General features: G+C 69.2%; 94 protein-coding genes and 2 tRNA genes (2 of these 96 cut by a window edge). 51 read left to right on the top strand and 45 right to left on the bottom strand.

The features are described 5' to 3' along the window. Positions 1–115, bottom strand: partial view of a diacylglycerol/lipid kinase family protein gene (locus tag FHG10_RS00985; protein ID WP_152351475.1) — the start only. Its footprint begins 1,181 nt before the window's first position; 115 of the gene's 1,296 nt are visible here — the first part of the coding sequence; it begins with the start codon at positions 113–115; the stop codon falls past the left edge of the window. Positions 116–223: 108 nt separating this feature from the next. Then, positions 224–1,711: an HNH endonuclease gene (locus FHG10_RS00990; RefSeq protein WP_152351476.1), complete on the bottom strand. Its 1,488-nt coding sequence runs from the start codon at positions 1,709–1,711 to the stop codon at positions 224–226. Between the two features lie 414 nt (positions 1,712–2,125). Here FHG10_RS00990 and serS point away from each other — a divergent pair, with 414 nt between their 5' ends. Further along, positions 2,126–3,388 carry a serine--tRNA ligase gene (gene serS, locus FHG10_RS00995; RefSeq protein ID WP_152351477.1) on the top strand — a complete coding sequence of 421 codons (1,263 nt, stop codon included), beginning with the start codon at positions 2,126–2,128 and terminating at the stop codon, positions 3,386–3,388. A gap of 1 nt (position 3,389) precedes the next feature. Next, positions 3,390–4,397, top strand: coding sequence for an HAD family hydrolase (locus FHG10_RS01000; RefSeq protein WP_227487950.1), 1,008 nt, complete (start codon positions 3,390–3,392; stop codon positions 4,395–4,397). A gap of 46 nt (positions 4,398–4,443) precedes the next feature. Here the strand turns inward: FHG10_RS01000 and FHG10_RS01005 are convergent, their stop codons facing one another. Together FHG10_RS01005 and FHG10_RS01010 are read right to left on the bottom strand one after the other, a co-directional pair. Next, complete coding sequence (locus FHG10_RS01005) at positions 4,444–6,984, bottom strand: excinuclease ABC subunit UvrA (RefSeq protein ID WP_152351478.1); 2,541 nt, start codon at positions 6,982–6,984, stop codon at positions 4,444–4,446. Between the two features lie 25 nt (positions 6,985–7,009). Next, positions 7,010–8,002 carry an NAD(P)H-quinone oxidoreductase gene (locus tag FHG10_RS01010; RefSeq protein ID WP_152351479.1) on the bottom strand — a complete coding sequence of 331 codons (993 nt, stop codon included), beginning with the start codon at positions 8,000–8,002 and terminating at the stop codon, positions 7,010–7,012. A gap of 206 nt (positions 8,003–8,208) precedes the next feature. Here FHG10_RS01010 and FHG10_RS01015 point away from each other — a divergent pair, with 206 nt between their 5' ends. Continuing rightward, complete coding sequence (locus tag FHG10_RS01015; protein WP_193636142.1) at positions 8,209–9,552, top strand: glycoside hydrolase family 76 protein; 1,344 nt, start codon at positions 8,209–8,211, stop codon at positions 9,550–9,552. Between the two features lie 80 nt (positions 9,553–9,632). Here FHG10_RS01015 and FHG10_RS01020 read toward each other — a convergent pair whose 3' ends face one another. Beyond that, positions 9,633–10,235 carry a TetR/AcrR family transcriptional regulator gene (locus FHG10_RS01020; protein ID WP_193636143.1) on the bottom strand — a complete coding sequence of 201 codons (603 nt, stop codon included), beginning with the start codon at positions 10,233–10,235 and terminating at the stop codon, positions 9,633–9,635. A 139-nt stretch (positions 10,236–10,374) separates the two neighbouring features. Here FHG10_RS01020 and FHG10_RS01030 point away from each other — a divergent pair, with 139 nt between their 5' ends. Together FHG10_RS01030 and FHG10_RS01035 are read left to right on the top strand one after the other, a co-directional pair. Then, the gene (locus FHG10_RS01030; protein ID WP_193636144.1) at positions 10,375–11,793 is read left to right on the top strand and encodes an ABC transporter permease; all 1,419 of its coding nucleotides are present in this window, start codon (positions 10,375–10,377) and stop codon (positions 11,791–11,793) included. Between the two features lie 129 nt (positions 11,794–11,922). Beyond that, positions 11,923–12,010: transfer RNA gene (locus FHG10_RS01035), tRNA-Ser, on the top strand. Positions 12,011–12,174: 164 nt separating this feature from the next. On the opposite strand, the gene FHG10_RS01040 is transcribed toward FHG10_RS01035, so the two are convergent. The 13 genes from FHG10_RS01040 to ku form a co-directional block, all read right to left on the bottom strand. Continuing rightward, positions 12,175–13,056, bottom strand: coding sequence for a hypothetical protein (locus FHG10_RS01040; RefSeq protein ID WP_152351484.1), 882 nt, complete (start codon positions 13,054–13,056; stop codon positions 12,175–12,177). A gap of 319 nt (positions 13,057–13,375) precedes the next feature. After that, positions 13,376–14,221, bottom strand: a complete 846-nt coding sequence (locus FHG10_RS01045) for a hypothetical protein (protein WP_152351485.1) — start codon at positions 14,219–14,221, stop codon at positions 13,376–13,378. A gap of 305 nt (positions 14,222–14,526) precedes the next feature. After that, positions 14,527–15,336, bottom strand: coding sequence for a hypothetical protein (locus FHG10_RS01050; RefSeq protein ID WP_152351486.1), 810 nt, complete (start codon positions 15,334–15,336; stop codon positions 14,527–14,529). A 301-nt stretch (positions 15,337–15,637) separates the two neighbouring features. Next, positions 15,638–19,015: a GH92 family glycosyl hydrolase gene (locus FHG10_RS01055; RefSeq protein ID WP_152351487.1), complete on the bottom strand. Its 3,378-nt coding sequence runs from the start codon at positions 19,013–19,015 to the stop codon at positions 15,638–15,640. Between the two features lie 167 nt (positions 19,016–19,182). After that, a complete protein-coding gene (locus FHG10_RS01060; protein ID WP_152351488.1) occupies positions 19,183–20,259 on the bottom strand; it encodes a CobW family GTP-binding protein in 1,077 nt (358 codons plus the stop codon). Between the two features lie 171 nt (positions 20,260–20,430). Next, positions 20,431–21,054: a biotin transporter BioY gene (locus FHG10_RS01065; RefSeq protein ID WP_227487951.1), complete on the bottom strand. Its 624-nt coding sequence runs from the start codon at positions 21,052–21,054 to the stop codon at positions 20,431–20,433. 113 nt (positions 21,055–21,167) lie between these two features. Beyond that, a complete protein-coding gene (locus FHG10_RS18135) occupies positions 21,168–22,460 on the bottom strand; it encodes an alpha/beta hydrolase (RefSeq protein ID WP_227487952.1) in 1,293 nt (430 codons plus the stop codon). Further along, positions 22,457–23,299, bottom strand: a complete 843-nt coding sequence (locus FHG10_RS01075; RefSeq protein ID WP_227487953.1) for a heme ABC transporter ATP-binding protein — start codon at positions 23,297–23,299, stop codon at positions 22,457–22,459. Before FHG10_RS01075 ends, FHG10_RS18135 begins: the two co-directional genes overlap by 4 nt. Next, entirely contained in the window at positions 23,296–24,384 is a 1,089-nt protein-coding gene (locus tag FHG10_RS01080) for a FecCD family ABC transporter permease (RefSeq protein ID WP_152351490.1), read from the bottom strand. Before FHG10_RS01080 ends, FHG10_RS01075 begins: the two co-directional genes overlap by 4 nt. Continuing rightward, positions 24,381–25,511, bottom strand: coding sequence for an ABC transporter substrate-binding protein (locus FHG10_RS01085; protein WP_227487954.1), 1,131 nt, complete (start codon positions 25,509–25,511; stop codon positions 24,381–24,383). The genes FHG10_RS01080 and FHG10_RS01085 overlap by 4 nt, the downstream gene beginning before the upstream one ends. 165 nt (positions 25,512–25,676) lie before the next feature. Further along, entirely contained in the window at positions 25,677–26,603 is a 927-nt protein-coding gene (locus FHG10_RS01090; RefSeq protein WP_152351491.1) for a DUF1684 domain-containing protein, read from the bottom strand. Next, positions 26,600–27,613, bottom strand: a complete 1,014-nt coding sequence (locus FHG10_RS01095) for an ATP-grasp domain-containing protein (RefSeq protein WP_152351492.1) — start codon at positions 27,611–27,613, stop codon at positions 26,600–26,602. Before FHG10_RS01095 ends, FHG10_RS01090 begins: the two co-directional genes overlap by 4 nt. Positions 27,614–27,888: 275 nt before the next feature. Continuing rightward, complete coding sequence (gene ku / locus FHG10_RS01100; RefSeq protein ID WP_152351493.1) at positions 27,889–28,899, bottom strand: non-homologous end joining protein Ku; 1,011 nt, start codon at positions 28,897–28,899, stop codon at positions 27,889–27,891. 105 nt (positions 28,900–29,004) lie between these two features. On the opposite strand from ku, the gene FHG10_RS01105 reads away from it, so the two are divergent. The 4 genes from FHG10_RS01105 to FHG10_RS01120 all read left to right on the top strand — a co-directional run bounded on the left by FHG10_RS01105 (position 29,005) and on the right by FHG10_RS01120 (position 35,129). Continuing rightward, positions 29,005–31,545, top strand: a complete 2,541-nt coding sequence (locus tag FHG10_RS01105; RefSeq protein WP_152351494.1) for an ATP-dependent DNA ligase — start codon at positions 29,005–29,007, stop codon at positions 31,543–31,545. Positions 31,546–31,717: 172 nt separating this feature from the next. Then, positions 31,718–33,283, top strand: a complete 1,566-nt coding sequence (locus tag FHG10_RS01110; RefSeq protein ID WP_227487955.1) for an amino acid ABC transporter substrate-binding protein/permease — start codon at positions 31,718–31,720, stop codon at positions 33,281–33,283. Next, the gene (locus FHG10_RS01115) at positions 33,280–34,095 is read left to right on the top strand and encodes an amino acid ABC transporter ATP-binding protein (RefSeq protein ID WP_152351495.1); all 816 of its coding nucleotides are present in this window, start codon (positions 33,280–33,282) and stop codon (positions 34,093–34,095) included. Before FHG10_RS01110 ends, FHG10_RS01115 begins: the two co-directional genes overlap by 4 nt. 152 nt (positions 34,096–34,247) lie before the next feature. After that, positions 34,248–35,129 carry a Cof-type HAD-IIB family hydrolase gene (locus FHG10_RS01120; protein ID WP_227487956.1) on the top strand — a complete coding sequence of 294 codons (882 nt, stop codon included), beginning with the start codon at positions 34,248–34,250 and terminating at the stop codon, positions 35,127–35,129. Between the two features lie 93 nt (positions 35,130–35,222). On the opposite strand, the gene FHG10_RS01125 is transcribed toward FHG10_RS01120, so the two are convergent. From FHG10_RS01125 to FHG10_RS01135, 3 genes are all read right to left on the bottom strand, one after another. Continuing rightward, on the bottom strand, positions 35,223–36,764 hold the full coding sequence (locus FHG10_RS01125) for a sugar porter family MFS transporter (protein ID WP_193636145.1): 1,542 nt from the start codon (positions 36,762–36,764) through the stop codon (positions 35,223–35,225). A 146-nt stretch (positions 36,765–36,910) separates the two neighbouring features. Further along, positions 36,911–39,427: an excinuclease ABC subunit UvrA gene (locus FHG10_RS01130; RefSeq protein WP_152351498.1), complete on the bottom strand. Its 2,517-nt coding sequence runs from the start codon at positions 39,425–39,427 to the stop codon at positions 36,911–36,913. Between the two features lie 89 nt (positions 39,428–39,516). Continuing rightward, positions 39,517–41,058 carry a sodium:solute symporter gene (locus tag FHG10_RS01135; protein ID WP_152351499.1) on the bottom strand — a complete coding sequence of 514 codons (1,542 nt, stop codon included), beginning with the start codon at positions 41,056–41,058 and terminating at the stop codon, positions 39,517–39,519. A gap of 267 nt (positions 41,059–41,325) precedes the next feature. On the opposite strand from FHG10_RS01135, the gene FHG10_RS01140 reads away from it, so the two are divergent. Together FHG10_RS01140 and FHG10_RS01145 are read left to right on the top strand one after the other, a co-directional pair. Then, entirely contained in the window at positions 41,326–42,048 is a 723-nt protein-coding gene (locus FHG10_RS01140; protein ID WP_227487957.1) for a M50 family metallopeptidase, read from the top strand. A gap of 102 nt (positions 42,049–42,150) precedes the next feature. Further along, on the top strand, positions 42,151–43,674 hold the full coding sequence (locus FHG10_RS01145; RefSeq protein WP_193636146.1) for a lipase maturation factor family protein: 1,524 nt from the start codon (positions 42,151–42,153) through the stop codon (positions 43,672–43,674). On the opposite strand, the gene FHG10_RS01150 is transcribed toward FHG10_RS01145, so the two are convergent. Next, positions 43,637–44,917, bottom strand: coding sequence for a sodium:proton exchanger (locus FHG10_RS01150; protein ID WP_227487958.1), 1,281 nt, complete (start codon positions 44,915–44,917; stop codon positions 43,637–43,639). The two genes, FHG10_RS01145 and FHG10_RS01150, sit on opposite strands and share 38 nt — an antisense overlap. An 85-nt stretch (positions 44,918–45,002) precedes the next feature. Between FHG10_RS01150 and FHG10_RS01155 the strand changes: the two genes are divergently transcribed. Continuing rightward, positions 45,003–45,329 (top strand): ArsR/SmtB family transcription factor, encoded by a 327-nt coding sequence (locus tag FHG10_RS01155; protein ID WP_152351503.1) that lies wholly within the window; start codon positions 45,003–45,005, stop codon positions 45,327–45,329. Between the two features lie 95 nt (positions 45,330–45,424). Here the strand turns inward: FHG10_RS01155 and FHG10_RS01160 are convergent, their stop codons facing one another. Next, on the bottom strand, positions 45,425–46,147 hold the full coding sequence (locus FHG10_RS01160) for an alpha-ketoglutarate-dependent dioxygenase AlkB family protein (RefSeq protein ID WP_152351504.1): 723 nt from the start codon (positions 46,145–46,147) through the stop codon (positions 45,425–45,427). A gap of 195 nt (positions 46,148–46,342) precedes the next feature. Here FHG10_RS01160 and FHG10_RS01165 point away from each other — a divergent pair, with 195 nt between their 5' ends. From FHG10_RS01165 to FHG10_RS01190, 6 genes are all read left to right on the top strand, one after another. Then, positions 46,343–46,834, top strand: a complete 492-nt coding sequence (locus tag FHG10_RS01165; protein WP_152351505.1) for a peroxiredoxin — start codon at positions 46,343–46,345, stop codon at positions 46,832–46,834. Positions 46,835–46,996: 162 nt separating this feature from the next. Beyond that, positions 46,997–47,085: transfer RNA gene (locus tag FHG10_RS01170), tRNA-Ser, on the top strand. A gap of 188 nt (positions 47,086–47,273) precedes the next feature. Beyond that, positions 47,274–48,440, top strand: coding sequence for a tyrosine-type recombinase/integrase (locus tag FHG10_RS01175; RefSeq protein WP_152351506.1), 1,167 nt, complete (start codon positions 47,274–47,276; stop codon positions 48,438–48,440). A 274-nt stretch (positions 48,441–48,714) separates the two neighbouring features. Continuing rightward, positions 48,715–48,933, top strand: a complete 219-nt coding sequence (locus FHG10_RS01180; RefSeq protein ID WP_227487959.1) for a helix-turn-helix transcriptional regulator — start codon at positions 48,715–48,717, stop codon at positions 48,931–48,933. A 186-nt stretch (positions 48,934–49,119) separates the two neighbouring features. Then, positions 49,120–50,856 carry an Eco57I restriction-modification methylase domain-containing protein gene (locus tag FHG10_RS01185; protein ID WP_152351507.1) on the top strand — a complete coding sequence of 579 codons (1,737 nt, stop codon included), beginning with the start codon at positions 49,120–49,122 and terminating at the stop codon, positions 50,854–50,856. A gap of 5 nt (positions 50,857–50,861) precedes the next feature. Further along, positions 50,862–51,968 (top strand): BsuBI/PstI family type II restriction endonuclease, encoded by a 1,107-nt coding sequence (locus FHG10_RS01190; protein ID WP_227487960.1) that lies wholly within the window; start codon positions 50,862–50,864, stop codon positions 51,966–51,968. Between the two features lie 171 nt (positions 51,969–52,139). Here the strand turns inward: FHG10_RS01190 and FHG10_RS01195 are convergent, their stop codons facing one another. Next, positions 52,140–52,619 (bottom strand): hypothetical protein, encoded by a 480-nt coding sequence (locus FHG10_RS01195; RefSeq protein WP_152351509.1) that lies wholly within the window; start codon positions 52,617–52,619, stop codon positions 52,140–52,142. 333 nt (positions 52,620–52,952) lie between these two features. On the opposite strand from FHG10_RS01195, the gene FHG10_RS18140 reads away from it, so the two are divergent. Beyond that, positions 52,953–53,372: a helix-turn-helix domain-containing protein gene (locus FHG10_RS18140; RefSeq protein ID WP_152351510.1), complete on the top strand. Its 420-nt coding sequence runs from the start codon at positions 52,953–52,955 to the stop codon at positions 53,370–53,372. A 35-nt stretch (positions 53,373–53,407) separates the two neighbouring features. Continuing rightward, on the top strand, positions 53,408–53,575 hold the full coding sequence (locus tag FHG10_RS17845) for a hypothetical protein (RefSeq protein ID WP_193636147.1): 168 nt from the start codon (positions 53,408–53,410) through the stop codon (positions 53,573–53,575). A gap of 1 nt (position 53,576) precedes the next feature. Here the strand turns inward: FHG10_RS17845 and FHG10_RS01205 are convergent, their stop codons facing one another. The 6 genes from FHG10_RS01205 to FHG10_RS17855 form a co-directional block, all read right to left on the bottom strand. Further along, positions 53,577–53,756 (bottom strand): hypothetical protein, encoded by a 180-nt coding sequence (locus tag FHG10_RS01205; protein ID WP_152351511.1) that lies wholly within the window; start codon positions 53,754–53,756, stop codon positions 53,577–53,579. 77 nt (positions 53,757–53,833) lie between these two features. Next, complete coding sequence (locus tag FHG10_RS01210) at positions 53,834–54,517, bottom strand: hypothetical protein (protein WP_152351512.1); 684 nt, start codon at positions 54,515–54,517, stop codon at positions 53,834–53,836. Then, on the bottom strand, positions 54,514–54,789 hold the full coding sequence (locus FHG10_RS01215; protein ID WP_152351513.1) for a hypothetical protein: 276 nt from the start codon (positions 54,787–54,789) through the stop codon (positions 54,514–54,516). The genes FHG10_RS01210 and FHG10_RS01215 overlap by 4 nt, the downstream gene beginning before the upstream one ends. After that, positions 54,789–55,451 (bottom strand): hypothetical protein, encoded by a 663-nt coding sequence (locus FHG10_RS01220; RefSeq protein WP_152351514.1) that lies wholly within the window; start codon positions 55,449–55,451, stop codon positions 54,789–54,791. The genes FHG10_RS01215 and FHG10_RS01220 overlap by 1 nt, the downstream gene beginning before the upstream one ends. Beyond that, positions 55,448–56,353 carry a hypothetical protein gene (locus FHG10_RS17850; protein ID WP_193636148.1) on the bottom strand — a complete coding sequence of 302 codons (906 nt, stop codon included), beginning with the start codon at positions 56,351–56,353 and terminating at the stop codon, positions 55,448–55,450. The genes FHG10_RS01220 and FHG10_RS17850 overlap by 4 nt, the downstream gene beginning before the upstream one ends. Beyond that, positions 56,346–56,495 carry a hypothetical protein gene (locus tag FHG10_RS17855; RefSeq protein WP_193636149.1) on the bottom strand — a complete coding sequence of 50 codons (150 nt, stop codon included), beginning with the start codon at positions 56,493–56,495 and terminating at the stop codon, positions 56,346–56,348. The genes FHG10_RS17850 and FHG10_RS17855 overlap by 8 nt, the downstream gene beginning before the upstream one ends. Positions 56,496–57,058: 563 nt before the next feature. Here FHG10_RS17855 and FHG10_RS01230 point away from each other — a divergent pair. The 4 genes from FHG10_RS01230 (at position 57,059) to FHG10_RS17860 (ending at position 63,338) form a co-directional block, all read left to right on the top strand. Next, positions 57,059–58,471 carry a type IV secretory system conjugative DNA transfer family protein gene (locus FHG10_RS01230; RefSeq protein WP_193636150.1) on the top strand — a complete coding sequence of 471 codons (1,413 nt, stop codon included), beginning with the start codon at positions 57,059–57,061 and terminating at the stop codon, positions 58,469–58,471. A 583-nt stretch (positions 58,472–59,054) separates the two neighbouring features. After that, a complete protein-coding gene (locus tag FHG10_RS01235) occupies positions 59,055–62,456 on the top strand; it encodes an AAA family ATPase (protein ID WP_152351516.1) in 3,402 nt (1,133 codons plus the stop codon). A 43-nt stretch (positions 62,457–62,499) separates the two neighbouring features. Continuing rightward, complete coding sequence (locus FHG10_RS01240; protein WP_152351517.1) at positions 62,500–63,180, top strand: hypothetical protein; 681 nt, start codon at positions 62,500–62,502, stop codon at positions 63,178–63,180. Positions 63,181–63,182: 2 nt separating this feature from the next. Further along, complete coding sequence (locus tag FHG10_RS17860) at positions 63,183–63,338, top strand: hypothetical protein (RefSeq protein ID WP_193636151.1); 156 nt, start codon at positions 63,183–63,185, stop codon at positions 63,336–63,338. A gap of 63 nt (positions 63,339–63,401) precedes the next feature. Here FHG10_RS17860 and FHG10_RS01245 read toward each other — a convergent pair whose 3' ends face one another. The 3 genes from FHG10_RS01245 to FHG10_RS01255 all read right to left on the bottom strand — a co-directional run bounded on the left by FHG10_RS01245 (position 63,402) and on the right by FHG10_RS01255 (position 66,615). Continuing rightward, on the bottom strand, positions 63,402–63,935 hold the full coding sequence (locus tag FHG10_RS01245) for a hypothetical protein (RefSeq protein WP_152351518.1): 534 nt from the start codon (positions 63,933–63,935) through the stop codon (positions 63,402–63,404). A 70-nt stretch (positions 63,936–64,005) separates the two neighbouring features. Continuing rightward, positions 64,006–66,072 carry a DNA primase family protein gene (locus FHG10_RS01250; RefSeq protein ID WP_152351519.1) on the bottom strand — a complete coding sequence of 689 codons (2,067 nt, stop codon included), beginning with the start codon at positions 66,070–66,072 and terminating at the stop codon, positions 64,006–64,008. A 111-nt stretch (positions 66,073–66,183) separates the two neighbouring features. After that, a complete protein-coding gene (locus FHG10_RS01255; RefSeq protein ID WP_152351520.1) occupies positions 66,184–66,615 on the bottom strand; it encodes a hypothetical protein in 432 nt (143 codons plus the stop codon). Between the two features lie 1,353 nt (positions 66,616–67,968). On the opposite strand from FHG10_RS01255, the gene FHG10_RS01260 reads away from it, so the two are divergent. Both FHG10_RS01260 and FHG10_RS01265 read left to right on the top strand, forming a co-directional pair. Continuing rightward, the gene (locus tag FHG10_RS01260; protein ID WP_193636152.1) at positions 67,969–68,631 is read left to right on the top strand and encodes a hypothetical protein; all 663 of its coding nucleotides are present in this window, start codon (positions 67,969–67,971) and stop codon (positions 68,629–68,631) included. 398 nt (positions 68,632–69,029) lie between these two features. After that, positions 69,030–71,906 carry a hypothetical protein gene (locus FHG10_RS01265; RefSeq protein WP_152351522.1) on the top strand — a complete coding sequence of 959 codons (2,877 nt, stop codon included), beginning with the start codon at positions 69,030–69,032 and terminating at the stop codon, positions 71,904–71,906. 55 nt (positions 71,907–71,961) lie between these two features. Here the strand turns inward: FHG10_RS01265 and FHG10_RS01270 are convergent, their stop codons facing one another. The 3 genes from FHG10_RS01270 to FHG10_RS18145 form a co-directional block, all read right to left on the bottom strand. Beyond that, positions 71,962–72,984, bottom strand: a complete 1,023-nt coding sequence (locus FHG10_RS01270; RefSeq protein ID WP_152351523.1) for a hypothetical protein — start codon at positions 72,982–72,984, stop codon at positions 71,962–71,964. Positions 72,985–72,986: 2 nt separating this feature from the next. Next, complete coding sequence (locus FHG10_RS17865; RefSeq protein ID WP_193636153.1) at positions 72,987–73,298, bottom strand: hypothetical protein; 312 nt, start codon at positions 73,296–73,298, stop codon at positions 72,987–72,989. A 953-nt stretch (positions 73,299–74,251) separates the two neighbouring features. Next, positions 74,252–75,424 (bottom strand): SHOCT domain-containing protein, encoded by a 1,173-nt coding sequence (locus tag FHG10_RS18145; RefSeq protein WP_227487961.1) that lies wholly within the window; start codon positions 75,422–75,424, stop codon positions 74,252–74,254. Between the two features lie 111 nt (positions 75,425–75,535). Here FHG10_RS18145 and FHG10_RS01285 point away from each other — a divergent pair, with 111 nt between their 5' ends. The 4 genes from FHG10_RS01285 (at position 75,536) to FHG10_RS01300 (ending at position 80,337) form a co-directional block, all read left to right on the top strand. Further along, entirely contained in the window at positions 75,536–76,258 is a 723-nt protein-coding gene (locus FHG10_RS01285) for an SOS response-associated peptidase (protein ID WP_152351525.1), read from the top strand. A 491-nt stretch (positions 76,259–76,749) separates the two neighbouring features. Then, positions 76,750–77,166: a hypothetical protein gene (locus tag FHG10_RS01290; protein WP_152351526.1), complete on the top strand. Its 417-nt coding sequence runs from the start codon at positions 76,750–76,752 to the stop codon at positions 77,164–77,166. After that, positions 77,097–79,259 carry an McrB family protein gene (locus tag FHG10_RS01295; RefSeq protein ID WP_227487962.1) on the top strand — a complete coding sequence of 721 codons (2,163 nt, stop codon included), beginning with the start codon at positions 77,097–77,099 and terminating at the stop codon, positions 79,257–79,259. Before FHG10_RS01290 ends, FHG10_RS01295 begins: the two co-directional genes overlap by 70 nt. Before the next feature lies 1 nt (position 79,260). Continuing rightward, entirely contained in the window at positions 79,261–80,337 is a 1,077-nt protein-coding gene (locus tag FHG10_RS01300; protein WP_193636154.1) for a 5-methylcytosine restriction system specificity protein McrC, read from the top strand. A gap of 38 nt (positions 80,338–80,375) precedes the next feature. On the opposite strand, the gene FHG10_RS01305 is transcribed toward FHG10_RS01300, so the two are convergent. From FHG10_RS01305 to FHG10_RS01320, 4 genes are all read right to left on the bottom strand, one after another. Then, a complete protein-coding gene (locus FHG10_RS01305) occupies positions 80,376–80,993 on the bottom strand; it encodes a hypothetical protein (protein ID WP_152351528.1) in 618 nt (205 codons plus the stop codon). A gap of 395 nt (positions 80,994–81,388) precedes the next feature. Continuing rightward, positions 81,389–82,357, bottom strand: a complete 969-nt coding sequence (locus FHG10_RS01310; protein WP_152351529.1) for a carbohydrate kinase family protein — start codon at positions 82,355–82,357, stop codon at positions 81,389–81,391. A 140-nt stretch (positions 82,358–82,497) separates the two neighbouring features. Further along, entirely contained in the window at positions 82,498–83,595 is a 1,098-nt protein-coding gene (locus FHG10_RS01315; protein WP_227487963.1) for a glycoside hydrolase family 172 protein, read from the bottom strand. A gap of 227 nt (positions 83,596–83,822) precedes the next feature. Beyond that, the gene (locus tag FHG10_RS01320; RefSeq protein WP_152351530.1) at positions 83,823–84,797 is read right to left on the bottom strand and encodes a LacI family DNA-binding transcriptional regulator; all 975 of its coding nucleotides are present in this window, start codon (positions 84,795–84,797) and stop codon (positions 83,823–83,825) included. A 244-nt stretch (positions 84,798–85,041) separates the two neighbouring features. Between FHG10_RS01320 and FHG10_RS01325 the strand changes: the two genes are divergently transcribed. From FHG10_RS01325 to FHG10_RS01370, 10 genes are all read left to right on the top strand, one after another. Beyond that, positions 85,042–86,307: an ABC transporter substrate-binding protein gene (locus FHG10_RS01325; protein WP_152351531.1), complete on the top strand. Its 1,266-nt coding sequence runs from the start codon at positions 85,042–85,044 to the stop codon at positions 86,305–86,307. Further along, positions 86,304–87,212, top strand: a complete 909-nt coding sequence (locus FHG10_RS01330) for a carbohydrate ABC transporter permease (RefSeq protein ID WP_227487964.1) — start codon at positions 86,304–86,306, stop codon at positions 87,210–87,212. Before FHG10_RS01325 ends, FHG10_RS01330 begins: the two co-directional genes overlap by 4 nt. A 10-nt stretch (positions 87,213–87,222) precedes the next feature. Then, positions 87,223–88,032 (top strand): carbohydrate ABC transporter permease, encoded by an 810-nt coding sequence (locus FHG10_RS01335; protein ID WP_227487965.1) that lies wholly within the window; start codon positions 87,223–87,225, stop codon positions 88,030–88,032. After that, positions 88,029–89,528, top strand: coding sequence for a glycosyl hydrolase family 32 (locus tag FHG10_RS01340; RefSeq protein ID WP_227487966.1), 1,500 nt, complete (start codon positions 88,029–88,031; stop codon positions 89,526–89,528). The genes FHG10_RS01335 and FHG10_RS01340 overlap by 4 nt, the downstream gene beginning before the upstream one ends. Positions 89,529–89,693: 165 nt before the next feature. Then, entirely contained in the window at positions 89,694–90,731 is a 1,038-nt protein-coding gene (locus FHG10_RS01345) for a LacI family DNA-binding transcriptional regulator (protein ID WP_152351534.1), read from the top strand. 70 nt (positions 90,732–90,801) lie between these two features. Beyond that, positions 90,802–92,223 carry an extracellular solute-binding protein gene (locus FHG10_RS01350; RefSeq protein WP_227488012.1) on the top strand — a complete coding sequence of 474 codons (1,422 nt, stop codon included), beginning with the start codon at positions 90,802–90,804 and terminating at the stop codon, positions 92,221–92,223. Beyond that, a complete protein-coding gene (locus FHG10_RS01355) occupies positions 92,220–93,110 on the top strand; it encodes a carbohydrate ABC transporter permease (RefSeq protein ID WP_152351536.1) in 891 nt (296 codons plus the stop codon). Before FHG10_RS01350 ends, FHG10_RS01355 begins: the two co-directional genes overlap by 4 nt. Continuing rightward, positions 93,107–93,958 carry a carbohydrate ABC transporter permease gene (locus tag FHG10_RS01360; protein WP_152351537.1) on the top strand — a complete coding sequence of 284 codons (852 nt, stop codon included), beginning with the start codon at positions 93,107–93,109 and terminating at the stop codon, positions 93,956–93,958. Before FHG10_RS01355 ends, FHG10_RS01360 begins: the two co-directional genes overlap by 4 nt. A gap of 52 nt (positions 93,959–94,010) precedes the next feature. After that, a complete protein-coding gene (locus tag FHG10_RS01365; protein WP_152351538.1) occupies positions 94,011–96,242 on the top strand; it encodes a type 1 periplasmic-binding domain-containing protein in 2,232 nt (743 codons plus the stop codon). A 254-nt stretch (positions 96,243–96,496) separates the two neighbouring features. After that, complete coding sequence (locus tag FHG10_RS01370) at positions 96,497–96,727, top strand: type II toxin-antitoxin system ParD family antitoxin (RefSeq protein ID WP_152351539.1); 231 nt, start codon at positions 96,497–96,499, stop codon at positions 96,725–96,727. On the opposite strand, the gene FHG10_RS01375 is transcribed toward FHG10_RS01370, so the two are convergent. Further along, entirely contained in the window at positions 96,708–96,971 is a 264-nt protein-coding gene (locus FHG10_RS01375) for a type II toxin-antitoxin system Phd/YefM family antitoxin (RefSeq protein WP_152351540.1), read from the bottom strand. The genes FHG10_RS01370 and FHG10_RS01375 overlap by 20 nt on opposite strands. 77 nt (positions 96,972–97,048) lie before the next feature. Here FHG10_RS01375 and FHG10_RS01380 point away from each other — a divergent pair, with 77 nt between their 5' ends. The 7 genes from FHG10_RS01380 (at position 97,049) to FHG10_RS01410 (ending at position 102,684) form a co-directional block, all read left to right on the top strand. Next, positions 97,049–97,684: a helix-turn-helix domain-containing protein gene (locus FHG10_RS01380; protein WP_152351541.1), complete on the top strand. Its 636-nt coding sequence runs from the start codon at positions 97,049–97,051 to the stop codon at positions 97,682–97,684. Positions 97,685–97,746: 62 nt separating this feature from the next. Continuing rightward, the gene (locus FHG10_RS01385) at positions 97,747–98,436 is read left to right on the top strand and encodes a hypothetical protein (protein WP_152351542.1); all 690 of its coding nucleotides are present in this window, start codon (positions 97,747–97,749) and stop codon (positions 98,434–98,436) included. Next, positions 98,433–98,660 (top strand): hypothetical protein, encoded by a 228-nt coding sequence (locus FHG10_RS01390; protein ID WP_152351543.1) that lies wholly within the window; start codon positions 98,433–98,435, stop codon positions 98,658–98,660. The genes FHG10_RS01385 and FHG10_RS01390 overlap by 4 nt, the downstream gene beginning before the upstream one ends. A 55-nt stretch (positions 98,661–98,715) precedes the next feature. Beyond that, positions 98,716–99,690 (top strand): hypothetical protein, encoded by a 975-nt coding sequence (locus FHG10_RS01395; RefSeq protein WP_152351544.1) that lies wholly within the window; start codon positions 98,716–98,718, stop codon positions 99,688–99,690. 87 nt (positions 99,691–99,777) lie between these two features. Next, positions 99,778–100,749: a hypothetical protein gene (locus FHG10_RS01400; protein ID WP_152351545.1), complete on the top strand. Its 972-nt coding sequence runs from the start codon at positions 99,778–99,780 to the stop codon at positions 100,747–100,749. Between the two features lie 95 nt (positions 100,750–100,844). Then, positions 100,845–101,102 carry a hypothetical protein gene (locus tag FHG10_RS01405; protein WP_152351546.1) on the top strand — a complete coding sequence of 86 codons (258 nt, stop codon included), beginning with the start codon at positions 100,845–100,847 and terminating at the stop codon, positions 101,100–101,102. Positions 101,103–101,811: 709 nt separating this feature from the next. Continuing rightward, positions 101,812–102,684, top strand: coding sequence for a hypothetical protein (locus tag FHG10_RS01410; protein ID WP_152351547.1), 873 nt, complete (start codon positions 101,812–101,814; stop codon positions 102,682–102,684). Positions 102,685–103,196: 512 nt separating this feature from the next. Here FHG10_RS01410 and FHG10_RS01415 read toward each other — a convergent pair. Together FHG10_RS01415 and FHG10_RS01420 are read right to left on the bottom strand one after the other, a co-directional pair. Further along, entirely contained in the window at positions 103,197–104,441 is a 1,245-nt protein-coding gene (locus FHG10_RS01415; protein WP_152351548.1) for a type II toxin-antitoxin system HipA family toxin, read from the bottom strand. Next, a complete protein-coding gene (locus tag FHG10_RS01420; protein ID WP_152351549.1) occupies positions 104,438–104,725 on the bottom strand; it encodes a helix-turn-helix domain-containing protein in 288 nt (95 codons plus the stop codon). The genes FHG10_RS01415 and FHG10_RS01420 overlap by 4 nt, the downstream gene beginning before the upstream one ends. 612 nt (positions 104,726–105,337) lie before the next feature. Here FHG10_RS01420 and ppc point away from each other — a divergent pair. Further along, positions 105,338–108,166 (top strand): phosphoenolpyruvate carboxylase, encoded by a 2,829-nt coding sequence (ppc, locus tag FHG10_RS01425; RefSeq protein ID WP_406565144.1) that lies wholly within the window; start codon positions 105,338–105,340, stop codon positions 108,164–108,166. A 165-nt stretch (positions 108,167–108,331) separates the two neighbouring features. Here the strand turns inward: ppc and FHG10_RS01430 are convergent, their stop codons facing one another. Then, a complete protein-coding gene (locus tag FHG10_RS01430) occupies positions 108,332–108,796 on the bottom strand; it encodes a hypothetical protein (protein ID WP_152351551.1) in 465 nt (154 codons plus the stop codon). A gap of 869 nt (positions 108,797–109,665) precedes the next feature. Continuing rightward, a complete protein-coding gene (locus tag FHG10_RS01435; protein ID WP_152351552.1) occupies positions 109,666–111,909 on the bottom strand; it encodes an HAD-IB family hydrolase in 2,244 nt (747 codons plus the stop codon). 241 nt (positions 111,910–112,150) lie between these two features. Between FHG10_RS01435 and FHG10_RS01440 the strand changes: the two genes are divergently transcribed. The 3 genes in view from FHG10_RS01440 to FHG10_RS01450 are tightly spaced (at most 2 nt apart) and all read left to right on the top strand, a layout consistent with a single transcriptional unit that may run on beyond the window. Further along, entirely contained in the window at positions 112,151–112,930 is a 780-nt protein-coding gene (locus FHG10_RS01440) for an SDR family NAD(P)-dependent oxidoreductase (protein WP_152351553.1), read from the top strand. 2 nt (positions 112,931–112,932) lie between these two features. Then, positions 112,933–113,808: a lysophospholipid acyltransferase family protein gene (locus FHG10_RS01445; RefSeq protein ID WP_152351554.1), complete on the top strand. Its 876-nt coding sequence runs from the start codon at positions 112,933–112,935 to the stop codon at positions 113,806–113,808. Continuing rightward, positions 113,808–115,343, top strand: partial view of an FAD-binding oxidoreductase gene (locus tag FHG10_RS01450; RefSeq protein ID WP_152351555.1) — the 5' portion only. 189 nt of this gene lie beyond the right edge of the window; the window shows 1,536 of its 1,725 coding nt (coding positions 1–1,536); the start codon lies at positions 113,808–113,810; its stop codon lies off the right edge, out of view. The genes FHG10_RS01445 and FHG10_RS01450 overlap by 1 nt, the downstream gene beginning before the upstream one ends.

Here is a 115,343-nt window from a genome sequence, read left to right on the forward strand (position 1 = left end):
GCTCATCGACCTGGCGGCGCTGGGCGCGGACGTGCACGAGCACCACGGCCAGCAGCACGACGACGATCACGCTGAGGGCGATCGAGACGATCGCGAGAACGGTGCTCAGATCCATGTTCCGAGACTACCTGCGCCGATGCCGCGACCCTCGACGAGGCGCGCACCGACTCTGCTCGCTGAGTACGCGCGCCGACTGCGCTCGCTGAGCCCGCGGGTTCGCTCCTCACGGCGGCTCCGCACGGGGACCGGGAGGATGCGTGTCGCTGCTCGCGCTGGTGTCCAGGTCCGGACGGGGCCATCGCAGAGGGGGAGGGGCACTGGTGAACGTCCTGCCCGTCGGGGTGGTCAGACGCAGCGTGCGGTCGGGAGGCACATCGAGTCCGTCGGATCGGTCGGTGCCGTGTGCCCGACCCGCGTCGTGGTCCTCGTCGGCCCCGATCTGCTCGATCCAGCCCTGCGTCTCCATGAGGTAGTTGCACGATTCGCAGAGTCCCGCGCCGTTGTCGACGCGCGTCGGGCCGCCCTCGGCGAAGCCCTCGACGTGGTCGATATGGCGGATGCGCGCCTCGCACCAGGGAGTGCGGCAGGTCTGGTCGGCGATCTCGATGAAACGGCGCTCCGGGCCGGAGAAGCGGCGGCGCGTCTCGTCGGCCGCGGTGAGGCGTCCGCTGATCGGGTCGGTGAGCAGGCGGCGCACGAAGCGCTGAGCGGTGTTGTCTTCGTCCGGATCGCCGTGGAGGGCGAAGCGACGTGCGATGCCGGCGGGAACGGGGTGGCCGTCGATCCAGGCGACGTCGTCCGCCTCGTCCAGCAGGGCGCGGTCGGTCATCATCAGCTGGATCTCGATATCCATGCTCTCCGGCTCCTGCCGGCCGGTGACGCGGGCGACCAGGGCATCGGCCATGTGCTGGCCGCGGGTGCCCTCGACGCCCTGTGACCGGGCGGTCGAGGCGGCCTGGTCCAGCGCCATGTACACGGCGACGCCCTCGACGAGCGGCAGCAGGGCGCTCAGACGCACGGTCGAGCCGGAGGCGGGCCGGATCGAGACGTGCCGGTCGGCGACCTCGCGCTCGTTCCGGGCGAGGGCGGCGGCCTGATCGAGCTCGTCGGCGCGCGCCCGGGCCAGCACTCCGGCCCGAGTGGGGGAGACCTCGGGCAGCTGGGCGGAGATGTCGCGGTCCACGCGCGCACGGTCCTCGTCCTCGAGGCAGATGACGGCCTTGGCGACCTCGTCGCACGCCCAGGCGCAGATCTCCCCGCGGGCGAGCAGATCCAGGGTTCTCGGCATCGACTCGACGACCACCCGCTCGAGCGCCAGGTGGTTGCGGGTGCGGGCGGGCGAGGCGCGGCGGACGAGTGCGATCTCCTCCGCGACTCCCTTGCCGAGGTCCTTGCGGGGCACGCCGTCGGCACGCTGCTGGTCGATGCGGGCGGCGCGGAAGGCCACCGACGCGCTCATCTGCGTCGCACCGGCGAGGGAGAGGATCTGCTCGGTGACCTCGATCGAGGCGAGCAGGGAGTCGACGCCGACGGAGGGCGCGGACGCGGCGCCGACGGAGGCTCCGGAGTCGTCGAGGACGTCCGGGGATGCAGGGGAGAGGAGGGCGAAGGCCCGAGCGAGGGCGGCGTGGGCGTCGGCGAGCAGCTGCGCGGGATCCTCCGCTCGCACCAGCTCGAGCGCGGGCGCGGCCGAGTCGTCATCCTGCGTCACCGTCGACGTCATCGTCCTCACCACCTCCCGAGCTCCGTGCGTGGGACGGATCCCCGTGCTCACCCCGCGCAGAACACACGGAGAAATGCCGCGCCACCTGCGGGGATCCATCTTTTGACTCGAGCCTACGGGCCGCTCGGAGCCCTGTGAACAGCGAGGACAAGAATGTGGATAAATCGGAGAATTCGGCCTGATGTCCCGAGGTGGCGGCGCTCTGACCAGCACTCCGTCGGTCCTCCCCATTCGACGGCGACATCGAACGCACCGTCCGCCCGACCGCCCCGCCGTCGGCCCCGCCGCCCCACCCGCCCCGCCGTACCCGCCCCGCCGTCGACCGCTCCCCGACCTGTTCCCCGCATCCCATCCCGTCCCGGGCGCACGGAACCGCCCCCGAGCCCCGGTACCCTGGAACGCATGATCGATCTGCGGCTCCTGCGCGAGAACCCCGACCTGGTCCGTGACGCACAGAAGGCCCGTCGGCGCGACCCCTCCACCGTCGATGCGGTGCTCGCGGCCGATGAGCGCTGGCGCGAGGCGACCACGTCCTTCGAGAACGCGCGCGCGGAGCAGAAGGCCTTCGGCAAGCAGGTCGCCAAGGCCCAGGGCGAGGAGAAGCAGCAGCTCCTCGCGCAGGTCAAGGACCTCGCCGCCCGCGTGAAGGAGCTCGACGCGCAGGCGCACACTGCCGCCGAGGAGCGCGAGGCCGCCCTGCGCGTCATCCCGAACATCTCCGAGGGCGCCCCCGAGGGCCTCGAGGAGGACTTCGCGGTCCGCGAGGTCGTGGGCGAGAACCCGACCTTCGACTTCCCCGTGAAGGATCACCTCGAGATCGCCGAGGGCCTGCGCGCGCTCGATATGGCGCGCGGCGCGAAGGTCTCCGGCGCCCGCTTCTACTTCCTGCGCGGCATCGGCGCGCAGCTCGAGCTCGCGATCCTCAACGCGGCGATCGACCAGGCCACGAAGGCCGGCTTCACCCCGATGATCACCCCCACCCTGGTGCTCCCGGAGTCGATGGAGGGCACCGGATTCCTCGGCGAGCACGCCGACGAGGTCTACCACCTCGACAAGGACGACGACCTCTACCTCGTGGGCACGAGCGAGGTCGCGCTCGCGAGCTACCACCGCGACGAGGTCCTCGACCTCTCCGACGGGCCGCTGCGCTACGCCGGCTGGTCGACCTGCTACCGCCGCGAGGCCGGAAGCTACGGCAAGGACACCCGCGGCATCATCCGCGTCCACCAGTTCCAGAAGGTCGAGATGTTCTCGTTCTGCAGGATCGAGGACTCCTACGCCGAGCACGAGCGCCTCCTGGACTGGGAGCGCGAGATGATGGCGAAGATCGACGTGCCCTACCGCATCATCGACACCGCCGCCGGGGACCTCGGCACGAGCGCCGCCCGCAAGTTCGACTGCGAGGCCTGGGTGCCCAGCCAGAACACCTACCGCGAGCTCACCTCCACCTCGAACACGACCCAGTTCCAGGCGCGCCGGCTGAACATCCGCGAGCGCACCGAGGACGGCCTGCGGCCCGTCGCGACCCTCAACGGGACGCTCGGGACCACGCGATTCATCGTCGCGATCCTCGAGAACCACCAGCAGGCCGACGGGTCCGTGGTGGTGCCGGAGGGGCTGCGCCCGTACCTCGGCGGCCGCGAGGTCTTCGAGGTGCAGTCCTGACATGCGGCGCGGACGCTCCCGCACCTCGGGGCTGCTGCCGAGCGCGCTGCGGCGCCTGGGCAGGGGCCTGCGCCGCCTGTCCTTCACCCGTTCGTCAGACGCACCTGACAGGCTCGAGGCCATGACCATGACGGAGACCGAGAACGACCGCATCGCCCGCATCGAGCACGTGCGCACGCGGCTGGGCGAGGCGCTCGCGCCGCTGCGGGGCGGCGAGGACGGCAGCGTCCTGTTCGGGCTCGACGTCGACGGGACCCTCGTGGACCACGACGGCGAGATGTCTCCCGGCGTGCACGACGCCCTGGTCGCCGCGGCATCCGCGCAGCGCGTGGTGATCGCGACCGGACGCTCTCTCGGCGCGACGCTGCCGATCGCCCGCATGGCCGGCGTCGAGCGCGGGTACGCGGTCTGCTCGAACGGCGCGGTGACCATCGAGCTCGACCCGTCGGCCGACGAGGGCTGGCACGTCCTGGAGACCCGTGCCTTCCAGCCCGAGGAGGCCCTGCGCACCCTGCGCGAGGTAGCCCCTCACGCCCACTACGCGGTCGAGACGGTCGACGGCGCGTTCTACGCGACGCCCGGGTTCCAGGACGCGAGCTTCGGCGTCGAGGCGATCCCCACCGAGCTCGACGAGCTGCTGGTGCTCGAGGCGGTGCGTGTGGTCGTCCACGTCCCCGACCTCACCCCGCAGGAGTTCGCGCAGCTCATCGACGAGTCCGGGGTCCACGGCGTGCAGTACGCGATCGGATGGACGGCCTGGCTCGACATGGCCGCGCCGGGCGTCTCCAAGGCGACCGCGCTGGAGTCCGTGCGCGCGCGCCTGGACATCGACACCTCGCGCACCGTGACCATCGGCGACGGCTTCAACGACGTCGAGATGCTGCGCTGGGCCGGCACGGGCATCGCCATGGGCCAGGCGGTCGACGGGGTCAAGGACAGCGCGGACCTCGTGACCCTCGACGTCTGGAACGACGGGGCCGCCGAGGTCCTGCGCGGCGTCGTCGGCTGAGGGGCGCCTGCCGGGCTCCGGGGCTCGCGAACCCCGGAGCGCGGGCTCATCCCGCCGCGTGCGCGGCGAGCCACCGTCCCGTCGCGGAGTCCTCGCACGCCGCGACCTGCGCGGGTGTGCCCTCGGCGATGATCCTGCCGCCGTCCTCGCCCGCTCCGGGTCCCAGGTCGATGACGTGGTCGGCCTGCGCGACCACCCGCATGTCGTGCTCGACGACGATCACGCTCGAGCCGCCGTCCACGAGCCGATTCAGCTCCGCCACCAGCAGGTCGACGTCGGCGGGATGCAGACCCGAGGTGGGCTCGTCCAGGAGGTAGGCGGTGTGCCCGCGCGCGGTGCGCTGCAGCTCGGTCGCGAGCTTGATGCGCTGCGCCTCCCCGCCGGAGAGCTCCGTGGCGCTCTGGCCGAGCGTCAGGTAGCCCAGACCGATCGCGTCGAGCGCCTCCAGGGCCCTCAGGACGCGCTTCTCACCCTCGAAGACCGCGCGGGACTCGCGCACCGAGAGGTCGAGGATCTCGGCGATGCTCCGCCCGTTCCACGTCACCTCGAGCGTCTCCGCGCTGTACCGGGCGCCGTGGCAGTCGGGGCAGGGGGTGAAGCTGCCGGGGAGGAAGACGAGCTCGACCTCGATCTGGCCTTCGCCCTGGCAGGTGGGGCAGCGGCCTGCCACCACGTTGAAGGAGAAGCGGCCGACGCCCCACCCGCGGCGGCGCGCCTCCTCGGTGTCGGCGAACAGCCTGCGCACGTGGTCGAACAGCCCCGTGTAGGTCGCCAGGCACGAGCGGGGGCTGCGGCCGATGGGCTTCTGCGTGATCCGCACCAGCCGGTCGACCTGCTCAGCGCCCTGCACGTCCCGGATGCGCGCCGTGGCCTCCTGCCCCGCGGGGTGGGCCCCGCCGGTCTCGCGCGGATCGCCGTCGAGCGTCTCGTCCCCGACCGTGGTGCGCACGTGACGACCGAGCTCGGAGGCGATGACGTCGCTCAGCAGGGTGGTCTTTCCCGCGCCGGACACTCCGGTGATCGCCGTGAAGGTGCCGAGCGGGACCTCGACGTCCACGTCGCGGAGGGTGCGGGCGGTGATGCCGGTGAGGACGAGGCGTCCATTGGGGGAGCGGGCCTCGTCGGTGGTGCGCAGAGGCGGCAGCGGACTCCCCAGGTATGCGGCGGTGCGCGAGCCGGCGACCTCGGACAGCTCGTCGACCGCTCCGGAGTGCAGCACCAGACCTCCCTCGACGCCGGCGCCGGGACCGAGGTCCACCACGTGGTCGGCGGCCTCGACGAGATGCATGTCGTGCTCGACGAGCAGCACGGAGTTCCCCTCGTCGAGGAAGCGGTCGAACAGGTCCAGCAGCATGCCCTTCTCGCTCGGGTGCAGTCCGGCAGAGGGCTCGTCGAGAACGTACGCGACGCCGAACAGGCCCGAGCGCAGCTGCGACGCGAGTCGCAGGCGCTGCAGCTCGCCCGTGGAGAGGGTGCGTGCGGCGCGGTCCAGCTGCAGGTGGCCCAGCCCCAGCCCGACCATCGTGCGCAGCACGGGCAGCAGGTGGGGCAGCAGCAGACGCTCGGCCTCCGCCTCCGGAGTCTCGGTGCGGGAGTCCGCGCCGTTGCGCAGCGCCTGGTCGCGGGACTCGATCAGGGTGAGGACGGCCTGGGCGCTGCGGGCGATGAGCGAGTGGATCGGCTCGCCCAGGTAAGTGACCCTCAGGGCATCGGACCTCAGTCGGTGCCCCGCGCAGGAGGGGCAGGTCATGGTCTCCAGGAAGCGCAGCGCACGGCCGCGCGAGGACTCCGACCCCGAGGTGTCCACGACCTTGCGCAGGTAGCGCGACACCGACTGCCAGCGGCCCTCGTAGGTGCGCTGCACCTGGTCGACGCCGCGCACCGGATGGACGGTCACGACGGGCTGGTCGTCGGTGAACAGGATCCACTCGCGCGCCTCGCGGGGGATGTCGCGCCAGGGCACGTCCATCGGCGCGACCTCGAGCGTCGCGAGGATGTCGTGGAAGTTCTTGCCCATCCAGGCGCCCGGCCACGCCTGGATGGCGCCGTCGTCGATGCTCAGCGAGGGGTCGGGGACCATCGAGCGCTCGGTGGGCTCGTGCAGCACGCCCGCGCCGCGGCAGGTCGGGCACATGCCCTCGGTGGTGTTCGGGCTGAACGCCTCGGCGAGCAGCCGGCCGCCGTGGGCGGGATGGCCGTGCTCGAGGACGTCGGAGGGGTGCTCGCCGGCGCGCGAATAGAGCAGGCGGATGGCGTTGGACAGGGTGGTCAGCGTGGCCACGCTCGAGCGCGCGCCGCCTCCGCTGGTGCGCTGCTCGAGGGCGACCGTCGGCGGCAGCCCGGTGAGGGACTCCACGCGCGGGTCCATGGCGCTGCCGATCAGCCGACGTGCGAACGGGGCGATCGACTCGAGGTAGCGGCGCTGCGACTCCCCGTGGATCGTGCCGAAGGCGAGCGAGGACTTCCCCGATCCGGACACCCCCGTGAAGGCGACGAGGCGCCCCCGCGGGAACGTCGTGCTCACATGGCGCAGGTTGTGCAGGTGGGCGTCGTGCACGCGGACGAGGTCATCGTGGGCATCGGACATGGTCGGACCGTAGCAGCGAGCGCCGTCAGTCCCTGACGTCGAGGATCACCTTGCCCAGGTGCCCGCCCTCCTGCAGGATCGTGTGCGCCTGCGCCGCGTCGGCGAGGGGGAAGCGGGCCTGGATCGGGAGATGCACGGAGCCGTCCTCGAGCATCGGCCACACGAGCTCTCGGGTGAGCTGCACGATGAGGTGCTTCTCCGCGACCGGGCGCGAGCGCAGCGTGGTGCCGATGACGCGCGCCCGTCGGCCCATCAGGGCGCCGAGGTCGAGCTCGCCGCGGGGCCCGCCGATCGTGCCGATCACGACGAGACGGCCGTGCTCGCGCAGCATCCCGACGTTGTCGCGGAGGGTCGGCCCGCCGACGACGTCGAGGATCACGTCGGCCCCGCCGGCCTCGCCCACCGCGGCGGGGACATCGGTCGTGTGCCGGTTCCAGGCGAGGTCCGCGCCGAGCTCCTGCGCCGTGCGCACGGCCTCGTCGGACCCGACGGTCGTGAGCACCCGCGCGCCGAGCGCGTGGGCGAACTGGATCGCGAACGAGCCGATGCCGCCGGTGCCGCCGTGGACCAGCAGGGTCTGCGGGCCGGGAGCGGGCTCGCCCTGCAGTCGCGGCCACGGGTTGTCCGTGCGGCCTCCGGGGCGCAGGTCCGCCTCGATGACGAGGTTCGAGACGACGGTCGCCGCGACCTCGATGAGACCGGCGGCGTCGTGCAGCTCCAGGGCCGACGGGGCGGGCAGCACCTGCGCCTCGGGCACCGCGACGACCTCGGCGTATCCGCCGCCGGCCAGCAGCGCGACGACCTCCTCCCCGGTGTCCCGGCGGCGACCGGAGACCTCGAGGCCGGGGATCTCCGAGGCCCCGGGAGGGGGCGGGTAGTTCCCGGCGGTCTGCGCGAGGTCGGCGCGGTTCACACCGGCCGCGACGACGTCCACGAGGATCTCGCCGTCGGCGGGCTCGGGCTCGGGGATATCGCTGAGCTGGAGGCGGTGGTCCTCGGTGATCGTGATCGCGCGCATGGGATCCACGGTACGCGGCGGCCGCGGCATCGGCCGACGCCGGGCATCGGGAAGTCGGCCTGCCTGCGCCCTCCGATCCGAGCCCCCGCGTATCGGTACGAATCGGAACGGTTCCCGTGAAGCCGGGACCTCGGGCCGACGGGTCGCTAGCGTGAGCGGCGATGCGGCGCCCGGCCGTGCGCCGCGCACTCGATGAGGAGTCCGCCGTGGCAGATCAGACCTTCGACCCCGCCCCGCACGATCCCCGAGCCGTGGAGCCCGCCGGTGCGGGCGGCCGTCCGGGTCGCCAGCCGGGCCGCCGTGCACTGCTGGGAGCCGCGGTGTGCGCGGGCGCCCTGCTGCCGGCCGCGGCGGCGGTCGCGGCCCCGACGGGCGGTGCTGCCACGACGGGCGGTGCAGCCCCTGCCTCGCCGCATCGGCCGGAGAGATCCGGGGATCGCCTCTCGACGGCCCAGCGCCGTCGGCGCGCACGCCGTGCGGTCCGCGCGCTGCAGCTGAACTTCTCGCTCCCCGCGCCCAGCCCGATGCTCTCCGAGCTCTACCCACGCCGCGACGGGGATCCCGACTGCTCCTACTGCTGGCCGCTGTCCCAGGCCCGCTCGGCAGCCTGCGAGCTCTCCTACGCCCTCGCCTCCGAACCCGCGCAGGACCGCCGGTTCCGCAGTGCGCTCGAGGACGCCCAGCAGGCCTACTGGTACGCGGCGGGCGGCGAGACGGGCCTGCCCGGATGCACCGCCGCCTGTGATCGGGAACAGGGTCCGCACGGGGACATGTACTACGACGACAACGCCTGGGTGGGCCTGCAGGACGTCGAGGAGCATCTGATCGCCGGCGACAGGCGCGGGAACCTGGAGCGGGCGCGAGCGATCCTCGAGCTGCTGCGCTCGGGGGAGGACACCGACCCCGACGCCCCGAGCCCCGGTGGCATCTTCTGGACCCAGGCCGGCGACGAGAGCGGTCGCAACACCGTCTCCACCGTCCCCTCGGCGAAGCTCGCCCTGCGACTGCACCAGATCACGGGGGACTCGACCATGCTCCGCGACGCGCAGCGCTGGGTGTCCTGGGCCCGGGGGACCCTGCTGGCCGACGAGGGGCTGTTCTGGGACAACATCGCGCCCGACGGCACGATCGACAGGACCTTCTGGAGCTACAACCAGGGGGTGCCGCTGGGCACCGAGGCCCTCCTCTTCGAGATCACCGGGCGACGGGCCCACCGCGACCGGGCCATCGACCTCGCCGATGCGGTCGTGCGCCGATACGCGCCCTTCGAGGACGGCGGCGGCCTGGACGATCAGCCCCTGCAGTTCGCCGCGATCCTCACCACGAACCTGGTGATGGCGCAGGCCGTGGTCGGCGACCGCATCCCCGGCCGCGCGATCGCCCAGGCCTTTGCCGATCGTCTGTGGTCGCGCCGCGATCCCGGCACGGACCTCTACGACGGGGAGAAGCGCGAGGGCGGGGACCGTCTGCACCTGCTGGACCAGGCGGGCTATGCGCGGGCGCTGGCCGTCGCGGCCATCGGGGAGAAGCACGCGCGTCTGCTGTGCTGAGAGCGCGAGGACTGCAGAGCTGAACGGGCTGCGGGGCCGAGGGGCTGCGGGACGACAAGGTGACGGATTCGCGAGTCTGATCAGTCCGCCTCCGTCAGCTCCTCGCCGAGGAGTGCGGCGACGCCGCGCGAGAACGCGACGGCATCGGCCTGCTCGAGTAGCGCGGACTGCGCCAGGAAGCCCTGGACGAGAGCGGCCATCACCCGCGTCGAGGCGCGCGCGTCTGCCGTCGGATCCGCGCGCTGCTCCTGGGTGAACCAGGAGGTCAGATACTCCTCCATGGTGGTCTGCAGCGTGGAGAGGACGCCCACGAAGACCTCGCGCACGCGAGGGTCGCGCGCCGCCTCGGCCCACACCTGCAGCACCAGGGTGCCGTCGCGGGCGAACTCCGGGATCGTCGTCAGCAGCAGGCGCAGCACCTGCGAGGGCGGCGGGATCGGGGAAGACGCGATCACGCGCTCGAGCTCGGTGCGGCGATCGGCCGCGAGGCCCTCGGCGACGGCGAGCAGGATGTCGTCCTTGGAGGGGAAGTACCCGTAGATCGCCCCGGCGGAGAGTCCCGAACGCTCGATGACCTCGGACATCGAGACCGAGCTGATGCCCTTCTCGCGGACGGCGTCCCGCATCGCGTCGACGATCCGTGCTCTCTGGGCGGCACGGCGCTCCTCGGTGATCCTCGGCATGATGCCCATCATAGAGAACGCTCGTTCTGGTTGTGTGTCTGCGGGGCAGACCTCATACTCAGAACGTTCATTCGAAGAACGATCCGCCCGGAACCCGCTGTCCGGAGTCGGCCGTTCGACAGCAGATCAGGGGAGATGGATGGCTCAGGAGCACACGCACCGCAAGGACGTGTCGGCGCAGCAGCAGCGTGACGCCGCCGCGCAGCAGCACGAGGAGGGGACCCACCGCGCGCCGGAGCCGTCGTCGGCCTCGTCGCAGACTTCCTCGGACCATGACGGGGTCGCGCCCGGCGCACTGCCCACCGCGCCCGCGGCCTCTGCCGCCGCGACGCCCTCTGCCGCCGCTGCGAGCTCCGGCGACGCACCTTCCAAGCCCGCCCCCACGCCCTGGGGGAAGGCCGTAGGCCTCGGGCTCATCGCCTCCGCCCTGATCACCGTGGTGCTGCTGGCCTTCCTGTGGCCCACCTACGAGTCGAAGGCCAAGGACGTCACGGTCGACGTGGTCGCCTCCCAGTCCGACTTCGAGGACTTCACGCAGGCCGTCGGTGATGCCGCGGAGAAGAACGGACAGGATCTTCCCTTCGAGTTCACACGGGTGGGCGACCGCTCCGACGCGGTGACGCACATCAAGGAGCGCGAGGCCTACGGCGCCTTCGTGCTGCCCGCCTCCGAGGACGACAAGCTCGAGGTGCTCACCGCATCGGCCGCGAACACCTCCGTCTCCACGATGCTCGGCCAGACCGGACGCAGCATCGTCGCCGCGCAGACGCAAGCCGGGCTCTCCCAGGCGCAGGAGAAGACGACCGACGGATCGTCCCAGCAGTCCGGCGACCAGCAGGCGCAGCAGGGGAGCGACCCCTCGGCCATGCAGGAGCAGATGCAGAAGCAGCTCGGGTCGATCATCGGCGCCGCGCAGGCGGGTCTCCAGGGTCCGACGATCACCGACGTGGTGCCGCTCTCCGACGACGACCCCCAGGGCGCGGGCCTCGCCGTGGCCTCCCTGCCGCTGACCATCGGCGGCATCGTGGGCGGCTCCCTCATGTCCTTCGGGCTCAAGGGGAGCTGGCGTCGACTGCTGGGCGTCGTGGTGTACGCCGTGGTCGGCGGGCTGGCGATGGTGCTCATCCTCGACGCCTGGTTCGGGTTCGCGCCGGCCCCCGCCTTCGAGCTCTGGGCTGCCGTCACGCTGAGCCTCGCCGGCACCGTGGGCCTCATCGTGGGGCTGAACAGTCTGATCGGCGGTGCGGGCATCGGTGTCGGCGCGCTGATCACGATGCTCATCGGCAACCCGATCTCCGGCGCGCAGTCCCCGAAGGAGTTCCTGCCCGGGCCCTTCGGCGAGATCGGTCAGCTCTTCGTGCCCGGCGCGACCGGAACCCTGGTGCGCGACCTCTCCTACTTCCCCGATGCGAGCCTGGTGCAGCCCTGGCTGGTCCTGGGCGGTTGGGTGGTCGTGGGGCTCCTCCTGATCATCCTCGGCCACCACCGCACGGGAGGGCACGCCCACAAGGGCGGGCCGAGCCGGCGCGACGCGCAGCAGGAGCCGGCGGCGGCCTGAGGCGTCGGCCCGGCGCCGGCCCGATGCCGGCGTGAAGCCCGTGCTCGACGGGCCCCGGGACGACGGTCCGGCCTCGCCACCGGTATCCGATAGGGTTTCCTGGCGGCGAGGCCCGTGGGCCCGCCGCCGGGAGGGATGACAGAGCGGCCGAATGTGGTGGTCTTGAAAACCACTGTGCAGTGACCCTGTACCGCGGGTTCGAATCCCGCTCCCTCCGCGCTCGTGGTGTCTGAGGACCTCGTCCGCGGCTGTCTTGCGACATCGTGCGCGAGACAGGAAGCGGCCCCGCCGCCCGTGATGGGCGGCGGGGCCGCTCCGCTTCCGAGATCGGCAGTCCCCCTCGATGCCGGTCGGAAGATCAGTGCTGGCCGAGCGGTGCGCTCAGTGCATCGCCCCGTCCGTGCGGACCTTGCCGAACAGGTACGACCAGCCGCCGTCGCCGCCGATCGCGGTCCCGTACCAGAAGGTCCACTCGGGGTCCGTGGCGCCGTCGGTGAGGGTCCAGCCGGAGATGCCGTCCCCGCCGTCGACGATCTTCACGTGCTCGATCCTCGTCTCGAAGGTGCCGTCGTCCTCCTGGGCGTATCCCATGGAGACCGCGTTCCAGAGCGCCTGCTCCGCATCGTCCTGGGTGACCAGCGCGGGCGAGTCGACCTGGACCAGGTCCCAGGCGAAGTCGGTGTGCTCGGGCAGGCGGATCGACCAGTGCTTCTCGCCGAGCACGTGCAGCAGGATCCCGGGATTCTCCGGATCGGTGCCGAGCACGTAGTGGGCCTCGGCGATCAACTCGGAGTTGTCGGACCCGGTGAAGATGATCTCGACGGGGTCGCCGCCGATGGAGGCGCCTGTGCTCGCCGACGGCGTGTAGGAGGGGCCGTCCCCGTCGTCGTCGCCGTAGGCGCGGAAGTTCGCGATGCCGTCGACCTCCTCGAGCTGCTTCTTCGTGAGGTCCACGGGCGTATGGCCGTACAGCGTCGTGAAGCTCGCGATGTAGCCCTTGTCCTCGGAGGGGAGGGGTTCGAAGAACACCGTGTCCTCCCAGGACTCCGGGAACTCGATGTCGCCGGTCTCGCCGGCGGGGGCGGCGTCGGCGGGCGCTGCGGCGTGGGCCGAGGCCGTGAGGCCGCCCAGGCCCACCAGGCCGCCGGTCGCCACGACGGCGGAGCGCAGGAACGTGCCCCGCGTGATGGCGGATCGCGTGCCGCTGTGGCCCGTGGTGCTGGATCGCGTGGTGCTGTGTCGCGTGCTGCGGACGGTGGTCATCGAGAACCACTCCTCGGTCTCCGACTCCGGTGCGGCAGATCCTCGGTCCCGGGGACCCGCCCTGTGCATGACTCAGGCTTTACCAATGCTTGACCGGGCGTCAAGGGGTGGATCGGGACCGTGGAGGGAACCTGCAGGCCGCAGGTGAGAAATTTCTTTTGCAATCGGCGTGGCGAAACGAGCTTACTTCTGCGTAAGGGGACGCCGCGGGAAGAGTCGCGCCCGGCTCCTCCCTCTCGCCCCCCGACGGTGGGCAGGAACCGGGCGCGACGATCATGGGCCGGGCGCGCTGGTGCCTCGGCGGCCGGCGGCGGGGCCGTCAGCTCTTCTCGGGCAGCTCGGCGACCAGGTAGCTCCAGCCTCCGTCGGCGCGCACTGCGGTGCCGTACCAGCGGTGCGCCGTCCGGGAACCGTGCGATGAGACGCTCACCTCGCCCACCACGTGCCGTCCGCCGTCGAGCACGCTCGCCCGGGTCGAGTGCGCCGGGTTCGGGCCCTCCTCGCCGAAGCTGAACCCGACGCCCTGCTCGAGGAGCTCACGGACTCCTGCTGTCTTCAGCTTCGAAGGGGAGGAGAGGGCGGGGGCGTCCCAGACGACGGCGGTCCTCGGGGGCAGCGCGATCGACGACGCGCTCTTGCCGAGCACATGCAGCAGCAGCCCCGGAGACTTCGGGTCCGCCGTGCGCACCAGGTGCACCTCGGCGGTGATCCTCCTGCCCTTGTTCCCGACGAAGCGGATCCGCACGGGACCGCCGTCCAGACGGGCGGCTCCGGCGACGTGCGGGGTGAAGCGCTCGATCTGCTCGTACTCGCCGTAGGGGAGGAAGTTCGAGATACCGTCCGCCTGCGCGATCCTCTTCGCGCTCAGCGACGTGATGGCGCCCTCGCCGTGGAGCACCGTGTGGCTCGCGATGTAGCCGTCGCTCTTCGCGGGCAGGGGCTGGGTGAAGACGGTCCCCTTCCAGCTCGCCGGCAGGCGGACGGCCGACGAGGTCTTCGCCGGAGCGGTGGAGGCTCCCGCGCCCGATGCGACGGCCGCGGCGTCCGGTGTGCCGAGCGGGCCGCTGCCGAGGACCGTGGCGCCCAGGGCTCCGCCCGCGAGGGCGAGTCCGGAGCGGAGCAGCGTGCTGCGGGAGATGGTGCGCGTGCTGAGATCGGTGGGCATGACCATGCCTCTCCTGTCGTGGGGATGGATCCGAGAGCCGGACCGCGAGGGGACCCGTGCTGCAAGCATGACCAACCCTTTACCAGCGCTTGACTCACGTCAACCTGGCCGTCGGCGGAATCTGCATCGCCGCAGGCCATGGCTACGAAATTAGTTCCGTGACCGGCGTGTCGTATCGAACGGACTTGCGTCATGACGTGTCGGACAGATGCCCCGATGGCGGTCAGCGGGTGTCCGACGGTGGGGTCCGCAGCAGAGCGCGCGGGCCCCCGGGGTCGGGAGCCCGCACGCTCTGGGGGTGCGGCTCAGCTCTTGTCGGGCAGCTGGGCGCACAGATAGAACCAGCCGCCGTCGCCGCCGACGGCCGCGCCGTACCAGTGGTGGTGCACGCGTTCCCCGTTCACGGGGTGGCTCACGCCGCCGCTGATGTGCTGCCCGCCGTCCAGGACCTGCACACCGTCCATGCGAGCGGGATTGTCGCCGTCGGGATGGAAGCTCATCCCGACGCCGTCCGCGAGGGCGATGCGGGCGTCCTTCTTGCGGGTCAGTCCGGGCGACTCCACCTGGACGAGGTCGCCCACGATCGGCGTCTGCTCGGGCAGGGCGATCGACCAGCCGCTCGTGCCGAGCACGTGCAGCAGCAGGGCGCGGGCGCCGGGATTCGCGGTGCGCACCAGCTGGACCTCGGCCCAGGTCTCGGTGCCCTTGTCGCCGAGCAGCAGGAGGGTGACCGGTCCGCCGTCCAGGCGGGCCGGACCCGAGACGTGCGGGGTGAAGCCCTCGCCCTGGGTGTCGGTGCCCTTCGGCATGAAGTTCACGATGCCGTCGGCCTGGGCGATGCGCTTCGCGCTGACCTGCTTCTGGGGGCCATCGCCGTAGAGCGTCGTGAAGCTCGCGATGTAACCGTCCTGCTCGGAGGGGAGGTCCCCTGCGAGGACGGTGCCCTTCCAGGACGCCGGGAGCTGGACGTTCGCGGCCGGCTCCGCCGGCCCTGCGGCGTCGGCGGTGAGGGTCCCGACGGCCCCGCTGCCGACGGCGGCGACGCCCATGGCGAGGCCGGAGCGCAGAAGGGTGCTTCGTGCGATGGGGCGGTGAGTGGTGCGTTCGGTGGACATGGTGGTCCCTCTCCAGGAATGGGGAAGAGATGTCGGCCGTGCCGCGGTGTGCTTCGGGTGCGGCGCTGCGCCATGAACATGGCCAACCCTTTACTTCGATTTTGCCTTCGTCAACCCCGCATCTCGACGTTTCGGACATCACCGCAGGTCCGTGCTGAAAAATTACTTTCGCGAAGGGAGTGTCGGAACGAGGTGACTTGCTCGGTCGGGGTGCGCGACGTGGACGGTGCGGGCGGCACGGACGGTCACGTCCGCACCTCCCGCACCGGAGGATCGGGAGGCTCTCGGGTCCCCCACCGCGTCACCCGCGGACGAGCAGCTCGATCTGCGCGAGGCGGATCGGGCAGTCGCCGGCGCCGAGGACGAGCCGGTGCGCGCGCTCGCGGACGAAGGGGCCCGCGATGCGGAAGGGGCGGGTCTGACGGCGCCAGCGGAAGACCTCGTCCGTGCGCTCGTCCAGCACCGCCCAGGAGCCGTCGTCACCCAGCTCCTCGAGACGCCAGGAGAGGGGGTCGCGCCCCTCCTCGGAGCCGGAGGTCAGCGTCAGGAAGACGGCCTCCGGGGTGGACTTCTCAGCCGTGCCCGACCCTGTCCCCACGCTCGTGTCCGTGTCCGTGTCCGTGTCCGTGTCCGTGATGCGTCCGCGAGGGCTCGGCGATTCCTCCTTCGAGGGCGCGGGCAGGTCGATGACGACCCGGCCGTCCACGGGCTCGAGGACGGCCTCGGTGCGGGAGTCGTCGTCCACCAGCGGATCCTCCGGGTCCCGGGCGAGCAGATCGACGAGAGGGCGCGGGGCCTCGCCGGGCGGCGTCGGGGAGGCGGGAGGCTCATCGGCCGGTCCCGGCTCGTCTCCCAGCTGCACGCGGATCTCCCCGCGCAGGTCGTCGTGGCGCAGGAAGGAGGTCGAGCGCAGCGTGCCCTCGCGCCGCACCGCCTGGATGTATGGGTGGTCGATCGCCTGGTCCTCGACGCGGATCGTGAACTCCTCGCCGCCCAGCGGTCGCACGTGCGCGACATCGAACAGCGGCGCGACCAGGTGGTACACGTCGGTGCCGAGCTGCAGCGGGTAGAGGCCGAGCGCCGTGAGCAGCCACCAGGCGCTCATCTCGCCGTTGTCCTCGTCCCCCGGGTATCCCTGTCCGATCTGCTCACCGGTGAACAGGCGCCGGTGCCCTTCCCGCACCACCTCCTGCGCGCGATGGGGAGCGCCTGCATGGTGGAACAGGAACGGGATGTGATGGCTGGGCTGGTTGGACATGCCGAACTGGCCCATCCGCACCGCTCGCGCCTCGAGCATCTCGTGGATGATGCCGCCGTAGGTGCCGGGGCGCCCGCCCGTCTCGGGCGTCGCGAAGAACTCCTCGAGCTTCGCGCGCAGCTGCTCGCGGCCTCCGTAGAGCGCGGCCAGGCCCTCGCCGTCGTGCGGGACGTGGAAGGCGAAGTTCCACCCGTCGGTCTCCGTGAAGTCGCCGCCCCAGTCGCGAGGGTCGAACTGCTCGGGGGCCTGCGCGAAGGCGCCGTCGGCCCGTCGCCCCTGGAAGAAGCCGATCGCCGGATCGAACAGCAGAGCAAAGCCGGCGCTGCGCGCCTCGAGGTAGTCCGCCTCCTCGCGCAGCTCACGGCGCCGCTGTTGGGACAGTTCGTGCGCCCCGGGGCCCTCGGGGGCCTCGAGGGTCTCAGCGAGGAGCCTCGCCTGGTGGGCGAGACCCTGGTCGTTGATGTGCGCCTCGAGAGTCCAGGAGACGGACTCAGGGGTGTCGGTGTCGACGTACCCGGTGAACATCGCCCGCTCCGCGCCCTTGCGGCCCACCAGCGGATCCGGGGAGGCGACGGTCGCATTGCGCAGGCCCGCCTCGTAGGTCGCGAGCGGATCGCGCAGGGCGATGCCCTTGACCTGCACGTCGGCGAAGGCGACGTCGGAGCTCGTGCCGGTCATGCAGTCCGCATACCCGGGTGAGGACCAGCGCGGGATCCAGCCGCCCTCCCGATAGTGCTGGACGAAGCCGTCGACGAGCCGTGCCGCGAGCTGCGGGTACAGCAGCGCGAAGGCCGGCCAGCAGGTGCGGTAGGTGTCCCAGAAGCCATGATTGACGAACAGCTCACCGGGAATGACCTGGGCGTTCGTGCGCGTGTCAGTGACCTCGCCGCCCGTGGGCGCCACCGGAGAGGCATGCATCGGTCGGGGATCGCGGGCCGAGCCCGTGTTCTCGTGGTGGGAGTTCGGGTAGAGGTTCAGGCGATAGAGGCTCCCGTACAGGGTGCGGCGCTGCGGGGCCGTCGCGCCCTCGACGCTGATCACCCCGAGCCGCTCGGACCACGCCGCGTGGGCGCCGCGCCGGATCGTGCGCAGGTCGCGGCCCGCGAGCTCGAGGTCGAGGGTGTGGCGGGCCTGCTCGACACCGATGAAGCTTGTCGCCAGGTGCACGGTCACCGTGCGGACCTCGTCGGCGAAGGTCGCGACGCGCGCGCTCGCGAGGTCACCGCCGGCGGGGCCGACGTGCTCGGGCAGCGGGTCGAGGGTTCCGGCGACGAACATCCGCGAGCGCCCCGCCGAGCGCTCCTCGCCGTCGGTGCCGTTGTCGACCCAGCCAGTGAAGGTTCCGTCGAACACCGCGCCCGCGAGATCGAGACGCGTGTTCTCGTCGGCCCCCTCGAGGAGCAGGGCGCGGCGGCGACCCGCCTCGGGGAAGGTCAGCTCGAGCACGGCGCCGTGGTCGCTCGGGGCGAGGCGCAGCCGCGTGCCGTCCTCGAGGGTGACCGCATAGAGGTCGGGCAGGGCGGTCTCGTCCTCGTGGGTGAAGGCGCGAGAGCGCCCGGCGGGAGTCGCGTCGGGCCCCGTCAGCGGCATCATGATCAGCTGATTGCGGTCGCCCATCCACGGGCTCGGCTGGTGGGAGACGGCGAGCCCCTGCAGGCGCGGACGGTTCTGCGCGTCGTTCGCGCGCTGGTACTGGTACGGCCATCGCAGGGAACGCGCATCGGTCATCGGCGTGAAGAACGCGAAGCCGTTCGGCCAGGCGGTGATCGGCAGGTTGTTCCCGCGCGAGAAGTCGCCCGAGGCGTTCGTGCCGCGGCGGGTGTCCACCCAGGCCACGGGATCGTCCACGGGCGGGTCGGCGGGGATCGGCTCGATGCGCGGCGGGTCGAACCAGGCGGTGAGGGCGGGCGCGGGCGGATCGTCGGCCCTGCCCGCGGCCACGGCCTCGCTCTCGGTGCCCGCCGCGGCCTCGGCGGATGCGGCGGGCGGGTCGGCCACGACCACGACGCCGACGATCGTGCGGCCGACGGCGGGGGAGAGGTCGACCTGCACGTCGTTCCACTGGTCGGCGTACAGGATCTTCGCCGCGCCCTGGGCGGCGGCGTCGATCGCCGTTCCGTACTGGTCGGGCGCGCCGAGCTCGGAGAGGCGGGTGCCGTCGGAGAGCTCCAGGTCCACCGCCGCATGCGTCGCGCCCCAGGTGAGGGCGTCGTCGAGCTCCGGATACACGAAGACGTGCAGGCGCTCGCCGGGTGCGATCACGTGGAGCACGGGGTCGAGGGCGCGGTCGGTGAACGGGAAGGGAGCCTCGCTGCGCTCGCCTGCCGGGAACTGCGCACGCACCGCCTCGGGGGCGAGGAAACCTGCGGCGTCGCGACTGGTGGGGCCGCCGTCGGGCCCGCCTCCGGGGGTGAGGATCATCCGGCCATGCTACGCAGGTCACACCCTCCTGCCTGGGACTTCCCGCGCGCTGGTCGGCGTGCCGAGGAGGAGCCGTGCCCGCGGGTGGCCCGCGCGCCGCCGCCGCGCGGGCCGGTCGTGCGGCACCTCCTCGGGCCTCTCCCTGCGCCGTCCGTCGTCTGGTTCGCTCAGGCGCTGAGCCGCTTCAACCGCAGCAGACGGCGCATGCCTGCGGCGCTGGGATGCTCGCACGGCGCGAGCGCTGCGACGAGCCGGCCGCGGACCGCTGCCTCGTCGAGGTGCATGCCGATCGCGACCAGCCCTTCGGGATGCACGCTCTCCGCCTGCGCCTCCGCCCGCGCCGGCGCCGTCGCCACATGCATCCGTCGGCCCACGAGGTTCAGTGCGAAGCGCCGCCGCCCGCGGGGTCCGGCGACGGCGATGATGCCCTTGAGACGGAAGACCCCCTCAGGCGGCTCCTCGAGCAGATCGGCCAGGGCCGACGGCTCCACCGGGCCCCGGGCGTGCACCGTGACGGCATCCGCGTGCTCGTGGATATGCCGGTCGTGCTCCTCCCGCGCGAGCGCCGCGAGCGGCAGCTGGCCCGGCGGGTCCTCCGTCCGGGCGACGTCCACGAGCAGCGCCGGATCGAGCCCTCCGTGGGGGATGGCCAGGACCTGTGCGTCCTCGCTCCGTTCGCGGACGCGGGCCGTGATCGCCTCGATCCGTCGTGCGGCGAGCTGCGCGGGCAGCAGGTCGGTCTTGGTGACGAGCACGAGCGTAGGGGCGGCGTACCGGGCGGGGGCGGGGCGCGGGTGCGGTCCGTCGCCACCGGGGTCGACGGTCTGGAAGCACGTCTCGGCGTCGACCACCTCGACCACGCCCGCCAGCCGCGTGCGCTCGGCGGAGGAGAAGCGGATCATGCGCCCCAGAGCGAGCGGCTCGGCGGCCCCGCTCGCCTCGATGACGATGGCATCGAGGGCCAGGCGGGGTCGGGACAGGCTCTCCAGCGCATCGTCCAGCGGCGTCGAGTCCGGCAGGCAGCACAGGCAGCCTCCGGCGATGGAAGCGGCGTCGTCGGCCTGGCCGGTGACCATCGCCGCATCCACGTTGATCTCGCCGATGTCGTTGACGATCACCCCGAGGCGCGCGCCGGGCGCCGCCAGCAGCGCGTTGAGCACCGTCGTCTTCCCCGCCCCGAGGTGCCCGGTCAGGGCGATCACGGGTACGGGCTGCGGCGCCGACGGGCCGACGGGCACGGGCATCCTCCAGGTGTGGGGCGGACGGAGTGGGGCGGGTGGTGCGGATCGGCGCACCCGCCCCTTGTCGGGAAAGGTTATCAACAAGCGGCGTGGTGGTGGGACGCACGAGGCCCCGCGGGCGAACCCGCGGGGCCTCGGAATCCGGCGCGCCGCAGAGCCGCGGCGCGGAGATGATCAGTCGCGCTGCGAACGGTCGATCGCACGCACGCCGCGCCAGGCGAGCGGGATCGCGACCGCGGCGATCGCGGCCTTCACGACGCCGCCCGCGATGAAGGGCGTGACGCCCAGGGCCAGGATCTGGCCGAGGTCGGCGCCCGCGCCCATCACGGCGTTCAGGATCCAGGCCATGTAGGGCACGCCCACGAGGAAGGGCACGGCGCTCGCGGCGGCGAAGCCGGCGAAGGCCTTCCAGGAGCGGCGGTCCCACGAGCGCTCGGCGAACCAGCCCGCGAGGTACGCGGCGGGGATGAAGCCCAGGACGAACCCGAAGCTCGGGGTCATCACCGCGGCGAGGGAGCCGCTGAAGCCGGCGAACACCGGCGCCCCGGCGAGGCCGGCGACCATGTAGGCGGTCAGGGCGGCAGCGCCGCGGCGCGCGCCCAGTGCCGCGCCCACGAGGAGCACACCCAGGGTCTGGCCCGTGATCGGCACGACGGGCAGCGGGATCTCGACCTGGGCCAGCAGGGCGACGATCGCGGCACCGGCGACGACCAGCGCGGCATCGACCCCCAGCGAGCGATGTCGGTTCAGGGCATCGGCGAGGACAGGGTGCCGGGGGGAGAGGGCTGCGGCGGTCACGGGACTCCTTCTTCCGGGAAACGGACGAGCGGCCATGGTAGTGCGACCGGCCCCGCGCGCGGGCCGCGCGACCACGCGGCGCCGCGGGCGCGATCAGTCGCGATCGGACGAGGTCAGGGGCGGGCGGGCGCGAGCAGGGCGGCGAGCTCCTCGACCATCGCGGGCTGCCACCAGGCCCAGTCGTGACCCCCTCGATGCAGGCGCACGGGGATCGTGGCGCCGGTCGCGTCGGACACGGCGTCCGCGAGCTCGCGCGCCGCCGCGCCCATCGTCCCCTCGAAGTGCCCGGCGTGGAGGCGGATGCGCACACTCCCGGGGGCCTCGCTGAGCAGCGCTGCGCGCAGGGGTGCAGCGAGCGCCAGGTGGGGATAGCGCCAGAGCGAGACCGACTGCGCGATCACGGCGCCGATCCTGTGCGGCGCCCGAGCGAGGGCGAAGAGTGAGGTCAGACCCCCGAAACTCGACCCGGTGACCACGGTGCGCCGCGGATCGGGAGTGGGGCGCAGGCGCGGCACCAGGGTGTCCGCGATCCATGCGGCCTGCCCGCCGGGCACGCCCAGGTCCCGGGCGCGCTCGGGCCACGCGTCGATGAACACGGCGCACAGCGGCGGCAGCTCGCCGGCCCGGACGGCCTCGGCGAGCACGCCCGGGGTGTCCAGGCGATCGAGATGCGCCTCCCCGTCGGTGACGACGAGCAGGGGCAGATCCGACCGCGGGAGCGCGCCGTCCCCGCCCTCCTCGTCATCCTCGACGTTCCCGCCGTCCTCGCCGATCGCGCACCAGTGGGCGCGCGGCTCACCCTCGGCGCTCGCCAGCTCGTGCACCGGGACGCTGGAGGCTGCGTGCGAGGCGACGACCCGGTCGCGGACCAGGTCCAGGACCAGGGATCCGCCGGGACGTGCCTGCGGTCGCGCCTGCGGGCGCGCCGGCCCCGCCGGACGCTTCCCCTTGAGGCCCTCGCTCCACCACGGCGGGTCGGCAGGTGCTCCGCCGTCCCCGTGGTGCTCGAGGAAGGCGATCGTGGCGCAGAGGTCCCCGGGAACGGAGAGAGCGCCCGTGAACCACCCGTCCCCCTGCGCGACGAGATCGAGGCCGTCGGGCGGATCGGGGTGCCACCAGCCGTTGATCTGCACGGCCACCGCGCGTGCGCCGGGCGCTCGGTGCTGCAGGCGCACGATCGCGCGATCATCCTCGCGAGCGAGGACCTCGACGGCCGCGCCGCCGGGCGCGGACGCCGCGCGATGCTGCTCGTGCTCGGCCCGCATGACGCGCACGCGCTGGACGGGTGCGTCCGTCGGCCTCGGGAGCGGCTCCCACCGGGGCCCGGACAGCAGGGCCGCGAGATCGGAGGGCTGCACGGCTCCGGCGGCTCCGGCGGGACGTCGCGTCGGCTCCTGCGCGTTCACAGCGGCACCACCAGGGGCCGACCGGAGGTCGGATGCTCGAGCACGGCGACCTCGTGGCGGTAGACCTCGCGGATCCGGTCGGGGGTGAGCACGTCCTCGGGGCGGCCGAGCGCGACCAGGCGCCCGCCGTCGAACATGGCGATGCGATCGCTGCAGCGTGCGGCGAGCGTGAGGTCATGGAGGACCACGAGCACGCAGCGGCCCTCCTGCGCGAGCTCGCCCGCCCGGGCCATGAGCACCTCCTGGTGATGGAGGTCCAGAGCGGCCGTGGGCTCGTCGAGCAGCACCACCTGCGCGTCCTGGGCGAGGACGCGGGCGAAGACGGTCCGCGCGAGCTCGCCGCCCGAGAGCGTCGTGACATCGCGCCCGGCGAGGGCGTCGACGTCCGCCTCGAGCAGGCAGCGCTCGATGAGGGCGTCGTCCTCCGGGCCGACGGGATGCGGGGCGCGGCCCATCGCCGCGGCCTCGCGCACGGTGAAGGAGAAGGCCTGGCTGTGGTGCTGGGTCATCACCGAACGGCGCCGGGCCAGGGCCTTGGCCGGCCAGTCCGCCGTCGGCGTGCCGTCCAGGAGCACCTGGCCGCTCGTCGGCCGCTGATCGCCCGAGAGCAGGGAGAGGAGCGTCGACTTCCCGGCGCCGTTGGGGCCGACGAGCGCGACGACCTCGCCTCCGCTCGCCGAGAACTCGACGTCCCGCAGCAGCATCGCGCCCCCGATGGCGAAGCCGGCCTGCTCGACGCGGATCCACGGCTCGCTCGAGGGAGTGCCGGCCGCGGGTGTGCCGACCGCGGACCTGCCGGCCGCCGCGGCGCCGACGCGAGCCCCCGTCCGCGCGCTCACAGCCGCACCGTCCGCGAGCGCAGCACGAGCATGAGGAAGAACGGGGCGCCCATGATCGCCGTGAACAGGCCGATCGGCACCTCGGCGGGAGGGGCCACGGTGCGCGAGAGCGTGTCCGCGACGACGATCAGCAGCGCGCCGATCACCGCCGACATCGGCAGCACCCCGCGGTGCGCGGGGCCGCAGATGAGGCGCACGATGTGCGGGACGACGAGGCCGATGAAGCCGATCGTGCCCGCGAAGGCGACGCTCGTGCCCGTCAGCAGGGCGGTGGTCCCGATGACGATCTTGCGTGTCGTGGACACGTCGAGGCCCAGATGGTGGGCCTGACGGTCGCCGAGCGTGAGCAGGTCCAGGCGTCGCGAGAGCAGGATCATCACCACCACGCCGACGAGGATCACGGGCGTGCCGATCGCGAGCTTCATCCAGTCCAGATCGCCCAGCGAGCCCATCTGCCAGAACACCACGGTCTGCAGATCGTCGTCGTCGGCCGCGAACGTGAGGAACCCGGTGATCGCCGCGAAGGCGGAGCCGATCGCGATGCCCACCAGCAGCAGGCGCGCGGTGCCGGAGTCCATGCCCGGCCGGGCGAGCGCGTAGATCAGGGTGGTCGCGAGGATGCCGCCCGCGAAGGCCGCGGCGGGCACCACCCAGGCGACGGCCGCCCCGGTCAGGGGCGGAAGCAGCACGATCGCGGCGACCGCTCCGGTCGAGGCTCCGCCGCTGACGCCGATGATGCCGGGATCGGCCAGCGGGTTGCGGAACAGGCTCTGCAGCGCCGCGCCCGAGACCGCGAGCGCCGCTCCGGAGAGCGCCCCGAACAGCACGCGCGGCATGCGCAGGTCCATCACCACGGTGGTCTCGAGCGGCGGACGCGCGGCGCCCTGCCCGAGGATCTCGTGCCAGACCACGCCGAGGACCGTGCTCGGACTGAGCTGGATGGGCCCCGTCCCGATCGAGACCACGATCGCGACCAGCAGCACCGCCCCGCCGATCGGGAGGCCGATCGCGAGCGGCAGGCGCCGGGTCCGCTCGCGCGCCGCGCGGCGGGGAGCGGACCCGGCGGTGTCCTCGGCGGCGGTCACTTCGCGACGGCGGCGAGGGCCTTCACCAGCGCGATCGCACCGGCGCCGACGCCCACGCCGCTGACCTTGATCTGCTCGCTGGGCATGAGGAAGAAAGTGTTCGAGGTGCCCGCGGGGGTCTGCGCGAGGGTCGGGAAGGCGGAGAGGAAGCCCTCGAGCCCGCCCCATTCCTCGAGATCGCCGTCGCCGGCGAGGATGACGTCGGGCTTCGTGTCCAGCAGGCCCTCGTCGCTGTACTTCACGGAGTAGCCGCGCAGGCCCTCCTCGACGCCGACGCTCGTCGCGCCCGCGGCCTCGATGATGTCTGCGGCGGCCGTGCCGGTGCCGACCACGGCGTTCGCGCCGCCCGCGCCGCTCGAGGTCACCGCGAGGATGCGCAGGCCGTCGATGCCGGTGCCCTTCGCGTCGGACGCGGCCTGGTCGAGCTGGTCCTCGACGGTGCTCGCGAGCTCCTCGCCCGCGTCCTTCGCCCCCACGTACTCGGCGACGGCGCGGATCTTGTCGGCGATGGGCTGCTGGTCGTCCACGACCACCGCGTCCACGCCGGCCTCGCGGAACTGGGCCGCGGGCTTGCCGTGCCGCTTGACGTTGTTGCCGATGAAGAGGGTCCCCTTGACGCTCAGCAGGCCCTCGACGCCGGTCTTCTGGCTGAACTCGTAGTGCTCGGGCGCATCGAGGGCGGCCTGGGCGACGGAGTTCGTGGGGGCCGCATAGATGTTCTTCTGCAGGCCCAGCGCCGCGAGGATGTCGGCGACGTCCTCGCCGCCCACGATGATCTTCGAGATGTCGGTGACCTCGACCTTCTCGCCCGTGCCGTCAGTGACCGTGACCGGCAGCTCCGGGGTCGCCGTGGCCGAGGGGAGGTCTGTGCCCTCCACCCAGGTCCAGCCCTCGGGCAGGTCTGACGGGGCGCCCTGCGCGCCGCCGGCCGCGGAGCCGGAGCCTCCGTCGGAGGAGCCGGCGTCCGAGGCCGCGTCCTCGGCGGACCGGCTGCCCGCACCGCATGCGGTGAGCGCGGCGAGGACCGCGGCCGACGGGGCGATCCCGAGCAGGGAGCGCCGTGCGAGCGGACGACGGGCGGAGGGCTCGTGGGAGGAGGTGCGGGGGAGCGGGCGCGACGAGGTCACAGAACGGTCCTTCGGGTGAGCTAGGTGAGTATGCAGGTTCGCCTAAGTAGGCGTGCAGGGTCTACTAGATCACGATATGAGGGGAGCGTCACCCGGCGGCGGCAGGGGTCACACCCCCGGCCGCCGCCGGAGCGACGGCTCGCTCACGCCATGCTCACTCCATGCTCACGCCGCGCTCGCGCGTGCGGCGGGCACCTTCTCCCCGGCATCCACGCAGAAGGGGAGCGTGTTCTCCCGCGGCGGCACCGGGCAGGTCGAGAAGTCCGTGTAGGCGCAGGGGAGGTTCACCGCGCGGTTGAAGTCGAGCACCGCGGAGCCATCGGCCGAGGGGGCGGGGACCGTGAGCGATCTGCTCGCCGCATAGGTCGTGATCCCGCTGGTCGCGTCCCGGAACAGGACGGTCAGAGAGCCGTCAGCGCCCGCGAAGGCCGTGAGGCGGTGGGTGCGCCCGTCGCGCTCGAACTCGAGACGGCCCGGGCTCGAGAAGGTGTGCTGGATGCCCGGCAGCACGGCCCCGACCCGACGTGCCGCGGGCGCAGGATCGGCGACGAAGCGTGCGTCGATCGCCCATTGCGGGTCGGCCGGATAGGCCTTCGTCCCGATGAAGGAGGCGAGGTAGGGGCTGTCCGCGCGGCGGGGTCGCAGCATGACGCCGCTTCCGCGCCGCGAGACCTCGGCGAGTCCGTCGACGCCGCCCTCGCGCGTGCCGCCGTGACTCGCGCCGCCGTCACGTGCGCCGCTGTCGCCCGTGCCGGCCGACCGATCGACGAAGCGCAGCAGGACGGTGCCCTCGTGCATGAGGGGAGCGAGCTGCCGGGTGCCCCGCAGCTCCTCGTCGCCTGCCGTGAGGACCTCGCCCTCGGCGAGCTCGACCAGCGGGCCCTGGGGACCGACGGACCAGGCGCCCGGGACGCCGGGCGCGCGCAGTCGCGCCCGGCCCAGCCAGTGCAGCCCGGTGGCGGCGAGGATCCCGAGCGGTTCGGTGCGCGAGCTCTCGTGCGCCTCGTGCCATGCGGTCCACTCCTGGGTGAAGGCCGCGGTGGCGGCGGGCCCGGTTGCGGTCCGAGCGGCGCTCCTGCGTGCGGCGCTCATGCGGCGCTCCGCACGGCGTCCAGCGGCACCGTGCCGCGCTCGGCGTCCAGGAGCTCCCCGAACCAGCGCGCGACCTGTCGCACGGCGGGCGTCGGCGCTTCGCGCTCGACCGCCGGGTTGTAGTTGGAGTTCGTGTTGAGGTCGTAGGTGACGGTGCGGCCATCGGTCGTGGTGAGGAACTCGATGCCGGCGATCTCGATCCCGAGGTCCGCCAGCAGCTCCTCGTAGCGCCGGATCAGGGACGTGCTCGCGGTGATCGACTGATCGAGCCGGAAGCTCGGGGGCCTCGGCGTCCCGGGCAGGGCGCAGGCGTCGGCCGGGCAGAGCTCGAAGCCGCCGGAGGTGTCCACGCGCACCGCGTACACGAAGCGGCCGCCCACGAACTCCGCGCGCGTGATCTCGGGCTCGGGGGCCACCAGCAGCTCCTGCAGCAGGGTGATCCCGTCCGCGCTCTCCTCGAAGTCCGCGCCCCTCACGTACTCCTCGAATGCCTCGTGATCCTCGAAGCGGCGCACACCCAGGCCCTTGCCGCCCTGGTCGTGCTTGGTGATGAACGGTGCGGGCAGGGTGCGTGCGGCATCGGCGAGCGAGTCGCGGTCGTGCACGGCGATCGTGCGCGGCACGTCGAAGCCCGCGTGGCGCAGCGCCGCGTGCTGCTGGATCTTCGAGACCTCGAGGTCGGCGACGCGGGAGCCTCCCACCACGCGCCGCCCCCAGGACTCGAGCCAGGTGAGGGTGCCGCGTGCGACGTCCTTCGCGTGCGGGGCGCCGCGGGTATGGGACGAGGCGCTCAGACGGGACCAGAACACGCCCTGGGGAGGTGCGGCGTCTAGATCGAGCACCCCGCCGTCGAGCGGCCACTCGATCAGCGGCACGCCGACAGCCTCGAAGGCCGCGGTGAACGGGGCGATCCACTCCGGGTTGTCGTGCAGCACGTGGACCGCCGGAGCGGCCGGCACCACGGGCAGGGACGGGGCCGCGGATGCGGTCGGGAATGCGGGGTCGGACATCGGGCCTCCTGGACGTCGAGCTCTGGACCTGCCGGAGCAACGGGTGGGCCGACGCCAGCCCTCCCTCGGGTCGCGCGGTGGATCACGGACATCCCGCGTCATCTGCGGACGCCCCGGTCCACGCGCACACGATCGGTGCGTGGATGCGCCTGCCCGCGCCCGGACGTGCCGGGGCGGCAGTGATCGTGTTCCCCGAACTTATCTTATGGGCGCCATAAGCAGAGCGCAGGGGTTGAAGAACGTGGGGTTCCTCGCGCGGCGCACCGCGCTCACGATCACGAGGACTTCCGCTTCTTCCCGGAGGCCGATGCGCTCTTCGAGGAGGACGTCTTCGACGTCCCTGCCGACGTCTTCGATCCTCCTGCGGACTTCTTCGACCCTGCGTTGGACTTCTTCGCTCCGCCGGCGGACTTCTTCGAACCACCAGTGGACTTCTTCGACGTCCCGGTGGACGTCTTCGCTCCCGACGACGACCCCTCCGACCCCGTGGACCCCCGCTTCTCCAGGCTGCGCTCGAGCGCGTCCATCAGGCTGATGACCTTGCCGCCCTGCTCCTTCTCGGCGTGCTCCTCCCGCTCGCGGCCGAAGGTCTCGTCGGTGTCCACGGACTCCCCCTGCACGAGCTTGTCCTCGATGAGCTCGTGCAGCTGCTCCTGGTACTCGTCGGAGTACTTCTCGGGCTCGAAGTCGCCGCTGAACTGGTCGACGAGAGCACCGGCCATGTCCAGCTCCTTCTCGGTGATCTTCGGCCGTTTGCGGGCGGCGGGGAAGTCCATGTCCTGCACGTCCTCGGGCCAGCGCATGGTCTGGAGCGTCAGCAGACGCCCGCGCGAGCGCAGCACGCCCAGGCGGGTCTTCGTGCGCAGCGTGAAGGTGACGATCGCGGTGCGCTCGCTGTGCTCGAGCGTCCGGCGCAGCAGCAGGTACGACTTCGGCGACCTGCCCACCGGCTCGAGGAGGTACGCGGTACCCAGCAGCACCGGGTCCACCTGGTCACCCGGGATGAACTGCACGACGTCGATCTCGTCGTTCTCCTCGGCCGGGAGGGCGTCGAGCTCCTCGTCGGTGAGGACGACGGTCTTGTCGCCCTCCGCATAGGCCTTCTCGATGTGGTCGTAGTCGATCACGCGGCCGCAGACCTCGCAGCGCCGCTCGTACCTGATGCGGCCGTCGTCCTCGTCGTGCACCTGATGGAAGGAGACGTCGTGCGAGCGGGTGGCGCTGTACAGCTTCACCGGCACGTTCACGAGCCCGAACGTGATCTCACCGCTCCATATCGCGCGCATCGCACCATCACAGCACTCCCGGGCGCTCACGGCCAGAGGCCCCCTCGCGCGGCGGCGGCCCGGCTCGCCCGTGACAGGGCGGGTGATCCGCGCAACAGTGGAGCCATGTCGGCACGGGAGCAGAAGTCCGCACGGGAGCAGAAGGTGGAGGTCGAGGGCCGCACGCTGCGGCTCACGCACCTCGACAAGGTCATGTATCCCTCGACCGGGACCACCAAGGGCGAGGTCATCGACTACTACCGGCGTGCCGCCGGGGTGATGGTGCCGCAGGCCGCCCGCAGACCGGCGACGCGGAAGCGATGGGTCGACGGGGTCGGCACCGCTGAGAATCCGGGCAAGGTCTTCTTCCGCAAGGACCTCGAGGACTCCGCGCCCGACTGGGTGCCGCGAGCGGACCTCGAGCACCACGAGGGCATCTCCACCTACCCCCTGGTGGACGAGGCGGCCGTGCTGGTGTGGCTCGCCCAGCTCGCGGCCCTCGAGATCCACACCCCCCAGTGGCGGTTCGACGCCGGGGGCGAGCCGGCCCGTCCCGACCGGCTCGTGCTCGATCTCGATCCGGGAGAGGGCGCCGGTCTCGGCGACTGCGCCCAGGTGGCGCTGTGGTGCCGCGAGCTCCTGGACGAGATGGGGCTCGACTCGTATCCCGTGACGTCCGGCTCGAAGGGGATCCACCTCTACGCCCCGCTGGACGGGACCTCCGCCGCCGACGAGGTCGCCGAGGTGGCGCATCGTCTTGCGCGAGCCCTCGAGGACGAGCACCCCGACCATGTGGTCAGCGACATGAAGAGATCCCTGCGCCGAGGGAAGGTCCTGGTCGACTGGTCGCAGAACAACGGGCACAAGACCACGGTGTGCCCGTACTCCCTGCGCGGCAGGGAGCGTCCCACGGTCGCCGCGCCCCGCACCTGGGACGAGATCGAGGACTCGTCGCTCGCCCAGCTCGGCTTCCAGGAGGTGCTCGCGCGCATCGAGGACGGCACCGATCCCCTCGCGGTGCTCGGCCTCGCGCAGCACGAGACGCCGGCCGGGGGCGGGGCGTCGGCCGACGACGAGGCGTCGGCCGGGGCCGCGAACGATCGACTGCGCACCTACCGCTCCAAGCGCGACGCGCGCCGCACGCCCGAGCCCGTCCCCGACGCGGCAGGGGAAGAGCCGCAGGGGCGGGCCGATGCCGCGCGGCGCGCGCTCGAGGCGGAGGACCCGATGTTCGTGATCCAGGAGCACCACGCCTCGAGCCTGCACTGGGACTTCCGGCTTCAGCACGAGGGGGCGCTCGTCTCCTGGGCCGTCCCCAAGGGGCCTCCGCTCGAGATGGACGTGAACCGGTTGGCGGTGCAGACGGAGGACCATCCGCTCGAGTACGGCACCTTCGAGGGGAGCATCCCGGAGGACGAGTACGGCGGGGGCGAGGTGACCATCTGGGACAGCGGCCTCGTCGAGATCGAGAAGTGGCGCGAGGGGCGCGAGGTCATCGCCGTCTGCCGCGGACGCGAGGACGGAGGGCTCGGAGGCGTGCCGCGCCGCTTCGCGTTCATCCACACGGGAGGCATGGGCCGCGGCGCCAGGACCGCTGCCGCGAAGGAGAAGGCGAAGGCCGACTGGCTCCTGCACCTCATGAAGGACCAGCCCGAGGAGGAATCGGCCGGTGCCCGCGAGGAGACGGACGCCGATGAGCGGATCAGCCCGATGCTCGCGACGCTCGGCGCGCGCGAGGACATCGACGAGGACGACTGGGCCTTCGAGATGAAATGGGACGGTGTGCGCGCGATCGCCACGATCACCCCGGCCGGTGTGCGCCTGACCAGCCGCGGCGGCAAGGACGTCACCGCCGCCTTCCCCGAGGTCGGGGAGCTCGCCGACGCGGTGGGCGGCGCCGGCTCCGGGACGGGACGCATCGTCCTGGACGGTGAGATCGTCGCCCTGGACTCCCACGACCGGCCCTCGTTCTCGCGCCTCCAGCGGCGTCTGGGGCTGACGTCCCGGCGCGACGTGGAGCGGGCGCAGAAGGAGACGGAGGTCCACCTGATGGTCTTCGACCTGCTCGAGGTCGACGGCAGGTCGCTGCTGCGCACGCCCTACAGGGAACGGCGCGAGGCCCTCTTCGCGACCGTCGACCCCACCGCGCACGTGAAGCTCCCGCACGCGGACCATGGGGACGTCGACCACGCGATCGCCGTCTCCCAGGAGCTCCAGCTCGAGGGCGTGATGGCGAAGAAGGAATCGAGCGTCTACCAGCCCGGGCGCCGTGCCCGCACCTGGATCAAGATCAAGAACGCCCATCACCAGGAGGTCGTCGTCGTGGGCTGGCGCGAGGGCCGGGGTGCGCGCGCAGGCGGGATCGGCTCCCTGCTGCTGGCCGTCCCGGACGAGGACGGGAACCTGCACTACGTCGGCCGCGTGGGCACCGGGTTCAGCGAGGACGACCTCGAGCACGCGCGAGAGCGCCTCCGCTCGCGCGCGCGGAAGACGCCGCCGGTGAGCGGCGTCCCGAGCGCCGACGCCCGCGACGCCCACTGGGTGCGCGCCGACCTGGTGGGCGAGGTGCGCCATGCCGAGCGCACCCCCGACGACAGGCTGCGCCAGCCCGTGTGGAGGGGATGGCGTCCCGACAAGTACGCCGCCGAGGTGCGCTGGGAGTCCTGATCCCTCCGAGCGATCCTGCGAAAGGGCCCCTGCGCACGCCTTGCTATGGTGCACGTGCTGTACGACACGTCACGACAACATCGCACGTGCCGCCTTCGTCGGGCTCGCAGCCGTGCGGGCCCCCACGGGGCACCGATGCCCGGGCGGCGCAGCGAGGTCCGAGGAGGAACCGGTGTCGCCCCTTTCCCCGCCCGCCCCAGGCATCCCGCCTGCGTCACCCGAAGCGGCTCCGCCGCGCACCGCGTCGGCGGCCCTCGCGCCTTCGCCCGCCGGAGCCCGGCCCCCCGCGCTGCGCTGGATCGCCCTGCTCGCGGTCCTGCTCATGGCCGCGCTCACCGCCGCGGTGAGCGCGCAGCCCGCCCACGCGGAGCCGAAGGAGAAGTACGTCGTCGGCACCGACACGACGTACGCGCCCTTCGAGTACACCGGCTCCGACGGCGACCTCGAGGGCATCGACATCGACCTGCTCCACGCGATCGCGAAGGACCAGGGGTTCGAGGTCGAGATCCGCCCGCTCGGCTTCGACGCGGCGGTCCAGGCGCTGTCCTCGAACCAGGTCGACGCCGTGATGGCGGGCATGACCATCACGGACGAGCGGAAGGAATCCTTCGACTTCACCGACACCTACTTCGTGGGCGGCGTGCAGTTCGCGGTGCCCGAGAGCAGCGACATCTCCTCCCTCGACCAGCTGAAGGGCGAGACGGTCGCGGTCAAGAACGGCACCACCGGCAAGGACTTCGCCGAGGAGAACAAGGACAAGTACGGGTACACGGTCGACACCTACCAGGAGACCACCGACGTGGTCGACGCGGTGAAGTCCGGGCACGCGGTCGGCTACTTCGACGACTACCCGGTGATCGCCTACGGCATCACCCAGGGATCCGGGTTCAAGCAGGTCGGTGACCCACAGGGCGGCGGCGACTTCGGCGCCGCCGTGAACAAGGGCAAGAACGCGGAGTTCCGCGAGAAGTTCAACGCGGGGCTGAAGAACCTCAAGAAGAGCGGCGAGTACGACACGATCGTCGAGAAGTACGTCGGTGCCCAGGGCAGCGACGGCGGCGGCGAGCAGGCGCAGAAGCCCGACCGCTCCGTGCTCACGGTGATCACGGACTACTGGCCGCAGCTGCTGAACGGCGTCTGGCTCACGTTCCTGTCGACCGTGGTCGCGCTCGTGCTGGCCTTCGTGCTCGGCATCATCTTCGGCTTCGCCCGCCTCGCGCGCTTCGCTCCCTTCCGCTGGGTCGCGACCGCCTATGTGTACGTGTTCCGCGGGACACCGATCCTGGTGCAGGCGTTCTTCGTCTTCTTCGCGATCCCGCAGATGTTCCCGAGCATCCAGATGGGGCCGTTCGTCGCCGGCGCGATCACGCTGACGCTGAACACCGGTGCCTACATGACCGAGATCATCCGCGGCGGCATCCAGGCCGTCGATCCCGGGCAGACGGAGGCCGCGCGCTCGCTGGGACTCGGCCACCGCAAGACCATGCAGAAGGTCGTGCTCCCGCAGGCCTTCCGGATCATGATCCCGACCTTCGTGAACCAGGGCATCATCACGCTGAAGGACACCTCGCTGCTGAGCGTCATCGGGCTCGCAGAGCTCACCTACCAGTCCCGGCAGATCATCGCGACGACCTACATGTCCTCGCAGGTGCTGGTCGTGGTGGCGTTCCTGTACTTCGCGGTGATCACGATCCTCACCCTGCTGTCGCAGCGACTCGAGAGGAAGTACGCGGTATGAGCGAGCAGACGAGTCCGAGCGGGCAGACGGGCGCCCGCGACGGCGCGAGTGCCGGCGGCGCGACGAAGGGCGCGGGCGAGCGTCCCGAGAAGATCGTCGTCGAGGGCCTGCGCAAGAGCTTCGGCGACAACGAGGTGCTCACCGGCATCGACCTCACGGTGAAGGAGCGCGAGGTGGTCGCGATCATCGGCCCCTCGGGGTCGGGCAAGTCCACCTTCCTGCGCTGCCTGAACCGTCTCGAGGACCCCACGGGCGGGTCGATCGTGATCGACGGCGCCGACCTCTCGGGGCGGAAGGTGAAGATCGACGAGGTGCGCCAGAGGATCGGCATGGTCTTCCAGCACTTCAACCTCTTCCCGCACATGACCGTGCTCGAGAACATCACGCTCGCGCCGATCCAGCTGGGCAAGTGCTCCGCGAAGGAGGCCGAGCAGCGCGCCCGCACCCTCCTGGACCGGGTGGGGCTCGCCGAGAAGGCCGACGCCAAGCCGGCCTCGCTCTCCGGCGGGCAGAAGCAGCGCGTCGCGATCGCGCGTGCGCTCGCGATGGAGCCCGAGGTGATGCTCTTCGACGAGGCCACGAGCGCGCTCGACCCCGAGATGGTGGGGGAGGTGCTCCAGGTGATCCGTGACCTCGCGGAGAACGGGATGACCATGATCCTGGTGACCCACGAGATGGGCTTCGCCCGCGAGGTCTCCCACCGCACGATCTTCATGGACGGCGGCGTGATCGTCGAGGCCGGGACGCCCGAGGAGATCTTCGGCGATCCGCAGAGCGAGCGGCTCCAGGACTTCCTGGCCAAGGTGCTCTGAGCCCCGGCGTCCTCCGGCTCCTCGATGTGAGCGCGGCAATGCCCGCAGGGCGTCCGGACCGGCGCCGGGGGACACTGGCGGGGTCCTGTTCTTCCGACGGGCCGACGCCTGCTCGTCGGTCCGTCCTGCCGTCGGCCGATCGGAGCTGCCCCGTGACCGAGTCCCTCACCAGCGCCCCTGCAACCACCTCGCCCGCCCGGCCCTGGTCCGAGATCCAGGACGGCCCCCACGACATCCGCCTCGTCGTCGCCGACATGGACGGCACGCTGCTGACGCCCGAGGGCGAGGTCCCCGGCGACTTCTGGGTGCTGCAGGAGCGCATGCGGGCGGCGGGCATCGAGTTCGTGCCCGCGAGCGGACGCCAGCTCGCGACGCTGCGCGCGACCTTCGGCGCCGAGAACGGCACCGCTCCGGGCCTCGACACCTACGTCGCCGAGAACGGGACGCTCGTCGTCCACGACGGGGAGGTCGTCGCGACCACGACCGTCGACGCGCCGACGGCCGCGCGCGTCATCGCCCGTGTGCGGGAGCTCGTCGCGGGCGGCCTGGACCTCGGTCTCGTGGTCTGCGGGGTCGAGACCGCGTACGTCGAGCGGGACGACGAGGCATTCCTCGCCGAGGCCCGGAAGTACTACCGCCGGCTCGAGATCGTCCCCGACCTCGAGGCCGTGCAGGGCGGGGTCCTCAAGCTCGCGATCCACGACTTCGCCGACGCCGAGGCCACCTCCGCCGAGTTCTCCGACCTGGCCGAGACCCACCAGGTGGTCGTCTCGGGCGCGCACTGGATCGATGTCATGAACCCCGAGGCGGACAAGGGCCGCGGGATCCTCGCGCTCCAGGCGGCGCTCGGGGTCACGGCCGCGCAGACCGCCGTGTTCGGCGACTACCTCAACGATCTCGCCATGTACGACGTCGCCGAGTGGTCGTTCGCGATGGCCAACGCCCATCCGCGCATCACCGCCGCCGCGAGGTACACCGCGCCCAGCAACGCCGAGCACGGCGTGGTGCGCGTGCTCGAGCATCTGCTGGGCTGATCCCGGCGGGGCCGTCGCACCAGCGGGGATGCCTGCTGCCGGCGGCCCCCGCTGGCGGGGAGGCCTGCTCGCGGGGCCGGCCCGTGCCGTGCCTCAGCGCAGCGCGGCCGGCGCCGTCGACGGCTGCGAAGGATCCTCGCGGTTCACGGGGCCCTCGAACAGGAGGATCGACTCGTCGGCCCCCTTGCCGTTGGTCTCCGGCAGGAAGCGGTGCACGAACAGGACGCCCAGCAGGCACAGCACCGCGAAGATGATCATCACCCAGCTGAGGCCCAGGCCGTCGCGCAGCGGCGGGAACGCCACGACCAGCACGAAGTTCGCGAGCCAGTTGACGGCGGCCGCGATCGCGGCGGCGCGCCCGCGCACGGCGGTCGGGAAGATCTCGCCCTGCAGCAGCCAGCCGGTGCCGCCCACGCCGATCGCGAAGCTCGAGATGAACAGCGCGAAGGTGATCATGAGGACCACCAGCTGCGCGGTGCCCGTGAGGGTCGCGTTGCCGATCGCGCCGATCACGAGGAAGACGATCATGAAGCCGAAGCCGCCGATGGAGAGCTTGCGCCGGCCCAGCTTGTCGATCCAGCGGAAGGCGAAGTAGGTCGCCAGCACGTTGACGATCGCGAGCACGCCCGCGGCCATCACGCCGGCGATCTCGGCGTCCACGGGGTTGCCGGCGTCGGTGCCGAAGTACGGGCCCAGCAGCTCGGGACCGTAGTAGAAGGCGACGTTGATGCCGGTGATCTGCTGGAAGACGAAGAACACGCAGACCACGACCAGGGCGCGCCGCACGGCGGGCGTCCACAGGGTCGTGTTCGCCAGGCGGCGCACGCGCTCCTGGACGGCGAGGGCCTCCGCGTGGACCTGCTCGGCGGTGGTCTGGATGTCGAGCTTGCGCATCGCGGTCAGAACGTCGGACTCGCGCCCGCGCTCGAGCAGCCAGCGCGGGGACTCGGGCATCCGGGCGCGCAGCAGCAGCGAGAGGATCGCGGGGATGAAGCCGACGCCCAGCATGATCCGCCAGTCCACGGTCACCGCGGAGTCGGGGAACGCCTTGAGCAGCAGCACGGCGATGACGTACGCGCCGAGGATGCCGATCGTGATCATCCACTGCTGGATGACGGCGAGGGAGCCGCGGCGCTTCTTCGGGGCGAACTCGGCGATGTAGGCGGTCGCGATCGCGGAGTCCGCGCCGATCGCTAGACCGATGATGATGCGGCCGATGATCAGGGTCGTCGCCTCGGGGGCGAGCGCCGAGATGATCGAGCCCAGCGCGAACAGCGCGGAGTCCACGAGCAGCAGGGACTTGCGGCCGAAGCGGTCGGTCAGCGGTCCCGCGAGCAGAGCGCCCACGAAGGAGCCGAGGGAGGCGCCGGCGACGGTGATGCCCGTGCCCCAGGACCCCAGGTCGAAGGGCAGGAACACGAGCGCGGAGCCGATGTTCGAGGAGTCGAAGCCGAAGAGGAACCCGCCGATCGTCGCGAGCACCGCGAGGTACAGGTAGAGGCCCTTGACGTCCCGCGCGTCGAGTGCGGCCAGCACGCCGCCTCCGGGCGGCGCCCCGTCGGGGGTCGAGGCGTGATCGGGGCGTCCGGTGGGATCCGGGACGGGGCCGCTTGCATTCTCCGGTGAATTCGACACGGCCGGGACTGTACTCCTCGATCGGCTCTCCCGTGATGCCAGAGGATCCGATGAGGGCGGGATGTCCGGAATCCGGCGGTCCGCGCGGGTCCGCGAGGGCGCACTCGTTCTCGCGGCGCGACGCGGCGGTCGCTCGGGGAGCCGCGTCAGCCGCCCGTGCCGGCTCCGTGCTCCAGGTGCGAGTGCAGGAAGCGGCCGGTCGCGGTGCCGGGATCCTCGGCCAGCTCCTGCGGGGCGCCGGTCGCGACGATCCTGCCGCCGGCCGCTCCGCCGCCGGGCCCCATGTCGATCACGTGATCGGCGTTGGCGATCATGTCGAGATCGTGCTCGATCACGACCACGGTCGCGCCGTTGCCCACCAGGCGGTCGAGCACGTGCAGCAGCGTGCGCACGTCCAGGGGATGCAGCCCGACGCTGGGCTCGTCGAACACGAAGAGCGCGTCGGCCTGCCCGCGGTCGATGTGCGCCGAGAGCTTGAGACGCTGCGCCTCGCCGCCGGAGAGCGCCGGGGTGTCCTCGCCGAGCGTCAGGTACCCCAGACCCAGGTCGATGAGGGCCTGCAGGCGCCTGCGCACCGCGGGGATGTCGCCCACCGCCTCGATCGCCTCCCGGACCGTGAGGCCCATCAGGTGGGGGAGGGAGACCCCGTCGCGCGGGTAGGACTCCGCCGCCGGCGCGTACCGTGTGCCCTCGCACTCCGGGCAGTCGATGTCGACGTCGGGCAGGAACTGCACGTCCAGGACCACGCGCCCGGTGCCCTCGCAGCGCGGGCAGCGCAGCGACCCCGTGTTGTACGAGAAGTCGCCCGCGCCCAGGCCCGCCTCCTTCGCTGCGGCGGTGCGCGCGAAGGCTCGGCGCAGGTCGTCCAGGACCCCGCTGTAGGTGGCGACGGTCGAGCGGATGTTCACGCCGATCGGGGTCGCATCGATCTGGTGGACGCGACGGATGCCGGCGGCATCCAGCGTGTGCACGTGGCCGGGCAGGCCGGCCCCGCTCGCCGTCGCCGCGCGCAGCGCGGGGACCAGGGACTCGAGCACCATCGTGGTCTTGCCCGAGCCCGAGACCCCGGTGACCGCGGTGAGGCGGCCGAGCGGGATGCGCACCGACAGCGGCTGCACCGTGTGCAGGGCGCTCGTGGTCATGGCGATGGTCCCCCGGGCGAACGTCTCCGCGGGGGACGCCTGCTTGCGGATCACCACGTCGGCGCTGCCGTCGAGGAAGCCGGCGAGGCGGGAGTCCCCGGAGTCGATCACCTGCCGGATGCTCCCGCTCGCGGTGATCTCGCCGCCCTCGCGACCGGAACCCGGCCCGATCTCGATCAGGTGGTCCGCCTCGCGCAGCACCTGCACGTCGTGGTCGACGAGGAGCACGGAGTTGCCGTCCGCCAGCAGGTCCCCGATCAGTGCGAGCAGTCCGTCGATGTTCGAGGGGTGCAGGCCGATGCTGGGCTCGTCGAGCACGTAGAGAACGCCCGTGGTGCGGTTGCGCACCGCCCTGGCCAGTTGGACGCGCTGGCGCTCGCCCGTGGAGAGCGAGGAGCCCGCGCGGTCCAGGGAGAGGTAGCCGAGCCCCAGCTGCACGAGCCGGTCGGCCATGCCCGTGAGCTGGGAGACGAGCTCGCGGGCCATCGGGTGCATGTCGGAGGGCAGCGGGTCGATCACGGTCGGGGCCAATGCCAGGAGGCCGTCGAGGGTGAGGGCGGTGGCGCCGGCGAGGCCGAGCTCGCCGATGCGCGGAGCGCGCGCGGCGGGTGACAGGCGCGTGCCCTCGCAGTCGGGGCAGACTGTCTCCACGAGGAAGCGGCTCACGCGGGACAGGCGCTTCTCCGTGTCGGCGCGGCGCAGCTCCTCGGTGACGGTGAGGCGGGCGTTGCGGAACGTGAAGTCGAGGTCGTGCACGCCCTTCTTCGACGTCACCGTGATGTGCTTCTTCTCCTCGGGGCCGTCCAGCACGATCTCGCGCTCGGCGTCGGTGAGGTCCCGGAAGGGCACGTCCGTGCGCACCCCGAACTCGCGCGCGATGTCCGGCTGGACGTTGAACCCGAACATCTGCCAGGGGGCCACGGCTCCCTCGTCGAGGGACTTCCCGGGATCGGGCACGAGCGCCGCATCGTCGACCTCGCGCACCGTGCCGATGCCCTCGCAGCGAGGGCACGCGCCCTCTGAGTTGAAGGCGAGCGCCTCCGCGCCCGGGGCCTGAACCGCGGCGCCGCAGACCGGACAGGAGAACGGCACCTCGGCGGCGACGTCGATCGTCGGCGGGACGCGATGTCCGTTCGGGCACAGGTGGGAGGCAAGACGCGAGAACATCAGCCGCAGCACGTTGAGCAGCTCGGTCGAGGTCCCGAAGGTCGAGCGCACCCCGGGCACGGCCGGCCGCTGGCGCAGCGCGAGGGCCGCGGGCACGTGGGTCACCGAGTCCACGGCGGCGCGCGGGGCCTGGGACATCCGCCGGCGGGTGTAGGTCGACAGCGCCTCGACGTACCGGCGCGACCCCTCCGCGTAGAGCACGCCGAGGGCGAGCGAGGACTTGCCGGAGCCCGAGACGCCGGCGATCGCGACCAGGGAATCCAGCGGGACGTCGACGTCGACGTCCCGGAGGTTGTGCACGCGCGCGCCGCGCACCTCGATGGTCGTGGGATGGGGGATCCGGTGAGGCGTCACCGGATCACGCTATCGGCCCCGCCGTCGGCGCGGAGGACATCCTTCAGGTCCGTCGGACGCATGGCTGTCGGACACCCTGCGCCCCGATCTCACCTGCTCGCGCTCTCGCTGCGGCGCACGTAGGCGGTCTTCATGCCGAAGATGGTGAGCGGGCGGATGTCGTGCCCGTCGCGGCCGGGACGGATCGCGCGCCACGCGAGCGAGACCAGGTAGCCCACGACGACGGTGCCCACGAAGGCGAAGCACGCCACCATGAACGGCGTCGACCCGGAGTCCTGGACGATCCAGGCGGCGATCGAGCCGACCACGAGACCCGCGATCACACCCACCGTGTTCGCGCGGCGGGTGAAGATGCCCAGCGCGAAGACCGCGGCGATCGGCGTGCCGAACAGCCCCAGGATCGACAGGAACAGGTTCCAGGTCTCCGCCTGGTCGGTGCTCGCCAGGTAGAGCGCCGCGCCCGTGCCGATGACGCCGGCGACGACGATGATCGCGCGGGCGAGGCCGACGGAGGACGCCTTCGCGCCGCGGCCCACCAGGAAGCGGTCCCAGATGTCGACCGTCAGGCACGCGGAGATCGAGTTGAGCGAGGAGGAGAGCGTGGACTGGGCGGCGGCGAAGATGGCCGCCAGGACCACGCCGGAGATCCCGGCCGGCAGCACGTGCACCACGAAGTAGGGGACGATCGCGGACGTGTTCACCGAGTCCGGCAGGGGGCTCGTGTTCTTGAAGTAGCTGTACAGCAGGGTCCCCATGCCGTAGAAGAGCGGGATCGTGATGAGGGAGAGCACGCCGTTGGTCAGCAGCGAGCGCTTCGTCTCCCGAGTGCTCGCTGTGGTCTGGTAGCGCTGGACGACGTCCTGGCTGCCCGTGTACTGGTAGAGGTTCGTGAACACCGAGCCGATGAAGATGATCGGGATCGAGGCGCCGAGCATCCCGCCCAGGTCCCAGTTCTTGCCGGAGATCACCTTGTCGTCGGCGATCGCGTCGCTCGCCACCGTGCCCAGGCCCCCGTCGATCGTGGAGAGTCCGAAGCCGATGATCACGACGGCGCCCAGCAGCAGGATGATCCCCTGGATGACGTCGGCCCAGATCACGCCCTCGATGCCGCCCAGGAAGGTGTAGACGATCGAGAGCAGTCCGACGATGGCCGCCACCAACACCGGATCGATCTCGGTGACCGAGGCGATCGCGAGGGTGGGCAGGTAGATGACGACGGCGATCCGGCCGATGTGGAACAGCACGAACATCAGCGACCCGATCACGCGCATCGCCGGGCTGAAGCGCTCCTCGAGGTAGTCGTAGGCGGTGACCACGTTGAGCTTGCGGAAGAACGGCACGTAGAACGCGATGAGGATCGGCACGATCGCGAAGATCGCGAGGCTGCCCGCGGCGTACGACCAGTCGCCGAGGTACGCCTGCTCGGGCGTGGACATGTAGGTGATCGCCGACAGCGTGGTCGCGTAGATGCTGAAGCCCGCCGCCCAGGCGGGGATCCGCCCCTGGGCCCGGAAGTACGAGTCGGTGCTCGTGGAGGCGCGGCGCGTGAAGTGCACGCCGACGCCCAGCATCGCGAGCAGATAGATGATGATGACGGCCCAGTTCAGAGCACCCAGTCCGGTGGTCTCCACGGAATCCCTCCAGGCTCTCGGGCCCCGCTGGTACGGGGCGATCGACGCTGATCCTGTGCGGCGGGACAGTTGGGTCATCAGACGTCTGATGTCCTGCCGCGGTGGCGACGATAGCGTCCCGGCGGCGCCGGTGCGAGGGACGCCCGGTTCGGGTGACCCGTCTCTCGTCGGCCGGGCCCATCGTCCGGTCTCCGCCTCGGCCCGGTCCGCATCCGGCCCCGTCCGCGCCTCGGCCCGGTCCCAGCTGCGCCTGGGATGCTGGCGGGCGTGGACATCGGCACCGCTCTCTCCGAGGCCCTCTCCGGGGCGTGGCAGCGCAGCCTGCCCGCGACCCCGCCCGAGCAGGGCTGGTGGTCGCTCGCCGCGATCGCCGTGGCCCTCGCGGCCGTCGCTGTCCCGACCGTCTGGCGCTTCGCCCGCCTCGCGGTGACGGTCGTGCACGAGCTCGGGCACGCGGGCGTCGGCATCCTCGTGGGCAGGCGCTTCACCGGTTTCGTGGTCAGCGGGGACATGTCCGGCCACGCGGTGACCGTGGGGCGGCCGACGGGACCAGGCCGCGTGCTCTCCGCCTGGGCCGGGTACCCGATGCCCGCCCTGGTGGGGGCGCTGCTCATCCAGATCGCCTTCGGCGGCTGGGCGCGCACGGCGCTCGCCGTCGCGCTCGTGCTGCTCGTCGTGTCGCTGGTCTTCTCCCGCTCGCTGCACACGGTCGCGACGGTGCTGGTGAGCGCCCTCATCGTGGGCGCCGTGTGGTGGTGGGGCGGGGCGCTCGGACCGGGAGCTCTCGTCCTGGCCCTCGGCGTGCTGCTCCTGCTCGGCGCCTGGCGGCACCTCGGGACCGTGATGACCGGCGGCCGCCGCCAGGACGATCCCCAGCAGCTCGCCCAGCTCACGGGCGTGCCCGCAGGGGCGTGGAACGCCGGATACGTGCTGGTCCTCGCGCTGTGCTCGTGGTGGGCCGGGGCGGTGCTGCTGCGCGCGCTGGGGTGATGCGTCGGCCCGACGGTCGCTCGGCACGGCGGCCCCTCGGCCCGTCGGCCCGCCCTCGACGCCCTGGCACGAGGGGCGGATGATGGCACCGAGGTGACTTCGATGGATCTTCACGCCTGGCTCTCGCTGCTCGACGCCCGCGAGTACACGATCGCCCGCGAGGTGATCATGCGCGGCGTCGCCCTCGTGTTCGTGATCGCCTTCGCCTCCACCTGGAGGCAGTTCCCGGCGCTGCTGGGGGAGCGCGGCCTGCTGCCCGCCCCGCGGTACCTCGCCAGGCTCGAGCAGCGCGGCATCCGCGGGGGCCCCACGCTCTTCCGCTTCTCGCGCACCCCCTACAGCGATCGTCTGCTGCGGATCATGTGCGCGACCGGGATGCTCCTCGGCGCGGCGTGCGTGCTCGGCCTCCCGCAGCTCGGCCCCGCCTGGACCACGATCCCCGTCTTTCTCGTGATGTGGGGGCTCTATCTCTCCATCCACTCCGTGGGCCAGGTCTTCTACGGCTTCGGCTGGGAGTCGATGCTGCTGGAGTGCGGCGCGGTCGTCGGCTTCCTCGGGTCCGACGCGGTCGCCCCGCCCCTGCTGATCCTGCTGTTCCTGCGCTGGATGCTGCTGCGCCTCGAGTTCGGCGCAGGGATGATCAAGATGCGCGGCGATCCCGCCTGGCGTGACCTCACCGCGATGGACTTCCACCACCTCACCCAGCCCATGCCGGGCCCGCTGAGCCGACGAGCGCACCTCATGCCCCGCTGGTGGCACCGGCTCGAGACCCTGGGCAGCCACGTGGTCCAGCTCGGCGCGATCTGGCTGATCCTGCTTCCCCAGCCCCTCGCCTCGATCGGTGCGGGCCTGGTGATCCTCACCCAGCTCTTCCTCATGCTCACCGGGAACTTCGCCTGGCTGAACCTGCTCACGATCCTCGTCGCCTTCAGCGCGATCAGCGATCCGTTCCTGCGCTGGATCGTCGGCGGACCCTGGCCCGGATGGGGCCTTCCCCACGGTCCCGGTGAAGGGGGCGGAGCGGCCGATGGCGCTGTCCTCGCCTCCTCGCCCCTGTGGTGGCACGTGCTGGTGCTCGCGGTCTTCGCGGGGCTCGTCGCCCTCAGCGGGAAGCCGCTGAAGAACCTCTTCTCCTCGCATCAGCTCATGAACGCGAGCTTCAACCGGTGGCACCTCGTCAACGCCTACGGCGCGTTCGGGTCGATGACGACGCGGCGCCACGAGGTCGAGATCGAGGGGACCCTCGCCGAGGACCCCGACGCGGCGGGCGAGGAGGAGTGGCGCCCCTACCTCTTCCCCGGCAAACCGGGCCCCCTCGCACGGCGCTCCCGACAGTTCGCGCCCTACCACCTGCGACTGGACTGGCTGATGTGGTTCCTCGCCCTGCGGCCCGGCGCCGACCCCTGGTTCGTCGCGCTGCTGACGAAGCTGCTCGAGGGCGATCCGCAGATCCGACGCCTGCTGCGCGCGGATCCCTTCGACGGGACCGCGCCGACGGGACTGCGGGTGCGGCTGTTCGACTACCGCTACGCGAGCCGCGCGGAGCGCCGCGCGAGGGGCGACTGGTGGGTCCGCACGGACCTCGGGATCATCGCCCGGCAGGGTCGAGGCGACCGGCGCGGATGACCGGGCCCTCGTCGTCCGTGCGGTGGTCGTCCGAGCCCCCGTCGGGCCCCTCGGGGTCCCGGCGGAAGGGGGCGGTGAGCGCGGGCAGGATCCCGCGGCGGTGCAGGACGAACAGGGCGAGCGCGACCGCGAGATAGACCGCGGAGAGGATGAGGCGGCCGTGGGTCCCGGGCACCGCGAACTGCACGGCGAACAGGGCGAGCAGCGCGATCGCGCCCCAGCGGGGGAAGCGCAGGCCCAGCAGCAGCGCGACGCCCATCATGGTCTGCGCGGCGGTCAGCAGGATCTCCTCGACCTGGCGCGGGTCCAGGACCAGGGTGCCGCTGCCGCCTCCCAGCGCGTAGGCGATGGGCAGGCTGCCCACGAGCATCGTCCACTGGTTGACCTTGGCGGAGATCAGCATGCCCAGGGCCGCCGCGGCCTTCCCGCGGGTCGCGAAGATGATCGCGACGATGAACTCGGGCGCCTCGGAGGCGAGCGGCGCGAGCCACTGCACGAGCAGGAACTGGTCGATCCCGAGCGTGCTGCCGGAGGCGACGAGGGCCTCGGCGAACGGCTCCGCGCAGGCGAGGATGATCAGCGCGGAGACGACGAAGAGGGCGATCACCACGGGGCGTCGGGTGCGCTGGGGCAGCGCGCCGATCCGCGCGGCGGTGCCCACCAGGTCGGGCTCCTCCTCGGCCCCGCCGCGCGCGATCCGCACCAGGTAGAACACGAACCAGGCCAGCAGGATCGCGCCGAGGACCCAGCTGATGGTCGCGGTCAGCGGCATCACGAAGGCGAGCAGGGAGGCGATCAGCAGGAAGCCCAGCTCGAGGCGGTGCGCGGGATCCAGGACGACCTCGCGCACGGTGCGCCCCGAACGGCGCGAGGCGATCGCGACGCTCACCAGCACCACCACCGGCCAGCCGAGCCCCAGCAGCAGACGGTTGGAGCCGGTCATGTTCGCGGCGGCGAACTGCACGTAGTCCGGCTCGGAGCCCGCACGGAAGGCGAAGTAGAGGTCCACGGCGTATTCGGGGAGCACCGCGATGATCGCGAGGATCGCGACCGCGAGACCGCCGCTGATGTCGACTTCGGCGGCCTCGGCCGCCCACGCGAGCACGAAGGCCGCGGCGACCACGGCTCCGCCGAAGACGAGCAGCCCCAGCAGCGAGGGGGCCTCGATGCCGCCCAGGCGCACCACGAGCGCCGGCACGGCGACGAGGAAGCACAGCAGCGCGGGGCGGATCGATCTCAGCACGTCCGACACACTGTCAGACGTTTAGGCAGGTATGCAAGTGTCGAATCGTGCATGGTGGGACGCAGAACGGTGACACAATGAATTAATGGGCATTGAACCGACGAGGCGGCAGCTGGAGACCGTGGCGCGCACCTTCGCGCTCCTCAGCTCTCCCACGCGCCTGCACCTCGTCGCCCTCGCCGTCGCCGGCGAGCTCGACGTCAGCGCCCTCGCCCACGAGGCGGGCATCACCGTCGCCACCGCCAGCCAGCACCTCAGCAAGATGCGCCTGGCGGGACTGGTCTCCGCGCGGCGCGACGGACGCCGCCTCTTCTACACGGTCGACGACCCCCACGTGGTGATGGTCGTCCAGCAGATGTTCGAGCACATCGCCCCTGACGGGACCCTCGCGCCGGATCCGGTCGGCGAGTAGGCGGGGCGGTCGGCGCGGGTCGGGACGGGTCGGCGCGGCAGGGGAGAGCCGAGCGCGGGAGAGCAGGACGGTGGAGAACGGGGCCGACGGGGCCCTCAGCCCTCGAGTCCGGTCTCCCGCAGCGTGATGTTCAGCCTGCCCTCCGTGATCCCGCAGCCCTCCGGCGCCGTGCCCGGCTGGATCCTGGTGACGCCGTGGAAGGCGAGACGCGCGGGGCCGCCGAAGACGAACAGGTCCCCCGACTCGAGCATGATGTCCTCGTACGGCTTCGTGCGCGCCTCGGTGTTGCCGAAGCGGAACGTGCAGGCGTCGCCGATCGACAGCGAGACCACGGGCGCGAGCGAGCGCTCGTCCTTGTCCTGGTGCATGCCCATCTTCGCCGCGGCGGTGTAGTGGTTCACCAGGGCGGTGTCGGGGGAGTAGAGGCGGTCGGGGATGCCCGGCTGCGTGGGTGCGTCGGCGAGCTCGGGATCGTGCTCCGCGGCCGCCGCGATCGCCGAACGGCCCAGTCGGATCATCCAGTCCGGGAACGGCAGCACACGGTTGCCGTTCACGTCGACCGCCTCCCGCGAATAGGCGTAGGGCCGCCAGTGCCAGCCGAGGCACACCGTCCGCACGCTCATCTCGTGCCCGCGCACCTTCGGGGAGCGCGGCGGCACGGGCCCCTCGGCCCATTCCTCGAAGCGCGCGGAGATCCACGCCTGCTGGTCCAGGCGCAGGAAGCCCGGCACCCAGACCGCCCCCGGTCCGAGCACCCTCGCAGGGCGGGGGAGCAGATCGTCACCGAAGAGGGAGCCGTCCTCGTGCTGCGCGTCCATGGAGCCGATCCTCGCAGACCGGGCCGACGGCGTCCGCCGACCCCCTCGGACCGGGCCGGCGCCTCCGCGCCCGTCGTGCCACCCGCCGGTTCCGTACAGTGGCGGGACCAGTGCGACCCTGCCGACCCCGCCCGCGCCGCCCGTCCACGAGGGCGGTGCCACCCGTCGGCCCGACCACCCAGGAGAGACGCCCTCATGCCGACGACCCCCGCCGCAGGCGGCTCCGTGAAGCTCGCCGTGGGCGACATGGCACCCGACTTCGACCTGCCCACCGCCGACGGCGGGCGCGTGAGCCTCACCGACCTGCGCGGCGCTCCCGCGCTGATCTGGTTCTACCCGGCCGCGAACACCTCGCTGTGCACCAGGGAGGCCTGCGACCTGCGCGATCACCACGACATGTTCACCGGCCAGGGATACCGGGTGGTCGGCATCTCGCCGGACGCCATCGAGGACCTGAAGACCTTCGCGGCGAAGCAGGACCTGCCGTACACGCTCGCGAGCGACGAGTCGAAGCACGTGCTGCGCTCCTACGGCGCCTTCGGCGAGAAGAACATGTACGGCAAGATCGTCGAGGGCGTCATCCGCTCCACGTTCGCGATCGACGCCGAGGGGCGGCTGACCTACGTGAAGTACCGCGTGGGCACGCCCAAGCAGATCGCCGACCTGCAGGCGAAGCTCGGGCTCTGAGGTCGGGCACCGGCGGACGTGACATGCGCCCGATCCGCCGTCGGCCCTTTTGCTGGCCCGTACGCCCTCCGCTACGATGAACGGCGTTGCGTGCACGCAGCGCTGATCTCGATCCGTTCCTGATCAACGCCGCAGTTCGCGCACCGCGCACCCGGTGCGCGAGGAGACGTGGCAGAGCGGCCGAATGCGCTCCCCTGCTAAGGGAGTAGGCGGCAAAAACCGCCTCGGAGGTTCAAATCCTCTCGTCTCCGCCGGCCAGAAAGGGCCGCTGACCTGGTGAAACACCCGGTTGGCGGCCCTTTTTGTGTGCCAGATGAGGTTCGCAATAGCACTCATGGCAACCCTCTGACCGGCTTTAATCTGGCAAGGATCTGGCACGGCCCGATCCATCTGGCACGTATCTGGCACGCGCCGGGCTCCTAGTGACGAGAGGATCGACATGGCTGGCAAGCGCGCGTTCGGCAGCATCCGCAAGCTGACCTCCGGCAGGTTTCAGGCACGGTACACAGGGCCGGACCTCGCCGTGCACACGGCACCGCGCACCTTTGCGAAGAAGGCCTACGCAGAAGCGTGGCTCGCGAGCGAGGACCAGCTGATCTCGTCCGGTACCTGGAGCCCTCCAAAGCGTCGCCGGCTGCAGCAGGAGAGTGCTGGCGTGACGGTAGGCGAGTACGTCGAGGCCGTGATTCAACGCAGGTCGAGGCGCGCGCGCAACCCGATCAAGCAGACCACCGCCGACCTGTACCGGAAGGACTGGAAGAACCGAGGTCAGGAAGCGCTAGGCGACGTGGCGCTGACCGAGTTGACCTCGGCGGCGGTGACACAGTGGTGGGACTCTCTCGGAAGTACGCCCGCCCAGGACGGCCGCTGCTACGACCTCCTGAAGACGGTTATGGCCGAGGCGGTGGAGGACGAGATCATCGATCGGAACCCTTGCCGGGTCCGCGGTGCCGGCAAGCCGGAGCCCAAGAGGCGGGACGATGCGATGACGGTCGATGAGGGCAAGAGGTACCTCGAAGCTGTAACCCCGCGGTACCGGCTGGCGCTGATGACGTGCCTGTGGTGCGGGTTGCGCTCAGGTGAGGTACGAGGTCTGCGGCGTCGGGACGTGGACCTGGAGACCGGAACTCTGCGCCTTGAGCAGGCTGTAAGCCGCGTGCGCGCCGACGACCACAGCTACACGTGGAGGATCGACGGACCGAAGACAGTGGCGTCCTATCGCAGGGTGTCGATGCCGCAGATGATGGTCGAGCCGCTGCGAGAGCACCTCGAGAACGCACCGATCAAGACCCCTGACGCATTCGTGTTCCCCGCTATCAGGGATGCTACGAAGCCGATGCATGAGTCGCTCCTGCGCCGCGCCCACAACAAGGGGCTCGAGGCGATCGACAAGCCCCACCTGACGGTCCACGATCTCCGGCGCTCAGCGGCGACGCTCGCTGCACAGGGTGGGGCAACCACTGCGGAGCTGATGCGGCTGCTCGGGCACACGACGGTGACCATGGCTATGGGCTACCAGGTCGCGAGCGACGCTCGAGACCGCGAGCGCGCGAGGCGGCTGGACGAGAAGATCCGTGGGGGCGACGAAAAGGGCAAATCCGCATGATCTATTGGGGTTCGTTGTATCGCAATGTTGCCTGCTGATATCATTGACCTAGTCGGTGACTGTCCATGAGGCGGTCTAGCGCAGATATCTCCTGCATGACGCCGACCTCGACTGGGACACCACGAGATCGGGTGTCTGGCGACCAAGTCGCCACTGGCCCGCGCGACGGAGCGGGCTCGCCGTACGTGCCTGAGGTGATGGTCGCCGGGCCGAAGCTCCGATCGGCTTCGGTAGCACCCGCGTGTGATGACGGGTCGTTACCGCTGGAGATACCGTGAGCACACCCGTCATTGAATCCGCCTACCTGCCGATCCCCGCTGCCGCCAAGTACTTGGGCGTCAGCGTCGCGACGATCTACCGCCGCATCAGTGACGGCACTCTGCAGGCCTACGACGTCGCTCCCAAGGGCGCACGCCGCCGCACACCCCGCGTTGCTCGAGCAGACATCGATGCGCTTCTGCGCCCGCTGGACCCGACGGGCCTGCTTGAGTGACGGTGAGTCAGCCGGGCCGTCCCGCATTCATAGCCTCGCAGCCACATCCCTCGAGCGTTCCAGTTGAGGGGCACGCCGGTTTCACGCGCTAGGGACCATTCCGCTTCCCCGTCTGACCTGGCGATTTGCGCCACCGGAATCGGTCAAGTGGGCCCAGAGGTCGGTCTCATTCAATAGGGTGGGGGCATGGCTCTCCAGACCGCTCTGATCGAGGACCGCCCACTCGGTGCAAGGGGATCGCGACGGCACATCAGCTCCGCAGAGGCGTCTGCGGAGCTTTCCCCCACGGCTTCGGCTGTCCTCGCAGCGCTTCCGTCCTGGTGGACTGCCCGAGCTGATGCGGCCGGCCTAGACGGAGTGTGGTTGGACGTCACACAGGCTGTCGCGGCCGAGCCGCCCTTCTCCATGTCCGAGCTCCCGCAGCTCGAGGAGGAGTGGGGCGCGCTGACCGGGGAAGAGGTCGGGCAGGCGTACGTCGAGTCGCTCAGTAGCGCCACGCGAGCACGTCACGGTCGGCACTACACCCCTGCGGAGCTGTCAGAGCCGCTCTGGTCGCAGGTGCGCGAGACGCTCGGACAAGGGGGTGCAGCTTCCAAGACCCTGCCGGGCCTCGTGCGAGATCCCGCCTGCGGGGGTGGGGCGCTGCTGCTCCCTGCCCTACGGGAACACCTGCGTGCAAGCGCCGGCGTCAACCCACGCCTCGTGCTGGCGGGGCTGTCGAACCTGCTCGAGGGTATCGACAACGACCCCGCCGCAGTGTGGGTAGCGAACCTTGTCCTCGCAGCCGAGATGCTCCCCACCCTCGCCCGCATCCCAGACAAGGATCGCCGACCGCTGCCCGCGCTCTGCCACGTCGGCGACGGCCTCGCGCCAGCCACGCGAAGCGCACGCGCCGTCGTAATGAATCCGCCTTACGGTCGAGTGAAGCTCTCCGAGCAGGAGAGGGAGCGGTTCTCCCATGTCGTCTACGGTCACGCCAACATCTACGGCCTGTTCATGGCCGCCGGTGCGGAGGGACTTGACGAGAAGGGCGTCCTCGGTGCACTCGTGCCCACGTCCTTCCTCGCTGGACGCTACTTTTCGCCCCTCCGAGAGCACTTCTCGTCGGCTTTTCGGTTGCGGGAGCTCGGGTTCGTCGAGAAACGCTCCGGCGTGTTCTCGACCGTCCTGCAGGAGACCTGCCTCGCGACATTCACGACGGCGCGCATCAGACAGGCCAACATCACGACTCTGAACGACGAGGGCGTCCCGAAGGTCGCGAAGGTGCCATCGCCGCGAGGGTCCGAACCGTGGATCCTCCCTCGCCGGACCGACATCGCGGCTGTGTCCGCTGCCGCCTCGCAGATGCCCCTCACCCTGAGCAGCGCCGGCTGGCGCGTGTCCACAGGTCCCCTTGTCTGGAATCGCAGGCTCGCCGACCTGAACGACAACTCCGGTGTCCCCGTCATCTGGTCAGCCGACTTCGATGGCGGCACGTTGCACACCGACGCTCGACGCGGCGCGATGAGGTACTTCGTGGTGCGGTCCGACCGGGACCGCAGAACAATGCTCCTCTCCGAACCAGCCGTTCTCGTTCAGAGGACCACGGCTCCGGAGCAGACTCGTCGGCTGACCAGCGTGCATCTCACCTCCGAGCACCTCGAGAGCCTTGGCGGGTCAGTGGTGATCGAAAACCACGTCAACGTCCTGCGGCCGGCCACGGCAGGGCCGGTTCTCTCCATGAGGCTCCTCAGCCGCCTGCTGCAGAGCTCTGCGCTGGATGCGGTCGCTCGTTGTATTTCTGGGTCCGTGGCGCTTTCGGCCTTCGAGCTCTCGGCACTGCCACTCCCTTCTGCTGAGACGCTCGCCTCGTGGGAACTGCTGGACGATCAGGAGCTTAGCGTCGCCGTAAGTATGGAGTACCGGCTCGGAGGTCGCCTGTGAGGTCCGTGATCGATCCGGAACTCGCCGAGGAACGTCTCGGCTGGATCTTCCCCCGTGCGGCCTTCGATACCACCCTCTCGAGCCCGATCGCCGCCTGGGCAGTGGTGAGCCTGCTATACATGGACGCCGTTGCTCCCCGTGACGAAGATCCGCCGGTTTGGGCGCGACCGACGACAATTCTTTGGCAGCAGCAGAACATACTCGATGATCGCATCGAGGAGCTCGATCGCGTCGAATGGCGAAAAGCGGCACTTCGGGGGCGGAAGGCATATGAGGAGCTTCTGGCCACGTGGGATATCGACATCGCTCCGCGATACCGCGAGAATAGTCGAGAAACGCTGCGCGATGACGTCTTCAAGGAGTGGCTTGGCCTCAACGTGATGCGTCAGCGCGCGGGCCTCAGCACGACCAGCAACCTCCCGAGGTGGGCAATCGAGGCGCACTTCGCTGATCTCTTCGATCCGGCCCTCGAGGGCGATGAGCTGACAGAGGCAATCAGCCGGTGGACTGACGAGTATCTGGACGCTGGTGCCCGGCTCCGTGCCCACCGTGGTCGCGAGTCTGCCTCGTCAGAGTATGCAGTCACGGTCACTTTGCCTGACGGGCAGCAGCGCACACTCGAGCATGGGCAGTCGTCCGAGATCCTCAAAGGCGTGATCGAGGAGTGGGCTCCGCGGAAACTGATCGATCCCGTCGTACTCACCGTCAGTGAGCCGGGAGACAAGGTCTATGTCGGCGACCAACGGACGTTGACAGTGCTCGGAGTGCAGATCGATGTAGCCGCCCTGCTCCCAGATGCAGTCCTTGTAGACCTCGGGACCAAGCCTGCCGAGTTCTGGATCGTCGAGGCGGTCAACAGCGACGGGCCCATTCATGAGCGGCGGAAGGCCGAACTTCTCGAATGGGCTGCTGATCAGCGCATTAATCCAGACTCGTGCCGCTTTCTCACAGCGTTCGCGTCGCGCAATGCATCGCCAGCCAAGCGGCGGCTCAAGGACATCGCGTCGGGTACCTTCGTGTGGTTTCTCGACGAGCCGGGTCTAGAGCTCGAGCTGTCTTTAATCGACGATGGGTCGGAAAAAGTGGTACCGCTTCAGCGAAGTGCGCACTGACACACCCTACGTCCTTGATTGGCGTTGATGGCCGCTCAGGCTTGGTGTCGCCCGGGCACATGCAGATGGAGCCCGTGGCTTCGCGCTTGCAAGCTCTTGTGCTTGTCCGATCTGTGAGCTTGCCCGGGCCGTTGCCCTCCGGCATCGATAGCGCGCCGGAGGGCAACGGTGTTACCTTGCTGCGTTGCGAGCGGCACGCTCCTGCTCGAGGCGGGCCGCGAAGCCCTCGGGGGTCTCCTTCAGCAAATCAAGATTGACCCACATGACGAAGGCATCTCCGTCCCATTCGAGATCCCCTGGCACCGACTCGTCATCAATGGAGATGGAAAAGTCCTGCGCATACGGGTGAAAGTCGAAGCGATGATCGGGGTGCTCGGTTCTACTCCAGTTGTCGGATACGTACTGTTCGAGATCAGAGAAGTTGAGGGTCATTGCGAGATTCGAGGCCCAGTCGTCGTCGTCAGTCACGCGAGCCTTTTCGAGTTCCTGCACAAACTTGTCGGCTTCGCTCGGCATGAGGGTCTCCTCTGCGTACCGCGCGATGTTGAGGATGAAAAAGTAGCCGTCGACTGTGAGGTCGCAGACGAAAGGCCCGCTCGCCTCGATCTCTTCGAGAGGCATATTGGTGCGTGAAGATGTACTGAGGGTCACTTCTGAAATCCTGTCTCGATGGAAGGGTAATTGCTATCCGGGAATCTAGAGGCGGGGCTGGCTGTAGCGAGTCGAGACGTCGCTCAACTGACGGGTCTGCGCTGATCCGATGGATCTGAGGGAACTTTTACATCAGAGGAGCCACCCTGCGCTACTTGGGTATGCGCCATTTGCCCTACTTGTCGCATTCTGATGTGCGCATCGGGCCTGACCTGTCCTGTCTCCCGGGATTGTTCTATGAGCACCCACACCTTCGCGCTCGGGTGCTCTGCCCTCACCGGCTCTGCTATGGATGTCGGGCCCAGGCTGCCCCGGCTGGCCTACTCTCGGTCCATGACAAGCTCCGATGGTCTCCCGCGCTTCGTGTCGCTCGAGCACGTGCAGTCGGAGCTGTCGATCTCGTACCAGCAGGCTCTCGCCCTCGTTCGGTCGGGCGAGCTGCGCGCGATCAAGGTCGGCGGCCGCGGACAGTGGCGGGTGTCGCTCGGGGCGCTCGAGGACTACATCGCTGATCGGTACGCCGAGACCGCGGCGATGGTCTCGAGTCGTGACGGACACGAACTGCCGGCTCCGGACTGCGAGTCCGGGTACCCGATCGAGCAGCTCGTCAGAGAGCTCGGTGAGGAGCACCTCGGCGAGCTGCAGGAGTACGTGATGATGCGTGCGAGCGTCAACTGCCCCGAGCACGGCATCGTTCTATACGCGGTCGACGCCGAGAGGTACGTGGAGCAGCGGGCCTCGCGCCCGAAGTAGTCCCGTCGTCATCTCCGTCGTGGCAGGATCGCGGCATGCGACGTCGCGATCCGGAAGACCAAGAACCCATGGGCGAGCAGGTCGAGCGCGACCTGACCGACGATGAGCGTGCAGTGCTCGCTGACCCGTCCGTCTGGGAGGCGGCGGCCCGCGCGAGCGAACGGGGCGGCGTGAACCCCCGACGCCGGCTCGAGGAAGGCTGAGTCAGCGTGCCTCGGTCCACCACGACGGGAGCGGGTGGCCGGATCTCTCGATGACCCCGATGGCCTCGTCGATCGCATCGGGATCGTCATGCGCATCCTCGAGCGCAGTGCGCAGCAGCGCGTCGACATCCCCCGAGGTGTGGAGGTAGTCCGCGGCGTCGAAGCGGTCGTCCTTGTCCATGCGACGATTCTCCACCTGCGTCGAGGAGGAGGCGAGGGTGCAGAGCGGTGCGCTGCGCACCGCCCTGCACCGGAACCTCACAGCACGAAGCCTGCGAGGTCCTTGCCCGCCTGACCACACATGCGGGTGAACTCCCCGAACTCCGCGTCGTAGTGCACGTTCGCCGGCCCGTCCTGGTCGAGCGAGTCGGTGTAGCGCAGCGTGGTCTCATCGATCGTCAGTGTGTCTTCATCGCTGATATCGATCGTGGGCGAGTTGCCCTCCCACTTGGCGGTGGTGAGCCCGTCGCCATCAGAGTGCAGGCTCGCGTACGTCTCGAAGTCGACCGTTCCGATGCAGGTGTAGGAGACGTAGTGCAGCCGGTTGTCCTTGATCTGCCAGGACTCGATGGTGGGGGAGAAGTTCTGGATCGCGCGGAGGTAGGTCACGGATCCCTCGGAGCGGTCGATGAGGTTGATCCCGGCAGGGGTCGGCGATGCGCTCGCGGGGGGCGGAGCACCGCCTCCGTCGCTGGGCTGGGCGGCCGCGTCTCCGCCATCGCTGGACTGTGCCACGGTCCCGCCTCCATCGCTCGTCTGGGCGGTCGGTGCCGGGGACGGCGCAGGGGTGGTCGCAGGGGCGGCGGCCGGCGCTGTGGCGGTGGGCGATGATGCCGGCTGCTGGGCCGCCTCGCGGTCTGCAGCTGCCCCGGGATAGCCGCAGCCGACCAGGGCGACCGCTGCGAGGGCGAACAGACCTGTCATCATTGCGGTGGTCCTCATGGCTGGGTCCTCTCCGTCTTGACGTCGTCGGGGTTGGGGATCGTGCGGCTGCGGTGCCTGATGGCGGACAGCAGGTCGGTCAGCAGCATGGGGGCGCAGATGAGCAGTCCGATGCCGGTGCCGACCCCTCCGGCGACCCATAGGGTGATGCCGCCGTGAGCGTCGGCCCCGGCGAGGAGCCAGTAGCCAGCGGTGAACGCCGTGGCGTACGTGATGGCGATCGCCAGCAGTCGCAGGGCGATCGGGCTCGGGGTCTTGTCGCCCGCGCTCATTACTCGACCCCTTCGGGGCTCTGCACCTCGAGGCTGCGGGGCCTCTGATGGGGGCACTGGTCCAGGTCGCTGAAGTGGTCCACCGGCAGCGGCGGCACCGGCCGGGCACCCGTGCCGGGCTCGGCCGCAGCGGGTGCGGCGGTCGGGGCTCCCGTGCGGTGAGTGCGGGAGCGGACGGCACGCAGGAGGCCCGCGAACAGCGTCGGGAAGCAGATGAAGGCCGCGATCACGCCGCCGGCGGCCAGCGCCATCCAGACGTTGGTGAAGATCGTCAGCGCCCAGGTGACTGTCTGACGCAGGAGCACGAAGGCGACGCCGTAGCCGATCGAGATGAGCACCAGGCGCAGCAGAGAGCTGTGGTCGATGTACGCCTGGATCATCCCGGCGATGGCCTTGAGGGCGTTGCGGCCCTCTTCGATGCGGGCGTCCTCGCTCGGCCCGTCGCCGAAGACGATGAAGCCGTTCCGGATCATGAGCTGGAAGAGCATCGCCAGCACCGCCGACGTGCCGGTCGCGGCGATCTCGATCAGGCCCCACTGGGTGAGGCCGTACGCGAGCGAGACGAGCGAGCCGATGGCGAGGAAGGTTGCGAGGACCCGCCAGATGTGGGCCCCGGAGTCGAAGTTCGTGTTGTGGATGTGGATGTCGGGCTGGATGGTCATGACAGCTCCTTCTCGGTGGTGGTGACGGTGGGGATGATCTGCGCGACGGCCTCGATGTCGATGTCGATGTCGTCGATGTCGAAGGGGTCGTCGTCGAAGACGGGATCGGGGTCGTCGGGCTCAGGCTCGGGCTCGCTCGGCAGGTCCGAGATGATCTGGAAGCCTGCGTCCTCGAGCGCCGGCTCGGCGTCCTCGTCGATCTCCGTGGCGGCGGGCACGGTCGCTGCCGCACCGCCGAGGATCCGCACCGCGGGGTCGACCGCTCTGCCGTCGCGAGACTTGGCGGCTGCTGTCGCGCGACGGACGGTCGGTGCGACCCACCCCCACGACCAGGCGCGGTACACGCTCGACAAGAGGCCGAGGATCAGCTGGATCTCGAGCCAGGAGACGGTTCCCGCGGCGTACCAGCGCGAGAGCGCAGCAGGGGCAAGCAGCCCACCGCTCGCCTCTTCGTACATGGCGGCGAGGCTGTAGATCAGGACAAGGTCCAGCCCGAGGCGTCGCGCCATCACCGCCGCGAAGGCGAGCACGGCGGCGAGCAGCAGCGGAGGCCAAGGGCGCGAGGCGTAGGGACGCAGGGCCGTGCGCCACAGCAGGTAGCTCACGTGGCTCACCACCCAGGCGACCCCGACGACGAGCGGCAGCGCGTAGCAGAAGAGCATCACGTAGGCGATCGCGCCGAGGGCCGACGTCTTGGTGTCGTCGTGGTGGGCCCACTGCGCGAAGCGACCCTTGGCGATCTCCTCGTGCAAGGCGGAGTCGCCGACGCCGGTCGCCGCGCGCTCGCGCTTGCGGGCGGCACGCGCGAGCAGGTCCGCGCGACGCATCGCGGCGTGGCGGTCCCACCAGCGCCGGCCCTTGATCCACGCGGCGCGCTCGGCCTCGTACAGCGGCTCAGGCATGGCCGAGCGCCTCTGCAGGGAGGGGCAGAAGCCCGGCCGCAGCTGCGAGCGGGGACGTGGTGGTGCCGGCGACGTAGCCGATGAAGAAGACGGTGAGGCAGGCGACCACAAGGATGATCGCGCCGAAGACGAGTCGCCACATGGCAGACCCTCCGATCCGGAGTCCAGCGCCGGGAGCAGTGCCCGACAGCAGAGCCGACAGAACGAGGCGCACCGAGAGATGGTGCGCTGCTTCGTACGGTGGTGGCCGCCGCGGATGGTCGGCCGATGAGCTCTCGTGGAGCTCCGGATGCCTTCATTCTAGTGGTCCCTCTTGATTAAAATCAAGTGGGTCCACTAGAATAATCGCCATGAAGGTGGTCCTCCCTGACGACGACTCGCGGCACCTCGGACGACTGGTGAGGTCCGCGGAGAAGCTGCGGCCTGCATCCCAGGGTCGAACGGTCCGCGTGAGCGCCGTCGCGTGGGTGCGGGGTGCGATAGCCGCCGCCAGGAAGGACAAGGACCTCGCGCGCCGTATTGCCGAACAGATACCTGATACAGGGCGCGGAGGAGTGCGGCCGGGGGCCGGCCGTCCAACAGGTCGTAATGCCACGAAGGAGCCGAAATGAGCATCAAGGAAGCCAAGCCGCAGGCAGGACATGGGAAGGCTCAACCCCGAGGGTGATCCGCCCTCGGGGGCACAGAAAGCAAAGGAGTCCGAACATGATCAACAGTTCGAGCGGTCGTCGGGGGCAGAGCACAATTCCGGAGGAGCCTCGTCCCTACGTGGGCTTCGCGATGGACGCGACGGGGCAGACGTCCGGCCTCGCCGAGGGCGGGGTGCACACGCTCGTGCTCGCCGGCTCGGGTGTGGGCAAGAGCCGGCGGGTGCTGGTACCGAGCATCTGCCTGTGGGAGGAGAGCGTCGTCGCCGTCAGCGCCAAGAGCGACTTGGCCGAGATGTCCGCGCGCATCCGCGCGAGCCGTGGCGGTCCGATGTACGTCATGGACCTCACCGGTCAGGCGGACTGGGCGCAGCTGCCCGAGGACGTCATCCGCCTGAGCAGCGACCCGTGCGCCCTCCTCACGTGGGATGAGGACGGGTCGAACGACGACTCGGCGCTCGGCCTCGCGGAACTGCTGACGACGCTCGGCTCGCTCGGCATGGGCGGCGGTGGCGGTGGAGGCGGAGACAGCGCCTTCTGGATGCAGCTCGCGGTCGGCACGCTCGCCTGTCTCGTGCAGGCCGGCGGCTACTACCCGGACCCCGAGACGGGAGAGACCGTCTGGGGTGGTGGTATCGAGTGGGTGATGCAGGCCGCGCTGGACACCGGCGAGGATGAGGACGAGGAGGAGGCCAAGACCGACTACGTGACGCCGAGCTGGGCCACAGCAGCACGCCGTGCCGAACTCCTCGGCTCGGAGCATGTGCGCGAGATCGTTCGCAGCACGGTGCTCGACCCCCGCCAGCGCGACTCGATCGGCATCAACCTCCGCGTGGCGCTCAGCAACTGGAAGAAGCGCACGGTCCGCGGGAAGGCAGGCGATGTGCCGTTCAGCCCCGACCTGCTCGAGCAGCCGGGCTCCACGCTGTACCTCGTCTCCCCGGGGGACGGGGGCGGCGCGAGCGCGGCGGCGTCGGTGATCGAGTCCCTCGTGCGTCACTGGACGCAGCACTCGATCACCAAGGGACTGCCGAAGATCCAGATGGTGATCGACGAGTGCCCGCAGATCTGCCCGCTGCCGCGTCTCGACCAGTACATCGGTGTCATGAGGAGCTACGGCATGCACTTCCTGGTGGCGGCTCAGCACTCGAGCCAGTTCGAGAAGAGGTTCGGCGAGAAGGATGCCAAGGTCCTGCTCAACATCTTCCCCTCGATCCTGGTGGGCGTCGGTGCGATCGAGAAGGACCTGATCGATCAGGCGGCGTGGACGGTGCCGCCCACAGAGCGCAAGGTGTCCTCGATCGGCTCGGGAGGGCAGGAGAACTTCTCGGCCGACAAGACGACCTCGATGACGGGAGCGGAGCTGCTGCCTCGCTCCATGGGCGAGGCCCGTCTGATCGTGCGGGGTCTGCCCGGCACGCTCGTGAAGCTCGTGGACTACGAGCACATGCTGACCCGCGCCGCCGCGTGATCGGCAGCGTCCGGAGCTGAGCTAGGAGCAGCGCCCCGGCCATACGGTCGGGGCGCTTCCTTGTGCCCTGCGGCGCGTGGACGCGGCCTCACTCCGGACGCCGCCCCGGACCTCGAGACGACCCCGGCGCTTCCACCTCGCGACCGACCACCCACCACCGCAGCAGCGACGGCCTCGGACATCACCGACGTCGGCCGTTCCGGCAGGCGTGCCAACGACCGCCCGGTGGGCTGACAACCTCGAGGGCTGATGATTTCACCACCGTCGACCCGCCCACGCGCGAGGGGCTGATGCGTCGACGCTGAGCGGGTGCACACCCCCGCGCGAGCACGTGTACACACGGCGACCGGGGGCGCGCATACACGGCAAGGGAAAAATCGAGGCACACAATCTAACTCGCTTCGCGAGTTAGCGGAACCTAGCGGTTCCAGCCAGTGGCCAGCTACAATGAACCTAGCCACGCCACTCGGAGCGACCCACGCGCTTCCGAGTGACCGACCGTCCCATGACGGTCGGTTCATCTTACGTATCTGGCCTGATCCGGCTTGTCCGGAGCGGCCCGTAGCCGAGATGGAGCAGGCGCATGAGCAAGGGCGGAGTCGTCACCTTCCGAGGGTCGGCACAGGCTGCAGAGAACTATCTGCGCGAGACGTACCTGCGCGAGGGCAAGGACCTCCCCGTCACCCACATTGCCGTGGAGAACGGTCAGGCGACGGCTCGGAACATCGACGGCGAGCAGTTCCGTCGCTGGATGGAGCACCGGGACCCGTTCGAAGCGGAGTCGCCCGTCCGCGGTCAGCAGCGCGGTGGTCAGCGCAAGTCGCCGGTGTACCACGAGGTGCTCGTCTCGTCCTCGAAGTCGCTGTCGCTCGCGGCGGCGGCGAACCCTCGTATCGGTGAGGCGCTCGAGGCCGCGATGGACCGCGCGACGACCGCATCGGTCGAGGCGTTCGCGGAGCACGCGGCAGGGCGTGCGGTCATGAGGCCCCGCGGGCCGCAGGTCGCCGTGCGCGCATCCCGCGTCGAGGCGACGCACGTCCAGCACACGAGCTCTCGCGGGGGAGACCCGCACTACCACCGTCACGTGCAGCTGCTGCCGAGGGTGCAGGTGCGCACCCGCAAGGGGCTCGAGTGGAAGGCCGTGGACGGTGCGATGGTCTACGCCGCGGCGGGTCGGATGTCGGCAGCGGCGGACCTCGCGATGTCGACGGATTCGGAGCTGCGCCGCGTCATCGCGGAGGAGGGCTACACGTGGGAGCCCGGCGTCGGCGGCGGCAAGATCGCGGAGTTCGAGCCGCTGGTGGACGAGTTCTCCTCGCGGCGGGATCAGGTCGCCGCGCACAAGGAGGCGGCCGAGGCGTCGTGGCGGTCGGAGAACCCGGGCAAGGAGCCGAGCGTTGCGCAGGTGCGCAAGTGGGATCAGCTCGGGTGGGCGACCGACCGTCCGGAGAAGAAGGCGACGGCGAAGACCGCGGCGGGCGTGCTCGAGGACAAGGCGCAGCGGCTGGCCGAGGTCGCCCCGCAGAACGAATCACGCGCGGTCGTGCGGGAGGACCCGTCGACCATCGACCCCGACGTGATCGCCCGTGAGGCAGTAAAGGATCTCGAGGCACATAGCACGGCGTTCTCCCGCATGGAGCTACTCGCGGCGATCGACCGTCGGGTGGCCGACACCTACGTCATGGGCGAAGACGCGGTCACCGTGCGATCCGCGGCGATCGAAGCGGCGACCGGCGAGGTACTCCAGCTCGACGGGCTCGACGCCCAGAACGACGCCAAGCGGACGCGGTTCACGACCCGTCGCGTGGTCGCCAACGATTGGGGGGTGATGCGTCGTCTGCAGGAGCGCGGACAGCGCGGCGGACGCGACGGGTACGTGACCGAGAACCGCGGCAGCTTCTCGCTCAGCGAAGATCAGACGGCAGCGGCACGCTCGATCACCGGCAACCACGCGCTCGTCGTCGTCGAGGGCGCGGCGGGCAGCGGCAAGACGACCATGCTCGAGGCGGCGAACGAGGAGCTGATCGCCCGGGACCGCCGTCTGGTCGCCGTCTCGCCGACCAAGCGCGGCGCGCTCGAGATGGGGAAGTCCATCGGCGCGCAGGCGACGAGCGTGCACGGACTCCTGGTCGCCGCGGGCGCGTCGTTCGACGACCGTGGGCGCTGGACGCTCCCGGTGCAGTGGAAGCCGCAGTCGCAGGAGTGGCGCATGGACAAGGAGAGCGTCCTGGTCGTCGACGAGGCCGGCATGCTCGACAAGGAGACGGCGTGGGCGCTGCATCGGTACGCGGACGACATGGGTGTCGGAAGCGTCGTCCTGCTCGGTGACTCCAAGCAGCTGCCGGCCGTCGGTCGCGGCGGCTACCTGCGTGACGCGTGGGCGGCGACGTCGGCCTACCACGACCTCACCAACGTGCAGAGGTTCCGGATCGCCGACGGCAAGAGCACCAGGCTGCAGCTCGACACCGAGTACGCCGACGCGTCGCTGAAGCTGCGCGAGCGGGAGGAACCCGAGGCGTTCGTTGCGATGCTGCAGGAGCGCGGCCACGTGCGCACGGGCGAGGTCGACGAGGTCATCGGTCGAGTCGCGGAGACGGTGGCGCTCGAGACGAAGGCGGGGGAGAGCTCGATCGCTGTCGCATCGACCAACACGGTCGCGAGCCGCATCAACCGTGCCGTCTACGACGAGCTCGTCGCCAACCGGACGATCGACGCGAGCGTCGTCGTGCGCGGCCGGGACGGCGATCCGATCGCCAAGGGCGCTCGCGTCGCGACGAGGCTGAACGACAAGGACATGGACGTCGCCAACCGGCAGGTGTGGGAGGTCCGCTCCGTGCAGGAGAACGGGTCGGTCATCGTCAAGGACGTCGAGTCCGGTCACCACCGGACACTGGACCCCGACTACGTGCACGAGAACGTCCAGCTGGCGTTCGCTGTCACCGCGCACGGCGCGCAGGGCATGACCGTGGACACCGCGCACATGGTGCTGTCGGACCAGACCGACGCTGCCGGGCTCTACGTGGGCCTCACCCGTGGGCGTTACGCGAACGTGCTCCACACGGTCGCTGAAGACGACGCCGACGTCCTCGAGCAGTTCACTGCTGCCGTCTCCCGTGTCCGCGGGGACGAGGGTCTGAGCGCCGTGCAGGCGACGATCGCACGCGAGCACGACAAGCAGAACGCTGTCGAGGCTCAGCCCGAGCGGAAATCGCTGGACCTGTCGCTCGAGGACGAGCCGTTCGAGCTCGAGCCGAAGCGTCGTCGTCAGTGGGTCCTCCGGGGAGCGAGGACCGAGGCGTCCGTGCCGGACGCTCCGAGCACATCGTCCGATCCGCGGGACGCCTACCGCGGCGAGTTCGCGAGCGAGCTCGCGGTACTGCACCAGCGGGCTCTGGCCTTCGCCCGTGAGGATCACCCGCGCGGCGGCGAGGAGTACTGGCAGGCGGCAGCGGAGGCGAAGCTCGTGAACGAGGCGTACTTCGCTCAGCGGGCGATGCAGCGGAAGCCGGGCACGCCGGACGCCTTCCTTGCGCAGCTCGAGGGCGTGCGGTCGGAGGTCGCCGAGCAGGAGCGGCTCGTGGCGCAGCAGCGCGAGCAGGAGCAGATCCGCCGTGCAGAACAGGAGCGCGTGGCGGAGGAGGCCCGCTACCAGCGTGTCCACGAGGTGATGACCGAGGCGAAGACGCGCTACCCAGAGGAGCTGACGCGGTTCGCCAACACTCGCCGCATGGAGCTCGCGACCGCCTACCCGTCGATGTCGAAGGAAGACGCGACCGGTCAGGTCCTGCGCGAGCTGAACGCCGCCGCGGGCGACGGGTCGCTCATCGACACGCTTCAGGGCGTCCGCATCCAGAACCACCGTGCGCAGATCGCGAAGGAGGCGCGTCAGGAGCGGCGGGTCCCGTCGATCCATGAGCGGCTGGCACGGGCCAACAAGCAGAGCCGGGAGAGGGAGGCGAGCCAGGACCACGGCATGGAGCTGTGAGCAGTACCCACCAGCAGTACCCACCACGAGATAGGAGTCAGGCATGGCACAGCTGACGGTCAACCCGAGGGACGTCCAGAAGGTGCAGTCGGCGATCCGCATCGACGGCATGGAGGCGGCCAAGAAGCGGTTCGGCGAGGACTCGCCGGAGTTCAGGAAGGCGCAGCAGGACCGCCAGCGCCGGCGGATGGTCGCGCGTCGGGAGCAGGCGGCCCGGCACGCGACCGAGGCCAGGACGACCAAGAGGCAGCAGGCGTCCCCGACCGGTCAGGCCCAGGACGCGGGCAAGCGTCAGGCCGAGGCAGCGGAGGCGGCCAAGCGTCGGCAGGCGCAGAAGTCGGCGGCGGACCGCACGGCCCAGAGCCAGCAGCAGGCTCGGGCGCAGGCTCAGCGTGCTCAGGACCAGCGCACCCAGGCCCAGGCACAGGCGCGTGCCCGTGCTCAGAGCCAAGCGCAGGCCGAGAGCAGGGCGCGGTCGCAGGCACAGATCCAACGGGCGCACCAGACGGCGACGGAGGCGGCTGCACGGCGCAAGCAGCAGCAGTCCCCGGCGGCCGAGCGGGTCTCCCGTGCTCCGCGGCAGGCTCCGGCGGCGGCGACGCGGGCCACCGCGGCGCAGTCGCAGGGGCCGTCGGCGACGGAGCGCATGCAGGCGATGCAGCGCCGGCAGGCGCAGCTGCGGGCTCGTCAGCCCCAGGTGCAGTCCCAGGGTCAGGCGATGTGACCATGTGGAACGGACCTGCTCTGCACGGCGACGAGGTGTTCGCCGGCGGCTACCGCATCTGCCCCGAGTGCGACGAGATGGCCGCGCTGTACGCGGGGGAGCCGATCGAGCACGCTCCCACGTGCCCCAAGGCCGAGGGTCGCCGGCTGCGCACGTGAGCAAACCCCGAGCATGAAGAAGCCCCGTCGGAGCGATCCGGCGGGGCTTCTTCATGGAGAGGCTCAGGAGGCGAGCTGACCCCACTGGGGCGTCACAGGCTCCTCCTCGCCCTCATCGTCGCTCTGAGGGGCCGTCAGCGGCTTCGGGACGGGCTGGACGGGCGTCGGGGTGGTCCGACTCCGCCCGCGCTTCTCGCGCTTCTCACGGCGCTCCTCGCGCTCGAGGTGGCGCATCTCGATGCCCTCCTTGTCCTCCGTCTTCAGGCGGGCCAGCAGAGCGGGGTCGGCCTCCTCGATGATCGTCTCGAGCATGGCCAGCAGGCGCTCGGTGCGTTCCTCCTCCTTCTTGTCGACGGGCACCACGACGGTGCCGCGATCGGTGATGCGGCTCGTCGGGGTCTCGGGGTCGACCTCGAGCATGTCGTACAGGGCGTCGACGACACGGTAGGCGCTGAGCCCGGCGACCTTCGCCGCGGCCTGCAGGGCGGCCTCCTGTGCCTTCGCCTCGGCCTGCACGGCTTCGAGCTGGCGCTGCAGTTCGGCCTGCTGCTCGCGGATCGCCTTCTCCTCGCGGGTGAGCTTGCGGTTGAGAGCCATGATGGGGGTTCCTTTCTGGTGGGTACTGCGATGGGTGATGGGTACTACGGACAGGTGGTCGGGGTGGTTGTCAGGCGGTAGCGCTCGGATCGTGGTCGGCGGCGTTATCCCAGGGAGAATCCTGGGTGGCGTTGACCCACTTGAATTCCGTCGAGGTGGACGACCAGGTTGCGGTGGTGTGACAGGTGCAGTCGTCTTCGCAGGGCTCGTTGCCCGGGAGCGGCTTCGCAGAGCCGGGCACCTTCCGCTTGATCCCACCCACCGGGTCGTTCTTGCGCCAGTGGGCCGCGAGGTGGCCCTTGTTTGGGTCCCACAGAACCGGAACGCGGTACTGCTCGATAAGGGGCTCCGCACCCTTGACCATGCCACGGGGCCGCTGAACCTTGAACTCCATACGGCGCTTCTCCTCGTTGTACACCTCGTCGGCGTACCAGTCCTCGTCGTTCTTCACAGCTTCGAGGATTGACTTCCGGAACATCGGAAATGAAACCTTCCGACCTTCCGGGTTGATGTCCAGGACCCATTCCTTATAGAACTGGTAAAGAAAAGACTTGCAGGGAAGGAAGTCCCAGCGGAACAGGTCGCGGTTCTCGCTCCAGAAGAGGCGCACCGGGTCGTTGGCCTCCTTGTACTGCTCGAGGAACACACGACTCACCTCGGGGTTGCTCAGCTCGTAGAACTCACCGGGGGTCTCAGCGCCCGCCCGGTTCATCGCGTACCAGGCGACGTACTCGAGAACCTCCGGACGCTGGAGGTAGTCGTCCTTGATGTACTTGAGGTCGTTGCCCTCGAAAGTCTTGTCGAACGGGACGAACAGGTCTCGCCTGTACCACGAGTTCGACTTGTCCTTCACCTTCGGCTCGCCGTTGAGGCACTGAATCATGAGGCCGTTGAAGGCGATGTCGACAGGGTTCTGTCCCTTGATGTTGACAGTGAAGGTGTCGCCATTGGTAACGGCCTTGACGTTGGAGATGTCGTCGACATAAGTATTGACCGGATTTTCGTCGACGATGACGGCATTAGCACGCAGAAGGCGCTCGAGGTAGAACTCCTTGCCGAAGTCCTTAAGGGGGATCGACGCGTGCACGCCGGGGCCGAGAATGTTGCGGATGAGGTGACACAGGGACCCCTTTCCGTTGTTGCCTACCTCGGAGTAGAGGAAGGCGATCTTGGTCCACCTGACGTACGGACGCAGTGCCGCACTGATGATCTCCCAAAGCAGCTTGCTCAGACCCTCACCGCCGGGGTAGTCACCGAGGTCTTCGATCCACTCGCGCACCTCCCATCCGTCCGGGCCGTCGGTGTCGACGTGGTCGAGGATGCGCACCTCGGGCAGCTCAGGGACGTCCATGTACCGCACCGTGAACTTGGAGGTGAAGACGACGTCAGGGGTGAAGTCCCGGAAGGACTTGGGCTCGAAGTGGTAGGTGGTGCCGTTGAGCTCGATGTCCTTAGGCTCGGTGCCGTAGTAGAACAGCCCATTGCTGAACGCGATGAGGTCCCGGTTGTCGTTCTTCTCCCGCCGAGGGGCGGCCTCGCGCATCATCTGCAGGACTTCGGTGGTCTCCTTCCGGAGGAGGTTCCTGTTGAACTCATTGGCCAGCCCCCGGATGTACAGGTCATCGCTGTCGAACGTGCCGGCCCGCGGGCCGTCGGTCCGATAGACGGCGAGCAGCTCGCGGTCACGCAGCTCAACCTTCTTGTTCGGCGTGATGAGAGTGGCGTGGTGGAAGTGGATGACGAACTGAGCGATCTGCCAGAAGGTGGGGGCCCTCAGCAGGAGCATCCGCGCCGCTGCCGGCGTGCCCTTCGGCATCGCCCCGTTGCGCTCCATCAGCAGCTCGTTCGTGACGGTCACGACGACCCCAGCGAAGTCTGCATCGGGCACGACACCCTTCGGAAGCTGGGCCAGGATCGCCTTCGTGGCCTCCTGGATGATGTCGCTCTGGGTCGCGATCTTAATGCGGGGCTGGAGCCAGTTCAGAACCTGCCTGCGGGCGGTCACCGCCCAGTCCGGGAGCGGGATCTCCTCGGTAGGCGGGGTGGCGAGTGCGATCGGTGCCGAGATGTCGAGACCATCAAAGTCGTCATCCCAAACGGGCTGCTCGTACTTGCTTTCGGCGTTGTCATATGCCACGATGGAAGGGCCTTTCAGAGATGGTGCCGCGAATGAGTTGGACGCTCAGCGGCGAGGTTCAGACTGGGGGGAGTGCACCGTCGGCTAAGCCGGCGGTGTTCTTCTTTGTCCTCAGGAGGCGAGGAGGTCGCGCAGCGCTGCGCGGTGCAGGTCGTCCATCGTGGGCCAGCTCCGGATCACCTGAGCGGTCACGTCGGCGATCTCGCGGGTGTCCTGCGAGCTCTGCCGGGGAGCCACGTACTCCTGCATGGACGCGGGTACGAGGCGGCCGGGGATGTGCAGTCGCCACAGGTCTGACCTGCGGATCCCGATACCACGGCCGCCCAACCGCTCGGTGGGGACGACGCCGCGGGCGATGTGGTCGCGGATGGTCGGCTCGGAGCCGAACGCTGGGAGGTGGCCGGGCACACGGATCCGGCTGACCTCGCCGATCGTCAGGATCGGGTCGCCCTCGTCGGAGAGCAGCATCTCGACCGAGCGCGGGAGGGTCTGCACCGCGCCGGCGTCGGTCAGGGGTGCATCAGGACTGGATTCAGCAGACATGGAGAGTCCTCAGGACATGGGGAGCCATCCGGTTCCCGGCCTCGTCTGGGCTCTTTTCACCGGCCGCTATCAGGGATGCACGCCGAGTTTGGGTACCCGGAACCCTGTGGGATCTGCTTGAGTGGCCACATCCTACATGGAAACGTCTGCCCTCACAAGATGCTTACGCAAAATAACTGGGCGAGTCGATCCTGACTGACGACGAACCGCCGTTCGACCAGAGCGACCTGGCGACGGTCACGACGCAGTCGAGGCGCGATCAGACTGGAGTCGAAGGGAGCGCAGTGCTGGTGCGCAGGTGGACGTCAACAAGACCCTCTAACGCGGCCTCCGGCCGCTCCACGCAAAGTCGCTCAGGAGGGGCCGCCCGGCCAGGAGGCCGGTGGCGGGCGTGCAGTTGTGGCGGTTGTGAAGCGCAACCGGCACAACTGCACGACTGGGATGACTACCGCCGTGACCGCCGAGAGCTCCCGTCGACCGCGACCGCGACCGCGACCGCGCGGGGTTACGGTGAAGCAGCGGGCCGGGGTGACCACGGTGGCGACGTCGAGCCGCCTGTTGAGCAGCTCTCCAACACGGCCGCCGTCCGCGTTCCCCCAGGTCAGACAGAGAAGAGGGAGGGGGTCGTGGAGTTCGCGGTGAGCCATGTTGAGGTTGACGGAGCGCTCTTCAACACGCATTAGCCCAGGTCAGAGCCGGAAACTGGGGGTGGCTGTTGAGATGTTGAAGCGATTTGGCGGAGTTCTGCTGTAGGACATGCAGCGGCGACGGCCCTCGGGGAGGAAGTTCCCTACTAACCCCTCTAGATCACTTCAACACTTCAACATTTGGTATAGAAAGGGCCTCTGACCTGCGGTGATGTTTGTTGAAGCAGGTCTTCTCGACTTCAACACAGCAGGTCGAGCTTCCCGTGAAACTGCCTCTGGCCTGCGGTGATGAGTGTTGAGGCGTGCTTCAACACTCGGCGACCGGCAGCCCTGACGCCCAGCGTGAGCCGTCTGCGGCATGCCCCCCCTCACCCCTTGAACCCCGGGGGGAGGATCGCCCCCCTCCTCCTGGACGACTCCCCGTGGAGGGGCGGGCCGGAGGCGCGCCCCGGCAGATAGGCCTAGCCGGCAGTGCTCAGGGTGGCCTCCTGTCATTCCCCGGGACGGTTCCGACGGGCATTCCGGGGGTGCGATGCTGGTTTATCAACATCGCTGTGTGACCTACTGAAGAAAGTTGAAAAAAGTTGGCCCAACCCCTTCCCTTTCGGTCGCCGGAGCCATACACTAGGAGCACCACAGCAGAACCGGCAGGCGCTCTAGCCAAGCGCCTGCAGCTGTGACCATCTCTCGCTCTAGAGGAGTCACTATGACCGCCATTGTCGGCACCCCGCTCATTTCGTCCACCACCGATTCTCGATCGCTTCTTCGCAGGCTCCGTGCTGCGTGGGGTAATGAGGACGGCTCCACCGTCGTCTCGTCCTTCTTCGGCAGGCTCTGCCTCCTCGCGGCGGGCACCTGCTCCGCGGTTGCACTCTCCCCGCTTCTGGGCGTCGCCCATGACACCGCGGCGATGCAGACTCTCAGCGACGTGCAGGTCGCGCAGGAGAGCCATTGGCTCATGAGCGTCGGTGAGGACGCGCCCGCGTACGTGTCAGCGGAGACCCTCGTCGAGGACGGATTCGTCAAGCAGGGTGTGACCGGCATCGCGACAGGGCCCGTAGCCCACCCCCGCGACTTCGCAGGTGACGCGACCTACTGGGTGCTCTCGGCATCCGACTCCGGCACCGTCTACCTGCAGCTCGGCGACCAGGCCGGCGACCCCCTCGAGCTTCACGAGGGCGACGTCGTCCCCGACCTTGCGCCCATGACGGGCGCGCAGGAGGAAGAGCTGACTGCCCTTGCGCAGCAGCTGCGCGAGGAGGCTGCGGTGGACACGAGCCCTCTGGCGGCGCGTCTCCAGGAGCTGCGTGACGCCGGCGAGGCTGTCACCGAGGAGGTCCAGAAGGTCGCTACGAACGCTGGACAGTGATGCGGCGCACCGCCGATATCCTGGATTCCTCGTGTAGACTGGCATTGTCTCCGTAGAGCGAGACATTGCCTCTGGCCGAGGCAGTCGAGAACCCCACCTTCCGAGGTGGGGTTCTTGTCTTTCCGGCACTCCTTTCATGCATTCCGCGGCTGTTCGCTCAGGAAGGATCGTCCACAGTTGAGCGGTCGAGCGCTGGTTTATCAACATCATGCGCCGCCGCGCCGAAAGTTGTTCAGGAATCTCTGTCCCAGGCCTGTTCCGTGAACACCCCTCGCAGTAGAATGGGAGTAATCATTCTAGGGAGGTCCTATCTGGACGCTCCCCTCGATCAACAGGGGGTTTTCATGAAGGTCAACGACTCCACTTTCCACATCCCTCCCTCTAGGTTCAGGGCGGCAGTGTCGAGGAGCATTTCGCTGACGCTCCTGGCGAGCCTCCTGCTCGGCGGAGCGCTCGCTCTGGGGCCGACCTCGTCCGCGCATGCGGACCCGACCACACCCGCGGCGACGTCCGAGGGCCGGCCCGAGTTCACCCCCGAGCCTGTCCAGTTCGAGCTGCTGCCCGGTGGTGGCGGCGTCGAGGCTGTCCCGCTGGAGTGGCCCGAGGGCACGACCATGACCTACCAGTGGAACATCGACGGCGAGCCCATGCCCGGCAAGACCGGGACGACGTTCCTGTTCGACCAGCCCTGGTACGGGGACAAGGACCTCACGCTCACAGTCATCGCGTCGAACCCGGGGTACCAGACGGCGAGCTTCACCTCGCCCGCGCGGCGCATTGCAGACTCGGACATTCGGTTGAACCTCACGCTGGACTCGTCGATCCCGGTGATCACCGGTCTGCAGGACGGGAACCCGCCGCAGGTGCACCAGGTGCTCTCGGCGGCGACGGGCCGCTGGACCGCTGGCACGACGTTCGCCTACCAGTGGCTCGCCGACGGTGAGCCGATCGCCGGCGCGACCAAGCGCGACTTCACTGTCACCTCGGATCAGGTCGGTGCGAAGCTGTCCGTGGAGATCGTCGGCTCCAAGACCGACTACACGACCAATGCCCGCGTCTCGTCCGAGACTCCCTCGGTGCCGACCTCCGTCACCCCGCGGGTTGTCGTCTCCGGGAGCGCGACCGTGGGTGCGACCCTCAAGGCCGACGTCGGCAGCTGGCCCGGGTGGAAGGCCGCGGAGTTCTACTGGAAGGTCGATGGCGTCGACGTCCGCCAGGCCGACGTGGAATCCGACTCGTACGTGCTGACCACCGACCACGTCGGGCACGAGATCAGTGTGTCCACGACCTGGTTCCACGTCGGCGACTCCGCCGCTGTCTTCGACCCGGTCAGCATTGACAGCGACCGCACAGCGAAGGTCGCTGGTCTGGCCGAGCAGACGGCCGGCACCGTGACGATCGCGGGCACGCCGCAGGTGGGCAAGACGATCGTGGCCGACACCGCGGGCTGGGGGAAGGGCTCCAAGCTCTCGTACCAGTGGTTCGCCGACGGCGAGCTGATCCCGGACCAGACCGAGGACCGCATCAAGGTGCCGCGCGACGTCGCAGGCAAGCGCATCACCGTGAAGGTGACCGGCGTCCTCGCCGGTCACACCGATCGCACGGCGGAATCGGATCCGACCCCCGCCGCCACGCTCCCGGCCCTGTCGAGCGGCTCCGTGAAGGTGACGGGGAGCGGCCGCGTCGGATCGACGCTGACCGCTGAGACGGCCAGGTGGCCTGAGGGTACCGGGCTGACGTATCAGTGGGTCGTCTCCGGACTTCCCGACGGCGGCGGCTACACGATCCCGGGTGCGACCGGTCCGACGCTGACCCTGACTCCCGAGCTCGAGGACGGGCTGATCGAGGTCTACGTGAAGGGTGTGCACGACGACTACAGCTCCTCGACCGCATCGGCCTTCTTCGCGGGCCGGGTCCTCCCCGAGGCGCAGCACCCGAGTGCGACCACGGTCACCGGCACGCTCCGCGTCGGCGAGAAGGTCACGGCGGTCCCGCACGACTGGGCTCGCGACACGCGGTACGAGTACGTTTGGGCGGCCGGGACCGGTGGTCAGCTGGAGTGGCTCGAGGGTGATGGTGGCCCCAGCCTCACGATTACCCCGGACCTCGCCGGGAAGCAGATCGGGGTCCTGGTCATCGGTGCCCACGAGGGGCTCCCCGAGAAGCGCTACTCGACCCTGCTCGGTGAGGTCGAGCAGGGAGCCCTCGACGTCTCGACGCCCGAGATCGCAGGCACTCCCACCGTGGGGCACACCCTGAGCGCGATGCCGGGGCAGTGGACCAAGGGCACGGCGCTCTCCTACCAGTGGTACGCCGACGGCGCTGCCCTGGACGGCGCGACCTCCGCAAAGCTCGCTGTGACCCCCGACCACCTCGGCAAGCAGCTCTCGGTCGCCGTCACAGGTGAGCTGGACGGCTACGTCGCGGCCCAGCGCACCTCGAAGGCGACTGCTCCGGTCGCCGCCGGCTCCATGACCGGTCCCACCCCGGGCCTGTCGGGCAGCAGCCGCGTCGGCCAGACGATCATCGCGACAGCCGGCACGTGGCCGAAGGGCGCGAAGCTGGCGTACCAGTGGAAGGCGAACGGCGTCTCGATCAAGGGCGCGACCAAGTCGTCTATGGCCGTCGCGCCCTCGCTGAAGGGCAAGCGCCTCACGGTGACGGTGACTGGAAAGCAGGCCGGCTACGCGAACGTCTCGCACACCTCGCGCGTCTCGAAGCCCGTCGCCGCCGGCACCATGATCTCGGCGACGCCGGGGCTGTCGGGCAGCAGCCGCATCGGTCAGAAGATCTACGCCAAGCCGGGCACCTGGTCCAAGGGCGCGAAGCTCTCCTACCAGTGGAACGCGAACGACAAGGCGATCAACGGCGCGACCAAGCCCTCGATGACCGTCACGCCCTCGCTGAAGGGCAAGCGACTCTCGGTCACCGTGATCGGCCGTCTGGACGGGTACACGACCATCTCGCACTCCTCTCGGGTCTCGAAGCCGGTCTCCCTCGGCATCCTGACTGCCTCGACCCCGAAGATCTCGGGCACCGTCCGAGTGGGATCGAAGCTGGCGGCGAAGGCCGGCAGCTGGAGCTCTGGAACGAAGTTCTCGTACCAGTGGTACGCGAATGGGAAGCCGATCAAGGGTGCGGCCAAGTCCACTCTGGTCCTCGACTCGTCCCAGAAGGGCAAGACCATCACCGTCAAGGTCAAGGGGTCCAAGAGCGGCTACAACACCGTTTCGAAGAGCTCCGGCAAGACCGCGAAGGTCGCAGCGCGTCGGTGAGCCGCACGGAGCCCCGAGAGAACTTTCCCTCGGGGCTCCGTCGTCTCAAACGCCCTCAGGCCCGAGAACCGGTGACCTCCGCCGGCGGCACCCCGCGCCGGAACGCCTCGCGCGCGACGTCGAGGGGGAGCGGGCGGCCGTACAGTCGGCTCGGGATCTCCTCGATGGGGAAGTCCCAGAGCAGCCCGAAGCGAGCGAGGTACCAGCCGGCTCTCGTCACCGAGCCGGACTTCTCGAGCGTCGGCGGCACCGAGAGCACGTAGCCCAGGAGCTGGCGGATACCGTCCCCGGTCAAGAGCGTCTGTATGCGCGTGCTGCCACCGGACTTCACCTCGATCAGCGTGCCGTCGAGCAGCAGATCTGCCTGACCGTGGCCGCACCGCGGTTGCACGACGGACCTCGTCAGCTGCGAAGGCGCGGGGAGTGCCCGCGTCGCCAGATGGAGCATGTCCGCGACGGCTGAGATCTCATCCCCATCCGGGATCTCGAGCATCGCTCCGAAGACCGTCGTCTTCAGACGGCTATGCCGGCGCTCCGGCGTCTGACAGAGCATCGGCTCCCGTCCGACTGCCGCGTGCAGTCCGAGCACCATGCCGTGCCTGCCGAGCCCTGTCCTGCCGTGCTCGTCCTCGATCGTGTCGGCCCGCAGGTCCGGGAGCCAACTCTTCAGCACGCGCCGGTACTCCTTCCACGCCTCGTCCCAGGTTTGGAGCTCGGCGGGGGTCCTCGGTTCCCCTCTCGAGTGGTCGATCGGCCCGAACATCACCTGGCGCACCCGGTGCCGGCCCCACTCGGCTGTCTCCGTGGTCGGCTCCTGCGAGTAGCGCAGGTTCAGCAACTCGTCGATGGCATTGCCGACGGCAGCGTCCCCGGAAGCGTCGGTGACGAGGCACGTGAGGCCATGCAGGCGCGTCGAGGACGTGAATACGAGAGGCCCGGTGGTGCCCTCCACGGTCTGCGGCGGCTCGCCGGTCGGTCTGAAGCGCACGCCGTCGAGATGGCTGTAGTGCTCCTTGAGGTACAGGTTCCGCTTGTGCCAGAACTGCATCGGCCGCTCGAACTCGTAGGCACTGCCCATGGTTATCGCCCCAGATCGATGTCGACGGCACCGATCTTGGTGGTGGACCCCTTGGCGAAGTACGCCGTGCAGCGCATGGGTTCTGTGCCGTCATCGCTGTTGACGCGCGTGGTGAGCCGGACGCCGTCGGAGAGCTCGTCAATCGTGAGATCCGTGCTCGGGGCAATCTGGACATCGCTGCCACCGGTCGTCGAGAGTCGGTCCGAGAGAGCCAGATTGCAGAGGTTCACCATCTGATTCTCCATGTCGTGCGCGCGCGTTCTCGACGCGGTGTTCATCATCAGCGCCCAGACCAGCACGACGACGAGAACCACCGCTGCGATCGTGAGCACGTTGCGCCGACGCGGCGTCCGCGTGAGGACGATCCAGCCCTCGGCGGCCGCGCGGGTCTTCCTGTGCTCCGTGGTGAAGCTGCCCTGCTTCGCGCGGCCCGTATGCTTGAACTCCTCAGCTGGAGCCTTGCGAGGTGGGTCTTCTCGACGGGCCGTGGGCCGCGATCGCTGAGGGGTCTCAGAGCGTGCTCGGCGCTGAGGATCGTGGGTGCTGTTCACGGCGGTGGCCTCACAGGTGTCGAAGTGGAGTCGCGAAGGCTCGCGATCGCATCATCGCACCGCACACCCACTTTCGGACGCCGAACGTCATCGGACTGGCGCATACTCACCACATGAGAACGAGAGGGCAATGGATTGCACTGCTGTTCGCCGTCACGCTGATGACGTCGTGCGGAGAAACTGCGCCCGATGAGCCCGAGACGGTTGAGCCGACGACCTCAGCCACACCTTCTGAGGCTGAATCAGTGACTCCGGATGCCACGGGCCTTTTCAACCCGGACAGCTTAAAAGCAGCAGTTGCTGAGCTTGGTGCGCAGTGCGAAAACGAATGGATCAGGAACGGCAACACGGAGTCGTGTATCGACATCACAACGCCCGGAGGTGGCAACTTCATGATCGTCGAAGCGCCCGAGGAGGACGCGATGATGTCGTTGACCGCTGGAGGGTGGGACTCGGGCGGCCCATACACCTCGGTCTGGAACGACGACTACGGCTTCATGTACCCGGATGCACAGGCCGGAGAGTGGGTGGACCCGATCATCCAGGACTGCATGGCGGGGGGAGTCCGAGTGTCTTATGCAGATGGCCGACGATGCCCCGGCTGTCTTGAACTAGGACGCCAACGGCGTCGTCATCCGGGACCACAATCGTTCCCCGAACGCAGACTGAGGAAGCGCCTCGCTACGCGCCAGAGCCTCGACTCCGAGCCCGGGCTGCTACGCATTCGGCCCTGCCAGCAGCCTGGTCTTCGCCGTCTGGAACTCCTCATCGGTGAGCACGCCGGCATCGCGCAGCTCGCCGAGCTTCGCCAGGCGCGACACCAGATCGTCTGCGGGCGCTGCCGGGGGAGGAGGCGTGGGCATTCCGGCCGGCATCGTGATGTTCACGCTCGTCTGCTTCGCGGCGGCGATGCGCTGCCGGAGCTCCGACATCTCGGCCCGAGCGCTCGTGTACTCGGAGTTGTTGATAGGCAGGGTGTTGCTCAGAGTCCATGGACTACCGGCATCCGCGTTACGACTACTATTCGAACCCCTCCAATAGTCGTGGTTCGCCGTCCCTTGATACGACGACGTCAGGACCTCGAGAACGCTGCCGAGGAGTTGCTTGTTGAACTCGATCGCATTGATGTCGTGGTAGTAGAACGTGGTGCTGCGGCTGCCGAACATCGTGCCGGCCATGTAACCCTGCATGTTCCCACCCTTGACGATCATCAGGCGGTCATCGAAGCACGCCATGCAGCCAGCCATGAAGCTCGTGAGAATGAACCACGGTTCCTCGCTGTCGTGACAGTGCTGCAGGATCGTGAGGCCGCTCGCCTTGTTGGGTGGGCCGTTCGGGAGCCGAGTGTTCGGCCAGGTCTTCGTTGCTGCACGAGCCTTGAGCGCCTCCTGGTGCCCGCGCTCGAGCCTGGTCCGCTCCTCGCGCGAGGTGACCTCGGCCTGACGAGACGCCTGGACGAACTCCTTCTGTGTGGGCATGTAGGCGTCAGTGAGTTCCTTGCGCCGAGCCACCCAGGCCTGCCACGCCTCGTTGTTGGGGCCAAGGCGAGGGAAGGTCTCCAGTGCGGCCTTGAGAGCGAGCCGCTCCACCATGTCAAGCTTCGGAATCGTGATATCGGCGGCTCCACCCTTGCGATGGATGACGACGCCGCCCTTTTCCGTGTCGTCGTAGCCGATGACATCCCCGTACATGAAGCGAGGGTCAGGGGTCGAGAAGTTGAATCCGGCGAACCCGAGCGTGGTCAAGTAGAAGCTGTCGAACCCGGCCATCACGCCCGGGACGTAACCGATGAAGAAGGTGACTTCGCCTGGCTGAAGTCGAGCCGTTCGTTTCGCCAGCTTCTTCCCGGTGTTAAAGCTCTTCGCACGATCGGTGATCTCTGGTTCCACGCCCCACCCCTCCACTGTCCTGTTTTGGGGCATTCTACTGCGAGTGCGACCGCTTCCGAGCCGATTCGGGCACGGTCTACGCTCGATCCCACGACGACGAGGGGATCCATCATGTGCGGACGGTTCGTGCTCGACTACGACGAGGCGGGGCTGCTCCACGCCTACGTCGCGACCAAGGCTGATCGCGAGGATCCGGACTGGTCGCCGGTGTTCTCGATCGCGCCATCCACGCTGGTGCCCGTCGTCCGCGAGCACTTCGACGACGAGGGCGAGCTGCAGCGCACCCTCGAGCCCGCCCGCTGGGGCCTGCGCCCCTCGTGGGCGAAAGAGAAGGGTCCGCGGCCGATCAATGCCCGCTTCGAGACCGTGACGAGCAACGGCATGTTCAAGGGCTCCTTCACCTCGCAGCGCGTCGTCGTCCCCATGAGCGGCTACTACGAGTGGGTCGAGCAGGAGGACGGCACGAAGCAGCCGTACTACGTCCACCCCGAGAAGGGCGGCCTGCTGAACGCCGCCGGACTCGCTGCCGCGCGCAAGGAGGGCGAGGACTGGCAGGTGACCTTCACGATCATCACGCGTGAGGCGAAGGACGCCGCGGGCGACGTCCACGACCGCATGCCCGCGTACCTCCCGGACGAGAAGCTGGGGGAGTGGCTCGCGCCAGGCAAGCTCGACGATGACGAGAAGGCCGATCTGCACCAGGGGCTGGGCGAGGTGTCCGAGGAGATCGCCAAGACACTCGTGACCTACCCGGTCGACCGTCAGGTCAACAACGCCCGGAAGGTCGACCGTACAGATCCCTCGCTCATCGAACCCGTCGAGCTCGGCGCATGACGAGCATCGACGCCGAGATGCCGTATGAACCCATTCGACGTCATGACAGAGTGAGGTCATGAGTTCGTCCATAGCGGTCACGCCTCGCACCCATTGGGTGAACGGGTGGTTTCTGAGGCTGTTCGCTCACCCGGTCGTTCGTCTAGACGGTGTCGACCACGAGGCGAAGTGGGGCCGACCGCTTCAGATTGATACCACTGGGGGTACGCACGAACTCGCCGTCGGTGCTCGCTATCGCGGCACGGCCAGTGTTCTCGGAGCGGCCGGGGCGCGGGTCGACGTGCCCGACGGACAGCACGTGGGGCTCGTGGCGAGGAACGGGCTCTTCAACCACCAGCCCTTCACCGTGCGCACACTGGGCGCAGTCCCGCATCCAGCCTCTTTAGCTGGCGAACCGTAGCGCACCGGACACCTGGCCGCAGCAGCTCAGGTGTAGCCACGTGTCGACCCCTCATTCCGTCTTCACGATGAAGGAGCTGCAGCAGATGCGCATGGTCTCGCCCGAGCCGCGCTACGTGCAACTGATGTTCCGCGAGGTCCCGTCCGATGACAGCCCGACGACGTTCGGTCCGTACCGGCCGCTCGTCGGTGTCTACGAGGAGGAGGCCGACGCGATCAGAGCCGAGCTGCGCAACCCCGGTATCGGGGTGCACTGGATCGAGTTCGAGGTCATCGGACCTCGCGCTCGTGCATCGCAGGAGTTCGTCTGGGTCGCCGTCGACACGGACTGTCCGCTCGCGCCGGAGGTCGACACCAATCCCTGCGCGGTCTTCGGCACGCTTGAACGCGCCCGATCCTGGGTCGAGGAGCACGCCCGGCGCGGTGAACACCTCCTGCTGTGGCGACTGCCGCTGAACCAGATCGATCCCACGAACCGCTCGGTCTTCGAGCTGGTCGAACTGAGCTGACCTCGCGCCGGCCTGGTGCATGCTGGGGAGAGGTCTTGCGCGCGCTCCGTTCGTGCTCGACCCGAGGCGTACTGTCCGCGATCGCCGACCGGATGTCGCCCCTACCCGCTACGGTCATCCCCATGACGATGTGGCGACCGAAGCACGTTTCCGAGAAGCTCGGACTGAAGGCGAACGAGGACGTGCGCCGTCCATTGCGCGCTAAGTATCCCGAGCATCCTGCTCACAAGCCGTGGCAGCTCACGCGCGAGATGATCGGAGTCGTCGGCGAGTGGAACCTGTCCCGCGGGAACGTCACCTCGCAGCGCATTGATGAGGTACTCGCCGAATTCGACGCAGCTCAGCCCGCATCTGCTGAGGGATCCGTCGAACCGATCCCGGGAGAGCCGCCCGCGTGCAGTCTCATCGACTTCGACGGACCGGTCAGCAGAGAGGCGGAGCGGCTGCTGGAGTGCGCTCGCGCCGGCGGATCCGTACTTACTGACCACGACGTGTGGACCGACGAGAACGTAGAGCTCCTCATGGAGCGCTTCGCGAAGCAGCCGGACGTCTCGGGCAAGGACTTCTTCTCGAAGCTGGACCTGCAGCTGGATGGGGTCTCAGACGATGTCCGTGTGCTCTTCGCAGAGATCTTCCTGCTGCAGATCCTGCCTCTCGCGCAGTACCTCCCCGCCACCAAGGTGGGCTACATCGAGCGTGTTCTGCGGGACGCGGCTGGCGAGTACGAGATACCTGACGAGATTACCGAGGCGCTCGAGTCTCCCGTTTTCGGGGGAGGTGTCGCGTTCAGCACCCGCCGCTTCCAACAGCTGTCGATGCTGATCGAATTCGTGCGGTACCTGCGCACACTCACCACGGAGGAACTCGACCGCGGGTGGGAGGAGCCTCTCGCCTGGCGCGAGATCGTGAGCAACTCGCCCGGCACACCGGAACCAACCCTGAGAGGCTCGCTCACCTACCTGGGGCATCCCGACTACTTCTTCCCGATCGTCGTCGACAAGGACAAGAGGCTGATCGTGAAGGAGTTCTTCCCCGAGGTGACCGGCCGGCCAGCAAGCGGTGATCTCGACGTGGACCTTGCCGCCCTGCGGGAGTGGATGTCCCCGTCGCCGGGTCCTCTGCCCAACTTCTACGAGTCTCCATTGTTCGAACGCTGGATCGACCACGACCAGGGGTCTGCAGTGGAGGACGCGGAAGAGCTGGACAGCGCGCCCTACACCGTGGAGTCGATCATCGAAGACGGGGCCTTCCACCCTCCGCACGAGCTGCGCCGGATCATCGACCGTTGGCAGTCGACGAAGAACATCGTCCTGCAAGGTGCGCCGGGCACAGGTAAGACCTGGCTTGCCCGCCGACTCGCCTACGCGCTGATCGGCTTCGAGGACGAGTTGAGCGTCCGCGCCGTGCAGTTCCATCCCGGAACCTCCTACGAGGACTTCGTGCGCGGATGGCGGCCCGCAGGAGATGGCACCCTCGAGCTCGTGGACGGACCTCTGCTGCAACACGCAGAACTCGCACGGCAGGACCCCGACATCCCTCACGTGATGATCATCGAGGAGTTCAACCGTGGCAACCCGGCCCAGGCGCTCGGCGAGATGCTGACCCTCCTCGAACACACCAAGCGCTCCGAGCGGGAGGCCCTCGAGCTGACCTACACCCGGGACGATGGGGATCGCTTCTACCTGCCCGAGAACCTCTACGTCATCGGCACGATGAACACCGCGGATCGGTCGCTCGCTCTGGTCGACTTCGCCCTCCGCCGGCGCTTCGCGTTCTTCGAGCTCGAGCCGCAGCTCAACGACGCGTGGAAGGCCCACCTGCGGGACAAGTTCCGCACGGCCCCGGCGGGTCACATCGAAGAGATCGCGCGCCGGGTCATCGCGATGAACGACCAGATCGCCGAGGACCCGAACCTCGGGAAATCATTCCGGATCGGCCACTCCTACTTCACCCCAGAGGTCGAGGCCAGTGAGCTGTGGCCGTGGTTCCAGGCCGTCGTCGAGACGTCGGTCGCGCCGCAGCTGAGCGAGTACTGGCACGACGATCCCGCGGCCGTCGAGCGCATGGTCGAGCAACTGCTCGCGGAGGTCTGAGGTGTTCGTCGCCGGTGCGGGGACGACACGTATCGACGTGCGCAGCGTCTGGTTCCTGCTGCTGTACGCCTCGGACCTGCTCGACAAGCTCACGGGCGAGAACCGGGAGCGTCTGCTGCGCGGAGAGCGGGACAACGATCTGCTGGACGCATTGGCCGAGGTTCTTGCGACGCGAGTGGAGCGCCGGGTCCGGACGATGCTCGCGCAGGGGTACCACCGCCGCCTCGAACCGCTGACCCGCGTCCGCGGACGCATCGACCACCTGGGGACGGCCCGCGGTCAGCTCATGCAGTCCGGGCGGGTGCTGTGCCGCTACGACGAACAGACGGTCGATCTGCCCCGGTACAGGTCCATGCTGGTCACGTTGCGGCAGGCCTCGCGCCGTGCCGTCTCCGCCCCGGTGCGGCAGCACTGCCTGACGACCGCGCAGATGCTCGAGCGCTCGGGCGTGGCCCCGGTGAGTCCGACGACGGCTGAACTCTCCAAGGAGCAGTTCGGCCACTTCGACGCCGAGGACCGCACATTGCTCACGCTCAGTGCGCTGGTGCGCGAGATGTGCGCACCAGAGCACAGCCCAGGGGAATCCGAGTTGCCGAAGATCCTGCGAGACGAAGGCGCGCTGCGGCGGCTGTTCGAGCAGGCCGTGCGAGGGTTCTACCGCCACCACCTCACGCCACGCGGGTACTCCGTTGCGGCCGAGCGGCGTTCTTGGCCAGCCACGGGGAGCCCGGCCGATCTCGCGTTCCTGCCGAACCTCAACGCGGACGTGGTGATACGCGATCACCACGAGCAGGTGATCGTGGAGTGCAAGTTCGCTCCGGTCTTTACTCAGCACCAGGGCAAGACGATGCTCAAGCCCGGCTACGTTCGCCAGCTGGTCTCCTACGCCTCCGTGTTCCGCGGTGAGTTCGCGGGGCATACACGAGCAGTACTGCTCGGCGCGCTCGTGGAGGGATCCGCGGGTCGGGATCTGGACGTCGAGATCGACGGACTACCCATCTCGGTGCGGCAGGTCGATCTCGCCGAAGGCCCTGCCCAGATTCGCGCAGCCCTTGCTGCGGTCTGGAGCCCTCAATAATACGCGTGACGCGCAGTTCGCCGAGGCCGACGCGGCGATCAGGGCCTCGCGATGTGCTGTGCGATGCGCGCTGCCATGCGAGCCCGCCCCACGTGGCTGGGCACCGGCATCGAGCTGGACCTTCTCGAGAGGGTGCCTGCGAGCTCATGCAGCAGCCGCGCCGTCGAGGCTGTAGCCGCGCAGCGGGACCCTATCGAGCCCCCAGGGTGTGTCGGGTGCGCTTGCCGGATCTCCATCAGAGAATTCAGGTCGGCGAGGTCTTTCGGATCAGAGAGTCTGCGTGCCTTCCAGCTGTGGGCCTTCAGCAACACGGCGACCTCGAGTCGCGGGATCCGCGTGCGGAACTCGATGGAGGAGCCGTCCAGCAGGTCAGCGGACACGTCCAGTATGAGGCCTGATCCGGACAACGCGAACGTGAGCTCGGGCAGGGTATCGACATGCCCGAGACCGGGGACGTTCCTCGGGCGGATGCCGCACGAGCTGCCGTCCTGTGGCATCAGCACGTTGATCTCGATCTCCTGACCGCCACCAGCCGGCTTCGTGAAGAGGCTCCCGGCTCTCTTCTCGAAGTCCTGCGTTTGCAGATGTTGGGCTCTGGGACCGATGACCTCCACGCTCTCGGCGGCGTGGTCGGCATCGTACGTCGAGTGCAGCACAGCACCAGGGCGTGGTGCCCTGGTATTGGACCCGCTTCTCCGACAGGACGCGGGCCAACTCACAGTTCTCCTCGGTCCGCGTGTTCGCCGGAACCCGGCAAGTGAAATCGTGACCTTCGATCTCGAATCCTTCGCGTCGTCCTGCTCGCATGCATCAATTGTCACCTCGAAGGGCGTCGGATCAGGCGACCATTCAGGAGATCGGCGCAGGACCGGGGTCAAAGCGCTCAGACCCGGCGAGCTGCTCCACTGCCGACCCGTCGCGGGTCAGGCGGGCGCGACCGGGGCATCGGCGCTCGTCCTCAACGTGGGCGGAGAAGATCCCCAAGTGCGCCACATAGAGTGGCGTGGGGAATGTGGAGGTCTTTGGCTAGCCGTTACGAACCATTCCCGAGCTACCAGGTAGCTGGCGCGTTCGACTGATCCACAAGGTCGCCGAACGCGTCTAGCTCGTGTCGGCTGGGAGGGTTTGCGCCGGGTCGGGACACCGTGATCGCCGCGCTTCGGAGCGCGGTCCGGGCGCACGTTTCGATGAACTCGCGATCCGCTCTCCGGGTTATCAGCTTCTCGATGCCCTCGGAGCGGATGATCTCGTAGATGAGCCCGGACATGAAGGCGTCGCCGGCTCCGACCGTGTCGGCAACGCCTGCCGGCTCAGCAGGGATGTCGCGGAAGACATCACCGGATGCGACGCTACATCCGCGCTCGGCGCGGGTAAGGACGAACAAGGTGACTCCGAGCGATGCGTACTGCTCGGCGATAGCGTTCCTGCTCCTGCCGGGGTAGAGCCAGGAGGCGTCCTCTTCGCTCATCTTTACGACGTGGGCCAGGGAGGCGAAGCCCTCCGTCTGGCGTCGCGCAGCCTCGCGGGAGGGAGTAAGCGATGGCCTGATGTTGGGGTCGAAGGTAACGAGGACGGAGGGAGAGAGGCTACCCAGCATGGATTCGACGTTGCTCGCGCCGGGGTCGAGGATAGTTGCGAGAGAGCCCGTATGCACCAAAAGTGGGTCCCCAGTCCAGAACTCCTCGAGCTGCCACTCGACGTCGAACTCGTAGGTCGCTGATCCGTCGGCGTCGAGGGTCGCGCGGGAAGTCGCGGTGCGGTCCGATGCCGAGCTGCCCGAATGCACTGCTACTCCAGCTTCGGCGAGGTGGCCTCGGACGAGGTCGCCGTTCGGGTCGCGGCCAATGCACGTCGCGAGCTGGGTAGGGAGGCCGAGCCGACCCAGGCCGACGGCTACGTTCAGCGGACTCCCTCCAGGATGGACCGATCGGCGTCCCTCCGCGTCAAGGATCACATCGACCAGCGACTCGCCGATGACCAGTGCGGACGCGCCAGGTTCTTGCTCGTCTCCCTTGTGCATGGTGGGTCCTCTCTGCGTGGGTGTTGCCTGTGGGGGGGGGTGACGTCGTGGCTCGCAGAACGAGGCCGCGGTATTCGAGGACGCGTGTCACGGAAAACCGGAGTCTCTCGGGAATGCCATGGGGCCTGGGTCGCGGCCGCCTACCTCGGTCTGCGCTCCTGCGGAGATCCGATCCTTCCGCCGACGCCGATCGGGCGGTCGAGGTACCAGTAGGCGACGCTGGCGACGTCGTCGTTACGCTCGAACAGGCCGGTGTCCGAATCGCCGATCATCTGCTGCGTTACCCGCAGATCGTCGGCGAAGTGGATGGGGTCAAGGAGATGCCAGCGGTACATGTCGAACTGCGGTGGCATGCTGCGCTCATAGTTCGAGAACATCGTCGTCTCCTTCGTGGCGACGCGGGTGAGGCCGAAGGAGTGACTGGAGTACGTGATCGGCACCGGCTCAGGGTTCTTGTGCAGGCCGTCCTGGAACGCCCAGGACCCACCGACGTAGTCTTCGAGTCCGGTGCTGGCCAGCGAGGGCCACTGCTCATCCCCGTCCACGAAGAACTTGATCTCGCCCTCGCCCCACCAGTAGCGCTCCAAGGACGTCACCGAGAAGAAGGTGCCTAGGTATGCTCCCCGCCCCCGGACCGTGTCCAGCACGACGTGGTCATTGCCTGCGCCGAGGTCCCCGTTGGAACGCCGCCACTGCGCGTGGAGGTAACCGGAATCCTCGCCGACCTCGTCCCCGGTGGTGGCATCGACCTGGTAGAAGAACCCCTTCACTGTGTCGGGATGCTCGCTGACGACGACGACCCTCGCCCGAGTACGGAACGGCATAGCGAGGTAGGAATTGAAACCAGAGTTCGGCGCGACCACGATCGGCAAAGACTCCACCCGGCTGGAGACCGCGCCGCCGCAGCAGAAGAAGTCCCCCAGCGGGGCCACGACGGAGGGGACCGGCGAGTCGTCCCAGTACATCTTCAGCACGAGATTGCGGTACACGAACGGATCCGCCTCGGTGATCGCATTGCACGTGATCCAGATATGTCGGATGATCCCGGGGCCCTCGACATCCGCCAGGACCAGTTCTTGACCGGGGCTAAGGTTGACCGCTGGTGCTCCCTTGCGGCCGACGCCCAGGACCGAAGCGGCCTGCGCTGCCGCCCCTCTGAGACCCTGCGGGTTCTCGGCGTTGAAAGCGCGGGACGAAATGCCGCGCTGCATGCGGATCGGGTCGAACACGTCGAGCACGTGGCGCTCCTTCTCACGTAGTAATCGTGCCCAGGGCTACCGGAATATCGGCTCCGGAAGGGGCGAGGAGAGACCGCTGACCTCTGCGGCGGACTGCCGAGATCGCCGCAAATCCCTTCGCGAGGAAAGCTAGAAGCGTCAATCGCTTGACGCAAAGCTTGGGCACCGCAGCGGGAGCTGGCGACGAAATCGGCCGACGTGTCGGACCATCTATCAGCCCTCGGCTCCTACCGCAGGATCAGTTGTGTCGCAATGCGGGACTCCTTCACCGGCGCGTCGTCATTGGCAATCCGCCTCAGGAGCGTGTGCGTGGCTTCCGTGCCGAGGGCAGCGGCATCCTGGGCGACCACGTTCACTCCACCGCACACCACTTCGGCCAGGGGGAAGTCGTCGAAGGCGATGAAGGAATCGGCTCCAGCATCGAAGCCGGCGCGGATCATGGCGAGAGTGGACAGGGAGTTGCCGGAGACGAAGGCCGTCGGCGGGTGGGGGAGCTGGGCGAGCCAGGCGAGGTGCTGGCGCGTGCGTTCAGCGTCGGGTCGGCGCTCGTAGATGAGCGCGTGATCTTCCGTCACCCCGTGGCGGGCCAGCGCCGCCCGGTACCCCTGCAGCCGCTCGGCTTCGGCGAACACCTCTGGGGCGTCGCCGACGTAGGCGATCCGTCGATGGCCCTGGGCGAGCAGGTGCTCGACGGCGTCCTGCATGCCTCGGGCGTTGTCGGACAGGACAACGTCGGTGCGCTCACCGGGCAGGGGGCGGTCCACGCACACCACTGCGGTCCGGCCCATCCAGCGCAGGAGACGCGGCCGAGGCGTACGCGTGGGAGCGAGGACCACGCCGTCGATCTGGCGAGCGGCGAGCGTCGCGAGGATCTCGGCCTCGCGCACGGGATCCCCCAGGCTCGAGGAGACGATGACGACGGTGCCGTCGTCCACGGCGTGCTCTACAGCGAGGGTCACCTGGGCGGCGAACGGCTCGGAGATGTCCTCGACCACCACCGCGATCGAGCGGGAGCTCGCCCGCCGCAGGCTCTGCGCGGCCGGGTTCGGCCGGTAGGACAGCGCCGCGATCGCGGTGAGTACTCGCGTGCGGGTGCCGTCAGCTACGTACCCGTCCCGGTTCATCACGCGTGAGACCGTCTTGGTGCTTACGCCCGCCCGCTCGGCGACGTCTCGGATGGTCGCTGGGCGATTCCGGTTCATGGGCGGACTCTGCACGAAGTCTCGAACAGGCAAGATACCTCAGGGGCGACCTTGAAAGATGTCACCGTTGTCATGTCCTCCCACCTGCCTCATCACGTCCTAAGTCCAGTTGACGGCCGTCTATCCGCGTCTTCGTCACTGGTCTTGGGCGGCAGTCTCTTCGAGACTTGAGACAAGGATGTCATGTGTTCGGGTGCAGCCGCCTCAGATGACGTCGAGGCCATTGACGAGGAAGTGAGGGAGCATGCGACGACGCAGCTTCTTGGCCGCCGGGGCCCTGGGCCTCGCAGGCATGACGAGCGCATGCGGTGCGACGGAGACGGGTTCCGCCAGCGACCTGCAGTTCTTCAACGACGCCGCGTCGTGGGAGCCCGGCTACCGCGCCGCCGGCGACGCGCTTCGCAGGCGATCGGGATGGGGCATGTCCCCGCAGACGATCCCGAATGCCTCCTCCTACGAGCAGGTGATCCGTTCGCTGCTGCAGACGAAGAACCCGCCGGACCTCGTCAAGTGGGGGAGCGGCTACCGAATGAAGGACCTCGCGCGAACCGGGTCGCTGGCCGATCTCGGCAGCGCCTGGGACTCGTCGGTCGCAGCCGGCTGGTTGGACGACGACATGCGGCAAGACTTCACGTACGACGGGGGCATCTACGGCATGCCCCTCATCCAGGGCTACTACGCCATGTTCTACAACGTCGAGGTCTTCGCGCGCCTCGGCCTCGAAGCCCCCGGCACGTGGGACGAGTTCCTCGCGGTGTGCAGAGCGCTCAAGAAGGGCGGCGTAACGCCGATCGGCACCACGCAGATGAACATCTGGCCCGTGGCGAACTGGTTCAGCATGCTGGCCTCCGCCTACGACGCCGACTGGTACCGCGCACTGTGCCGAAACGAGGCCTCCTTCCTGGACGACCGGGCGACGGGCCTGATGGAGCTGTGGCAGAGCATGATCCGAGACGGGCTACACACAAGCGCGGACTCGGTCGGCGACAACTTCCCATCCATGCTCGCCAACGGCCGCATCGGCATGCAGCCCACCCCGGTCAGCTGGAGCACCCAGTCGATGGAGCTCGCGGGCATGGCCCCCGGGACCGGGTTCGACGCATTCCTCCTCCCCGCCGTGCAGGCCCCGTCCCCGACGGTGGTCACAGAGATCGCGGGGCTCGTGGTCCCCGACCGCTCGCGCCACCGCGCCGAGGCGACGGAGGCTCTGGCGTCCTGGCTCTCCCCGCAGGTGCAGGAGCCCTGGTCCGACTTCCTCAACGGATCCAGCGCGAACCCGAAGGTCACCTGGTCCGATCCGATGAGCCAGCGCATCAAGGAGACGATCCTCGGCAAAGGCTTCGAGGTCGTCAACCGGTACTGGGAGAACTCACCGCCACCACTCGTAGTGGGAGTGACGCAAGACTTGGGCGGCTTCATGGCCGACCCCTCGGACCCGCGGGGCGTGCTGGAGTCCCTCCAGCGCAAGGCCGATTCCGAATGGTCCTACTGGCAGGAGGCGACCCGATGAGCGCTCTGACCGACCGCGGCGAGGCACTGTCCGCTCAGCGTCGCCGTGACCGGGTGGTCCGCGGCAGGCCGCGCCTGCTGTTCCTCGCTCCGGCCGTGGTCGTCGTGGGCCTGCTCGCGCTGCTGCCCTTCGCGCTCACCGTCGGGCGCAGCCTCCTCGACGACGCAGTGGTCGAACCGGGCTTCGCCGGCCTGTCCAGCTACGCCCGCCTCGTCACCGATCCGGTGATCGTCCGTTCCAGCGTCAACACGCTGTTCTGGCTGGTGGGAACCGTCGTCATCCCCGTGGGTCTGGGGCTGGCGATCGCCGCCCTGACGAACTCCGTCCCGTGGGGCAAGTACGCCCGCCTCGCGATCGTTCTGCCCTACGCCCTCTCGGGCACGGCAGTGGCTGTGGTGTGGAACTTCGTCCTACAGGACGACGGCGCGCTCAACTCGCTGCTGCGCGGCATCGGCCTCGAGTCCCTTGCCCAGCCCTGGCTGCTGAATTGGCCCGGCAACACAATCGCCCTCATCATCGCCAACTCCTGGCAAGCCACAGGGGTCGCCGTCATCCTCTACCTGGTCGGACTCCAGGGCATCCCGCGAGAGACCATCGAAGCTGCCGCGCTCGACGGCGTCGACGGCATCCGCCGATTCCGGCTGATCGTCGTGCCGCAGCTGCGCGCCTCGACCGCAGTCGTGATGGGCATCAGCCTCGCCAACGGCCTGAAGTCCTTCGACCTGATCTGGGTCCTCACCAACGGCGGCCCCGGACGCGCCACCGAGACCCTCGCCGTGTCCATGTACTGGCAGAGCTTCGTCCTCCAACGGCCCGGGTCGGGAGCCGCCATCGCCGTGGTCCTGACGATCATCGTGGTCGCCGTCTCCGTCGCCTACCTGCGCAAGCAGCTGCGCACGCATTGAGGAGCATCCCGTGAAGACCCTTCGATCCCTCGTCGTCGTCCTGCTCGCGCTGATCTGGTTCGTCCCCACCTACCTGATCGTCGTCAATGCCTTCACCCCCAACGATGCATACACCGGCGACGTCCGCTGGCTGCCAGGCGGCGTGGCCATCTTCGAGAACATGGCCGCAGCATGGAACGCCGCGCAGCTCGGCCCGTCGATGCTCAACAGCCTCGCCTACGCCGTGGTCGCCGGATGCCTCGCCGTCCTCGTGGCCGCCTTCGCCGGGTTTGCGCTCACCGCGATACCCGGCGGCCGGCGCGTCCTCTGGTTCTGGCTCATCTACGCCGGGTCCCTGTTCCCCGCGCAGGCGTTCCTGCGGCCGCTGTTCACCGGCTACGCCGAGACCGGGCTCTACGACTCGCGGCTGGGGCTGCTGCTGATCTACGTCGCCACGTGCATCCCCTTCTCCTTCTTCATCATGCGCAACCACATGCTCACCATCCCGCCGGAGATCGCCGAGGCGGCACAGCTCGACGGAGCGAACTGGTGGCGGGTCTTCACACGGTTCTACCTGCCCCTAAGCAGGTCGGCTCTCGCAGCCGCGTTCATCTTCCAGTTCGTGTGGGTGTGGAACGAGCTCCTGTTCGGCATCACCCTCAGCTACAGCGAGCAGATCCGCCCCGTCATGGCCGCGCTCGCGGGCCTGCAGAGTAACTACGGCACCGTCGGCCCGCCCGTCGTCCTCGCCGGGGCGCTCCTGGTTTCGCTGCCCACCGTCATCGTCTTCCTCGCCTTCCAGCGCGTGTTCGCCTCAAGCCTCGGCGGCACGCGGATATGACCCGGGCACGGCACTCCCGCCGTGTCCTCACGGAGCCGAAGCTCCAGCCCGATGCCCTCTACTCGATCGAAGGACTGACCCGCACCATGCCCGACATCCACTACCAGCACCCCGGCACCTGGTTCGGGGACTGCATGCCGTTCTTCCACGACGGCGCGTTCTACCTGTTCCACCAGCGCGACGGCCGCGACCCCGGGCCCCTCCCGGACTGCGAGCCCTTCGGCTGGGCCCTCGCCCGCACCACGGACTTCGTCGAGTACGAGGACCTCGGCGACGCGATCGTCCGCGGCGGGGAGCACGATCAGGACCAGTTCATCTACGCCGGCTCCGTCTTCGAGGCAGACGGCACCTTCTACGCCATGTACACCGGCTTCAACCGCGACCACTTCGCCGCCGAGGGCAAGCCGTCGCAGGTCCTCATGATCGCCGAGAGCGACGACCTGATCCACTGGCGCAAGACCGACAAGTCCCTGGTCGCCCCGCAGGAGGGATACGACCCCGACGATTGGCGCGACCCCTGGGTCGTCTACGACGAGGACGCCGGACACTGGGTGATGATCCTCGGAACCCGCAAGGCCGGCCCCAAGACCCGGCTGAGTGGCTCGACGGTCTACTTCACCTCGACCGATCACGAGACCTGGGAGTTCCAGGGCGACTTCTGGGCCCCGGGCCTGTTCACGATGCATGAGATGCCGGACGTGTTCCGCGAAGGCGACTGGTGGTACCACCTCGTCACCGAGTACAGCGACAAATCCAAGACAATCTACCGTCGCTCTCGCTCTCTCTACGGGCCGTGGGAAGCGACCGGGGACGACGCCTTCGACGGACGCCCGTACTACGCGGCGCGCTCCGTGTCCGACGGCGAGCACCGCTACCTCGTCGGCTGGGTCGCCACACGCTGGGACGACGACGACACCAAGACCTGGCAGTGGGGCGGCACCCTCCTGATCCACCAGGTCATCGCGCGCGAGGACGGCACCCTAGGCGTGAAGATCCCCGACGCCGTGCAGGCACACCTCACCGCATCTTCCGCGACCACCGTCGCCCCGTTCGCGGTCTCCTGCAGCGACGGCCTCGCCCAGCGGTCTCTCGCCGACTCCGTGCCCCAGCCGTGCCTGCTCGAGACGACGCTGACGGTCGCGCCGGGCACTCGGGAGATCAACCTCCGCTTCGGCGAGGACACCGCGACCGACGTCGGCTACCAGTTCTCGATGATCGTGGACGAGCAACGCCTCGAGTTCGACAAGCGCCCCAACTGGCCCTGGGGCCAGCTCGACAACCGCGGCCTCGAGCGCCCACTGCCGGACCTCGCTGACGGCCAGGAGCACCGCCTGCAGCTGCTGCTGGACGAGGACATCGCGACGCTCTACGTGGACGACGTCGCCCTCAGCACGCGTTTCGAGAACCCGGCGGGCACCGCCGTCGTGCTCGACGTCGTCGACGGGTCCGCCGCGTTCGGCGGGACGACGATCTCTACCAGCGCCAGCCGGTACTGAGCATCGGGAGCCCAGGGCCCGCGCACCCGGAGCGGATGCGCGGGCCCTGCACGACTCCCGCCCCTGAGGGTGAGGCGGAGATGTTGCCGAAGCGAGTCCGTTGGCCCGTTGCGGCAAACCTTTGCCGTCCATACCTTCCCGACTAACCGACCAATGGAGGGACGCATGGCAACCAGGCTGCAGGACATTGCAGAGCGCGTCGGTGTCTCCCCGTCGTCCGTCTCCCTCGTCCTCAACGGCCGGGCCGACGGCCGGGTCAACGCCGTCTCCGCTGCCCGGATCCGCGAGGTCGCCGAGGACATGGGGTACATGCCCAACATGCTCGCCCGGGGTCTGAAGACTCGCAGCTCGAAAACCATCGGGGTGCTCGCCGAGGGCGTCGCCTCGATACCCTTCAGCGGTCAGATGCTCGCGGGCGCGCAGGAAGCCGCGTGGCGGCAGGGATACCTGCTCATGGTCGTGGACACGGGCCATCACAGCGACCGTAACGTCCGCGCCATCAAAGCGCTCATCCAGCGCGACGTCGACGCCCTGATCGTCGCCGCAGACTACCCCCGGGATGTCCGAATCCCAGACGTCCCCGCTCAGATCCCCGTGATCGCACTCAGCGCCATCCCCCACCCCGAAGACGCTGAGCACCGCCGCGTGGACGCAGTTCTGCCCGACGACGAAGCAGGGGCATTCACCGCCGTCACCGATCTCCTCCGGGCCGGGCACCGGCGCGTCGCCTTCCTGAACCTCGACCACACCGGTTTCGAGTACGCGCAGACGCAGCGCCTTGCCGGCTATCGCCGTGCATTCACCGAGGCCGGCCTTGAAACCGAGGACCGCTACATCGCCACCGCCCCCGGCCCCGAGACCGTCGACGGCCAGGACGCAGCCGCGCGCCTGCTCGCAGGTCCGGAGCCGCCCACCGCCGTCTTCTGCTTCTCCGACCGCATAGCCGTGGCCGTCTACCACGCCGCGGCGTCCTGCGGGCTCCGCATCCCGGAGGATTTGTCCGTCATCGGCTTCGACGACCAGGACGGCGTCGCGAACTCGCTGAGCCCCGGCCTGTCCACCGTGCGACTCCCGCACCGCGAGATGGGCGAATGGGCCGCGCGCACCGCGATCCGCCGCGTCCACGGATACGGCGGTCCATCGCTGAAGCAGCTCGTCCCATGCCCCCCGATTACCCGTGGATCAGTGGGTCCAGCGCACTGATCCACGCGATCAAGAGGCCTCCGCTCGTCGGCGGGGCCGCACAACGACATCAAAGGAGAACGTCGTGACGATGCACAACTCACTCGGCCTTCCACCCGGGGCCAGCCCGCCGGCGAGGTTGTCCCGCCGGGGCCTGATCAGAGCGGGCGCGCTCGGCCTCACGGCATCGGCGGCCGCACCGCTTTCGGCATGCGCCGGCAGCCGCACGACAGCCGGTTCCGGCAAATCGCTGGCTTTCATGTACTGGGGATCGACCTACGAGGACCAGATCGTGCGCCAAATGCTCGATGGGTTCTCACAGCAATACGATGTACCGACTATTCCGCGGTTCACGCCGGGCAGCAACGATCAGTACGACACGAAGCTCAACGTCCTCGTGGCGGCCGGCGAAGCGCCCGACGTGCTCTACTCCCACGAGCACATGGCCTATAACCTCGCCGAGCGAGGGCTGGCGTACAACCTCTTCCCAGCGTTCGACACCCACCCCGAGCTCGCGAACCGCTTCCCCGGCTCCTACTACTTCTGGGATGACGGCAAGTGTCTGGGAAACGAGACCGGGCTGACCGTCAACTGCCTGTATTACCTCAAGCCCGCGTTCGACGAAGCAGGTGTCCAGTATCCGCCCTCGACCGCCAAAGAGGCGTGGGACTGGGACACGTTCGTCGACAACGCGAGGGCGCTGACCCTCGACGCCGAGGGCAGACATCCCGAGGACAACGGCTTCGACCCCTCGCACGTCGCCCAGTACGGCGTTTCCGGGTTCTTCAACTCCAACGCCTGGTACGCCATGGTGCGGGCCAACGGCGGCGACCTGACCACGAAGGACGGCACAGAGTACGCCCTGGACTCGCCGGAGGCTATCGAGGCCCTCCAGCACCTCCAGGACCTCATCCACCTCCACCACGTCGCCCCGATCCCGAAGCCCGGTGGATCCTCGGGATCGGACACCAGCGCCGATTTCCGATCGGGGAAGGTCGCGATGGCCTTCGACGGCACTTGGACGATGCTCAACCTCAACCAGCAGAACATCGACTACGGCATCGGGGTCCACCCCAAGCACCAGGAGACCCTCTCGCTGCAGTTCTCGGGCTGCACGATGATCAACAACAGGACCCCGATCCCGCAGGAGGCTACGGACTTCTACGTCCACCACAACGACCCCCGCGCGCTCCCCGAGCTGTTCACGTCGGGACTCTGGCTCCCCCTGGACATGAAGTACTACACCGAGCCCGAAGACATCGCGTTCTGGACGGACAACGAAAACCATCCGCCGGAGTTCAGGACCGCCGTCATGGACTACCTCCAGACGAACACAGTGACCAGCTTCGTCCAGACACTGCGCAACATGTCGCGCATCCGCGACGTGCTCTTCCCCGCCATCGAGGTGATCCAGCAGGGCCACGAGAGCGCAGCAGACGTCTGCACATCGCTGCGCGACAAGATCCAGCCGCTCCTCGCCGGGGCGTACCCCAACCCGATGGAGAAGCGATGAACCGCCGCAGCTGGCAGGCCAAGACCGGCCTCCTCATGGCGCTGCCGACGATGATCGGCCTCGTCGTGTTCATGTTCGGCCCGATGATCGCCTCGCTCGTCATCAGCCTCACCGACTGGCAGATCGGTGCGTCGCCGAGCTTCGTGGGGCTGGACAACTACACCGAGCTGTTCAGCGCCGACCCGCTGTTCTGGAAGTCCCTGTGGGTCACGCTCTACTACACACTGCTCACCGTCCCGCTGCTGCTGGTGGTCGCGTTCGGCGTCGCCCTCCTCCTAAACGCACGGGTCCGCGGGAAGGGGCTGTTCCGCACGATCTACTACCTGCCCGCCCTGGTCCCGATCGTCGCCAACGCCGTGCTGTGGAACTGGATGTTCAACCCCGACTTCGGACTGTTCAACGAGATCCTGCGGTCGGTGGGGATGTCGACGTCCAACTGGACTTTCGACGAGCGCACCGTCATTCCCTCGCTCGTGCTCATGACGGTCTGGGGATTCGGCAACATCATGGTCATCTTTCTCGCGGGCCTGCAGGACGTCCCCGAGTACCTCTACGAGGCCATCAGTCTCGACGGCGGCAACTGGTGGCACGCGTTCCGCAACATCACTCTTCCGCTCATGACGCCGATCATCTTCTACAACCTCGTCACCAGCCTCGTCGCGACGATCCAGACGTTCGACCAGGCCTACATCATGACCAACGGCGGACCGAACAACGGATCGCTCTTCATCGTCTATTACCTCTATCGGTCCGCCTTCACCAACTCGATGATGGGGTACGCCTCCGCCCTCGCCTGGGTGGTTTTCGTCCTCATCGGAATCTTCACCCTGCTGCTCTTCCGCTGGTCGCGCAGCTGGGTCCACTACGGCATCGGAGGAGCGCGATGAATTCGCACCGACAGTCGAAGAAGACCCGAGCGATCGTCCTCTACACGGTGCTCATTCTCGGCATCGTTCCGACGGTACTGCCCCTGGTCTGGCTCGTGCGCAGTTCGCTCATGGGCGACCAGCAGATCTTCACGAGCCCCCCGGAGTGGATCCCCGACCCGTGGCTCCCGCAGAACTACGCCGAGGTCTTCACCACCGTCCCCTTCGGGCGGTACCTCCTGAACACGATCATCGTCGAAGCCGGCGTGCTGGTCGGAATGATCCTCAGCTGTTCCCTGGCCGCCTTCAGCTTCTCACGGATGCACTGGCGGGGCAGGGACCTCGTCTTCGGCCTGACGATCAGCACGCTGCTGCTTCCGTATGCGGTCACGATCATCCCGACTTTCTGGATGTGGCAGAACCTTGGGGCCATCGACACCTTCGTCCCGCTGATCGCGCCGGCGTTCTTCGGCGGAGCGGGCATGCAAGGGGCCTTCTACATCTTCATGCTCCGCCAGTTCTTCCTCAACATCCCCTACGAGCTCGACGAGGCCGCCTACGTCGACGGCGCATCGCCGTGGTGGGTCTGGTGGCGGGTCGTCATGCCCCTGGCCAAGCCCGCCGTCCTCGTGGTCGTCATCTTCACCTTCGTCAACACCTGGAAGGACTTCCTGGGTCCGCTCATCTACCTCAACAGCCAGAAGAACTACACCCTGGCGGTGGGCCTCGCCTCGTTCCAGGGCGCGTACACGGGCCAGTGGGGCCTACTCATGGCCGCCGCGACCATGGTGCTCCTGCCCGTGGTGCTGCTCTTCTTCCTGGCTCAGAAGTACTTCGTCCAGGGAGTGACCTTCACCGGAGGCAAATAGCTCCCCTCCCGGCCATTCCCCGAAACACGCATCGAAAGGCACAACCCCCTCCATGACTGCCCCTGCTCCACTCACCGCCAGCGCCGCGCTGGGCTACGACGAGCGCCGCGCCGCGCGAGACCGAGCCAGCCTATTCAGCGCTGCCGGACTGTCCTGGCCCGCTGCCCTCGACCCCGAGGCGGTGCACGCCCGGAAGACGGACTACCCCTTCAGCGTCGACGTCTCCAACAACGCCGTCCTCGGGGCCCTCGACGCCTCCGGACGCCTGCGCCGCGCCGTCGCCGCTGATGGAATCGAAGACGTTCGCGGCCGCGCGATTCCCGGCGTGTACATCCACAAGCAGCTCAGCTTCTGGCAAGGATGCATCGACCTGGGCGTGTTCGCCGCCACGCCGGACGGGGAGCGAGTGCTCGACCTCTCCGAGGGCAGCCTCGAGTTCCGCGATCGGGTGATCCCCGTGTTCCGACAGCGGGGCCACGGGATCGAGGTGCGTCGCGAAGTGTTCGCGCCCACCGGGGACCCCGCCCCCGCCGAGATCCACGCACTGCTCACCCTGAGCAACGACACTGACCAGGACCGCGAGGTGACGGTGCGCCCGCAGATCGACGCCGGACCCGTCCACGACCTTCCGCCCCTTAACCCCGTCGTCGTCCTCGTCGGCGAGGACGGAGCCAGCAGCGCAGGCGAGCTGGCCGTCCGACTCGCGCCCGGGGCCGCGCGCCGCGTCGGCGCGGTGATCCGACTCGACCGCGACTCCGCCGGGCAGCCACGCCCGTCCGCGCCTTCCGTCGAGGACATCGCCCGTTCCCGCGAGGAATCCGTGACGAGCCACGTCGGCTCCCTTGGAACACTCGACGTGCCCGAGGACCCCTGGATCGGCGAAGTCCTCACGAGGGCCAGCGAACTCGCCCGCCAATCGATGCTGCTCCTGCCCGACGGCACCGCGGCAGGGTCCTTCTGGGGCTCCAACGCGAACCCGCTGCCGGACGTCTGGACCCGCGACTTCGGCTACGCGGCCCTCGGCCTGCTCGACTCGCAGCCCCGACTCGCGGGCAGGGCCATCGACTTCCTCGCGAAGTACGGCCTTCCCGAGCGACCCTGGGAGCGCGAGGCGGAGATCAACCCCGAGGCCACAGGATTGCAGCACTCCCTCGGCAACGCCTGCCTCGCCATCGTGCTCTCCGCGCTGTTCATCCAGCGCCACGGGAGACAGGCGCTCGATGACGCCACCACGTACGTGATCGAGCACGCGCGCCAGCTCGGAGAGACGCTTCTGGCCGAGCGCCCCGGTCGCATGGGCCTCTACAGGACCCTGTACATCTCCGACGGTCCCTCTCGCGGAGACTTTCACATCGGATCGAACATCCTCGCCTGGCGGGCAGCCACGGCCCTCGCTGACGACTTCTCCGATGCCCTCGGGACGGAGGTCGCGCACGAGCTCAGGGCCCTAGCGGAGGAGTTGCATGAGGCGATCTCGGCGCGCGGCGTGCGGGTCGTCGACGGCGAGGAGATGTTCGTCGAAGGCATCTACGCCGACGGGCAGTACGTCCGGGCCCACGACGGGGAAGAGAGCGACCTGACGCTGGCCTCCGTGTACGGATTCGCTCCCCGCGACGACCACCGAGTCCGTGCCCATGCCCGGTGGGCGGAGAGCCCGCGGGACCCGTACTACTCGCGCATCACCGGCGGCGTGGACTTCTGGGACTGGGACGACTACAACGGCGTCACCTACCCAGGGCACATCCATATGCTCTCCATGGCGGCGACGCGTGCCGAGCTCGCGGCCGCGCTCCGGGCCATTCGCGAAACCACCGACCTCGACGGGTCATTCTGGTGGTGGCCCTTCAAGCACGCAGAGACCGAGCCGAGCCGCGTCAAACGCGGCCTAGGCAAATGCGGCTGGTGCGCCGGCGAGTTCGTCAGCTTCATGGTCCACGACGTGCTGGGCGTGACCCGCGACCACGACGCCCGCACGCTGACCTTCGCGCCCTACACCCCCTGGCAGCGCTACTCCTGGACCGGATTGCAATTCCGCGGCGGAGCCATCGATCTGAGCGCCGACGACACCAGCGTGGCCGTCACGAACCGGACCTCCGACGCGCTCACCGTCACGCTCCAGGTTTGCCTCCGACCCGGAGACATGATCGAAGACGTGACACTGAACGCGGAGAATTTCCGCTACCAGTCGGAGATCGTCTCCGCGTACGACTCGGCAGCGGTGCGGGCCACCGCCACGGTGGCACCCGATACTACCGCGACACTGGCTGTCCGAACCTCGTCGTAGCCACAGCTGATGCCTGATTGATCGCCACTGGAGCGCCATGTGCAAGGGGCACCGACCTCGGGGCGGCTCCTTTCGCACATGGTGCAACGCTGGCGAGCGTGACCTGCAACTTGTTGACAGAATGAAGGGACTGCGTCCCGTGGACATCACTTTTGCGAGACGAGACCGCCCCCGATGCCTCGTCTATCGAACGCGTCGAGCTAAGTTAACCTCGCCAGACGATGACCAGAAGTGTCGGGAGGTACGTTCGACCCATGGCCCAGAACTTCTCCGTCAGCCTGGACGACCACTGCGTACGCTTCCTTGCCGAAGAGGCCGCCTCGGGGCGCTATCGCACCTCGAGCGATGTGGTCCATGCCGGTCTGCAGTTGCTCGAGGAGCACGAAAACCAGAAGCGCGCCCTGCGGTCATCGCTCATGGTTGGCGACGCGAACGGCACACCCGAGACCCTCGACATCGACGCATTCATCGCCGATAAGCGTTGACGAGCTCGAGTTCAGCCATCAGATCGCGGTGGCTGATTGATCCACCGTCCTTGCGGGCCTCAGCGGCAGCCTCGGCGTCGATCTTGTCCTCGAGAGCCTCGATGGCCCGGTCGTAGAACTCCGGCGAGACGACCACCGCTCGACGTACGCCGCCTCGGGACGTGAGGGCGACGGGCTCGACCTGCGCCGAGGCCACAAGGTCGCTCAGTCGGCGGCGGAACTCTGACAGGGACACGACAGTCATGTGGCCATCGTGCACCGTGCGCAAGACAATCACTAGGCGCTGCCGATGATCTGGGGCCCTCAGCGGAGGAGGTAGCGATGCGCGGACGCCTCACCGAGGAGCAGCGCGCTCAGATCGCAGCGGACGCCCATGACTGCTACGAGGCAGGGGAGTCCTGGCGCGAGATCGCGCTCGAGCTCGATCTCCACCCGGGCACCATCCAGCGTCTGGTCGCACAGCGCTGCCCCGTGACGTTCCGTCGCTGGGGCCAGAAGCCGGTCGCGGATCCCGCGGAGGTCGCGCGCCGGCGTGAGGCGGGGGAGACCCTGGATGAGATCGCAAGGGCGCTCGGCTGTTCGAGGACGGCGGTGCGCACGGCGCTCGAGAGCGAGCAGGGGCCGCCGGTGACGCGGTACCCGAGGCTCGCTGCGCGCAGAATGCCCACCGACACCGAGCTCGCAGAACTCCGTCGACTGCTGGAGGCGTGCCCGCCGGCACCTCGGTCACGGCCCGGGTACCTGGATCTCGGTGGACCTGAAGGACTCCAGGTCGCGACGCGCTGTCTGGTGCTCGTCGACGACGGCATCCCGATGGCGACGCTCTCGCGGGCGCTCGGTCACGGCCCCACATGGGTGCACTGGCTGCTGGGCAAGCACGATCTGCAGCCGCCCGAACGGCAAAGTCGCAGTACGAGCCGGAGGACGCGATCGGTACTCTCGGGCGATCAGGCCTGAACGACGCAACAAGACCGTCCGACCCATCCCCGAATGTCCCTACCTGCCGGTATATTTCGGACATGACGATCGATCCTCTGCGGCGCGTCCTCGACGCCGTGCGCACAGAGCTCGGCGACCCCGACACCTGGGGAGCGCCGGTGGAGATGCGCGACTCCCTGGCGCTGTGCGCCCTGAACTCCGCGTACTCGCTGCGCGCGAGCAGCACCTCCGTCCGGGGCGTACTGCGCCGCTACCGCGCCCACAGGATCACCGAGGGCGCGGATCCCGAGAAGGACTCCGGCCCTGATCTCATCGCGGCGATCGATGCCGCCGGCGGCCCGGACAGGTTCGCCCGGGACGTGCTGGAGAATCGCACCCCGCTGCCGCGCACGCGGAGCCTGCGCCCGAACGGCATCCGCGAGGCCCTGACGAACCTCGAGGCGCTCGGCGTGACGACCGCAGAGCAGCTGCGGGATCGTCACGAGGACGCGAGCGTCCGCCGCGCCTGGGTGGTCGCCAAGGGGCTGGGGTCGCAGTCGTGGAACTACCTGTGCATGAACGTCGGCGTCGGGACGCTCACGAAGCCGGACGTCATGGTCCGTCGATTCCTCGGTCGCGCGGTCGGGGAGAAGGTGACCGCGGGTCGTGCGGCTCAGCTGGTGACGGACGCTGCTCGTGAGCTCGGCGTCGAGCCGCGGGCGCTGGACCGCGCGATCTGGTTGCACGAGTCGCCCACCGGCAAGGACAAGACCGAGGAGGCCGCGTCATGAGCATGATCCAGGCCGGCGACGTCAATGCCCTGCGCGGCGCAGCGCGCGTGCGGTTCGAGCACCAGGGAACGACCTACGAGGGCACCGTGACCTGGGCCGAGGACAACGACTCGATCCTCTCCCACGAGAAGAACCACCCCGGCTGCATCAGCCTCGTGCTCGGCACCGGGCAGTCGCTCAGCGACCTGCCGAAATCGACAACCGTCGAGACGCTCTGGGCCTGACGACCCCTCTGACTCGCACCGTACCCACCACCCCTTTCTCTCCACAGGAGCTGGCATGACCATCCACGATTCCCTGCAGCACGTTCCCCTCGCCTCCGAGAAGCCGCGCTTCTCGCGCCGCACGCTCGCCCTGCTGCCCGGCGTCCTCCTCGGGGGAGCGATGGCGCTCGGCGGCGAGAGCACAGCGAGTGCCGCTGGCTCCAGCCTGCGTTCCATGTACGTCTACCTGTCGTACTCCGCGTCTGCGAGTGTCGACGGGAAGATGCACGCTGGTGGGAGCGTCTCAGCCTCGCTCACGGGTCTGCCGAAGGGCGCGGCTGTGAAGTACCAGTGGCGGCTCAACGGTGCGAACGTCAAGGGCGCGACCAAGGCCACCTTCAGCATCCCGACCTCGGCCGCCGGCAAGACGCTTTCGCTGCACACCGTCGCCACGGCGAAGGGGTACGAGACCGACAGCGCGGTGTGGTCGCTCGGCCGCGTCGCGCTGCGTGCGATGCACATCAGCATGGGGTACTACACGTTCTTCGACTCGCTGATCACGGCCGTGCCTCAATCGCTGCCGAAGGGCGCGAACGTGAAGTACCAGTGGCGTCTCGATGGGAAGGACGTCAAGGGGGCGACCAAGGCCCAGTTCAGCATTCCGAACTCGGCCGCCGGCAAGAAACTGACGCTGAAGTTCCGCGCCACCGCGAAGGGGTATACGCCCTACGAGTACGAGTTCTCGAGAGGCGTCGTCAAGGGCGGCAGCACCAAGAAGACGCTGAAGGGCTCGACGCCCACGATCACCGGTACCCGGCGCGCCGGCTCGAAGCTCACCGCCCATAAGGGCAGCTGGACGGCCGGCACCACCCGCACCTACCAGTGGTACGCAAACGGCGTCGCCATCAAGGGCGCGACGAAGTACACGCTCGTCGTCCCGAGCTCCGCGAAGGGCAAGCAGCTCACCGTGAAGATCACCGGCCGGAAGTCTGGCTACACGACCCTCACGAAGACCTCCGCGAAGACGTCGAAGATCGCCGCACGGCGGTGAGTGCACCGGGACCCACTTTCCACCCTAGAAACACCCTTGGAGCCCTCCACCCGGAAGGCTTCTCGAACCCCTTCCACAGGAGCAGTCATGACGATCAACGAATCCCTGCAGCACGTCCCTCTCGACGCCGGGAAGCCCCGCTTCTCCCGTCGCACCCTCGCCCTCCTGCCCGGCGTCATCCTCGCCGGTGCGACAGCACTTCGTGCTGCACCAGCGGCGCAGGCGGCTCCGCTTCGCACCTTCGAGCTTCCCACTCCGACTCTGTCGGGGTTCATGACCGTGGGGAAGTCGATCACGGTTAATCCCGGCAAATGGCCGGCTGGAACCAAGCTCACCTATGAGTGGTATTACTTCGACGGCCCCGGCAGGGACGGCGAAATCAAGGATGTCCACGGCCCCACCCTTCACATTTCTGCTAAGTATGTGGACTGCTCGCTCGGCGTGTTCATCACTGCCACGAAGCCCGGATACGAAGACGCGCTGGTTGGCGCGGACACGCCCTGGGGCTTCAGCGTCGGCAGGGCACTGAGGACGGCGACGCCGACGATCTCGGGCAGCGCCAAGGTGGGATCGAAGCTGACGGCGAAGCCGGGAACCTGGACGAGCGGCACCAAGTTCTCGTACCAGTGGAAGGCGAACGGTGTCGCGATCAAGGGGGCGACCAAGTCGACGTTCACCGTCACCTCAGCCCAGATCGGCAAGCCGATCACGGTCACCGTGAAGGGGACGAAGTCCGGGTACTCTCCCGAGGCCAAGACGTCGAAGGCGACCGCGAAGGTGCCGGCGAAGGCCCTGACGGCGGCGACGCCGAAGATCTCTGGCACGGCTCGCGTGGGCCGCAAGCTCACCGCGAAGGCGGGCACGTGGACCTCGGGTACGAAGCTCGCCTACCAGTGGTACGCCAGCGGCACCGCGATCAAGGGGGCCACCAAGCCGACCCTCACGCTCGCCACGGCCCAGAAGGGTAAGCAGATCACCGTCAAGGTCACAGGCACCAAGAGCGGCTACGCCACCACTTCGAAGACGTCTGCCAAGACCTCGAAGATCGCCGCCAGGTAACGCTGCGCGCCCAGCAATCACGAAGGCCCCGAGGGAACGTTCCCTCGGGGCCTTCGCTCTGCTCGATTGTCCGCCTGCGGGTGCACACTGGCCCCATGACGATGGGGGAGACGATCAGCGAGTACGACGGGAAGAAGCTCATCCCGCCGATGACGCGCACAGACACCGGTTGGGCCGAGCAGCGTCCGACGCCGTGCCCGGTGTGCGACACGGCCGAGAACATGATCGGCTGGCTCGCCTGCGCCTGCCGGCGCGACACCCTCATGGGCGGGCACCGAACGTGGATCTGCCAGCGGTGCGGTCACCGGCGCGTGCTCGGGTGCCTCGGAGAGACGCCGGGCGCTGTGCGGTGAACGGGGCTCAGCGCTCCTTCTCCTCCGCCAGACGCTTCTTCTCCATCCGCTCCTTCAGCCTCTTCTCCCGCTCGCGGGAGCGCGCACCCAGATCTTGGTAGCATCGCTCATGGCGTGAGATTTCCTCTTGACGGTGGTGACTCGCGCCGCCGCGACCCTGCCAGTTCGAGCTGGCGGGGTCGCACTCTGTGCGGCACGAAACGGATGATGACCAGGGGTCGGGTACTGCTGGATGACCAGGACGGAGCCCGCGGGCTCGCACGAGGTCGTGAGGGTAGAAGGTTCCTCAGAGTGGTGCGGCAGGCCTGGGTAGGCGGCAACGTACAGCGCCCCGGGGAACCGTCAGGGGCGCTCGAAGAGCGGGTGGGGTCAGGCGGCGGCCGCGATGCGGCGCTGCGGACGCACGAGGGTCGTGACCTGCTCGATCTCAGCGGCTGTGAGGCCCGCGGCAGAGCTGGGCGCGATCACGGTGATCCGGGGTCCTCGCGAACGGGAGCGGGAAATCAAGAAGTGACCCAAGGTCACCGTCATGTCGATTTTGCAAGCGCTCTCGTCGTTCGTGTCGATTGCGATTTTCGTGCGGATTATTGATCACGGCCAACCACAATGTTGATTGAATCTGCCTCTTCTCCGTCTTGCGTGAAAGAATGCGGTGCAACAGGTGAGACTCGAGCGATCATCGGTCCAAGCGGACAGTGGGAGGCGTGTGATGAAGAACGCGATGCGGGGGCTGGAAGCTGAAGCGGGAGAGGTGTGGGCGTATCGAGCCCGCCGGGATGACGCACTGACGCCCGTCACTGTCGTCCGCCGAGACTCCGAAACGCGACCTGAACGGGTGGTGATTCGGCACGGTGTCGATGCCTCGAGCGGGGAGCAGGAGTGGGTGTCGCCCAACTGGCTCAAGGTGCCCTGGGGCGAGGTGGAGTCCTTCGTAGCCGAGGAAGAACGCCGGAAGGCGTTTCGGCAGCTCGGACCGGAATACTTCGACTACGGCCCGAGGTGGGAGTCCCCCGAGGCCAAGGCGGTCGACGCGCTTCTCGACCGTCTTGTGGACGCGGACGTCGCATCACTTGGGTCGGAATACCCCTGCCTGCGGATCGAAGCGGTTGACCGTCTCAGCAGGGTCGCAGGGATTGCGAGCAATGAGCTTACGGGGCACGACCTGACATTTGTCGATGCTGAGGTGACTGTCGCTCCGTGGCCTGTTGCTCTGCGGGTCGCGAAGGCGCTCGCGAAACGGCACCCGGATCGGGTCATCCTGCAGGTGCAGGAGGAAGAGCGGGATCTCCGGCGGCTGCTCGCGAATGTCGGGAGTCGCTCGGAGCGTGGGTCTGAGGAGCGGAGCCTGGACATCCGTCTGGATGACGAGCGGGGTGAGCGCCAGTCTCGGGACCTCCGACGAGAGTGGGTCGGCGTCGAAGCTTGTCAAGATCTGGAGGAGATCGCGGCACTGCGCTCCGCGATCCGGAGAGTCACGGTTGCGGCGCGGGCCGCCGTCGGGGCTCTCACGCGTGCCGGGTGTCAGGCCGAGGCGGCCGAGCTGCGGGAGGCACTCGATGGCGACGAGGGAGCGGCAGCGTGAGTCGGTGAGTGCCTATCCTGAACTAGCGCAAGCGGTGGACTCGATCTGGCACGGCCGCCTCGACTGGACGTCTGAATGTCACCCGGGCTTGAATGATCTGGCACGTAGCTGGCACGAACGTCACACAATCGCACAAAAGGGCAGGTCAGAACATATTAGATGAGATGTTCAAATCCTCTCGTCTCCGCCGGCCGAAAAGGGTCGCTGATCAGGCGAAACGCCGGATCAGCGGCCCTTTTGTCGTGCCAGACGAGATTCGCAACAGCGCTCATGACCCCTCGCTGACCTGCCTAGTGCTGGCAGGGATCCGGCACGACCCGACCTGTCTGGCAACTTCCAGGCCTACGACATCTCCCCGAAGCGTGCGGTGCGCTGCAATGTCCGCGTCTCTCGCGCGGACGTCGACGGCCTCCTGCGGCCCCTGGAACCCACGGGTCTGCGGGAGTGAAAGTTCTCGCCGCACTCGAGATTCGTCGCGCGATGATCGGACGCCGCGATCGCTCCTCAGTGATTCACCCGGCAGCAGCAGCGACGGCTCGCATCCTCGGTTCCATCGACTCGGCCATGCGGGCGATCTCCTGCTCGGTGATCCCGTTGCCGCGCGCGACCCCGCGCCATGCGCTCACGGCGGTGGTGATCGAGCTGATCGAGCGGCGAGCCTGCGCGGCGGTCACGTCGCACTCCTCAGCGAAGTCCAGCAGGACCTCGGCCTCGTCGGGGAGCGCATCGGCACCCAGGATCGTGGTCGAACGTGATCGCCACGGGTCCGGGGTCGGGTTGACGTCGAACGCTGGGCTGAGTGTCCACGCATCGCCGACTGACAGGAAGCCATGGTTGCGGAGGTGGTCGTCCGTGTTTCCGACCAGGACGCTGGTGACCACTCGCGCGAACAGCTCGCTGAGATCCGAGCGTGGTGACGCCGACAGATCTCGTACTGCTTCAGTGATCTCGGTGTAGTCGCGATGATCCCCATCGGATGCGCCCAGCGCGGTCATCGCGCTGATGTAGCCGATCCTCCGGCCCTCTGAGCTCCTGTCGAAGCGCCGCAGCAGCAGCACGCCTCGGTCACCGACCCGGGTGAGACGCCTGGTGGGGGTTCGGATCCCAGCCCTCTCCATGAGGTCGAGGGCCGTCGCTTCCCACGCCATGACGTCCCACTGGTCGCCGCCGTGCGGGAACTTCGCGATCGCGAGCGAGCCGTCCTCGAGCCGCACCGACGCCTTGGGGCGCGCTCCGCCGAGACCCGTCGTGCCGGTGTCCAGCAGCTGCTTCACGGCGCGAGACGAGTCGTCGCCGGCTGCGAGCTCATCGGAGGCGTGCAGCAGGGTCGGCAGCGAGATGAGGGCCGGCACCGTAGCGGGTGGACCGAGGAACGTACTGCTGTCGGGCCGCCGGAAGCGCAGAGCACCCTGGCGGGTGTCGTCACTGACTCCGAGAAGATAGTCGAGGTCGTCCAGCCGTCGGGGTGCCCGGTGCTCAGTCCTGGCACGTGCCCGCTCCGCCTGCTCGATGAGCCCCCGTCCCCAGCGGTCGGGAGCGCCGTCGCCGAAGGCGCGGACGAGACCGACCTGGTGCTGTGCACCCGTGACCAGGGGGAGTGCAGGGTCGATGCTCATGCCGCCCCGGGCAAGGTAGTCGGGGTCGTAGAGGAACGTGGTGGAGACCTGTCCCCGATGGCGTGTGAAGTGGGCCCGACCTACCAGGGACGTCTCCCGTGCGTCCTCCAGATGCACCTCAAGGGTCGTCTCGGTGCTCATCGCGCTCGCCTCCTGGCCAGTCTTTCGGCCCGCAGGCGGCCGATGTCGCTGCCGAGAGGGTCCGTGGCGGTCACTGTCTGCTCGAGGATGCCGAGGGCGCGGAGCACTTGAGCGACGCTCCCGAAGCTCACTCCCGGGTCGCCCTTCTCGATCTTGTACAGCGTGGCGCGGGAGATCCCTGCGCGCTCCGAGACCTGCTGGGCCTTCAGGCCGAGCACCATCCGCCAACCGCGCACGTTCTCGCCGAGCTCGGCCAGTTCACGTTCGATCCTGTAACCACTCACGTCTCCACCTCCTGGTGACGTCTTCGATCCTAGACGTTATTGAGCGTTGCGTCCAGGAATGCATACATAACGAAGGGGTCTGAGGCGTGGATCGGTCAGCGCGCCGCGGGTCATCGGCGATCCTCACGGGAACGTGCTCGGCTGCCTTCAGGCAGTGAGGTGAAGAGCCGCAAACTGGCCCGAGAGCTCACGTGCGGTACGAGTCGGGGTCGGTCCAATGCTCTGCATCGGACTGGCCTCGCTTCGCATGCAGTGGTCGGGTCACCTTCGGATGCGTCCCGCCGAGAGCGGCGGGTGACGATGATCGACGTGGCCCCGGTCTGGGGACGTCCGCGTGTAGGTGAGGTGGTGCTGCTACGTGCTCGAGGAGGACAGGCCGACGGGGCGGCCCTCTCATCGTCCCGGGCCGGGTCGCCCGCACGCCGACGCGCTCGCCGACCCGCAGGTCGGCCCGCCCGCCCGTCGGCACGGTCCGGACGGTCCCGGCCTCATCGGATGAGACGACTGCCCGTCTGTCGGGACGCGCCTGTACTCTTACCCAGACCGTTCAGAGCCGACACGGCCGTCGGCTGCTGTCGTCGGCCGTGCGCCGAGGCAGGAGCAGGAGGCCTGGTGTCCGACACAGGTGGCATCCATATTCCCACGCTGACCAGCGAGTTCCCCGTTGTCAGCGATGATCCGCACATCGACGCGCCGCTGCGCGCGACCGTCCGCAGGCTGTCCACGCTGCTGGGCCGCACGCTCGCCGACCAGCACGGCCAGGGCCTGCTGGACCTCGTCGAGGACGTGCGCCGACAGACCAAGGAGGCCAAGCGCTCCGGCGACGCCGGGGAGGCCCAGTCCATCCAGAAGCGCCTGGCCGAGCTGCCGCACGAGCAGGCGACCGAGCTGACCCGCGCCTTCACCGAGTACTTCCTGCTCGCGAACGCCGCCGAGCAGCTGTACCGGGTCCGCGCGATCGACGAGAACCCCACCAGCGAGTCCTGGATCCCGCGCACCGTCGCAGAGATCCACGAGACCCTGGGCGCCGAGGCCCTGCAGCAGGCCGTCGACTCGCTCGACATCGAGCTCGTCTTCACCGCTCACCCCACCGAGGCCTCGCGCCGCGCGGTGCTCACCAAGCTGCGCAACGTCTCGGACCTGCTGGCCGAGGAGACCGAGGAGGGCACGCCCGAGCGCCGCCGCCAGGACCGCCACCTCGCCGAACTCATCGAGATGCTCTGGCAGACCGACGAGCTGCGCAGCACCCAGCCCACCCCGCAGGACGAGTCCCGCAACGCGCTGTACTACCTGCGCGGCATCTACCGCCACACCATGCCGGGTCTCATCGACGACCTGCGCGAGGAGCTGCGCGCCCATGGCGCCGACCTGCCCGAGCGCGCCGTCCCGCTGCGCTTCGGCACCTGGATGGGCGGCGACCGCGACGGCAATCCGTACGTCACGGCAGACGTCACCCGCGAGGTGCTCGGGCTGCAGGCCGAGGCCGCCATCGACGTGTCGGTGCAGATCATCACGGACCTCATCGCCGATCTCTCCGAGTCCTCGACCCTGATCGGTGAGGACGACGCGCTGCAGGCCTCGATCGATGCCGACGTCGAGGCCGGCGGCTCCGTCGACGAGGAGCAGCAGCGGATGTACGCCGCGGAGCCCTTCCGGCTCAAGCTCGGCGCCATCCGCACCAAGCTCGAGCACACCCGCGAGCGCATGCGCGACGGCTCCGCCCACGTGCATGGCCGCGACTACCTCTCCGCCGACGAGCTCCTGGACGACGTCCAGGTGGTGCGCGACGCCCTGTCGCGCCACAAGGGCCGCCGCGCGGCCGACGGGGCGATCGCCGTCGCCCTGAACCTGCTGGCCGGCATCCGCCTCACCCTCGCCACGCTCGACGTGCGCGAGCACTCCGAGAAGCACCACGACGTGCTCGCCGCGATGTTCGACCGCCTCGGCGAGCTCGACCGCCCCTACGGCGACCTCAGCCGCGCCGAGCGCGGCCAGGTCCTGGGCTCGGAGCTCACGAGCCGTCGGCCGATGTACGGGGCCTCGCTCGCCGAGGAGGACTCGATCCTCGACGACTCGACGGCCGGCACCTACCGCGTGTTCACCGAGATCCGCAACGCCCACAAGCGCTACGGCACCGACGTCATCCAGACCTACATCGTCTCGATGACCCACGGGGCCGACGACATCTTCGGCGTCGCCCTGCTGGCTCGCGAGGCCGGCGTCGTCGACCTCTCGAGCGCCGACGACAAGCGCGCGGACCTCGACTTCGCGCCCCTGCTGGAGACCGTCGAGGAGCTGCGCCACGCCGGCGAGATCCTCGAGGAGCTGCTGAGCAACCCCGCCTACCGCGAGATCGTGCGTCTGCGAGGAGACCGGCAGGAGATCATGCTGGGCTACTCGGACTCCAACAAGGAGTCCGGTGTGGTCACCTCGCAGTGGGAGATCCACCAGGCCCAGCGCACCCTGCGCGACGTCGCGGCGCGCCACGGCGTCACCCTGCGGCTCTTCCACGGGCGCGGCGGGTCCGTGGGCCGCGGCGGCGGCCCCACCTACGACGCGATCCTCGCGCAGCCCTACGGCGTGCTCGACGGCACCATCAAGTTCACCGAGCAGGGCGAGGTCATCTCCGACAAGTACACGCTGCCGGTGCTCGCGCGGGAGAACCTCGATCTCACGATCGCGGCGGTCCTGCAGGCCACGGCGCTGCACACCGAGCCGCGCACCACGCCCGAGCAGCTCGAGCGCTTCGGCTCGGTGATGGAGAACGTCTCCGATGCGGCGTTCGCCCGCTACCGCACCCTCGCAGACGATCCGGATCTGCCCGAGTACTTCGTGACCTCCACGCCCGTGGAGCAGCTGGGCGACCTCAAGATCGGTTCGCGGCCCTCGAAGCGCACCACCTCGGAGAAGGGCCTCGACGGCCTGCGCGCGATCCCGTGGGTGTTCGGCTGGACGCAGTCCCGCCAGATCGTCCCCGGCTGGTTCGGCGTCGGTTCGGGCCTCAAGGCGGCCCGCGAGGCCGGCTACGAGGACGACCTGCACGAGATGCTGGGCAGCTGGCACTTCTTCCGTACCGTCATCTCCAACATCGAGATGACGCTCGCGAAGACCGACATGGACATCGCCGCCCACTACGTGCACTCGCTCGTGCCGGAGAACCTGTGGCCGCTCTTCGAGCGGATCCGCGAGGAGTACGAGCTGAGCGTCGCCGAGGTCGAGCGCCTCACCGGCGTGCTCGACCTCCTGGACGGCCAGCCGATCCTCAAGCGGACCCTCGCCGTGCGCGACCGCTACCTCGATCCGATCAACTACATGCAGGTCGCGATGCTGCAGCGCTTCCGCGCGGTCGCCGAGAGCGGCGAGGAGCCCTCCGAGGAGCTCCAGCGCGCCCTGCTCACCACGATCAACGGCATCGCCGCGGGGATGAAGAACACCGGCTGAGCCGGGGCGCGGCGGGCGGCGGCTCCTGACGGCCGCGCCCGTGGGCGGCGCCCGGGCGGCGCCCCGCTCGCACCGCCGTTCTGCGCGGGTTTCCGGACCTTTCCATTGCGCGAAAGGTCCGGAGACCCGCGCAGATGCGCTTTTCGGCCGCCTGCCGTCTGCGGTCTATCGCCCGCTGGGACGGTGGGAGCGCGGCGGGGCGCTGCGTCGGCCGAGGCGCGCCTCGTTCTGACCCGACCAGTTCTCCACAGGAGGGGCTGGTGCGCCTGCGGCGAGGAATGCTCTGCGCATGCCCGCGAGGAAGCGTCCCGGCCTCTCGATGTCCCGTGCCGTCGCCGAGCGGATGTTCCAGCCCACGGAGCTCAGGGCGTCGCGTCGGGCCTCGTCGTCGCGCCAGCGGTCCTTGTCCGTGCGATGGATGTCGCCCTGGTACTCCGCACCGATCAGCAGGCCCGGATAGGCATCGTCGATGCGGCGCGTGCGGCCGCGCGAGGCGCAGAGCCGCTCCCACGGCAGGGCGCCCTCGGGATGAGGGCCGTTCCCGCAGGAAGGCGTCGATGTCCGATGCCGTCGTGCCGGGGATCGGCGACGAAGGACCGATGAGGTGATCCAGGAGGATGACCAGGTCATCCAGATCGAGCGCTGCGGCGAGCTGGCAGACCACGTCGACCGGATGGGAGAGGAGCAGCCCTCCGGTGCGCAGCACCCACGCCCCCGGGCGTCCCCGGTGCACCACCGCATGGGGACCGGCGCTGCGCCGCGCATTCCGTGGTGCCGAGCAGTGGAGCGGGGGAGGCGTCCAGGTCTTCGCCGGTGCCGGGGATGAACTGGTCCGCGTCAGGGACATGTCGTCTCGTCCCTTGCCCGCCGGCACGCTGCTGGGCACCACCCAGACGCCGTCCCGGTCCTCCCCGTGCTCGTGCAGGGTGCCGACCCCGCCGTCGAACCACCAGGGCAGGGGCATGCCGAGCAGGGCTGCCGCCGTGGAGTGGCTGATGACGGCGCCGGGGATGATCGTGCCCTGGAGCAGGCGGCACAGATCGTTCAGAGAAGCCGGAGCGGCCGTCGGCGTGTAGTGGTCGGGGAGCACGCGGGTGAGCTCTCCGCCGCGCAGGCGTCGCGTGGACATCCCCAGGGCGAGCAGCTGCTCACGAGACTGCAGGGACCCGGGACGGAGTGGGATGGAGCGACGCGGCATGGCGCGAAGCTACGTCGATCACGCCGCCCCGGACGCCGAGTTCGGGGCGCTGTGGACTGACCAGCCCGGGGGAGGAACGACGAGCAACGAAGACGAATAACGACGACGAGCAACGACGACGAGCAACGAACATGGGCGGGTTGGCGGACCAATCAGCCGAGTGAATGGTCCGCAAACCCGCCCATATTCATTTGGGGGCGACGGGCGACGGTCGCCGCCGGTCGCTGGGCTCGACGGGGAGCGTCAGCGCACCTCGCGTCGCGTGCGCGCGCCCCGCGCCCCGACTCCGCCCCGCCCGGCTTCACCACTCGAGGATGGACCAGCGCTTCTTCTTGGCGACCGAGTAGAGGCCCAGGTCCGGGGAGACCGCTGAGGGGGTGCCCACGAGCTCGAGCCAGGAGGCGTCGGCGTGGGAGTCGCCGTACCCGAACGACTTCTTGAGGTCGGCGCCGTGCTCGTCGGCGTACTTGCGCAGCCAGTTGGCGCGGGCCTCGTCGACCACCGGGGGAGTGGCGAGGTAGCCGCTCATGACGCCGTCGTCCGTGACGTCCATGCGGGTGGCGACGATGTCGTCGAACAGCCCGGCGAGCGGCTCGACGAGCACGTCGAGGGCGCCGGTGACCAGCACGGTGCGGTGGCCCGCGCGGCGGTGCTGCTCGATGAGCTCGAGCGCCTCGGGGCGGATCGAGGAGCGGATCGAGCGGCCCAGGCTGCCGGAGAGCAGGTGCTCGAGCTCCTCACGGCGGTAGCCCTTGTAGCGGCGGTTGACCAGGCGGATCAGCTCGGAGCGGTCGCGCTTCTCGGCCCGCAGGTAGGAGGGCACCGAGCGCAGCAGGGAGCCGATCTCGCCGGGCCATGAGGTGGCGGGCTTGGTCGCGCGCACCACCGAGAGGTACTGCTGGATGATGTTGGCGCCGACCACGGTGCCGTCGAGGTCGAAGACGGCGAGGGCGTCGCTCGCCTCCTTCATGTCCGGCGCGGGACGGTTCTGGCGGGCGCGCACGGCGGCGCGGCCGCGCGAGTACGCCTTGGTGAGCTCCGTGACGGCGGGCAGGTGGAGGTTCCGGAAGTAGTCGACCCAGTCGACCTTCGTGATGTCGAAGTCGTGGGTCGAGAGGGACTCCGCGGGCAGCTCCTCGCGCAGCGCGCGGGTGTTCGCGTCGTCGAAGACCATCTCGGTCTTCGTGTACTGGCGGTAGAGCTCGATGTACTTGCGCAGCGTGGTCAGGCCGGAGGCGTTGCGATGCAGGGTCGTGGTCCACTCGCGGGTGCGGCGGGTCGCGGGCAGGCGGGAGACGACGGTCTGGCCGGCCTTGGTGGCGATCTCCTTCATCCGGAAGCGCTGCTCGACGAGGTCGACGGACGGGAACGTCCAATCGGGCACGGCGATGTCCTTGCCGTCGTCGTCCTGCAGCGGGTGCTCGACGAAGTAGCCGCGCACGGCGTCGACCATCTCGTGGAAGGGCAGCGGGTTCGAGCCGCCCGAGGCGACCTGGAAGTAGGCGTCGTCGCCGCGGCAGGAGACGTCCTGGGTCGCGAGCGCCACGATCACGTTGACCACGAAGTCGACGGGGATGATGTCCAGGATCGAGTCCGCCAGGCCCGGGAACTCGGGCAGCAGGCCTCGGCCGAAGGCCATGATCAGCGGGTCGGCGACCTTGTAGCCGTCGATCCAGCCGGGGTAGGGGCGCTGCAGCGCGGACTCGATGATCGAGGGGCGCACGAAGGAGACGCGGTGGCCGGCGTCGGCCCACATCTCCTCGGCGACGCGCTCGGCCATCGCCTTGGTGAAGGTGTAGATGTCGGTCCAGCCGACGGACTGCGCGCGCGTGCGGCCGAAGTCGACGAGGCGCTCGTCGACCCACTGCTTGCGCGCCTCCTCGGCGGCGGCGGCGACGGCCTTGGGGCCCATGCGGCCGTCGCGCAGGCGGGCGATGCGCATCTGGGTGCGCAGGTTCTCGGGCCGACGGGACTCGGCCTCCACGCGCTGGCGCGCCTCCTGGGAGGCCTCGAACTCGGCCTTCCAGTCGACGCCATGCTCGAGCCGGCCCTCGCGGCGCAGTCCCTTGGAGATGCCGCCCACGTACGCGGTGGAGACGTGGATGACGTGCGGGTCCTGACCGGAGTCCAGGAGCGCCTGGTAGAGGTTGCGCGCGCCGCCGACGTTGGTCCGGAACGCGTCGTCGATCGGCGGGTCGAAGGAGACCGAGGAGGCGGAGTGGATGACCGTGTCGTAGGTCTTGTCCAGCGGCGGCATCGCGGTGAGGTCGCCCTCGAGGACGTCGACGCGGGTGTCGAAGGCCGCGCGCACGGCGTCCTTGCCCACGCGATCGGCCCAGGAGGAGAACACGGGCTTGCGCAGCAGGCCCTCGAGGCGCTTGCGACCGGTCAGCGTCCCCTTCGCACGCACGACGGCGGTCACGCGGACGTCGTCGGTGTACTCGAGGAGCGACTGCAGGACGGCCTGGCCGAGGAAGCCGGTGACACCGGTCAGCAGGATCTCGCGCGTGCCGGAGCGCTCGGGGGACGGGGTGGGGTTGGACATGCGGTGTTCCCTCAGATGCAGGTGGGCGGCCGACGTCCCGGCCGGGTGCGTACCCGGGCCTCCGCCCGCCGGCGCGGCGGGCGTGCCCGTCCGCGCAGGGGCGCGGGCGGACGTCGTGCACGGTCTCGTCCGACGGTAGCGCATGGGGCCTTTCACCACAGGTCGTCCGCGCCGCCGCGTGACGCGCACGACGGCCCGGACCCCCTCGGTGGGAGCACCCCGTCCATGTATCGTGGCCCGCATGCACAGGGCCCTTATCACCGGTGGGACCGCAGGCATCGGAGCGGCGTTCGCCAGGGCCTTCGCCCGGCGCGGCGTGGCGCTGGTGCTCGTGGCCCGCGACGACGCGCGCCTCCAGGAGGCCGCCGCCGAGCTGGGCACGAGCCACGGCGTCGAGGTCGAGACCCTCGTCGCCGATCTGGCCGATCGGGACGACCAGCAGAAGGTCGCCGACAGGCTCGAATCGACCGACGCCCCCGCGATCGACGTGCTCGTGAACAACGCCGGGTTCTCCGTGCGCGCCTCGCTGCTGGATCCCGACCTGAGCGAGCACGACCGCGGCTTCGAGGTCATGCAGCGCGCCGTCCTCAAGCTCGGCGGCGCCGCCGGTCGCGCGATGGGCGCGCGCGGCGAGGGCTGGATCATCAACATCGCGTCCGTGAGCGCCTTCATCACGCAGAACAACTACACGGCCATCAAGGCCTGGGTGACCAACTACTCCGAGTCCCTGAGCGTGCAGCTCGAGGGCACCGGCGTGCAGTCCACGGCCGTCACCCCGGGCTGGGTGCGCACCGAGTTCCACCAGCGCGCCGGCATCCGCGGCTCCTCGATCCCCGGGTTCCTCTGGCTGGACGCCGACGACCTCGCCGAGCAGGGCCTGAAGGACGTCGCCCAGGGGAAGGCCGTGAGCATCCCCGGCGGCCGCTGGAAGCTCATCACCGCGCTGCTGCGCTCGCTGCCGCGCCCTCTCGTGCACCGCCTCAGCTCGCTGCTCAGCTCCCGGCGCAGCAAGGAGCGCTGAGCATGGCAGGCAACGAGCCGGAGAGGACGGACGAGCCCGTGAAGGCCGAGAAGTCCGCGAAGGCGGACAAGCCCGCGAAGGCGGACAAGCACGCGAAGGCCGACGGGCCGGCGCAGAGTCCGCGCCACGACCAGTCCCTCTCCTCCCGCCTGCGGAGCCTCGGCTGGGACCCGCTGGACGAGGACACCCGCAAGTACCGCTCGCGCGCCCGCGCGGCCCTGCGCTTCGTGCTCCAGCGCGGCCTGTTCCGCGGCCTGGTGCGCGCGAACGTCACCCAGACGGTGACGACCGCGCGCCGCGTGAAGTCCGTGCGCGGCCCGTTCGTCCTGGTCGCGAACCACACGAGCCACCTCGATGCGCCCATGCTCGCCGAGGGGATGCCGTGGGCGCAGGCCCGCTATCTCTCCACGGGCGTGGCCGCGGATTACTTCTTCCACGTCTGGTACAAGCGCCTGTTCGTGCGCCTCCTGTTCAACGCGTACCCGATCGACCGGGACGGCTCGCGCAAGAACTCCGGGTTCTCCCGGCGCCTGCTGCGCAGCGGCGTCCCGATCCTCGTGTTCCCCGAGGGCGGACGGCAGAAGACGGGCACCATGGGGGAGTTCAAGCCCGGCGCCGCGGCGCTCGCCTCGAGCGTTGGCGTCCCCATCATCCCCGCCGCCCTCGTCGGCGGTCACGAGGCGATGCCCAAGGGCCGCAGCTGGCCCAAACCCGGCCGCCCGCCCGTCGGCGTCGTCTTCGGCGACCCGATGATGGCCCGCGACGGCGAATCCGTCGTCGACTACATGGAGCGCGTGCGCGCGGCCGTGGTCGATCTCTACGACAGCAACTACGAGCAGATCCTGGGCCCCCGCACGGGACCCCGGGAGGAGCACTGATGACCGCATCGCATTCCGCAGCCGATCTCACCGCGGCCGACGTCACCCGGCACAAGTGGTGGGGCTGGGGCATGGACGACGTCCGCTTCCGCTTCGACAACAAGCCGGACTTCGCGCCGTTGGCGAAGAACAAGATCGGTGTGGACCTCGAGGCCATCACGCAGTTCGAGGATCCGGAGCTCTCGGACCACGAGGTCCCCGCGACCCGTCTGGGGGATGCGGAGCGCGAGGCGATCGTGGGCCTCGTGGGCGAGGCGAACGTGCGCACGGACGACGAGTACCGCGTGCTGCACTCCTTCGGCCGCTCCCTGCCGGACCTCTTCCACGTGCGCTCGGGAGACTTCGACCGCCTCGTGGACGCCGTGGTCTACCCCGGCAGCGAGGACGACGTCTCCGCGCTGCTGCGCCTGGCGATCGAGAAGGACCTCGTCCTGATCCCCTACGGCGGCGGCTCCTGCATCTCCGGCTCGGTCACCCCGGACCCGGACGAGCAGCGCCCCGTGATCACCGTGAACCTGGGCCGCACGCGTCAGGTGCTCTCGATCGACGACACCGCGGGTCTGGCGAGGGTTCAGGCCGGCGTCTACGGACCCGACCTCGAGGAGCAGCTCGCCGCCGAGGGCTGGACGATGGGGCACTTCCCGGACTCCTTCACCTACTCGACGCTGGGCGGCTGGGCCGCGACGCGCTCCTCGGGCATGCAGTCGGACAAGTACGGCGACATCGAGGACATCGTGCGCGGCATGCGCGTGGTCCACCCCGAGGGGACCGTCGTCACCAACCCGATCCCCGGGCGCGACTCCGGCCCGAGCGTCCACGAGATGATCCTGGGCTCCGAGGGCCGCATGGGCATCATCACCGAGCTCACCGTGCAGGTGCACCGCCTGCCCCAGGTGCGCCAGGTCATCGCCTACATGTACCCCGACTGGGAGCACGGCATCCGCGGCATGCACGCGATCGCCCGCTCGACCGACGTCTCACCGACCTTCACGCGCCTCTCCGACGGCCCCGAGACCGAGTTCAGCCTCGCCATGGTCAAGGAGCCGACCTCGACCAAGGGCAAGGTCGCCGCGAAGGTGCAGGACGGGCTGTTCGCCTACCTGCGCTCCAAGGGCTGGGACACGAGCGAGGAGATGAGCATCTCCTACGTGTGCTTCGAGGGCACCAAGGAGACCGTCGAGCACCAGAAGTCGGTCGTGAAGAAGCTCGTGAAGCAGGCCGGCGGCATCACGCTCGGCGCCGGCCCCGGGGCGATCTACGACCAGAAGAAGTTCGACACCCCGTACCTGCGCGACTTCCTGCTGAGCTACCAGGTGTTCGGCGACGTCTGCGACACCGGCGCGACCTGGTCGAACATCAACGAGGTCCACGCGAAGGTCTACGAGGCCTTCTACGAGGCGCAGAGGAAGCAGGGACTGCCCGGCTTCATGTTCTGCCACATGTCCCACAGCTACCACTCGGGCGCCTGCCTCTACTTCACGTTCGCCCTGAAGTACACGAGCCCCGACAAGGCCCTCGAGCAGTACTACAACGCC

The sequence above is a fragment of the Brachybacterium subflavum genome, from assembly GCF_009299795.1.
Taxonomy (GTDB): Bacteria; Actinomycetota; Actinomycetes; order Actinomycetales; family Dermabacteraceae; genus Brachybacterium; species Brachybacterium subflavum.

What these genes read in the sequence shown, in the direction of transcription:
- serS (WP_152351477.1), top strand. Translation starts at nt 2,126, where the DNA reads ATGATCGATCTGCGGCTCCTGCGCGAGAACCCCGACCTGGTCCGTGAC.
- FHG10_RS01000 (WP_227487950.1), top strand. Translation starts at nt 3,390, where the DNA reads ATGCGGCGCGGACGCTCCCGCACCTCGGGGCTGCTGCCGAGCGCGCTG.
- FHG10_RS01005 (WP_152351478.1), bottom strand. Translation starts at nt 6,984, where the DNA reads ATGTCCGATGCCCACGATGACCTCGTCCGCGTGCACGACGCCCACCTG.
- FHG10_RS01010 (WP_152351479.1), bottom strand. Translation starts at nt 8,002, where the DNA reads ATGCGCGCGATCACGATCACCGAGGACCACCGCCTCCAGCTCAGCGAT.
- FHG10_RS01020 (WP_193636143.1), bottom strand. Translation starts at nt 10,235, where the DNA reads ATGCCGAGGATCACCGAGGAGCGCCGTGCCGCCCAGAGAGCACGGATC.
- FHG10_RS01030 (WP_193636144.1), top strand. Translation starts at nt 10,375, where the DNA reads ATGGCTCAGGAGCACACGCACCGCAAGGACGTGTCGGCGCAGCAGCAG.
- FHG10_RS01040 (WP_152351484.1), bottom strand. Translation starts at nt 13,056, where the DNA reads ATGACCACCGTCCGCAGCACGCGACACAGCACCACGCGATCCAGCACC.
- FHG10_RS01045 (WP_152351485.1), bottom strand. Translation starts at nt 14,221, where the DNA reads ATGCCCACCGATCTCAGCACGCGCACCATCTCCCGCAGCACGCTGCTC.
- FHG10_RS01050 (WP_152351486.1), bottom strand. Translation starts at nt 15,336, where the DNA reads ATGTCCACCGAACGCACCACTCACCGCCCCATCGCACGAAGCACCCTT.
- FHG10_RS01055 (WP_152351487.1), bottom strand. Translation starts at nt 19,015, where the DNA reads ATGATCCTCACCCCCGGAGGCGGGCCCGACGGCGGCCCCACCAGTCGC.
- FHG10_RS01060 (WP_152351488.1), bottom strand. Translation starts at nt 20,259, where the DNA reads ATGCCCGTGCCCGTCGGCCCGTCGGCGCCGCAGCCCGTACCCGTGATC.
- FHG10_RS01090 (WP_152351491.1), bottom strand. Translation starts at nt 26,603, where the DNA reads ATGAGCGCCGCACGCAGGAGCGCCGCTCGGACCGCAACCGGGCCCGCC.
- FHG10_RS01095 (WP_152351492.1), bottom strand. Translation starts at nt 27,613, where the DNA reads ATGTCCGACCCCGCATTCCCGACCGCATCCGCGGCCCCGTCCCTGCCC.
- ku (WP_152351493.1), bottom strand. Translation starts at nt 28,899, where the DNA reads ATGCGCGCGATATGGAGCGGTGAGATCACGTTCGGGCTCGTGAACGTG.
- FHG10_RS01105 (WP_152351494.1), top strand. Translation starts at nt 29,005, where the DNA reads ATGTCGGCACGGGAGCAGAAGTCCGCACGGGAGCAGAAGGTGGAGGTC.
- FHG10_RS01115 (WP_152351495.1), top strand. Translation starts at nt 33,280, where the DNA reads ATGAGCGAGCAGACGAGTCCGAGCGGGCAGACGGGCGCCCGCGACGGC.
- FHG10_RS01145 (WP_193636146.1), top strand. Translation starts at nt 42,151, where the DNA reads ATGGATCTTCACGCCTGGCTCTCGCTGCTCGACGCCCGCGAGTACACG.
- FHG10_RS01155 (WP_152351503.1), top strand. Translation starts at nt 45,003, where the DNA reads ATGGGCATTGAACCGACGAGGCGGCAGCTGGAGACCGTGGCGCGCACC.
- FHG10_RS01160 (WP_152351504.1), bottom strand. Translation starts at nt 46,147, where the DNA reads ATGGACGCGCAGCACGAGGACGGCTCCCTCTTCGGTGACGATCTGCTC.
- FHG10_RS01165 (WP_152351505.1), top strand. Translation starts at nt 46,343, where the DNA reads ATGCCGACGACCCCCGCCGCAGGCGGCTCCGTGAAGCTCGCCGTGGGC.
- FHG10_RS01175 (WP_152351506.1), top strand. Translation starts at nt 47,274, where the DNA reads ATGGCTGGCAAGCGCGCGTTCGGCAGCATCCGCAAGCTGACCTCCGGC.
- FHG10_RS01185 (WP_152351507.1), top strand. Translation starts at nt 49,120, where the DNA reads ATGGCTCTCCAGACCGCTCTGATCGAGGACCGCCCACTCGGTGCAAGG.
- FHG10_RS18140 (WP_152351510.1), top strand. Translation starts at nt 52,953, where the DNA reads ATGACAAGCTCCGATGGTCTCCCGCGCTTCGTGTCGCTCGAGCACGTG.
- FHG10_RS17845 (WP_193636147.1), top strand. Translation starts at nt 53,408, where the DNA reads ATGCGACGTCGCGATCCGGAAGACCAAGAACCCATGGGCGAGCAGGTC.
- FHG10_RS01205 (WP_152351511.1), bottom strand. Translation starts at nt 53,756, where the DNA reads ATGGACAAGGACGACCGCTTCGACGCCGCGGACTACCTCCACACCTCG.
- FHG10_RS01210 (WP_152351512.1), bottom strand. Translation starts at nt 54,517, where the DNA reads ATGAGGACCACCGCAATGATGACAGGTCTGTTCGCCCTCGCAGCGGTC.
- FHG10_RS01215 (WP_152351513.1), bottom strand. Translation starts at nt 54,789, where the DNA reads ATGAGCGCGGGCGACAAGACCCCGAGCCCGATCGCCCTGCGACTGCTG.
- FHG10_RS01220 (WP_152351514.1), bottom strand. Translation starts at nt 55,451, where the DNA reads ATGACCATCCAGCCCGACATCCACATCCACAACACGAACTTCGACTCC.
- FHG10_RS17850 (WP_193636148.1), bottom strand. Translation starts at nt 56,353, where the DNA reads ATGCCTGAGCCGCTGTACGAGGCCGAGCGCGCCGCGTGGATCAAGGGC.
- FHG10_RS17855 (WP_193636149.1), bottom strand. Translation starts at nt 56,495, where the DNA reads ATGTGGCGACTCGTCTTCGGCGCGATCATCCTTGTGGTCGCCTGCCTC.
- FHG10_RS01230 (WP_193636150.1), top strand. Translation starts at nt 57,059, where the DNA reads ATGATCAACAGTTCGAGCGGTCGTCGGGGGCAGAGCACAATTCCGGAG.
- FHG10_RS01235 (WP_152351516.1), top strand. Translation starts at nt 59,055, where the DNA reads ATGAGCAAGGGCGGAGTCGTCACCTTCCGAGGGTCGGCACAGGCTGCA.
- FHG10_RS01240 (WP_152351517.1), top strand. Translation starts at nt 62,500, where the DNA reads ATGGCACAGCTGACGGTCAACCCGAGGGACGTCCAGAAGGTGCAGTCG.
- FHG10_RS17860 (WP_193636151.1), top strand. Translation starts at nt 63,183, where the DNA reads ATGTGGAACGGACCTGCTCTGCACGGCGACGAGGTGTTCGCCGGCGGC.
- FHG10_RS01245 (WP_152351518.1), bottom strand. Translation starts at nt 63,935, where the DNA reads ATGGCTCTCAACCGCAAGCTCACCCGCGAGGAGAAGGCGATCCGCGAG.
- FHG10_RS01255 (WP_152351520.1), bottom strand. Translation starts at nt 66,615, where the DNA reads ATGTCTGCTGAATCCAGTCCTGATGCACCCCTGACCGACGCCGGCGCG.
- FHG10_RS01260 (WP_193636152.1), top strand. Translation starts at nt 67,969, where the DNA reads ATGACCGCCATTGTCGGCACCCCGCTCATTTCGTCCACCACCGATTCT.
- FHG10_RS01270 (WP_152351523.1), bottom strand. Translation starts at nt 72,984, where the DNA reads ATGGGCAGTGCCTACGAGTTCGAGCGGCCGATGCAGTTCTGGCACAAG.
- FHG10_RS01285 (WP_152351525.1), top strand. Translation starts at nt 75,536, where the DNA reads ATGTGCGGACGGTTCGTGCTCGACTACGACGAGGCGGGGCTGCTCCAC.
- FHG10_RS01290 (WP_152351526.1), top strand. Translation starts at nt 76,750, where the DNA reads ATGGTCTCGCCCGAGCCGCGCTACGTGCAACTGATGTTCCGCGAGGTC.
- FHG10_RS01310 (WP_152351529.1), bottom strand. Translation starts at nt 82,357, where the DNA reads ATGCACAAGGGAGACGAGCAAGAACCTGGCGCGTCCGCACTGGTCATC.
- FHG10_RS01320 (WP_152351530.1), bottom strand. Translation starts at nt 84,797, where the DNA reads ATGAACCGGAATCGCCCAGCGACCATCCGAGACGTCGCCGAGCGGGCG.
- FHG10_RS01325 (WP_152351531.1), top strand. Translation starts at nt 85,042, where the DNA reads ATGCGACGACGCAGCTTCTTGGCCGCCGGGGCCCTGGGCCTCGCAGGC.
- FHG10_RS01330 (WP_227487964.1), top strand. Translation starts at nt 86,304, where the DNA reads ATGAGCGCTCTGACCGACCGCGGCGAGGCACTGTCCGCTCAGCGTCGC.
- FHG10_RS01340 (WP_227487966.1), top strand. Translation starts at nt 88,029, where the DNA reads ATGACCCGGGCACGGCACTCCCGCCGTGTCCTCACGGAGCCGAAGCTC.
- FHG10_RS01345 (WP_152351534.1), top strand. Translation starts at nt 89,694, where the DNA reads ATGGCAACCAGGCTGCAGGACATTGCAGAGCGCGTCGGTGTCTCCCCG.
- FHG10_RS01350 (WP_227488012.1), top strand. Translation starts at nt 90,802, where the DNA reads ATGCACAACTCACTCGGCCTTCCACCCGGGGCCAGCCCGCCGGCGAGG.
- FHG10_RS01355 (WP_152351536.1), top strand. Translation starts at nt 92,220, where the DNA reads ATGAACCGCCGCAGCTGGCAGGCCAAGACCGGCCTCCTCATGGCGCTG.
- FHG10_RS01360 (WP_152351537.1), top strand. Translation starts at nt 93,107, where the DNA reads ATGAATTCGCACCGACAGTCGAAGAAGACCCGAGCGATCGTCCTCTAC.
- FHG10_RS01365 (WP_152351538.1), top strand. Translation starts at nt 94,011, where the DNA reads ATGACTGCCCCTGCTCCACTCACCGCCAGCGCCGCGCTGGGCTACGAC.
- FHG10_RS01370 (WP_152351539.1), top strand. Translation starts at nt 96,497, where the DNA reads ATGGCCCAGAACTTCTCCGTCAGCCTGGACGACCACTGCGTACGCTTC.
- FHG10_RS01375 (WP_152351540.1), bottom strand. Translation starts at nt 96,971, where the DNA reads ATGACTGTCGTGTCCCTGTCAGAGTTCCGCCGCCGACTGAGCGACCTT.
- FHG10_RS01380 (WP_152351541.1), top strand. Translation starts at nt 97,049, where the DNA reads ATGCGCGGACGCCTCACCGAGGAGCAGCGCGCTCAGATCGCAGCGGAC.
- FHG10_RS01385 (WP_152351542.1), top strand. Translation starts at nt 97,747, where the DNA reads ATGACGATCGATCCTCTGCGGCGCGTCCTCGACGCCGTGCGCACAGAG.
- FHG10_RS01390 (WP_152351543.1), top strand. Translation starts at nt 98,433, where the DNA reads ATGAGCATGATCCAGGCCGGCGACGTCAATGCCCTGCGCGGCGCAGCG.
- FHG10_RS01395 (WP_152351544.1), top strand. Translation starts at nt 98,716, where the DNA reads ATGACCATCCACGATTCCCTGCAGCACGTTCCCCTCGCCTCCGAGAAG.
- FHG10_RS01400 (WP_152351545.1), top strand. Translation starts at nt 99,778, where the DNA reads ATGACGATCAACGAATCCCTGCAGCACGTCCCTCTCGACGCCGGGAAG.
- FHG10_RS01405 (WP_152351546.1), top strand. Translation starts at nt 100,845, where the DNA reads ATGACGATGGGGGAGACGATCAGCGAGTACGACGGGAAGAAGCTCATC.
- FHG10_RS01410 (WP_152351547.1), top strand. Translation starts at nt 101,812, where the DNA reads ATGAAGAACGCGATGCGGGGGCTGGAAGCTGAAGCGGGAGAGGTGTGG.
- FHG10_RS01415 (WP_152351548.1), bottom strand. Translation starts at nt 104,441, where the DNA reads ATGAGCACCGAGACGACCCTTGAGGTGCATCTGGAGGACGCACGGGAG.
- FHG10_RS01430 (WP_152351551.1), bottom strand. Translation starts at nt 108,796, where the DNA reads ATGACCTGGTCATCCTCCTGGATCACCTCATCGGTCCTTCGTCGCCGA.
- FHG10_RS01435 (WP_152351552.1), bottom strand. Translation starts at nt 111,909, where the DNA reads ATGTCCAACCCCACCCCGTCCCCCGAGCGCTCCGGCACGCGCGAGATC.
- FHG10_RS01440 (WP_152351553.1), top strand. Translation starts at nt 112,151, where the DNA reads ATGCACAGGGCCCTTATCACCGGTGGGACCGCAGGCATCGGAGCGGCG.
- FHG10_RS01445 (WP_152351554.1), top strand. Translation starts at nt 112,933, where the DNA reads ATGGCAGGCAACGAGCCGGAGAGGACGGACGAGCCCGTGAAGGCCGAG.